This window comes from Phocaeicola oris, from assembly GCF_021295095.1.
In the GTDB taxonomy this organism is placed as follows: domain Bacteria; phylum Bacteroidota; class Bacteroidia; order Bacteroidales; family Bacteroidaceae; genus Phocaeicola; species Phocaeicola oris.
Window position 1 is genome coordinate 1 of the sequence record NZ_JAJLQX010000002.1, and the last position, 115,343, is coordinate 115,343.

General features: G+C 39.7%; 101 protein-coding genes, 3 tRNA genes and 1 pseudogene (1 of these 105 running past the window's edge). 62 read left to right on the forward strand and 43 right to left on the reverse strand.

Going from position 1 to position 115,343, the window contains the following annotated elements; translation table 11 throughout:
* Positions 1-1,208 (reverse strand): BT4734/BF3469 family protein (locus LO761_RS01475; RefSeq protein WP_336385760.1); only part of this gene is annotated, 1,208 nt, incomplete at its 3' end.
* Between the two features lie 136 nt (positions 1,209-1,344).
* A complete protein-coding gene (locus tag LO761_RS01480) occupies positions 1,345-1,566 on the reverse strand; it encodes a DUF4248 domain-containing protein (RefSeq protein ID WP_272816568.1) in 222 nt (73 codons plus the stop codon).
* 451 nt (positions 1,567-2,017) lie between these two features.
* On the opposite strand from LO761_RS01480, the gene LO761_RS01485 reads away from it, so the two are divergent.
* Genes LO761_RS01485 through LO761_RS01495 form a run of 3 tightly spaced genes read left to right on the forward strand, consistent with a single transcriptional unit; the run spans position 2,018 to position 3,644 of the window.
* Positions 2,018-2,920 (forward strand): DNA adenine methylase, encoded by a 903-nt coding sequence (locus tag LO761_RS01485; protein WP_272816569.1) that lies wholly within the window; start codon positions 2,018-2,020, stop codon positions 2,918-2,920.
* Positions 2,917-3,114: a hypothetical protein gene (locus LO761_RS01490; RefSeq protein ID WP_272816570.1), complete on the forward strand. Its 198-nt coding sequence runs from the start codon at positions 2,917-2,919 to the stop codon at positions 3,112-3,114. The genes LO761_RS01485 and LO761_RS01490 overlap by 4 nt, the downstream gene beginning before the upstream one ends.
* Positions 3,115-3,134: 20 nt before the next feature.
* Positions 3,135-3,644: an HNH endonuclease gene (locus LO761_RS01495; protein ID WP_272816571.1), complete on the forward strand. Its 510-nt coding sequence runs from the start codon at positions 3,135-3,137 to the stop codon at positions 3,642-3,644.
* A gap of 448 nt (positions 3,645-4,092) precedes the next feature.
* Here the strand turns inward: LO761_RS01495 and LO761_RS01500 are convergent, their stop codons facing one another.
* From LO761_RS01500 to LO761_RS01510, 3 genes are all read right to left on the reverse strand, one after another.
* Complete coding sequence (locus tag LO761_RS01500) at positions 4,093-5,487, reverse strand: ATP-binding protein (RefSeq protein WP_272816572.1); 1,395 nt, start codon at positions 5,485-5,487, stop codon at positions 4,093-4,095.
* Between the two features lie 426 nt (positions 5,488-5,913).
* Positions 5,914-6,969 (reverse strand): nucleotidyl transferase AbiEii/AbiGii toxin family protein, encoded by a 1,056-nt coding sequence (locus tag LO761_RS01505; RefSeq protein WP_272816573.1) that lies wholly within the window; start codon positions 6,967-6,969, stop codon positions 5,914-5,916.
* On the reverse strand, positions 6,950-7,561 hold the full coding sequence (locus tag LO761_RS01510; RefSeq protein ID WP_272816574.1) for a DUF6088 family protein: 612 nt from the start codon (positions 7,559-7,561) through the stop codon (positions 6,950-6,952). The genes LO761_RS01505 and LO761_RS01510 overlap by 20 nt, the downstream gene beginning before the upstream one ends.
* Before the next feature lie 610 nt (positions 7,562-8,171).
* Here LO761_RS01510 and LO761_RS01515 point away from each other — a divergent pair.
* The 25 genes from LO761_RS01515 (at position 8,172) to LO761_RS01640 (ending at position 33,938) form a co-directional block, all read left to right on the forward strand.
* Complete coding sequence (locus LO761_RS01515; protein ID WP_272816575.1) at positions 8,172-8,666, forward strand: HU family DNA-binding protein; 495 nt, start codon at positions 8,172-8,174, stop codon at positions 8,664-8,666.
* Between the two features lie 25 nt (positions 8,667-8,691).
* Entirely contained in the window at positions 8,692-8,784 is a 93-nt protein-coding gene (locus LO761_RS01520; RefSeq protein WP_272816576.1) for a smalltalk protein, read from the forward strand.
* Positions 8,785-8,843: 59 nt separating this feature from the next.
* Positions 8,844-9,326, forward strand: a complete 483-nt coding sequence (locus LO761_RS01525) for an N-acetylmuramoyl-L-alanine amidase (RefSeq protein WP_272816577.1) — start codon at positions 8,844-8,846, stop codon at positions 9,324-9,326.
* A gap of 839 nt (positions 9,327-10,165) precedes the next feature.
* A complete protein-coding gene (locus tag LO761_RS01535; protein WP_272816578.1) occupies positions 10,166-11,314 on the forward strand; it encodes a DegT/DnrJ/EryC1/StrS family aminotransferase in 1,149 nt (382 codons plus the stop codon).
* Between the two features lie 3 nt (positions 11,315-11,317).
* Positions 11,318-12,523: an ATP-grasp domain-containing protein gene (locus tag LO761_RS01540; protein ID WP_272816579.1), complete on the forward strand. Its 1,206-nt coding sequence runs from the start codon at positions 11,318-11,320 to the stop codon at positions 12,521-12,523.
* Positions 12,520-13,479 (forward strand): hypothetical protein, encoded by a 960-nt coding sequence (locus tag LO761_RS01545; RefSeq protein ID WP_272816580.1) that lies wholly within the window; start codon positions 12,520-12,522, stop codon positions 13,477-13,479. Before LO761_RS01540 ends, LO761_RS01545 begins: the two co-directional genes overlap by 4 nt.
* Positions 13,476-14,147, forward strand: coding sequence for an acetyltransferase (locus tag LO761_RS01550; protein WP_272816581.1), 672 nt, complete (start codon positions 13,476-13,478; stop codon positions 14,145-14,147). The genes LO761_RS01545 and LO761_RS01550 overlap by 4 nt, the downstream gene beginning before the upstream one ends.
* Positions 14,148-14,266: 119 nt before the next feature.
* Positions 14,267-14,728 (forward strand): MaoC family dehydratase, encoded by a 462-nt coding sequence (locus tag LO761_RS01555; protein ID WP_272816582.1) that lies wholly within the window; start codon positions 14,267-14,269, stop codon positions 14,726-14,728.
* 4 nt (positions 14,729-14,732) lie between these two features.
* The gene (locus LO761_RS01560) at positions 14,733-15,620 is read left to right on the forward strand and encodes an HpcH/HpaI aldolase/citrate lyase family protein (protein WP_272816583.1); all 888 of its coding nucleotides are present in this window, start codon (positions 14,733-14,735) and stop codon (positions 15,618-15,620) included.
* Entirely contained in the window at positions 15,613-17,052 is a 1,440-nt protein-coding gene (locus LO761_RS01565) for a lipopolysaccharide biosynthesis protein (protein ID WP_272816584.1), read from the forward strand. Before LO761_RS01560 ends, LO761_RS01565 begins: the two co-directional genes overlap by 8 nt.
* Complete coding sequence (locus tag LO761_RS01570) at positions 17,045-17,872, forward strand: glycosyltransferase family 2 protein (RefSeq protein WP_272816585.1); 828 nt, start codon at positions 17,045-17,047, stop codon at positions 17,870-17,872. The genes LO761_RS01565 and LO761_RS01570 overlap by 8 nt, the downstream gene beginning before the upstream one ends.
* Positions 17,872-18,483 carry an acyltransferase gene (locus tag LO761_RS01575; protein WP_272816586.1) on the forward strand — a complete coding sequence of 204 codons (612 nt, stop codon included), beginning with the start codon at positions 17,872-17,874 and terminating at the stop codon, positions 18,481-18,483. Before LO761_RS01570 ends, LO761_RS01575 begins: the two co-directional genes overlap by 1 nt.
* A gap of 32 nt (positions 18,484-18,515) precedes the next feature.
* The gene (locus LO761_RS01580) at positions 18,516-19,724 is read left to right on the forward strand and encodes a hypothetical protein (RefSeq protein ID WP_272816587.1); all 1,209 of its coding nucleotides are present in this window, start codon (positions 18,516-18,518) and stop codon (positions 19,722-19,724) included.
* 8 nt (positions 19,725-19,732) lie between these two features.
* Positions 19,733-20,863 (forward strand): glycosyltransferase, encoded by a 1,131-nt coding sequence (locus LO761_RS01585; RefSeq protein ID WP_272816588.1) that lies wholly within the window; start codon positions 19,733-19,735, stop codon positions 20,861-20,863.
* Between the two features lie 99 nt (positions 20,864-20,962).
* Entirely contained in the window at positions 20,963-22,375 is a 1,413-nt protein-coding gene (locus tag LO761_RS01590; RefSeq protein WP_272816589.1) for a right-handed parallel beta-helix repeat-containing protein, read from the forward strand.
* 57 nt (positions 22,376-22,432) lie between these two features.
* The gene (locus LO761_RS01595) at positions 22,433-23,530 is read left to right on the forward strand and encodes a glycosyltransferase family 4 protein (protein ID WP_272816590.1); all 1,098 of its coding nucleotides are present in this window, start codon (positions 22,433-22,435) and stop codon (positions 23,528-23,530) included.
* A 7-nt stretch (positions 23,531-23,537) separates the two neighbouring features.
* Complete coding sequence (locus tag LO761_RS01600) at positions 23,538-24,344, forward strand: YjbH domain-containing protein (protein ID WP_272816591.1); 807 nt, start codon at positions 23,538-23,540, stop codon at positions 24,342-24,344.
* Positions 24,345-24,475: 131 nt separating this feature from the next.
* Positions 24,476-25,561: a GDP-mannose 4,6-dehydratase gene (gene gmd, locus LO761_RS01605; protein WP_272816592.1), complete on the forward strand. Its 1,086-nt coding sequence runs from the start codon at positions 24,476-24,478 to the stop codon at positions 25,559-25,561.
* Positions 25,562-25,631: 70 nt separating this feature from the next.
* Positions 25,632-26,735: a GDP-L-fucose synthase family protein gene (locus LO761_RS01610; RefSeq protein ID WP_272816593.1), complete on the forward strand. Its 1,104-nt coding sequence runs from the start codon at positions 25,632-25,634 to the stop codon at positions 26,733-26,735.
* A gap of 56 nt (positions 26,736-26,791) precedes the next feature.
* The gene (locus LO761_RS01615; RefSeq protein WP_272816594.1) at positions 26,792-27,877 is read left to right on the forward strand and encodes a nucleotidyltransferase domain-containing protein; all 1,086 of its coding nucleotides are present in this window, start codon (positions 26,792-26,794) and stop codon (positions 27,875-27,877) included.
* A gap of 141 nt (positions 27,878-28,018) precedes the next feature.
* Positions 28,019-28,822, forward strand: coding sequence for an NAD(+) diphosphatase (gene nudC, locus LO761_RS01620; protein ID WP_272816595.1), 804 nt, complete (start codon positions 28,019-28,021; stop codon positions 28,820-28,822).
* Positions 28,823-28,870: 48 nt separating this feature from the next.
* On the forward strand, positions 28,871-30,529 hold the full coding sequence (locus tag LO761_RS01625) for a putative transporter (protein ID WP_272816596.1): 1,659 nt from the start codon (positions 28,871-28,873) through the stop codon (positions 30,527-30,529).
* Positions 30,530-30,835: 306 nt separating this feature from the next.
* Complete coding sequence (locus LO761_RS01630) at positions 30,836-31,900, forward strand: DNA adenine methylase (RefSeq protein WP_272816597.1); 1,065 nt, start codon at positions 30,836-30,838, stop codon at positions 31,898-31,900.
* Positions 31,901-31,902: 2 nt separating this feature from the next.
* The gene (locus tag LO761_RS01635) at positions 31,903-33,000 is read left to right on the forward strand and encodes a hypothetical protein (protein ID WP_272816598.1); all 1,098 of its coding nucleotides are present in this window, start codon (positions 31,903-31,905) and stop codon (positions 32,998-33,000) included.
* A gap of 170 nt (positions 33,001-33,170) precedes the next feature.
* Positions 33,171-33,938: a DpnI domain-containing protein gene (locus tag LO761_RS01640; protein WP_272816599.1), complete on the forward strand. Its 768-nt coding sequence runs from the start codon at positions 33,171-33,173 to the stop codon at positions 33,936-33,938.
* A gap of 140 nt (positions 33,939-34,078) precedes the next feature.
* Here LO761_RS01640 and LO761_RS01645 read toward each other — a convergent pair whose 3' ends face one another.
* The 15 genes and pseudogenes from LO761_RS01645 to LO761_RS01715 all read right to left on the reverse strand — a co-directional run bounded on the left by LO761_RS01645 (position 34,079) and on the right by LO761_RS01715 (position 51,365).
* The gene (locus LO761_RS01645; RefSeq protein WP_272816600.1) at positions 34,079-35,509 is read right to left on the reverse strand and encodes a DUF4270 domain-containing protein; all 1,431 of its coding nucleotides are present in this window, start codon (positions 35,507-35,509) and stop codon (positions 34,079-34,081) included.
* A gap of 13 nt (positions 35,510-35,522) precedes the next feature.
* A complete protein-coding gene (locus tag LO761_RS01650; RefSeq protein ID WP_272816601.1) occupies positions 35,523-36,356 on the reverse strand; it encodes a glycogen/starch synthase in 834 nt (277 codons plus the stop codon).
* A 176-nt stretch (positions 36,357-36,532) separates the two neighbouring features.
* Positions 36,533-38,275 (reverse strand): phospho-sugar mutase, encoded by a 1,743-nt coding sequence (locus LO761_RS01655; protein ID WP_272816602.1) that lies wholly within the window; start codon positions 38,273-38,275, stop codon positions 36,533-36,535.
* 28 nt (positions 38,276-38,303) lie between these two features.
* Positions 38,304-39,956, reverse strand: coding sequence for a C69 family dipeptidase (locus tag LO761_RS01660; RefSeq protein WP_272816603.1), 1,653 nt, complete (start codon positions 39,954-39,956; stop codon positions 38,304-38,306).
* A gap of 28 nt (positions 39,957-39,984) precedes the next feature.
* Positions 39,985-41,652 carry a M23 family metallopeptidase gene (locus LO761_RS01665; RefSeq protein WP_272816604.1) on the reverse strand — a complete coding sequence of 556 codons (1,668 nt, stop codon included), beginning with the start codon at positions 41,650-41,652 and terminating at the stop codon, positions 39,985-39,987.
* A gap of 62 nt (positions 41,653-41,714) precedes the next feature.
* Positions 41,715-42,332, reverse strand: a complete 618-nt coding sequence (locus LO761_RS01670) for a DUF6621 family protein (protein ID WP_272816605.1) — start codon at positions 42,330-42,332, stop codon at positions 41,715-41,717.
* A gap of 558 nt (positions 42,333-42,890) precedes the next feature.
* Positions 42,891-45,208 (reverse strand): annotated as a pseudogene (locus LO761_RS01675) (outer membrane beta-barrel family protein).
* A 118-nt stretch (positions 45,209-45,326) separates the two neighbouring features.
* Positions 45,327-45,995, reverse strand: a complete 669-nt coding sequence (locus LO761_RS01680; RefSeq protein WP_272816606.1) for a DUF5024 domain-containing protein — start codon at positions 45,993-45,995, stop codon at positions 45,327-45,329.
* A 21-nt stretch (positions 45,996-46,016) separates the two neighbouring features.
* On the reverse strand, positions 46,017-46,514 hold the full coding sequence (locus tag LO761_RS01685) for a hypothetical protein (RefSeq protein WP_272816607.1): 498 nt from the start codon (positions 46,512-46,514) through the stop codon (positions 46,017-46,019).
* On the reverse strand, positions 46,507-47,004 hold the full coding sequence (locus LO761_RS01690) for an RNA polymerase sigma factor (RefSeq protein WP_272816608.1): 498 nt from the start codon (positions 47,002-47,004) through the stop codon (positions 46,507-46,509). Before LO761_RS01690 ends, LO761_RS01685 begins: the two co-directional genes overlap by 8 nt.
* Before the next feature lie 220 nt (positions 47,005-47,224).
* Complete coding sequence (locus LO761_RS01695) at positions 47,225-47,824, reverse strand: hypothetical protein (RefSeq protein WP_272816609.1); 600 nt, start codon at positions 47,822-47,824, stop codon at positions 47,225-47,227.
* Between the two features lie 41 nt (positions 47,825-47,865).
* The gene (locus tag LO761_RS01700; RefSeq protein WP_272816610.1) at positions 47,866-48,561 is read right to left on the reverse strand and encodes a hypothetical protein; all 696 of its coding nucleotides are present in this window, start codon (positions 48,559-48,561) and stop codon (positions 47,866-47,868) included.
* Positions 48,562-48,779: 218 nt separating this feature from the next.
* On the reverse strand, positions 48,780-50,303 hold the full coding sequence (locus LO761_RS01705; protein ID WP_272816611.1) for a TonB-dependent receptor: 1,524 nt from the start codon (positions 50,301-50,303) through the stop codon (positions 48,780-48,782).
* On the reverse strand, positions 50,304-50,507 hold the full coding sequence (locus LO761_RS01710; RefSeq protein ID WP_272816612.1) for a peptidase associated/transthyretin-like domain-containing protein: 204 nt from the start codon (positions 50,505-50,507) through the stop codon (positions 50,304-50,306).
* 24 nt (positions 50,508-50,531) lie between these two features.
* On the reverse strand, positions 50,532-51,365 hold the full coding sequence (locus LO761_RS01715) for a GLPGLI family protein (protein WP_272816613.1): 834 nt from the start codon (positions 51,363-51,365) through the stop codon (positions 50,532-50,534).
* 513 nt (positions 51,366-51,878) lie between these two features.
* Between LO761_RS01715 and clpB the strand changes: the two genes are divergently transcribed.
* Positions 51,879-54,467: an ATP-dependent chaperone ClpB gene (gene clpB / locus LO761_RS01720; RefSeq protein ID WP_272816614.1), complete on the forward strand. Its 2,589-nt coding sequence runs from the start codon at positions 51,879-51,881 to the stop codon at positions 54,465-54,467.
* A 259-nt stretch (positions 54,468-54,726) separates the two neighbouring features.
* Here clpB and LO761_RS01725 read toward each other — a convergent pair whose 3' ends face one another.
* From LO761_RS01725 to LO761_RS01740, 4 genes are read right to left on the reverse strand one after another with little or no spacing between them, the layout of a single operon-like run.
* Positions 54,727-56,382, reverse strand: a complete 1,656-nt coding sequence (locus tag LO761_RS01725) for an ABC transporter ATP-binding protein (RefSeq protein WP_272816615.1) — start codon at positions 56,380-56,382, stop codon at positions 54,727-54,729.
* Entirely contained in the window at positions 56,382-56,648 is a 267-nt protein-coding gene (locus LO761_RS01730) for a PqqD family protein (protein WP_272816616.1), read from the reverse strand. The genes LO761_RS01725 and LO761_RS01730 overlap by 1 nt, the downstream gene beginning before the upstream one ends.
* A gap of 1 nt (position 56,649) precedes the next feature.
* Positions 56,650-57,114, reverse strand: a complete 465-nt coding sequence (locus LO761_RS01735; protein ID WP_272816617.1) for a S24/S26 family peptidase — start codon at positions 57,112-57,114, stop codon at positions 56,650-56,652.
* Position 57,115: 1 nt separating this feature from the next.
* On the reverse strand, positions 57,116-58,003 hold the full coding sequence (locus tag LO761_RS01740) for a hypothetical protein (protein ID WP_272816618.1): 888 nt from the start codon (positions 58,001-58,003) through the stop codon (positions 57,116-57,118).
* Between the two features lie 209 nt (positions 58,004-58,212).
* Here LO761_RS01740 and LO761_RS01745 point away from each other — a divergent pair, with 209 nt between their 5' ends.
* The 4 genes from LO761_RS01745 to LO761_RS01760 all read left to right on the forward strand — a co-directional run bounded on the left by LO761_RS01745 (position 58,213) and on the right by LO761_RS01760 (position 60,432).
* On the forward strand, positions 58,213-58,602 hold the full coding sequence (locus tag LO761_RS01745; RefSeq protein WP_272816619.1) for a DUF3276 family protein: 390 nt from the start codon (positions 58,213-58,215) through the stop codon (positions 58,600-58,602).
* Positions 58,603-58,778: 176 nt separating this feature from the next.
* Positions 58,779-59,411 carry a 50S ribosomal protein L25/general stress protein Ctc gene (locus tag LO761_RS01750; RefSeq protein WP_272816620.1) on the forward strand — a complete coding sequence of 211 codons (633 nt, stop codon included), beginning with the start codon at positions 58,779-58,781 and terminating at the stop codon, positions 59,409-59,411.
* A 21-nt stretch (positions 59,412-59,432) separates the two neighbouring features.
* Entirely contained in the window at positions 59,433-59,996 is a 564-nt protein-coding gene (gene pth / locus LO761_RS01755) for an aminoacyl-tRNA hydrolase (protein ID WP_272816621.1), read from the forward strand.
* 1 nt (position 59,997) lies between these two features.
* Positions 59,998-60,432, forward strand: a complete 435-nt coding sequence (locus LO761_RS01760) for an RNA-binding S4 domain-containing protein (RefSeq protein WP_272816622.1) — start codon at positions 59,998-60,000, stop codon at positions 60,430-60,432.
* Between the two features lie 146 nt (positions 60,433-60,578).
* Here the strand turns inward: LO761_RS01760 and LO761_RS01765 are convergent, their stop codons facing one another.
* The gene (locus LO761_RS01765; protein WP_407951531.1) at positions 60,579-62,810 is read right to left on the reverse strand and encodes a S9 family peptidase; all 2,232 of its coding nucleotides are present in this window, start codon (positions 62,808-62,810) and stop codon (positions 60,579-60,581) included.
* Positions 62,811-62,959: 149 nt separating this feature from the next.
* On the reverse strand, positions 62,960-63,754 hold the full coding sequence (locus LO761_RS01770) for a class I SAM-dependent methyltransferase (RefSeq protein WP_272816624.1): 795 nt from the start codon (positions 63,752-63,754) through the stop codon (positions 62,960-62,962).
* Between the two features lie 419 nt (positions 63,755-64,173).
* Between LO761_RS01770 and LO761_RS01775 the strand changes: the two genes are divergently transcribed.
* The 3 genes from LO761_RS01775 (at position 64,174) to LO761_RS01785 (ending at position 68,792) form a co-directional block, all read left to right on the forward strand.
* Positions 64,174-64,515 carry a PadR family transcriptional regulator gene (locus tag LO761_RS01775; RefSeq protein WP_272816625.1) on the forward strand — a complete coding sequence of 114 codons (342 nt, stop codon included), beginning with the start codon at positions 64,174-64,176 and terminating at the stop codon, positions 64,513-64,515.
* 26 nt (positions 64,516-64,541) lie between these two features.
* Entirely contained in the window at positions 64,542-66,221 is a 1,680-nt protein-coding gene (locus LO761_RS01780; RefSeq protein ID WP_272816626.1) for a PspC domain-containing protein, read from the forward strand.
* Positions 66,222-66,314: 93 nt separating this feature from the next.
* On the forward strand, positions 66,315-68,792 hold the full coding sequence (locus LO761_RS01785) for a TonB-dependent receptor domain-containing protein (protein WP_272816627.1): 2,478 nt from the start codon (positions 66,315-66,317) through the stop codon (positions 68,790-68,792).
* A 231-nt stretch (positions 68,793-69,023) separates the two neighbouring features.
* Here the strand turns inward: LO761_RS01785 and LO761_RS01790 are convergent, their stop codons facing one another.
* From LO761_RS01790 to LO761_RS01815, 6 genes are all read right to left on the reverse strand, one after another.
* Positions 69,024-70,319 carry a S28 family serine protease gene (locus LO761_RS01790; RefSeq protein ID WP_272816628.1) on the reverse strand — a complete coding sequence of 432 codons (1,296 nt, stop codon included), beginning with the start codon at positions 70,317-70,319 and terminating at the stop codon, positions 69,024-69,026.
* A gap of 91 nt (positions 70,320-70,410) precedes the next feature.
* Entirely contained in the window at positions 70,411-71,502 is a 1,092-nt protein-coding gene (gene gcvT, locus LO761_RS01795) for a glycine cleavage system aminomethyltransferase GcvT (RefSeq protein ID WP_272816629.1), read from the reverse strand.
* 23 nt (positions 71,503-71,525) lie between these two features.
* Positions 71,526-72,752: a peptidase T gene (gene pepT / locus LO761_RS01800; RefSeq protein WP_272816630.1), complete on the reverse strand. Its 1,227-nt coding sequence runs from the start codon at positions 72,750-72,752 to the stop codon at positions 71,526-71,528.
* Between the two features lie 105 nt (positions 72,753-72,857).
* Positions 72,858-74,264, reverse strand: coding sequence for an amidophosphoribosyltransferase (locus tag LO761_RS01805; RefSeq protein WP_272816631.1), 1,407 nt, complete (start codon positions 74,262-74,264; stop codon positions 72,858-72,860).
* Positions 74,265-74,727: 463 nt separating this feature from the next.
* Entirely contained in the window at positions 74,728-77,133 is a 2,406-nt protein-coding gene (locus LO761_RS01810; protein ID WP_272816755.1) for a DEAD/DEAH box helicase, read from the reverse strand.
* Positions 77,134-77,203: 70 nt separating this feature from the next.
* Positions 77,204-77,277: transfer RNA gene (locus LO761_RS01815), tRNA-Thr, on the reverse strand.
* Between the two features lie 258 nt (positions 77,278-77,535).
* Between LO761_RS01815 and LO761_RS01825 the strand changes: the two genes are divergently transcribed.
* Genes LO761_RS01825 through LO761_RS01850 form a run of 6 tightly spaced genes read left to right on the forward strand, consistent with a single transcriptional unit; the run spans position 77,536 to position 81,890 of the window.
* Complete coding sequence (locus LO761_RS01825) at positions 77,536-78,072, forward strand: DUF4199 domain-containing protein (protein ID WP_272816632.1); 537 nt, start codon at positions 77,536-77,538, stop codon at positions 78,070-78,072.
* Position 78,073: 1 nt separating this feature from the next.
* Positions 78,074-79,027 carry a glycosyltransferase family 2 protein gene (locus LO761_RS01830; RefSeq protein WP_272816633.1) on the forward strand — a complete coding sequence of 318 codons (954 nt, stop codon included), beginning with the start codon at positions 78,074-78,076 and terminating at the stop codon, positions 79,025-79,027.
* Position 79,028: 1 nt separating this feature from the next.
* Positions 79,029-79,580, forward strand: coding sequence for a DUF6452 family protein (locus LO761_RS01835; protein WP_272816634.1), 552 nt, complete (start codon positions 79,029-79,031; stop codon positions 79,578-79,580).
* Positions 79,534-80,280 carry a DUF6048 family protein gene (locus LO761_RS01840; RefSeq protein WP_272816635.1) on the forward strand — a complete coding sequence of 249 codons (747 nt, stop codon included), beginning with the start codon at positions 79,534-79,536 and terminating at the stop codon, positions 80,278-80,280. The genes LO761_RS01835 and LO761_RS01840 overlap by 47 nt, the downstream gene beginning before the upstream one ends.
* Positions 80,281-80,295: 15 nt before the next feature.
* Entirely contained in the window at positions 80,296-80,874 is a 579-nt protein-coding gene (locus LO761_RS01845) for a manganese efflux pump MntP (protein ID WP_272816636.1), read from the forward strand.
* A complete protein-coding gene (locus LO761_RS01850; protein WP_272816637.1) occupies positions 80,871-81,890 on the forward strand; it encodes an FAD:protein FMN transferase in 1,020 nt (339 codons plus the stop codon). The genes LO761_RS01845 and LO761_RS01850 overlap by 4 nt, the downstream gene beginning before the upstream one ends.
* 49 nt (positions 81,891-81,939) lie before the next feature.
* Here LO761_RS01850 and LO761_RS01855 read toward each other — a convergent pair whose 3' ends face one another.
* Positions 81,940-82,881: a sensor histidine kinase gene (locus LO761_RS01855; RefSeq protein ID WP_272816638.1), complete on the reverse strand. Its 942-nt coding sequence runs from the start codon at positions 82,879-82,881 to the stop codon at positions 81,940-81,942.
* A gap of 2 nt (positions 82,882-82,883) precedes the next feature.
* On the reverse strand, positions 82,884-83,465 hold the full coding sequence (locus tag LO761_RS01860) for a response regulator (RefSeq protein WP_272816639.1): 582 nt from the start codon (positions 83,463-83,465) through the stop codon (positions 82,884-82,886).
* A 177-nt stretch (positions 83,466-83,642) separates the two neighbouring features.
* On the opposite strand from LO761_RS01860, the gene LO761_RS01865 reads away from it, so the two are divergent.
* The 8 genes from LO761_RS01865 to LO761_RS01900 all read left to right on the forward strand — a co-directional run bounded on the left by LO761_RS01865 (position 83,643) and on the right by LO761_RS01900 (position 93,012).
* Positions 83,643-84,323: an ABC transporter ATP-binding protein gene (locus LO761_RS01865; protein WP_272816640.1), complete on the forward strand. Its 681-nt coding sequence runs from the start codon at positions 83,643-83,645 to the stop codon at positions 84,321-84,323.
* A gap of 31 nt (positions 84,324-84,354) precedes the next feature.
* A complete protein-coding gene (locus tag LO761_RS01870) occupies positions 84,355-86,685 on the forward strand; it encodes an ABC transporter permease (RefSeq protein ID WP_272816641.1) in 2,331 nt (776 codons plus the stop codon).
* A gap of 455 nt (positions 86,686-87,140) precedes the next feature.
* Entirely contained in the window at positions 87,141-87,815 is a 675-nt protein-coding gene (locus tag LO761_RS01875; RefSeq protein WP_272816642.1) for a Crp/Fnr family transcriptional regulator, read from the forward strand.
* Between the two features lie 33 nt (positions 87,816-87,848).
* A complete protein-coding gene (locus LO761_RS01880; RefSeq protein ID WP_272816643.1) occupies positions 87,849-89,888 on the forward strand; it encodes a M3 family metallopeptidase in 2,040 nt (679 codons plus the stop codon).
* Between the two features lie 8 nt (positions 89,889-89,896).
* The gene (locus LO761_RS01885; protein WP_272816644.1) at positions 89,897-90,364 is read left to right on the forward strand and encodes a DUF4847 family protein; all 468 of its coding nucleotides are present in this window, start codon (positions 89,897-89,899) and stop codon (positions 90,362-90,364) included.
* Position 90,365: 1 nt separating this feature from the next.
* Complete coding sequence (locus tag LO761_RS01890; RefSeq protein WP_272816645.1) at positions 90,366-90,818, forward strand: dCMP deaminase family protein; 453 nt, start codon at positions 90,366-90,368, stop codon at positions 90,816-90,818.
* Between the two features lie 2 nt (positions 90,819-90,820).
* On the forward strand, positions 90,821-92,473 hold the full coding sequence (locus LO761_RS01895) for a S41 family peptidase (RefSeq protein ID WP_272816646.1): 1,653 nt from the start codon (positions 90,821-90,823) through the stop codon (positions 92,471-92,473).
* Positions 92,473-93,012: a 5-formyltetrahydrofolate cyclo-ligase gene (locus tag LO761_RS01900; RefSeq protein ID WP_272816647.1), complete on the forward strand. Its 540-nt coding sequence runs from the start codon at positions 92,473-92,475 to the stop codon at positions 93,010-93,012. Before LO761_RS01895 ends, LO761_RS01900 begins: the two co-directional genes overlap by 1 nt.
* Here LO761_RS01900 and LO761_RS01905 read toward each other — a convergent pair.
* Positions 93,009-93,299 (reverse strand): DUF721 domain-containing protein, encoded by a 291-nt coding sequence (locus LO761_RS01905; RefSeq protein WP_272816648.1) that lies wholly within the window; start codon positions 93,297-93,299, stop codon positions 93,009-93,011. The genes LO761_RS01900 and LO761_RS01905 overlap by 4 nt on opposite strands.
* Entirely contained in the window at positions 93,286-94,410 is a 1,125-nt protein-coding gene (recF, locus tag LO761_RS01910; protein WP_272816649.1) for a DNA replication/repair protein RecF, read from the reverse strand. The genes LO761_RS01905 and recF overlap by 14 nt, the downstream gene beginning before the upstream one ends.
* A 140-nt stretch (positions 94,411-94,550) precedes the next feature.
* Between recF and LO761_RS01915 the strand changes: the two genes are divergently transcribed.
* From LO761_RS01915 to LO761_RS01940, 6 genes are all read left to right on the forward strand, one after another.
* On the forward strand, positions 94,551-95,228 hold the full coding sequence (locus tag LO761_RS01915; protein ID WP_272816650.1) for a tetratricopeptide repeat protein: 678 nt from the start codon (positions 94,551-94,553) through the stop codon (positions 95,226-95,228).
* A 68-nt stretch (positions 95,229-95,296) separates the two neighbouring features.
* Positions 95,297-95,797, forward strand: a complete 501-nt coding sequence (ribH, locus tag LO761_RS01920; protein WP_272816651.1) for a 6,7-dimethyl-8-ribityllumazine synthase — start codon at positions 95,297-95,299, stop codon at positions 95,795-95,797.
* Between the two features lie 345 nt (positions 95,798-96,142).
* Positions 96,143-96,228: transfer RNA gene (locus LO761_RS01925), tRNA-Tyr, on the forward strand.
* An 85-nt stretch (positions 96,229-96,313) separates the two neighbouring features.
* A tRNA-Gly gene (locus LO761_RS01930) sits at positions 96,314-96,386 on the forward strand.
* 151 nt (positions 96,387-96,537) lie between these two features.
* On the forward strand, positions 96,538-96,870 hold the full coding sequence (locus tag LO761_RS01935) for a hypothetical protein (RefSeq protein ID WP_272816652.1): 333 nt from the start codon (positions 96,538-96,540) through the stop codon (positions 96,868-96,870).
* A 7-nt stretch (positions 96,871-96,877) separates the two neighbouring features.
* Positions 96,878-97,660 (forward strand): exodeoxyribonuclease III, encoded by a 783-nt coding sequence (locus tag LO761_RS01940; RefSeq protein WP_272816756.1) that lies wholly within the window; start codon positions 96,878-96,880, stop codon positions 97,658-97,660.
* Between the two features lie 63 nt (positions 97,661-97,723).
* Here LO761_RS01940 and secG read toward each other — a convergent pair whose 3' ends face one another.
* The 4 genes from secG to LO761_RS01960 are packed head-to-tail and all read right to left on the reverse strand — an operon-like array spanning position 97,724 to position 100,766.
* A complete protein-coding gene (gene secG / locus LO761_RS01945) occupies positions 97,724-98,125 on the reverse strand; it encodes a preprotein translocase subunit SecG (RefSeq protein ID WP_272816757.1) in 402 nt (133 codons plus the stop codon).
* Between the two features lie 4 nt (positions 98,126-98,129).
* A complete protein-coding gene (locus tag LO761_RS01950) occupies positions 98,130-99,002 on the reverse strand; it encodes a tetratricopeptide repeat protein (RefSeq protein ID WP_272816653.1) in 873 nt (290 codons plus the stop codon).
* A complete protein-coding gene (gene lptE, locus LO761_RS01955; RefSeq protein ID WP_272816654.1) occupies positions 99,002-99,526 on the reverse strand; it encodes an LptE family protein in 525 nt (174 codons plus the stop codon). The genes LO761_RS01950 and lptE overlap by 1 nt, the downstream gene beginning before the upstream one ends.
* Positions 99,504-100,766: a sigma-54 interaction domain-containing protein gene (locus LO761_RS01960; protein ID WP_272816655.1), complete on the reverse strand. Its 1,263-nt coding sequence runs from the start codon at positions 100,764-100,766 to the stop codon at positions 99,504-99,506. Before LO761_RS01960 ends, lptE begins: the two co-directional genes overlap by 23 nt.
* A 764-nt stretch (positions 100,767-101,530) precedes the next feature.
* Here LO761_RS01960 and LO761_RS01965 point away from each other — a divergent pair.
* From LO761_RS01965 to LO761_RS01990, 6 genes are all read left to right on the forward strand, one after another.
* Complete coding sequence (locus LO761_RS01965) at positions 101,531-101,854, forward strand: helix-turn-helix transcriptional regulator (RefSeq protein ID WP_004353888.1); 324 nt, start codon at positions 101,531-101,533, stop codon at positions 101,852-101,854.
* On the forward strand, positions 101,854-102,228 hold the full coding sequence (locus LO761_RS01970) for a hypothetical protein (RefSeq protein WP_061869213.1): 375 nt from the start codon (positions 101,854-101,856) through the stop codon (positions 102,226-102,228). The genes LO761_RS01965 and LO761_RS01970 overlap by 1 nt, the downstream gene beginning before the upstream one ends.
* 3 nt (positions 102,229-102,231) lie before the next feature.
* Positions 102,232-104,298, forward strand: a complete 2,067-nt coding sequence (locus tag LO761_RS01975; protein WP_272816656.1) for a bifunctional DNA primase/helicase — start codon at positions 102,232-102,234, stop codon at positions 104,296-104,298.
* A complete protein-coding gene (locus LO761_RS01980) occupies positions 104,286-104,594 on the forward strand; it encodes a helix-turn-helix domain-containing protein (RefSeq protein ID WP_025068443.1) in 309 nt (102 codons plus the stop codon). The genes LO761_RS01975 and LO761_RS01980 overlap by 13 nt, the downstream gene beginning before the upstream one ends.
* Before the next feature lie 96 nt (positions 104,595-104,690).
* The gene (locus LO761_RS01985) at positions 104,691-105,401 is read left to right on the forward strand and encodes a DUF6577 family protein (RefSeq protein WP_126677899.1); all 711 of its coding nucleotides are present in this window, start codon (positions 104,691-104,693) and stop codon (positions 105,399-105,401) included.
* Positions 105,398-106,465: a nucleotidyl transferase AbiEii/AbiGii toxin family protein gene (locus LO761_RS01990; protein WP_097646958.1), complete on the forward strand. Its 1,068-nt coding sequence runs from the start codon at positions 105,398-105,400 to the stop codon at positions 106,463-106,465. Before LO761_RS01985 ends, LO761_RS01990 begins: the two co-directional genes overlap by 4 nt.
* A gap of 78 nt (positions 106,466-106,543) precedes the next feature.
* Here LO761_RS01990 and LO761_RS01995 read toward each other — a convergent pair whose 3' ends face one another.
* From LO761_RS01995 to LO761_RS02005, 3 genes are all read right to left on the reverse strand, one after another.
* Positions 106,544-112,789 (reverse strand): helicase-related protein, encoded by a 6,246-nt coding sequence (locus LO761_RS01995; protein ID WP_272816657.1) that lies wholly within the window; start codon positions 112,787-112,789, stop codon positions 106,544-106,546.
* A gap of 93 nt (positions 112,790-112,882) precedes the next feature.
* Positions 112,883-114,964: a type IA DNA topoisomerase gene (gene topB, locus LO761_RS02000; protein ID WP_272816658.1), complete on the reverse strand. Its 2,082-nt coding sequence runs from the start codon at positions 114,962-114,964 to the stop codon at positions 112,883-112,885.
* A gap of 21 nt (positions 114,965-114,985) precedes the next feature.
* Positions 114,986-115,343: the end of a DUF4099 domain-containing protein gene (locus LO761_RS02005; protein WP_272816659.1), read on the reverse strand. Its footprint extends 1,046 nt past the window's final position; only the last 358 of its 1,404 coding nucleotides appear in the window; the start codon falls outside the window, past its right edge — the gene reads right to left on this strand; its stop codon occupies positions 114,986-114,988.

Sequence of the window (115,343 nt, forward strand, 5' to 3'; positions counted from 1 at the left end):
TTAAGATGGGTATAAACACAACGGGGCAGGCAGGGTAGGGCACTAATGGTGTGTTCGGTAATATCATCCTGTGACTCAGTGTTTTCTGAAAAATTTTCATTCTTTTCAGGTTCCGAAAACAGCATAGCGGAACCTGTGGAACCTATGGAACCTACGTGTTCATTAAATTTACCATTCACATAGCCATATCCCGACCGTATTTTCTTCCTTATCTCGGCAGTTCCGCAAGTCTCGTCCGCCCGCTGTTGTACCTTTCCGATGAGTAATTCCAACTCCCCGGCAGTCATCCCCTTAAATCGGGCTGCCCTTCCTATGGCTAACAGCCAAGCATTCCGCTGTCCTTTCCGGTAAGCGAACTTCGCCTCAAATTCGGAAAGGAAGGTATCGATCATGCCGTTTGCCGGTGGTATGGGCCGATACTGCGCTGTGGGCGGAATGGCTCCTATCACCGGTATCTCGTCCATCTTTTCCCCTTCACTCCTCCAGTCGAAACACACCGTATCCTCTCGATAGAACGCGCTTGGGTCGTGCGACGTGAAACTGAGCCGTGTAGGGTCGCTGCACTGCTTATCGCACTCAAAGCCGAGCAGTTGCCCGATGTGTCGCCGCGCAATCTTGTTCGCCACACGGAACTCGTCTATGCTGCGGGCATCTATGCGCGCCACCGCTTTCAGTCCCTCGCCCGACACGCTCACCCATCCGGCTTTCACCCAAGGCAGTTCCTTCAGCTTTTCCATAAACTCGTTCGTCCGGTCGCCGCAGTGGTCAATATCGATGATGGTCATGCCGGTAAGCGTCATCATCTTCTCCATCCGGTGCGGTCCGTCGCAGAAGCCCGCCGGAACGAAAGCCGGCAGATTGTCTTTCACTTTCTTCGCCTCGGCTTCCTTCCCTTCTGCCATCAGTCGGCGATAGTTCTCCGTCGCCTGCTTGTAACGCGTTGACATAATGTCGGCCACAAACTGCCCGATGGTGGTCTTCGTGCAGTACGTGTCGCGCATGGATCGGTAGAACGAGCAGTCTGCGCTGAACGGCATCTCCTCTGCCTTTCGCTGTTCTTCACTTCGGGAATTTACCTTCCCGTTCTTTTTCTCTTTGTCTTGCCCATCGGCAAGATTCGTTTTTTTAGTTAAGTCAAACATAAAAAACAATTTAAAATTAAACATATAAATAATACGGGGTCGCTTATGACCCGCGTCCTCATTCATTATTCCCCCCCCCGAACCGATACGTATCTGTTGCCGGAATCATGCTGATGAGTTGAGCAACTCACGCTGATGAACAGTCCGGTTCACGCTGATGAATGGCGCGATTGACACGGATGGAAATTCGGAGTCGGCGGCATCACGGTTCGCCCAAATACTTATATAATATGCTCACCTGCTTGGGCGTGAACGATCGCTGCGCGGTTGAATATCCGGCTTTCAGCATTTCGGCGTGGAGTTCCTTATTATACAGAATCCATCGTCTCAGAATTTTCAGCGCGCTGTTCACGGGGCTTTCGGGATTATACCTGAGTGCCATTTCCGATTTTCGCACAGCAGCGCGAACGGTTTGTTTTTCCATGATAAAATCGCTTTATAATTACCATGTAAAGATAGTGAAAATCAATGAATTAAGCAAATAAAATGGGATGGATTCAGGGGTAGTTTCGGAGGGATAAAACAGTATAAAAACGGAGTGTGGAGAGAGGGATAAAATTACTAATAAAAACATATTCTATATTAGTATCTCAAGAATAAAGGAGTTATATTTATATTTTGAAAATAAACTAAGTCTGCTTTATGAATATAGTAAAATAAGAGTAGCTATATATGACAAAATTACTACTGACATTGTCATATTTTTAAAATTTATTAACAATATAACATCTATTGTACACACTAAACTTTGTATATTTGTAATATATATATTGCTGTTTAATTAGCGTAGAGAATCATGCTTGATTGAAACAAATCATCAGACAAAAACAGTGATTTCTTCCAATAGATTTACAACATAATCTAAACGAAACGAAATGAATGGTAGTGTTCCTCATATAGTTCAATATCAAGGTTCTAAGAGAAATTTAGCACCTCAGATACTGCCGTATTTTCCTCAAAGTTTTAATCGGCTTATAGAACCTTTTGCCGGTATGGCGGCAATAACGATAGCAGTTTCAAGACTGAATAAAGCTCAGTCGTATTATTTAAACGACCTCAATACACCTCTCGTTAGCGTATTAGAGGAAGCTATTAACAACCCACAACGCCTACTTGATGACTACACAAGAGTATGGAGTGAACAGTTGACTTTTGAAGAAGGTAGTGTTGCGCATTATTATAAAGTGCGTGATGACTTTAATGGTGGTAATCAATGTGCTGCCAATATGTTGTATCTTTTAGCCCGTTGTGTAAAGGGCTCTGTCAGATATAGTGGCAATGGACAGTTTAATCAATCTCCGGACAAAAGACGTAAAGGTGTTTCTCCGGCCAACTTATCAAAGAATATCTTTCCAATTTCAAGCTACTTGAAAAATAGAACAGAGTTCTCTTCGATAGATTATCGAGAAGTTCTGGAAACGGCTCAACGTGGCGATATTGTGTATATGGATCCTCCGTATCAAGGTGTTTGCGCTACAAGAGACAGTCGCTATTTTTCAGGCATTGATTTCAATGGTTTTGTAGAAAGCTTAGAAGACCTAAATAGAAGAGGTATTGACTATATCATTAGTTATGATGGAAGTTGCGGGGAAAAACAGTATGGTAACGATTTGCCTGACGATTTAGGACTGAGAAAAGTGATGCTCAATGCAGGCCTTTCAAGTCAGTCTCTTTTACTTGGGAAGAAAGAAGTTACATTGGAGGCTTTATATCTGAGCGCAAATCTTCAAGATCGTGTACAACCCATTGCTCAAAATCAATTATTATTTGCACAATGAAATATTCAAAGGAAATACTCGAAAAGCTTAACTCGATAACAGATAAACGCCCCGCAACAGTCATACAACATATTTTAAAGCATGGCTTTATTACCACAGAAGAACTAGAAAATAAATACGGATACAAACATGCACCAAGAGCGGCAAGAGACGTAAGAGAACGCGGAGTTAAAACCTTGTTACCTATAATGTAAAGAGTAGTGAGGGAAAAAGAATGGGTGCCTATAAATTCGGAGACCCAGTTTTTTCTGACAACAAAATATCTAAAGTTGCAGGTAGGACAGTGCTTTCTGAAGCATTAAAGAAGGCATTAATTGATAAGCATGGTTCGGTCTGTTTTATTTATTTACAGTCAATGGAAGAAAGACTGTTGCAAGTTGACCATCGAGTTCCTTATGAGATAGGTGGCGAACAAGATGAAAGCAATATTGATTGCTACATGCTATTGAGCCCTTCAGCGAACAGAGCAAAATCTTGGACATGTGAGCATTGCCCTAACTGGACAACAAAGGATGTTGAATTCTGCGAAAATTGCTTTTGGGCTCATCCCGAGAACTATACTCATATTGCCGGAAACAACGAACGAAAGATAGTTATTACTTTTACTGACAATGAAATTGACGATTATGAACAGTTGATAAATTTAGTTGGTATAGATAATGCTGAACAAACAATAAAAGATTTGGTAACGTCTTTCATAAATGACCATACTAATGAAGACTAATGTGCACCAGCCCTACTACATATTTATAAGAAAAATGGGTACTTTCATACCATGTAAATATAGTGAAAATCAATGAATTAAGCAAATAAAATGGGATGGATTCAAGGGTAGTTTCGGAGGGATAAAACAGTATAAAAACGGAGTGTGGAGAGGTAGGAGAACTAAATAAAAAATGGTAAATAAAAACTATGTAAATATGTATAAAAGAAAGTTTGTGCCATGGCATCGTGGTTGGTATGATCCTTCTTGGTATGATAAATTTGATATGGATACTATCTTAAAAACAAGTTGACAATAAACTCTTATTGATTCCGGTACCGATGGTCAAACCGGAGGAAGCTCAGGTGTTACAACAATCAAATTTGAATCTCATAAGGTAATGAGCCACCTTAGTTCAAACAGTGTTCTTTGATTCCACATCATATTTGCTTTGCCATAATCTATAAAATTAAATAGTAGTCAATGAACTTAAATCAACATCAGGAATGATAACTTCCGCAAGCTTTTCTTCAACAAGAAATCCCATATAAAGCGGAATGGTAAGTACCTCACCCTCACGCCCTACATTATATTGCCCCAGCTTAATTGCACTATTGACATGATACACATCTTTGTTTTTAAGAACCGTAATCATACTTTTTGCCTTACCTGTCCTTGCTTTAACTTCAAGGATAACGCATTCACCCTTGAACCTTACCAAGAAGTCCAATTCCAGACCGCTATCCTTATGAAAATAGTATAGTTTTTGCCCGGACTTACACAGAAAATCAGCCATCAGATTCTCAAAGATGGCACCCTTGCATCCAAGAAGATTCCCCTTCAAAATATCTGCCTGTGTACCGTAATCAAGCATCGCCATAAGCACACCTATATCAGTAGTATATACCTTGAAGCACTCTTTGATGGAATTGCCCTCTAACGGCAGTTCCGTAATTTTTGTGTTATAACATCTACGAACGATTCCTGCATCCTCTAACCATTGGATGCTACCGATGTATTGTGAAGCCCTTCCCCCTTTTTTGACTGTGGAATACTGGAATTTCTTATTCTCCTTAGCCAATTGTTTCGGGATAGACTCAAAACATTCTCGGATATGTGGTTTGTCCGCGTCATCCGCGTATTTCACCATATCCTCTTCATATCCTGCAATAAGATTACGCTGCGCCTTATATATAAGTTCGATGTTCTTCGTTTCAAGGAAACAATTCACTACTTCCGGCAGACCTCCTACAATGACATATCTGTACAGTAGTTCCATCATTGCCTTGTGAATTCCCTCCGGAACGGCTTTTTCGTTCTCAAAGCAAGAGTTGACGGAATCAATGACCGCGTCACTAATCCCGTTTGCCCATAAAAACTCCTCAAAGTCTAATGGATACATATCAATCACGGTCTCATACCCTACAGGAACAGAATCTTGCCCTTCCTCCTCGTCTTTTTTCTTTCTACTCTTGCCGTAGCCTTTCCCCCCTAAAAGAGAGCCTGTGGCAATGACATCAAAGCGACCATCTATGTAAAATGACTTCAAAGCAGTCCTCGCCTCCTTGCACTCCTGAATTTCGTCAAGGATAATACAGGTTTTTCCACTGATGAAACGACTACCCGGAATCAAAGCCGAGAGGTTGAGAATAATGGTATCAACATCTATATTGCCATCAAAGGCAGACTTCTTGTCCGGTTCAAGAATGAAGTTCATATAAACCACACTCTCATAATTCCCTTCTGCGAATTTCCGAACAATATACGTCTTCCCACATTGGCGAATACCTTTTATCACAAGAGGCTTTCTGTCCTCAGACTTCATCCATTTGTTTAAATATGTTTCTATTTTTCTTTTGAGCATAGTATGAGTTTATTCTTTCAAACGCAAAAATACATTTTTCCAAGCGAATAAACAAGTATAATTACACTTTTTAGAACGAATAAGCTATATATAACTACATTTTTTCAAGCGAATATCCGTGCAAATAGCACACTTTTCCAAGCGAGTTAGCTATTTCACGGACTAAAAAACACACTGCCCAATCACAGAAACACCTCTCCCGGATGTGTCGAATAATAACCATAACCTAAACTTGCCATATTCAATTCTATTTATAATGGTTCGATAATTCCAAGATGTTGCAAATGGTAATGTATCGAAAACAAAAGTAACTTCAAAACGCACCAGTCAGCATAAAAGTGTTTTTAATATTGATGTATAGTTCCCCTGACAGGAACCTAACATCATTCTTTTCAATTCTTATCCTCAACCTTTCGGCAGCTCACCTTATTGATCTTCTCGAAATTTAGCTTCTAACGACAGGATTCTTTTCTTTAGCTGCTCAAAACTCAATGGATTCTCGTTATAAATGAAGGATTCTATCATCGCTTTATAATCATCTCGGAACAGGCTTTCTGTCTCTCCTGTAGGCCAGATTTTAATGTTTTCCCGCTTGTCAGAGTCATAATCTACCGAACTGACATGATAGAATTTCTTGCGGTGTTCTATTATGCTTTTATAAAGTTCCGCATCGTTTATCGCTGTTTCAGAATAGGTATCCATAAGCCTCTCCAAGTCATATAAATGGCGGCTCATTCTTTCGCTTCTGGGTGATTTCTTCTGATATTCTTCGTTGAGCAGTAAAGCCTTTTCCAAAAAAGTCCGGATAGGTAGAACCATGGGAATTACGCATTTTGTAGCATCATCTACATCGTTGAAAGTATCATAAATCAAAGAAGTTAATGCTCGATTTTCAAAGGGTTCATCCATAGACATACAGCTGATTTCGATTTTGACCTTGGGCTGAACATATTCATTCTTCTCATCTAAGATGCTGGGATAGACAATGTTTAGTACCACAGGATCACGGTCTGTGTCAATGGGAATCTCAATACCGCCTTGCATGACGCTTTTAACATTCTCTACATAGAAGTCTTTAGCTCCTATGTTTATAAGCTGCTCCTTTAGCTTGGGAGAGAGTTTCTCAAAAATAACTTTTCTCGATGCTTTCCGCAAACTTTTCAACTGATTGTTGTTCTCACACTTGGCAAAGGGATACAATTTTTGCTTCTCTTCCGTTTCTGTAAACCATTTCCTGCTAAGAGAGATGTCAATATCTTCACTAAACCTTTGCAAGTCAATATTCTCCCATTTCCCTTTAGACAGGCTTGTCCCACCTTTAAAAAATAGGAACTTCGAGAATGATGTAGAGAAGAGTGCTTTAAGAGTTATCGTTACCCACCAGTCTTTCTCTATAGCCAAGTCCTCAATATTTGTTTTCTCAGCCGTTTTCTGTACGATGGCGATACGCTCATCTATTGTCTTATCTTGCCAAATGCTCATATTTCTCTATTATTGGTTTTATGTATTTACGAATCCAGACGGGTGCTGTGGCTAAATCTGTTTTAATCTGTTGTTTCTCGGTAGAGTCAGAGATAATCTTCTCTATTCTATTCGTATCAGCAGTGGTTATGTTCGACCTTCCCTTTGCTTTTAGTGCTAAAACAAGCAGTGGCATCAACCGACTATTATACGAATATGCACTGGGAGCCCTGTGCTTCAACCTTATTTTCTTGTTCCCTATAGTTATAGTCCTTGGTGATCCTGTTGTCAGATAGATGGCCTTCATGGGAACCTGCGTAGACAAGCCAAGAGCGTTCAACGCATATTCTCCTGTTGGTAGAATCTCTGCATTTTCGTGTTTAGCAATCAGGCTTACAATTTTTTCAGCTGAAGGATATACATTGCCATAGTTGGTTACTATCGGCTTATAGTATATGCCTTTTGCAAGGCGTTCGAGAACGCCAAAGTCTTTCATCATCGATAATAACTTACTAACATATTCATTATCGAACTCCGCAAAGTCGTTGACAAAGAAAACCGTCCCTGGTTCTGCCTCGTCTATCCGTTGTTTTATCTGTTCTTGAATCGTCATATTAACATATTTTAGTCGGCAACTTCTGCAAAGTTATGGAAAATAGTTCGTCTCTTGTAACAAAACATCCAATTTTTTTTAATGATTGGAGATAAACATGATGTCAAATATTAACATATTTTAGTCGACAACTTCTGCAAAGTTATGGAAAAGTAATCCGTAAGAAAAGAGGTATAAAGGCTTTATAAGACATTGCAGTAACATTTACAGACATATCCTTGACCCCATATTGTGTTACCAACGATTCCATCAGGTTCAGAACGTTGATGTACTTTCGCACAATCTGTGGCTGGAAACGATATTTCTTGTCTTTGGCTTTACCTTCATAAAACAATCCCGTAAATAGTCTTGTTCAAAAGTTATTTCCATCCTTACATTCTCTTTGTCGTAAAGATAATCAAAAATATCACTCCTCACTTCTCCTCTCGCCTCGCAATCATTCACTTGATACCGCCTTTTACGTACTTTTGTTGCCTTTTACGGACACTGACGGACTTTCACGGAATTCATCCGCGAGAGCTTCGTTACCTTTGTATTGTTCCAAAGAAAAATAAGGCCTTGATTTTAATGGGACAAACCGTTTATTGTTTAACATCTAAATTATTCTGTTATGCCAAAAAATAATGAAAAAGTTTCGTTCAAGAACCCGTTCCTTCACGGGAAAAACGTGGTGTACAAAGTCATTCCGAGAGTGAATCCGCAGAAGCCTAAAGAAGCGCCTAAGTATTATCCGAAAGCGATAGGTACCGGATACATGACCATGGCCGATATCGTGAAACGTATTGAAAAAGAGTGTACCATCACCCGTGCCGACGCAACGGCTGTGATTGTTGCCTTGGAAGATATCATTGCCGACGCCATGTCCGCCGGACAGATTGTTCAGTTGGGCGACTTCGGTAACTTTTACCTCAGCATCAAAGGTAAAGGCGCGCTGACCGAACAGGACTTCGTTCCCACATTGGTGAGCAAAGCCAAGGTGAACTTCCGTCCGGGAAAGACCGTAAGGGAGGCTCTGCGTAACTTGAGTTTCAGCAAGTACGTCAAGAATCAGGAAGGACAGACCGAGAATAAGGACACGCCCGAAGAGGAAACTCCCGGAGAATAATTCCCGAACAAAAAATTAACCGATCATGAAAAAAAGTACGTGGAAATTGATTCTTAAAGTGGTGATTGCGGTAGCTACCGCCATTGCCGGAGCCCTCGGCCTCAGTGCCTGTATGTAATGAATCGCTCGGAGCATTTTCGCTCCGGGCTTTTGTGTAATCTCTAAAAACTGATGAATATGCGACCTATAAATTATATCATCCTGCACTGCTCGGGTACACGGGCTTCGCGAAATTTCTCGGGCGACGACATCGACCGCTGCCACCGTCTCCGCGGATTCAGCAGAGCAGGCTACCACTATTATGTCCGTAAGAACGGAACCATAGAGAAGATGCGTCCCGAAGATATGCCCGGAGCTCATTGCTACGGCCATAACAAAGACAGCATAGGCGTTTGCTATGAAGGCGGACTGGACGAAAACGGACACCCCGGCGACACCCGTACTCCGGCACAGAAACGTTCCCTCCGTGAAATAGTCCGTGCGCTAAAACAGGATTATCCGCAGGCGAAGATAGTGGGGCACCGCGACCTGAGTCCAGATCTGAACCGGAACGGCATCATAGAGCCGCACGAACGCCTCAAGGAGTGTCCCTGCTTCGACGCAACAGACGAGTACGCCGATGTGGAACTGCTTCCACAGGGGTATTCAGGAAACCTGTAATACGCGCTCCCCATGACTAAGATAAGCCAACATACGAACCGTATTGTCAGAGTGCTGTTAGCCATTCTGCTGTCCCTGCTCCTCACCTCCTCCACCTCGAATCACGCCGAGGTGGGGAAGCGTGGAGAGGCTCAGCAGTCGCCAACAGAATCTCCTGTCGGGAATCGGCAGTGAGTATGGTTTTAGTAATTATTCTTTTGATAAGACATTTGAGAAATTAGGTATTTTTGAACAAACAAAGCTTGAACATTTCGGTATTTTCGGACAATTGGATTAAAAACATTTCGGTATTTTCGGACAATTGGATAAAAAACATTTCGGTATTTTCGGATTTAAATTGTCCCCTTGCCCGCCAAGCCATTAAGTATTTGGTAAAATCCTCAGGCTACAATACCCATGCTTCGCTTGATGCTTTCTGCGAGAAATTCTCTCATATTATAGAAAGACGTTATCTTATTTATACCAAGGACCTGAAGCGGGACAAGGAAACCCTGCTACTTCCGGTATATATGACACCCTTCCTATAAGCCATAAGACGGCAAGTTTAATCAACCATACCGAACATATAGTTGTGAATAAGGCTATCACCATGTGTATTATCACGAAGTGACAGCGAAATAAAAATCCTTCCATCTATTATCCTCTATTAATTATTTGCATAAAATGTGTCCGTTTTTCCGAATTATTCCGTATTTTTGCAAAATAAATTTGTCCGTACGACAGTGCCATTCTATGCACTGACGGCGGCGAAGCTGTAAGGGAAAATAAACTTTTTGAGAAGCTATTCATAGCATAATCAAAACCAAAAGAATCATGCAATTTCTGATAATGATAGAAATATGAATAAAAAAATTATTACAGTAACATCGCCATTACTTCCTAATCTTGACGAATTTCATGAACTTCTCAAACAAATATGGGATAGTAAATGGATTACAAATAACGGTTCTTTCCACAAACAGTTAGAAAAGGAATTGGCAACATATTTAGGTGTCCCCTACATCAGTCTGTTCACGAATGGAACACTTCCTCTCCTCACCGCCTTACAAGCATTGAGAATCACTGGTGAAGTTATCACCACTCCATATAGTTTTGTGGCTACGACTCACAGTATTTGGTGGAATGGATGTAAACCTGTATTCGTTGATATAGATCCTTCAACCGGTTGCATGGATCCCCATAAAATTGAGGCAGCTATCACCCCCAAGACAACAGCCATTATGCCGGTTCATGTCTATGGTAAGCCATGCGACGTGGATGCCATTCAGGAAATTGCCGATAAGTATGGTCTAAAAGTCATCTATGATGCTGCCCATGCATTTGGTGTAAAAGTAAACAACAAAATTTCAAAAACTCTTTCAAAAGGAGAAGATAACTTTGTTTCTGTGCTCAATGCCGGCGATATGAGTACATTAAGCTTCCATGCTACTAAAGTCTACAATACCATAGAGGGGGGAGCACTCGTTATGCATGATGAAAAGACAAAGAAGCACATTGATGACCTCAAGAACTTCGGTATTCACGATGATGTAACCGTTGTTGGTCCCGGAATCAACAGTAAGATGGATGAAATGCGATCGGCTTATGGGCTCCTCAACCTGAAACAGGTTGATAAAGCTATTGAAGCCCGTAAAAAAGTAGCCCAAGCCTATCGTGAAGGCTTGAAAGATGTTGAAGGGATCAGCGTATGGTTCGATATGGATGGTGTTCACCATAACTACAGCTACTTTCCAATATTCATTGACGCAGAAAAGTACGGCAAATCCCGTGACGAATTGTTCTTCGAGATGAAAGAAAATAATGTTCTCGCCCGTCGATACTTCTATCCGCTTATCAGTAATTTTTCTACTTACAGAGGTTTAGAAAGCGCGGCTCCAAGCAATCTGCCTAATGCCACTAAAATGGCCAATGAGGTGCTTTGTTTGCCAATGTACCACTCTTTGACAGACGAAGAAATAGCAAGAGTACTATATTTGATTAAGAAATAAAACATGGCACAAAAAAAACTTATGCTCCTTGGTGGCTTACGCTATCTCTTACCCGTAATCAAGGCTGCTCACAAGCAAGGATATTATGTCATTACAGCCGATTATCTCCCTGATAACATTGCTCATAAATATAGTGACGAATATTGTAACGTAAGCATTATAGACAAAGAAGCAGTACTTACTGAAGCCCAAAGATTGCAGATAGATGGAATAATGTCGTTCGCTTGCGATCCCGGAGTCGTTACGGCATCATACGTTCAAAATCAAATGGGCCTCCCTTCATTTGGGCCTTTCGAGTCTGTGGAGATTCTTCAGAATAAGGATCGTTTCCGTGCTTTTCTTGCTAAGCATAAGTTCAATGTACCCTGGGCTTTCAGTTTTGCAAGCAAAGAAAAAGCTTGGGAGACACGATCAAAATTCAGTTATCCGCTCATCGTAAAGCCTACCGATTCTGCAGGCAGTAAAGGTTGCACTCGTGTTGACAAAGAACAAGAATTGAAAGCTGCCATAGAGCATGCTTTTAAATATACCATCAGTGGACATATCATCATAGAAGAATTCCTTGAAAAAAAAGGTTGCTCATCAGATACTGATAGCTACTCATACAATGGTTCATTGAAGTTCGTTAGTTTCTGTGCACAACGCTTCGATGCTAATGCGACGAATCCATACACCCCAGCCGCATATTCTTGGCCTTCTACATTCACAAAAGAAGAAGAAAAATATCTGACTAACGAAATCCAACGTCTTATCACACTCTTGGGTATGAAAACATCTGTATTCAATATAGAGACCCGTGTAAGTCCAAACAATAAACCTTACATCATGGAACTCACCCCTCGTGGAGGAGGAAATCGCCTTTGCGAGATGCTTCATTATGCTACAGGTGTTGATATGATTACTGCCATCACAAGAGCAATGGTAGGTGAAGAACCTGAAGCTATTGAGCAGAAACCTTACAACGGACATTGGGCAGAAATCATTCTTCATGCCGACAATGATGGCGAGTTTATAGATCTCTGGATTGATCCTTCACTTTCTGCAGAGATTGTAGAAAAAGATCTATGGGTAAAGCCGGGAGATCATGTTCATGGATTTGATGCCGCTAACGCTGCCATTGGTACACTTGTCCTTCGTTTTGAGAACGCAGAAGATTTGGAGAAAGCAATTACTAACCAAAGTCAGTGGCTGAAAGTTATAACTAAATGAAAGCAATAGGTGGTTATTTCGAACTTGAAAAAGAAGGTATAGGAGTATTCCCACATAAAAATGGCATTCTACTCAATACAGGACGAAATGCCTTAGAATATATCCTTCGTTCAATTCCTTCTATCAAAGGTATCTATCTTCCTTACTATACTTGCGAGGTCGTTCTTGAGCCGATTAAGAAACTCAACATTCCATTTACCTATTATCATACCAATGATTGCTTTGAAATAGCAGAAGATATTAATTTAGAGGAAGATCAATACATTATAGTCAATAATTACTTTGGAATCAAGGATTCCTATATAGATACACTCCTTTCTAAGTTTGGAGATCACTTGATTGTCGATTGTGCTCAAGCCCTTTTTGCCCCTATTCTTCCTGAAGTAAAGATGTTTTACAGTATTCGCAAGTTTATTGGCGTCCCTGATGGGGGCGTTGCGTATGGTATTAGTAATGAACAAGAAAAATGGCTTGATATAGACGAATCATACGATCGTCTCGAACATTTAAAAATTCGTAAAAAACAAGGAGCCGAAACAGGTTTTGGAAAATATCAGGAAAACGAAACAAAGCTGAATAACCAACCAATACTTCAGATGTCTGCTTATACTCGATTTGCATCCCGTAATATCGACTATAATAGTATCATTACTAAGCGAAGGACTAACTATCAATATTTGAACAATGCTTTGAAGACAAAGAACCATCTTTCACTTCCGGATATCAACTCATTTGCTTGCCCAATGGTTTATCCATTTATTGGATATATTGACAGGGATTTACGCAAAGAATTAATTTCTAAAAAAATCTTTGTCGCTCGCTACTGGCCAAATGTAGTTCCATATCGTGATTATAATAGAGAAGTAGAAATGACCGATCAAATAATGCCCTTACCCATTGATCAGAGATATGGAAAAAATGATATGGATATAATTATTAAAACAATAATACAATGAAGATTATTTTTATTGGTGGTAGAGGAACAGCTATTGTTATTGCTGACCAAATATATGATGCCCATAAGCGATTTGGAATGGACATTGAAGTTCTTGGTTTAGCACTTGATGATCATTCCGAAGGAGACGAGATAAGTGGATATCCTATCCTTTGCGATATTAAGGACCTGTATAATAAGTACGGCAAATACGAAGACATAAAATTTATATACCAGCTATATAGACCTGATGTCATAAGGGAACGTACAATTATTCTTAATAACTTAAATATCCCATTAGAAAAGTTTGCTACTTTTATTCATCCGTCTGTAATGATTGCTAAATCAGCTAAGATAGGTGCGGGTAATGTTATACTTGCTAATGCAGTAGTTAACTGCAATGCTATAATCGGTAACTTCAACACTGTTAATTCCGGAACCCTCCTTGGGCACGATATTAAAATTGGTAATAATAACTATTTTGCAGGTCAAGTATGTGTAGGAAGTGGATTAACTATAGGTAACATGAACTTTATCGGGCTAAATACATCTATTCGCAATGGAATAACAATTGGGGATGGTAATATTGTTGGCATGTCATCCAATATCACTAAATCTGTTGGTGATAATAACGTATTATACGGTAATCCTGCTATCATCAAGCCACAGCTAAATCATATTATTCGATAATTGTGCTCTTTTCTGAAGCGAGAATTGGTGAAGCCATTTTTAAGCAACAGAAGTTCTAATAAAAATATTATTTTAGCAAACTGATAGAAATATATAGATTTATTTTATATTTAACAATAATGGAAATAGCTCAAATAGGAAACTTTTACGAAGATTTTATTGTAGGCGAAGAGATCAAGCATTCACTTTCCAAAACTATTTTTGAAAGTGATAATAACCTGTTCTGCTTACTAACAATGAACAATCATCCTGTTCATACTAATATTGATTATGCTGCTAAAAATCAGCATGGCAGAATTTTAGTTGTGGGAACTTTAGTGTTTTCATTGGCTGTAGGCATTACTGTGCCGGATATCAGCGGAAAGGCCATCGCTAATTTAGGATACGAGGACATAAAACATTTAGCTCCTACATTCCTAAATGATACGCTATATGTAAGATCTAAGATATTAGATAAAAGGGAATCTAAATCCAAACCGGATAGAGGAATCATATATGTAGAATCAATAGCTTATAATCAAAATGGAATCGACGTATTGTCATTCCGTCGACATGTACTTATAAAAAAGAAAAATTATTGAAAATATGAACGAACACCTTTTTCGCAGTTTGATGTTTGTCCCTGCTCACAATGAGCATTTGATGGACAAAGCGACAACTTTCAATGCCGATGTCTTATTGTTTGATATTGAAGATTCTGTACAACCTGCAGAAAACAAACAAAAAGCCAGAAATAATATCTTACGATATTTGAAAGAAGGGAAATTTGAAGGAAGATCCATTTATCCTCGTATCAATGACAGAGAAAGCGGTTATTTATTACAGGATGTTTATCAGCTGACTGTCTCAGGAATAGAAGGATTTGTTTATCCTAAAGCAACATGTCCTGAGGACATATATTTTATTGGAAAACTTCTTGAAACAATTGAGTATGAAAAAAAATTCCCTATAGGAACTTTCAAATTAATACCTCTCATTGAAACTTCCGGAGCAGTAATGAATATCCAAGGCATTTGTAAGGCCTGCCCTAATCGTGTTGTCGCTGTTGCCTTCGGATGTGAAGATTTTGTGACAGATTTACAAGGGAAACATGATATTGAAGGAAAAAGTATAGAAGTTCCCAGAGCAATGATTGCAATGGGAGCACGTTCGTGCGGTGTCTACCCTATTGATACTGTCCATATACGAGTACATGACTTGGAAGATTTAGAAAAAAATCTGATTCTTTCAAAGAAATTAGGCTTCGAAGGCATGTTGGTTTTGAATCCTAAAGAACTACCATTAGTCCACAAGTATTACTCACCTACTGAAGAAGAAGTTAATTGGGCAAAAGAAATGATCCGATTGTCTGAAGAAGCCTTTAAATCAGGACAAGGGGTTGCTCTTAAAGATAATAAGTTCATTGGACCACCTATGTTAAAGATGGCAAGGAATATCATAAAGAAATACGAATTAGGAAATAAAAATGTCTGATTCTCTAAAGAAGAAGACTGCAACCGGATTAATCTGGAGTTCCTTAGAGCGTTTTTCTGTTCAAGGGGTTCAATTTCTTGTCATGATTATAATGGCACGAATTCTTACTCCGTACGATTATGGCATTATAGGGATGCTGACTATATTCTTGCAAATATCGCAATCGCTTATAGACAGTGGTTTCTCGCAAGCTCTTATCAGGAAACAAAATCGGACCGAAGTAGATAATTTTACCGTTTTTTACTTCAACATAGTAGTAAGTATTGTACTCTACATCACACTCTTTATATCAGCGCCATGGATAGCTAAATTCTATCATACTCCCATACTAATTCCGGTAATGAGAGTGATTTGTTTAGGCATAGTCATCAACTCCTTTGTTGTTGTTCAACGTGCATTATTCACCATCAAGATAGATTTTAAAACTCAAGCTAAGGCATCCCTCTTTGCCGCGATACTTTCCGGAATTGTTGGTATAGGAATGGCATACAAAGGTTATGGCGTGTGGTCGTTAGTAGCGCAACAATTAGTTAATTATGGCGGGATAGCACTTCTATTATGGTATTTCTCCAAATGGAGACCTAAATGGGTTTATTCTTGGAAATCATTTAAAGAATTATTTTCGTTTGGATCCAAACTGATGATATCAGGACTGCTGAATACAACATATAATAATATATACCTTATCGTAATAGGCAGGCTATTTACAGCAACCAATCTTGGACATTACACCAGAGCACATCAATTTGCAGATTTTCCCTCATCCAATATTACTGGAATTCTTCAACGTGTAACTTATCCCGTACTTTGCACGATCCAGAATGATGACAAAAGGTTATCAGATGTTTATAGAAAGTTACTTAAACTGTCTGCTTATATCATATTCCCTATGATGTGCGGATTAGCAGCAGTCGCACACCCGTTTATTATACTTCTTCTCGGAGAGAAATGGGAATTTTGCAGTATCATATTACAAATACTATGTTTTTCAATGATGTGGTATCCTATCCATGCTATCAATTTGAATTTATTGCAAGTAAAAGGACGTTCTGATCTGTTTTTAAAGTTGGAAATAATAAAAAAGATCATAGGCATTGCCATACTGTGTATAACCATTCCCATTGGTTTGATTGCCATGTGTTATGGACAAATCGTCAGCTCAATAATTGCCTTAATAATCAATACATATTATACAGGAAAATTAATTCAGGTAGGGTTTATTAAGCAAATGAAAGATATATCAGGAACTTTAGTTCTGTCATTGCTTATGTTTATAACTGTAATTATATCAATCCCATACATCAGTGATTCATTGATAAAACTTATTTTTGGAACAACATTAGGAGCGATATTTTTTATAGGTATCAGCAAAATTATGAAATTCCAAGAGTTTAATTATATTGTTTCAATAATAAAGAAAAACAATGGATAATAATCATCAAGACACACAACCATTAATGGTCAGCATACGTTGCACAGCTTATAACCATGAGCCCTATATCAGACAATGCTTAGAAGGATTTATCATGCAACAAACAAATTTCAGATTTGAAACCATTGTCCATGATGATGCCTCAACGGATAAAACAGCAGAGATAATAAAAGAATATGCCGAAAAGTATCCGGATATAATAAAACCCATATATGAAACAGAAAATCAGTTTTCAAAGCATGATGGAACCATAAGACGTATTATGGATAAAGCTTGTACTGGCAAATATATAGCTATGTGTGAAGGAGATGATTATTGGACAGACCCTTTAAAACTGCAAAAGCAATTCGATTTTATGGAAAAAAATCTGAATTATAATATTTGCGTTCATAATGCCATAAAGCACAATTGCAAAACCGGAGAGAATTGCTTATTCAATAAGAACCTATCAAATAAAACTTATACCATAAAAGATCTTATTCTGAAAAAATGGTTTACACCGACTGCAAGTTTCTTCTATCGAAACAATATTGCTATTTCTAATGAATGGGCGAAACGAGATTGTAATGGTGATATGATTCTTTTATATACAAATTGCATGAAAGGCAACTTATATTATATGGAAGATGTTATGAGTGTATATAATTATCTTACAGAACATAGCTTATCCATAAAAGCAGATCCTTTGAAACTGTATCAAAAGAAAATCAATTTGTACAAAATATTAAACGAAATTACACATTATAAATATTTTTATTTAACATATTATCAAATATTAAGTTTTGAAATAAAGAAAATCATAAGAAAATATTTGAAATAATGAACACACACCTAAAGAATATTTTAAAAAAGATATACTACTTTCCTGGCTATTTAATCAACATTCCAACCTTTTTATTTCAAAGAGTAAGATTGCCAAAATCAATTGAGTGCATTGGCAAAACTCATATTATAAATGAGGGAAAAATCAAATTAGGAGAGAGTATTCGAATTCGTTCAGGAGTCCTTGCAAACCCTATCGGCATTGGTACTAAAACCATTTTTCATGTTATTCAAGGTGGTGAACTAACTATTGGGAACAACGTAAGAATGAGCAATACTGGAATATGCTGTGCAAAAAAAATTACCATAGAAGATGGAGTAATGATTGGTGGTGGTGTTTGCATTTGGGATACAGACTTTCACTCTTGTAACTATAATATAAGGTTACGAATTTCGTCAGAAAAAGAAAGACCAAGAACAAGAGAGATTATTATTGAAAAAGGTGTTTTTATTGGCGCTGGAAGTATTATTCTAAAAGGTTCGCACATAGGAATGTTTTCAATTGTTGGAGCTGGCAGTGTTGTCTCTGGGAAAATACCACCACAAGAAGTTTGGGCAGGAAACCCTGCAAAATTTATTAGGAAATTAACAATTGAGGAATTATCATAACTAAAATTGCATAGATTCTATTAATTGATAATATGATCAAGATATTAAAATACATATTATTTTTAATAATCTTATATTTATTTGTATTTCAATCAATTTTTGATAAATACATCTATGTAGGCATTGAATTTCTAATATCTATTCTGTTTTTCAAAAAATACATAAATGCTTTTTACCAAAAATTTAAAATAGAAATTATTCTTTTTAGCTTAATTATATTATATTCTTTGATGTTAGATCTTGTTGGTGGAAAAGTTGTTTACTTAGACCGATTTTTAGCCTGTTTCATTCAGGGACTTTTTTTCTCTTTCTTATTAACTTGTTATATCAATAAGAATAAATATCTATATAATAATTTTGACAATTTATTACTCGCTATTTGCTTCATTGCTACAAGTATTACCATATTAGCCATTTTAGATCCTTCTTTCGATGATATTATAAAGTCATTCACACCAGAGCAAGACGAATTTTATGAAAACCACACACTTTCTAACGAGTTTAGATATCGAGGGTTTGGATTATCTGAAAACTTATCTTTTACTTATCCTTATGTATTATCAATTATTGGAGGATATGTTATCATAAAAAGATTAAATATCGTGACAATATTTTTACTACCTATGATTTTTATAGCCATTATTTTTAATGCACGCATCGGTTTTATTCCTATAATTGGTGCATTACTCTATATTGTTGTCAAAAATATTACTAATATAAAAAAAATCATTATTCTATGCTTCTTTGTAATTGGTATAACTGCATTAGTTCCTTTTATATCAAATAGTGATTCTGTTTTTAACAACTCTTGGGGGCTTAGCTTCTTTACTGAAATAAATGATGGCTTACAAGGCAAATCTTCTCACACCTTAGATATCTTATTAGGCGAAATGATTATTATCCCAGATGATAACATCATTTCTTTACTATTTGGAACAGGAAAATCAATATACACAGAAGCAAGAAATAATTCTGACATCGGATATATTTTGCAACTAAATTATGGAGGCGTTTTTTTATTAACTCTAATCCTTTGCTATATGCTATATACATCAAGGAGATTTTATAAAATATTCCATTTCAAACATTGGTTTACTTTTATTTACATCATATCTATCTTTGTATTAAACTTTAAAGGGTTTTATTTTGCTTCTACTCCCGGCTTCAGATTTATGAGCTTACTATATATTTTCTACATTGTAAATTACAAAAAACAGTTGATTAACAGTAAAATAAAATAGATTATATAATGAAAATATCGTTTATAGGATTAGGAGGTGTACCTTTTTCAAAGAGAGCAACAGATGTAAGGCTAAGTTCTTTCGTGGACTTATTCCAATCCTTAGGTCATGAAGTTGAAATAATAAATCGTTTTTCAAATATAAAGAATTCAAGTGATTATCCCTATCATATTTATGAGCCTTATAAAAAAACGATAGCATCAAACAAAATGGTATTCATCATAGTTTATTTCCTATCCTTAATCCAAGAGCCATTTGTCATTATAAAATCGAATAAGAAAAAACATATAGATATACTGTTTAACAATTCGGCACATTTCATTGATATATTGATATATTCTATCATAAGCAAAATAATAAAAGCAAAACTTATCCACCAGTATTGTGAGTTCCGTTCAGTCTTCGAAAATAGGAATATCTATCATAACATCAATGGCCGTTTAGTTGATAGAGTATCTCCAAAACTATGGGATGGAGCAATTTGTATAAGTCACTTTTTAGAAGATAGCTGTAAAAGCATCAATCCGAAATTAAAAACGATAAAAGTATATCCAATATGTGATTTTGATTATTTCAATTCTATTCAGCCAAAAAATATACAAAAAAAATATATTCTTTATTGTGGGTCATGCGACTATATAGAAGTAATTAACTTTATTATTAAATCATATAATAAAAGTTTATGTAAGTCTTCTTTTGATTTAATAATGGTAATCAGAGGCAATCAAAATACTATAGAACAATTAAAACAACAAAATCCTAATATTACTTTTCTGGAGAAACTTGAATATTCTGATCTTATTAGTTGGTATAAAAGTGCATCAGCACTTTTAATCCCAATGAGAGATAATATTCGTGATTTAGCAAGATACCCTAACAAAATATGCGAATATTGTGCTTCTTCCGGCATCATTATTACTACTAATTACGGCGAAATACCTTATTTATTCAAGAATGAATATAATGCACTCATTAGTAAAGAATACTCTACTGACAGTTTTGCTGAAGAATTAAATAAATTAGAAAATAATGATGCAATAATTAAGAGTATAAAAGAAAATGCATATATAACAGGCCAAAAGTACTTTGAAACATCAGCTTATAAAGAAAGTATAAATACCTTTCTTCATGAACTTTAAATACATATCCTTTCTAAGAATTATGTAAATATTATATAAAGATATATTTGAAATGTATACTCTATAAGACCTTAAAAGGAACTAATCTATTTATATAAAATGAAACTAAAATATTTCGCTATTCCGGCAATATTGTTTTCAGGAACAAGTTATTACCTACTGAATAGTAATAAAGAAAACAAGATAGCACTGCCAGAGACAGAAGTAACAGAAAGGGGCTATACAAAAAGTGATTCTCTTATAGAAAATGTTCTCGAAGCTGAGGTTGATAACTCCAGTATAATAACACAAGATAGTATTAAGCAAGAAGGAATATCACCTCAAGAAGAAATAAAAACTGTAGCTAAGAAAACTGCCCAACCTACTACGGAAATGACAAAGCCAACAATAAAAGAAAATTCAATCCTTCTCCTAAGTAGTGATATCGACTTAAAAGGTGATACATGCAAACTTCCAAAAGGAGTCACCATAAAATCAGATAAAGGAGTTATTAAAAATGGAGTTTTAATAGGCTATGGAACAAAAATAGAAGCATCCGGAGCAATTTTTGATAAAGTTGCAATTAAAGGAACATGGAATGTGCCTGAAATAAAAACAACCTATTTTAAGGATCTGACTTATGATAATGCTTTAAAGGATATTTTTGCTTTAACCACGCCTTCTATGAAGAATATAGTTACTATTGAATCTGGAAATTATCCTGTTTCTGTGAATACAGCTACAAGAAATTGCATTATTGTCAATAACAATACTGATATAAAACTCGATGGTACAATCAAACTAAAACCAAATAATTTAGATAGTTATAATATTATACAAGTATCTGGAAATAATATAAATATATTTGGAACAGGTTCTATTATAGGTGATAAACATACGCATACGGGAAAGACTGGAGAATGGGGGATGGGAATTAATATAGCAAATGGAAACAATATATCTATCTCAGGTTTAACAATAAAAGAATGTTGGGGTGATTGTATTTATATAGGAAAGAAATCACGCAATATAAAAATTCATGATTGTAAAATTGACAATGGACGTAGACAAGGCATTTCAATTACATCAGGAAATTCAATAATTATAAGTAATTGCAATATTACGAATGTAAAAGGTACCGCACCGGAATATGCAATTGATATAGAGCCAAATAAAAACGATACTATTGACAATGTTATCCTTGACAATATAAATGTGAAGGATTGTATAGGAGGTTTATTAGCCTATGGAAAAGCTTCCAAAGCTAAAATAAGAAATATTATCATCAAAAATTGTAATACTAGTGCTCAGGAAAAATACCCTATTCTCCTTATGGAATGTGAAAAAGTAAATATTAATAATTGCACAATCAATATAACAAATGAAAAAGATGCCATTCGTAGTGAAAATATTAATAAAATCGTGATAACCAATAATACCATCATAAAAAATAATACTCAGAAAACAGTTAATTCATACATTAATATAAAAAATTGTATTTCAAAAAATATAAATAACAATCAAATAAAATAGAATGAAATCATTCTCACATACCAATAAAATACGATCTTAAAGAAATAAATAAAACTTATGACAAAAATTCTTTTTATAGTAAATGGGACTCAAGCACTCTATAATCATCGTCTTGAACTAATAAAAGCATTACTTGCAAAAGAATATAAAGTTGACATCATATCTCCATGGGGGAGGGAGATTAATCCACTAATAGATTTAGGCTGTAATTTTATAAATGTGCCTATTGAAGGACGTGGAATGAATCCTTTTGCAGATTTACTTCTACTAAATAGATATTATCAACGCATTATAAAGAGCAAACCGGATGTAATCCTCACGTTTTATACAAAGTCAAACATATACGGTGGTATAGCTGCATCTATTTGTAATGTTCCATATATAACAAATATTACAGGCTTAGGCAGTGCTGTTGAAAAAGACGGACTACTCCAACATATTACTGTGCCGCTTTATAAATTAGCTATGCGTAAAGCGAGTTGTATATTTTTCCAGAATGACGCAAACTATCAATTCTTTAAGAAACGCAATATAAAACCGGAAATTGGAAGACGTATCCCCGGCTCAGGAGTAAGCCTTGAAAGATTTCCATTACAACCCTACCCTAATGATAATACAATAGAGTTTCTTTTTGTTTCACGAATTATGAGAGAAAAGGGTATGGATCAATTTTTGGATGCGGCAAAAATTATCAGAAAGAAATATCCATTTACAAGATTTCATGTAGTGGGTAATTATTATGATGACTATAGCCAGATATTTGCAGAATTGGAAAAAGAAAAAATTATTATCTACCACGGACAACAGTTAGACATTCATCCATACATACGTCAAACACATTGTACTATCCTGCCATCATATTATCCGGAAGGTATGTCAAATGTACTTCTTGAGAGTGCTGCAAGTGGAAGACCGCTTATTACTACAGACAGAGCTGGATGTAAAGAAACGGTAGAAGATGATGTAACAGGTTTTATTATTAAGCAAAAAGATAGTCAGGATTTGATTGATAAAATAGAAAAATTCCTCTCTCTCACTAATGAAGAGCGAAAGACTATGGGCGTTAAAGGTAGAGAAAAGATGGAAAAGGAATTCAACCGACAAATAGTTATTAATGCTTATCTTGAAGAGATAGATAAAATTCTGAGCAAATAAATAATCTATGATAAAAAAGGTATTTTGCTTGGTTTTAATTTTATTCTCCTTTGTAACAACAAGCAAAGGACAATATACCTGTGGAGTAACAGGGCTCCTGCACATGCCTTCGGCAGAAATGCAGAAAGATGGAACGTTTATGTTCGGTGGAAATTTTATGAATAAAGAAAATCTTCCAAATAAAAGATGGTGGGGATATAATAGCTATAACTACTACATAAATATTACTTTTTTTAAACGATTAGAGGTCTCGTATATATGTACATTGGTAAAAGGACAAGAAAATATCTCCTATTGGCCTAAACAAACTTGGGGCAAATTTGTTAATCAAGACAGGCATTTTGCTGCTCGTTTTCAAGCTATTAAAGAAGGAGAATTCTGGGAATATATGCCAAGCATTGTTCTTGGAGTAAACGACCCAACAACAGCAACAGAAACAGGACATAATTATACAAAACTAAGTGCAAAAAGTAGTATAAATGGATTCTTTAATCGCTGGTACATAGCAGCAACTAAGCACTTTAATATACCATACGGAGAATTAGGAGTGCATTTAGCCTATCTATACAATAGGAGAAAAGATTACCATCTCAACGGTCCTGCTATTGGTGTCAACTTCAAGCCTGATATCTGCAAAGACTTAAATGTGATTTTAGAATATGACGCTAAAACAATCAACTTTGGAGCTATCTATTCTTTATGGCATGACCATTTAAACCTGCTTGCCGAAATGCAGGAAGGAAAATATTTTTCAGGTGGTATCACTTTCAAAGTAAATCTGCTTGGTGGAAATAAATGGAATACTTGGAAATAAAAATATTATAAAAAGCAAAGAGAGAAGTTACAAACATTCTCTCCCCCTAATATTTTTAGACATGACCTTACACTACCATCCTTTACTTATCTGAACACAATCAATAGCATCATTAACTAATATATAAGTATATGGCAAAGAAAGTAGCCCTTATCACGGGCATTACCGGACAGGATGGCTCATTCCTGGCGGAATTTTTGATAAAAAAAGGGTATGAGGTACACGGACTGATGAGGCGATCATCATCGTTTAACACAGGACGCATAGAGCATTTGTACTTAGACGAATGGGTGCGCGACATGAAAAAAGCACGCTTGGTGAATTTGCACTGGGCAGATATGACGGACTCTTCTTCTTTGATTCGTATTATAGGAGAAGTGAAACCAACGGAAATCTATAACTTAGCCGCGCAAAGTCATGTGAAAGTGTCGTTTGATGTGCCGGAATATACTGCAGACACGGATGCATTGGGCGTACTGCGCTTGCTGGAGGCGGTACGTATATGCGGACTGGAAAAGTCGTGTCGAGTATACCAAGCTTCTACTTCTGAACTGTATGGAAAGGTGCAGGAAGTGCCACAAAAGGAAACAACTCCTTTCTACCCTCGTTCTCCGTATGGAGTGGCAAAACTCTACGGATTTTGGATTATCAAAAACTACCGTGAGAGCTATAACATGTTTGCTTGTAACGGCATTCTGTTTAATCATGAGAGCGAACGCAGAGGAGAGACTTTCGTAACACGTAAAATTACGTTGGCTGCCTGCAGAATAGCGGCAGGGTATCAGGATAAACTATATTTAGGCAACTTAAACGCTCTGCGCGACTGGGGATATGCTAAAGACTACGTGGAATGTATGTGGCTCATTCTTCAGCAGCCGCAGCCTGATGACTTTGTCATCGCTACGGGGGAATATCATACCGTTAGGGAATTCTGTACGTTAGCATTCCATCATATAGGAATAGAATTGGAATGGAAAGGCGAAAGCGTGAATGAACAGGGCATAGACAAAGCTACCGGTCGTGTATTGGTAGAGGTGGATCCGAAATACTTCCGCCCGAGTGAGGTCGAGCAATTGTTGGGTGATCCTGCCAAAGCTAAAGAGAAATTAGGATGGAACCCGAGAAAGACAAGTTTTGAAGATTTGGTTAAACTCATGGTAGAGCATGACAAACGATTCGTAAAGAAACTTTATTTTCGTTCTAAAGAGGAGGATTGACATGCTTCCTCAAACACCGAACAGCTTTTACTTAGTATGACAGTTGCGGGTATTAAAAAATCAAGATTCTATGACTTTATCAAAAAACAGTAAAATATATGTAGCAGGACACCACGGATTGGTGGGATCGGCTATTTGGAATAACCTGAAAGCAAGAGGGTACGAGAACTTAGTAGGCCGGAGCCATAAGGAGCTGGACTTGATGGATCCTATCGCAGTGAAGATGTTCTTTGATGAGGAACAACCGGATGCTGTGGTATTAGCGGCTGCTCATGTGGGCGGAATCATGGCAAACCTGAACTTTCGGGCAGACTTTATCTTTCAGAACTTGCAGATTCAGCAAAACGTGATAGGGGAAAGTTTCCGCCACCGTGTAAAGAAATTGTTATTCTTAGGCAGTACGTGTATTTATCCGCGTATGGCTGAGCAGCCTATGAAAGAAGACGCGCTGCTGACATCGGAATTAGAATATACCAACGAACCGTATGCCATAGCAAAGATAGCAGGACTGAAGATGTGCGAGAGTTTCGGCATTCAGTACGGATGTAACTATGTGGCTGTGATGCCTACCAATCTGTATGGACCAAACGATAATTTCCATTTAGAGAACAGTCATGTACTGCCGGCGATGATTCGAAAAGTGTATTTGGCAAAGTGCCTGAACGAGCACAACTGGAATGCTGTACGAAAGGATATAGACCTGCGTCCGGTAGAGGGTGTGAACGGCAGCAACTCGAATGAGGAAATTCTGACTAAGTTGGCGAAGTTCGGTATCACGCCCGAAGCGGTTACACTGTGGGGAACGGGCAAACCGATGCGTGAGTTCTTATGGAGTGAAGAAATGGCGGACGCGAGTGTATATGTACTTCTCAATGTTGATTTCAAAGATACTTTCAATTCCGACGCAAAAGAGATTCGGAATTGCCATATCAACGTAGGAACAGGTAAGGAACTTTCGATAAAAGAGGTAGCCGAGAAGGTTATCAAAGAAATCGGATTCAAAGGTAAGCTCTGCTGGGACACGACAAAACCGGACGGTACGCCAAGAAAACTGACGGATGTAACAAAATTACATAACTTGGGTTGGCATCATAAAATAGAAATTGACGAAGGAATTCACAAATTATATGAATGGTATAAGTTGGGGATCTGTATTAATCATCAAACAGTGTAAAAGTGATTTAGGATTAAATGGAAGATTATCAACTTTAATGAACTGCCTTGGTTTTTATGAATAATACACAAGAGAAATTCTTACAAATACTACAAGCTGCTCTCTATCCGGAGAAGACGTTCCATATAAAGGTAGATGGAGCGGAAATGAAAGAACTAATGAGGATAGCAAAAAAGCAGTCGGTGATGGGACTGTTCATCGATTATATGTTCGAACAAAACTTGATAAAAGGTGATTTGGACATATCACTCATATCGACTCTTACGCTAACCAAACGAAAGAATTTACTTATCAACAAAGAGATAGAAGATTTCATCCGTCTGCTAAATGCGGAGCATATTCCGGCTATCTTTGTAAAGGGGCAGATGATAGCGTCGCTCTACCCTAACCCTGCTTTACGACAGCCGGGGGATGTGGATTTCTATTGTGTTACGAAAGACAGGGAACGACTGACGGATATACTAAATACGACAATGAATATTGAGCTGAAGCACTCGTCTACCCGTCATGAGGAATTTAATCTGAACGATGTTCAGTTTGAGATGCATTCCACACTGATAGACTTTGCTGACAAGAAGCATGTAGCCTACTGGGAAGAACTAATGACGGAAGAAATGGCAGAGACGCATTATGCGAAAGTGGAGAATACCCGCGTCCCAACCCTGTCGCCTACCGCGAACGCGGTATATCTGTTTCTGCACATCTTTGAGCATTTAGTTCTGTCGGGCATAGGTCTGCGTCAATTCTGCGACTGGGCAATGTTGTTACGTCACCGGCACGAGGAGATAGACAAAGCCTTAGTGAAAAAACATCTGAAAGCACTGGGCATGACAAAAGCGTTCAAAGCGTGCGGAAGCATTCTGGTAAAATATTTAGGCGTATCGGAGGAAGAGTTTCCATTACCTATCAATAAGATGGATCAGAGACGGGGTGAGCGTATTCTGAAGGACATCTTTCGCATGGGTAACTTCGGAAAAGAAATACGAAAAGTAAAGAAGAGAGGATTGCTCCACAGTTTGGAAACAGGATGGATAGGTGCCATGCAATCTTTCAAATTCTTTTGGTTAGCTCCCAAAGAGATTATGCTGATTTACCTAAAAAAGCTCCATTGGTTCACAAGGAAATACAAAGCGAAATGTTGATAGAATAATAACTACTCTCCTACTTAGGAGAGTTTTTTATTGCGCTTTCAACTACGTGCATACTGTCTTTTCCTCTAAACACTATCCCCAATTCCGCTCTTATCTGAAAGAAATATCGTAACTTTGCGGAAAATTAAGATTATGGAAACGGAGAAAATCTATTGGTTTGTATTCTATAAAGACCGGTTACTGATGGAGCTGACGGATGGGCATTACCACGTGCCTTGTCGAAAAGAACCTCCGTTAGAGGTGCCGATAGGCTCAACCATTCAAACCATTGGCGAATGGAATGATTTGGAATGCAAGACCTATAAAGTGAGTATGCCGGTGGATGGGGCAAAGGCTCCGGAATTTGTAATGGAGAGTCTGCGTGCCACATTCGAGATACTCTCGCTGAAAGAGTATAAATGGGCAGGTAAGGCCTCGCAGATACTGAACTGGGACGAGAATACAAAGTATTGCCCGCATTGCGGAGAACCAATGCGTCAGATTTCTCATATCGGGAAGAAATGTCCTATTTGCCGACAGGAATTCTATCCGGTCATCTCTCCTGCCATGATTGTCAGAATTACGCAGGGAAATAAAATTCTTTTAGTTCATGCACGTAACTTCAAAGCCGATTACTACGGCTTGATAGCCGGATTCTTAGAACCGGGCGAGAGTTTGGAGGAATGCGTGTATCGTGAGGTTCGTGAAGAGACACAACTGAAAATTAAGAATCTCAAGTACTTCGGCAGTCAGTCGTGGCCCTATCCGAGTGGCATTATGGTAGGCTATACGGCAGAATATGAAAGCGGTGAACTGACATTGCAAAACGCGGAACTGAGTAAAGGAGGCTGGTTCGAAAAAGATAATCTCCCCATGATTCCAAAGAAATTAAGTTTGGCACGTAAGCTGATTGACGATTGGTTGGGGGAAGAAACGGAGAGGTTAGCCGACTATTAAACTTAACGCTAAAAATCTTTAAACAATTATTCATTTTATTCATCACTCATGTTCTGGCTTAACAATTTATTTTTCGAGAATACGCCATTGCAAGCGATTGTGATACTTGCAATCATCATTTCCACGGGACTATACCTCGGAAAACTAAAAGTGTACGGAGTATCGTTAGGGGTAACATTTGTCTTCTTTATGGGAATTCTCATGGGACACCTTGGATTCTCCATCGACCATCAGATGTTAATCTACGCTGAAGACTTCGGTCTGGTTATCTTCGTCTACGAACTCGGTCTACAAGTCGGTCCGGGATTCTTCTCTTCGTTTAAAAAGGGAGGAATGAAGTTGAACATGTTAGGATTGGGATTAGTGTTTTTGGGCACGATGTTAGCTGTTGCGCTCAGCTACACGCTAAATATTCCCATGAGTGATATGGTAGGCATTCTATGTGGAGCAACAACCAATACGCCTGCTTTAGGAGCCGCGCAACAGACGTTAGAGGAAATGAACCTGCCAAGCATCAGCGCGGCATTAAGTTGTGCTGTAACCTATCCTATGGGAGTTATAGGTGTTATTTTAGCCATGATAACGCTGAGGAAATTGTTTGTGCGCCCTTCGGATATCACAGCCGATGAGGAAGAACAAGACGAAACCTTTGTCGCTGCCTTCCGTGTGCACAATCCGGCTATTATTGGGAAAAGTATTCGAGAGGTGGCTCAGATAAGCGGACGGCACTTTGTTATTTCCAGACTCTGGAGAGATGGCAAAGTAACTATTCCGGAATCGGGAACGCTATTGCGGAGCGATGATAAACTGCTAATAGTCACTACACCGGAAGATGTGCCAAATTTGACAATGATGTTCGGCATGGAGGAATTGAAAGACTGGAATAAGAAAGACATAGATTGGAACGCGATAGACAGCCAATTGATTTCCAAACACATAGTCATCAGTCGACCGGAAATTAACGGTAAGAAGTTAGGAGCACTGAAGCTGCGCAACAGTTATGATATTAATATTACCCGTGTAATGCGAAGCGGCATTCAGTTACTTGCTACTCCGGGACTGATTCTGCAATTGGGCGATCGTCTGACTGTGGTTGGTGAGCGTCAGGCTATTGAAAACGTGGAGAGATTGTTGGGCAATAAGGTAAGAACGCTGAAAGACCCTAATTTAGCTACCGTATTCTTTGGCATTATATTGGGATTGATTATCGGAGCTATCCCTATAGCTATTCCGGGCATCTCGCAACCTGTGAAGTTGGGATTGGCCGGAGGTCCCATCATTGTGGGTATTTTGATTGGCAGATTTGGTCCACGTTTTCATCTGATTACTTATACCACACGCAGTGCCAACCTAATGCTTAGAGGATTAGGAATAGCCCTCTATTTAGCGTGTTTAGGGCTCGACTCCGGCGCTCATTTCTTCGATACGGTAATTCGTCCGGAAGGGGTGATTTGGATTGCCCTTGGCTTCTTAATTACTTTCATGCCGGTAGTTATTATGGGAGCATTATCACTCCGTATGAGCAAAGTAGGATTTGGCAATACCTGTGGAATGCTTTGCGGAAGCATGGCAAATCCTATGGCTTTGGGATACGCCAATGATACACTTCCGGGCGACAGTCCGGCGGTAAGCTATGCCACGGTTTATCCGTTATCAATGTTTGTAAGAGTCATCATCGCCCAATTATTAGTAATGGTGTTCTGCTAATTGATTACAAAAACTGATACGCATGAGTTGCTCAACTCATACGCATCAATCGGTTGATTCATACGTATCACTTCCTAAAAACTTCTGATGAATTCAGAAACTCATGCGTATCAGTTTGCCGGTATACGCGCGTCAAATCAATGCAATCATTTTTGTACTGTACTGCTCTTTGACGGAGCAAAGATACGTCTTGTCGAAAAACAAATAGCATATTCAGCTATTCTTTTAGAACAATTGCTTATCTTTGTCATTATAAGTAAATAACAAATAGCATGAAAACTATTAACCGAATAAAAGGAACTTTAAATGAACTTATTTGAGGAATACTCATACTTCGATTACAAATTCCCAGAACCTCAATACCTTGGATCAAAATATACCCATAGGCAATGGATTAGTAAGTTTATCCCAGAGAAAGCAAAGGTAGCTCTTGATGCTTTTGGGGGGTCTCAGTCTATTGCTTTTCTTTTAAAGCAAATGGGCAAACAGACCATAACAAATGACTTTCTTAAGTTTGATAGCGAGATCGGCAAGGCTTTGATAGAAAATCCCTATGAACGATTAGAAGAAGATGATTTGAATATTCTATTTTCAGAGAATCAAGATCCCAATAATTTTAATCTGATGGAAAATCTATTCACCGATTTGTTTTTTCCCCAAAAAGACGCAACTTTCGCAGATTCTGTAAGAAGTAATATTCCGCGACTCAATAGCCAATACAAGCAAGCTCTTGCGCTTACTATTATGTGCCGTAGTATGACAAGAAAGGTAACAATGGGACACTTTGCCCATACGCAAGCAATGAACTATGCGTCTGACCCTGCAAGAATTAAGAGAAATCGTAGTCTTATACGTTCATTGAAATCTCTTTTTATGGAATTATTACCTAAGTACAATGCCGCGGTTTTTGACAATGGTAAAGAGAATAAAAGCTATAACGAAGACATATTGGAGTTGTTGCCCACACTTCACAATATAGATGTGGCATATTTCGACCCCCCATATTGTAATAGTCACGCAGATTATCAGTCGTTTTACCACTTGCTCGAAACATACGTGATGTACTGGAAAGACAAGAAATTTGTAAATGGCACGAAACGCTATGAGCCTAAGCGACATAGTGGTTTCGATTGTAAAGACGAGGCAAAAAAGAATCTGGAAACGATGTTTAGTCAAGCACAACATATTCCGACTTGGATAGTAAGTTATAATGACCGTAGCTATCCGGACATTGACACTATGGTGAAAATGATGAAACTATTTAAAGACGTTCGAGTGGAGCGTAAGCCCTATACCAATAGTCGCGGTGGTAAAGGAAGTGTTGCAGGTAGTAGCGAAATCCTTTTTATTTGTACAAATAAACAAGAATAATTATGAATAGAACATTTAATTTCTGGGACCGTCAGTTTCGTAATAATAATCAGTTCGCCTTCAATAATGATTATGAAGGTTTGATTTGGCTAAAAGTCAGAGCAATTACTCGTAAGGAACAGCTCAGGAATTTTCTTGGACGTAATTCTGACATAATGATTATTAGCAAGAAGCAAAAGGAAATAGGAATTGAGTTATACGAGAAGCTGCTTTTTATGAATAATGGAATGCAACGTTTAGACGATTTTTTGCTTGACAGAAGTCAGGAAATGTATACTCTTATGAATGTTGATGTTGAACGTTTGAAAAACGATCTTTATAAAGTTACGGATTATAAATGGGGTGGAGATCAAAATAATTCATTAGATAAGTTTCTTGTGAGTCACTATGTAAAGCCTATAAGCAGTTTTGATGAACTCTTGTCAAAGTCTGCCGAGATTGGTACTAATGCATGGGATTATGTTCAAAATAGTTGGTATAACAACTGGACTTCATATCTCATTGAAATGCTGTTTGAAAATCATCAAAGAGTTATCTCTGCAGTTGGAGAAATAAAAAGCGTCGATTTTTTTATTGATAATTATCCTGTGGATTTAAAAGTTACATTCTTCCCGAACCAATATCTTCAAGAGAAACTGAAGCCTTTATATCAGGGTAAGAGTGAAATGTCATGGCTGAAAAACAAAGCCAAAGAAAACAATATATCTTTTGATTCTACCCAAAGCGATTCTGCAATATATTACCAAATTACAGAATCTATGAGTATGCAAGGAATTACTGATGTGTTAGCTACTTTAAATACAAATCGTCGTACAGTTGTCAGTGACGCGGAGAACAATCCCAATGAACTAATGACTTGGCTGTATGCTAACCAAGGAGAGATGCGTTTCGGTGCTGAAAATCGTATATTTGTTATCATGGTCAATATGGGGAATATGGCACAGTCATGGAAGATGAAGCGTGAGTTCAGCATAATTGAACCTGAGGTTAACAGCTTTTTAGATAATTTTAATGAGCATTCACTCCAACAAATAGACTATGATTTTAAAGGTAATACATATCATAGCTTATCAGGAATTATATTCATTAAGAATCGATGAGTTTATCTTTGTCATTATAAGTAAATAACAAATAGCATGAAAACTATTAACCGAATAAAAGGAGCTTTAGGTGATGCCCGCAAAACATATCGTTGGCCGGCCGAGCAATTACCAATTGGGTAAAGACCAAACAACCGTGTTAAAAAGTGATAGCGATATATGTAAGAATAATGATGGATTTACTGCTTAATACTTCATTGAGACATGGATATCATGGCGCAACTCAAATAGCCAGAGTAGAGACTGAAGACTGGGTTTATAGGAATATGTATTGTCCGATTTGTGGAGAACCAAAAATCATTCACTATGAAGCAAATAAACCAGTTGCTGATTTCTATTGCAATAAATGCTCTTCTGATTTTGAATTAAAGAGCAAAGAAAGTAGGAGTGGAAAATTGGGGAGAATTATAAAAGATGGAGCTTATGCTACTATGATTGAAAGAATTACCTCATTGCGTAATCCTAACTTTTTCTTTATGAGTCATCATGATAATGAGGTCGTAAATTTTGTACTTGTACCTAATGCGTTTTTCAATCCTTCAATCATTATCAAACGTAAACCTTTATCAATTAATGCCAGACGTTCAGGATGGGTAGGATGCGATATTGACATTTCGTCTATTCCTAATAATGGTAAAATATATATTATCAAAGACAAAAAGGAAATTGACCACGAAATGGTTAGAAGACAATATTTAAAATCTAAAGAAGGCGCTGTTGAAAGTAAGGGATGGTTAATGGATGTGTTAAACTGTATAGACAAGATAGGTGAAAAAGAATTTTTATTACAAGATGTTTACGATTTCACGCCATCTCTGCAGGCAAGACACCCCAATAATAATAACGTAGAACCCAAAATTCGACAACAATTACAAATACTCAGAGATAAAGGATTTATTGAGTTTACTTCACGAGGGCAATATACAAAATTAAAATAGTAATATAACGGATTACATTCTATATAACTAAAGAAAGGGACACAGATTCACCAACTAATATAGTCAAACCTATGCTGAACAGGTTGGTTTCAAAAAGTTAATATACCTATTCTGATCTATTTTCTAACTGATTATCTCAACTAATATGTGGTATATAAAACTTGCATAGTCAGTTTATCCTTACCACCGACTAACTTAACGCCATTCATATTCAAATTGTTCTCCACAGCCACAATCGTTGCTTTAGGAGATGAAGATCGGTAGTAATACGAATAGTAGGAATTATTATTCGATTCAACTACCTCTACCGTAGATATGGGAATAAGTACTACCTTATTCCAATCCGGATTTTTAGCTGTCCAGTTCGGGTCACTCTTTTCTCCTGTTATTTTAGCATTGATACATCGTTGTACCAGTTGAGCTATATTTTTGAAATCATACGAGTTGGTGGCACTGCTATACTGAGTGACAAAAGAGGTAAGGTTATCATACATCTTATTATCTTCAAAGAACGTGTACATCTCCGCCTTCCGTACCATCAGCAAATATTTTGGATTTCCCAACTTATACTTTCCGGAACTGTAATCGTTATAACATTTGAAAGAAAGCACCGCGGCATTCAGTGAGTCGCGTTTATGCTCCTCATGTATATCCTGAATCGGTAATGTAGCCTCTGTTACAATTCCTGCGGGAGACTTAACGTATGTACATGAATTATCTTCCGCCAGCTGCTTCAACTTTTCCGAGTTCTTAAAATGGTTCGACTGAATAACTTCTTTCGTCGCGGAAAAATAAGTTGAGCCATATACCAAAGAATCACGTTTACCGGAACTGCTCTTGATGTAAGCCGAATAAGTCACACCCAAATATATATTATCTATATAAAGAATACATCCGTCACCATTGGTACTATGAACATATACTCCCTTGAATACATTATTGATAAAAGTTTCAGCATTATGGAAATTTCTTTTATTTTCCAAATATTTATTATAAATGTGTTTACCTATTCCTTTATCTAATTTGACAGACTGAGACTTCACCCACGAACGTCCCTTATATATCGTATCGACAGCAAGGCCGGAAGCTGTCAAAGACTTCACACCGATAGGATCGGCGTCTTTATTATAATAAAAAGTAGGATTGAAACTTGTATAATATGTTTTTTTATCCTCTTCAGGAATGACCCTATTCAATGAATCAATCTGAACGCGAAGTGTCGCGGTGGAATCTCCGAAACATTTGGCATAACGGATAACCAGATTCGTTCCAATTACTTCGTGTATCTCTTCAGGAAACTCGTAATCATCGGTACAACTGAACTGCGCAATAAAATCAGAAGAGAATTCACCATATTCCGGATCGGTATACCGACCAAGATAAGGAGTATTCGACCGGGCAAAAACAGAATCAGCAAGCAAAGACCGCGTAATCACTGAATACGAAGAAACTCCCGATGGGATAGAATCGTTTGCATTGATGGTAGTTTTACCAATATTCGGGGTAGAGTCGTCACAGCTATAAAAACCAACAACTGCTAATAATAAGGCGCACAAGTATTTAGCCTTCATTTGTTTATTCTAATTATTTTTCTTTAGGTTTGGCACCGCAGACCTGCTCATAAAAATTTTCAAAAGCAGACACATACTTATCTTCCGACTGATACTCCAGAACAGGAACACCTTTCTGTTTAGCGAATTCGATGGCACGTTGATCAACGCTCTCGCTGTTCTGAATTACTCCATCTGAATAAGAAATGGCCAATTTACACATTTCCGGATAATCAAACGGTGCTTTGATAATATCCTGTATCTCGTTTCTTTCTATTCCGCGCATAACCAGTTTATCAACCAAACGCTCGCCGAATGGTTTCGTAAAGCTGCTGCCGAACAGAGAATAGATTATCTTACAATTCTTGAATACAGGCTCATCGCTATAAACTTTCCTCAGATACATGGGTAAGAAAGCGCTCATCCAACCCTGACAATGAACGACATCGGGAGCCCAACGAAGTTTCTTCATGGTCTCCAACACGCCACGAGCATAAAATATAGCTCGCTCGTCGTTATCTTCATAATCTTCACCTTTTTCATCAACGGTCATTTTCCGTTTCTGAAAATAGTCATCGTTATCGATGAAATAAACCTGCATACGGGCAGCTTGAATAGAAGCAACTTTGATAATCAACGGATGATCGGTATCATCGATTATCAAATTCATTCCGGAAAGACGAATCACTTCATGCAACTGGTTTCTTCTTTCATTCACAATGCCCCATTTTGGCATAAAAGTCCTTATTTCATGTCCATCATCCTGCACAGCCTGTGGAAGATTTCTTCCCATACGAGCCATTTCGGAATCGGAAACATACGGAGTAATTTCTTGAGTAACAAATAAAACTTTTTTTGCCTTCATCATATATTTTTCTCTTTTGTCGTACAAAGATAGCTAAAATATAAGTAAGAATTGGTTTATTCTGCCAAATAATTACTAACAAAGTGTTAAGAATATGTATAAAACAACGTATTCCTTCAGAAGAACATAAAAAAAGTCCGACTTTACCTGCCGGACTTTCCTATTTTTACATGAAGTTATTAAATGCCTAACGATTTGCGAACCGCTTCAATCTTCACATCAGCTGCCGAGTCAGCTGCTTCATACTCTTCTTCTTTCTTCATGGTGCCTTTTACCTCGATATAGAATTTAATCTTAGGTTCCGTACCACTCGGACGAACGGATACTTTGGTATGATCCTCAGTAAACCACTGCAATACATTCGATGGCTCCGGCATAGCGATATCAGCCGTGTTACCATGATCATTAACTTTCAATGTCTTGTAATCCTTAGTAACTACCACCTTCGACCCTCCAATCTCCCGCGGAGGATTAGCACGGAAGTTATTCATCATTGCCTGAATCTGGTCGGCACCGCTCTTTCCCGGTTTAACAACGTTGATTGTGAATTCCTTTGAGAATCCATATTCCATATAAATATCCATAAGAACATCGAACAACGTTTTACCATTATCTTTAGCCCAAGCACAAATCTCAGCCAACAGAGAACAAGCAGATACAGAATCTTTATCACGAACAAAATCCTCTGCCAAGAATCCGTAACTCTCTTCACCGCCACCGATATACTGTTTCTCACCTTCAGAAATCAGAATCTCTCGAGCAATCCATTTAAAACCGGTGTAGCAGTCGCGCATCTCAATATGATACTTATCGGCAATTTGACGAACCATCTCTGTGGTTACAATGGTCTTAACAATAAATTCGTTGCCTTTCATCTTGCCCAACTTAACACGATTGGCTATTATATAATAAAGGAAGAGCAAACAGGTTTGATTGCCATTAATGAGTACCCATTCTCCTTTATTATTCTTGCAAGCCATACCTACACGGTCGGCGTCAGGATCGGAAGCCATAACAATATCGGCATCAATCTTCTTCGCTAAGTTAATAGCTAATGTCAAAGCCTCAGCATTCTCTGGATTCGGACTAACCACTGTAGGGAAGTTACCATCTTTCACCATCTGTTCGGGAACACAATGAACGTTCTCAAATCCCCAGAGTTTTAATGACTGGGGAATCAGCATCATTCCTGTTCCGTGAAGCGGCGTATAAACGATACTCAAATCTTTTTGACGTTTGATAGCATCCGGATCAATGCAGATGGTATGTACTTTCTGAAGGTAAACATCATCAATATCCTTTCCGATAATGGTAATCAAATCTTTATTACCCTTAAATTTAACATCGTCGATCTTTACCTTATCCACCTCTGCTATGATGCCTTTATCGTGCGGAGTAAGTACTTGCGCACCATCTTCCCAATATGCCTTATAGCCATTATATTCTTTCGGATTATGACTGGCTGTAATGTTTACGCCTGCCTGACAATGCAAGTAACGGATAGCGAATGACATCTCGGGCGTAGGACGCATATCGTCAAACATATAGACTTTGATACCGTTTGCGGTGAAAACATCAGCAGCAGTCTGAGCAAACAGCAGACTGTTGTTACGACAGTCATAACCGATAGCTACACTGATTTCTTTGCGGTCTTTGAAATTCTTCAGAAGATAATTGGCAAAGCCCTGAGTAGCGGTACCAACCGTATAGATGTTCATACGGTTTGATCCGGCTCCCATGATACCACGAAGTCCGCCGGTACCAAATTCCAAATCTTTATAGAAGGCCTCAATCAAGTTAGTCTTGTCAGGGTCTTCCAACATTTTCTTAACCTCAGCCTGATTATCAGCATCGTATGCAGGTGAAAGCCATGTCTGAGCTTTCGCTGTGCACTGTTCAATTAATTTTTCATTATTTTCCATTTCAACTGATATTTAAAAATTTAACTTTTTATTTCTTTATCTCTTTAGTCTTAAAGCGGTCGCCTGTCTCCTGAATGAGCTTACGCTGAAAATCTTCAGGATACCCCGGACGATATAGCGGAGTTGAATTTCCATCATCCGAATGCATGAATGATCCATCGGGATTGGTTTTCTTAACCACGCCGTCATTATATTTCACTATAATATATTTAGCCAAATCCATCCATTCTTTCATCATATTCTGCGACATCATCTTAGAATAATTGGTTAGGAAAGCTTTTCCTTGCGCAGGATCTTTTTCAATCATATCCTTAGCCGTAGCCTCTATGCCCGACTGTTGACTGAAGTATGAATCTTCCAACTTATTTTGTACTGCACGCAAATCACCAATCATCAAATCGTAACGAGGGATAATCATGTCAGCCACCCAATTGCATAACCAGAAAGCGTTATCGAAAGAGAAGGTATATGCGTTAGCATTCTTACCCGAGAAGCACTCAGGAACTTCAGTACAGCAGCAATAAATAGGAACGTATGCTATCATATTAGCGTCATCATTTCCAAACCAAAGTACCCCTCCGACAGCATCCGGTAAATTAGCACGCATCTGCGCGACAAAAGTCCATTCCGGTTGCTGAGTAGAGATAGGACGCTCATTGAAATACTCCTGACCGTCAACCTTAAAGCTCAGCGGAGACAGTCGATATGGTATATGGAACGGACCGGCAGCTACATCATGGGTGAAATCGAGTGGAGTTCCTTCATAATGGTCACGCATTGCATGCTGAATATCGCGTACAGAAAGTTTCTTCTCCGCATGGATATAAAGTGGCATCGGTTCAGTGCTTTCTCCTTGGATATATGGAAGATACTGCTCACCAATAGTCTTATTGAACATATTGTAGAAACTCCATACACGGGCTTCACAGTATCGGACACCACCAAAGTCCAATGGATTATATGCATCAGCAAAACTGAAATCTTTATTTAATCCGTCAAAATATCCTTTCTCACGAGCGAAAGAGATAACATCGGGAGAGTACAGACAATTATCTTTATCGTCCATATTAAACTTATGAATACGACTCTGATTAGCATGAGCAGCTATACAATCGTCCGGTATGCGCACAGCAACCCATACTGCGCCCTTTGAGCCCGGTCCCTTGCCTATCATTTCCAGCATCCAAGCCTCATCAGGATCGGCAACAGAAAACGTTTCACCCTCGCTGTTATAGCCGTATTCTTTTACCAAATCGGTCATAATTTGAATGGCTTCCTTTGCGCTACGGGCACGTTGAAGAGTAATATAAATCAAACTTCCATAATCAATAATGCCTTGCGGATCCACCAGCTCCTCACGACCACCCCAAGTAGTCTCTCCTATGGTAACTTGAAACTCATTCATGTTACCTATCACATTATAGGTTTGCGGAGCTTCTTTTATCTGCCCGCGAAATTTACCGGTTTCCCAGTCAAAAACATCTCGCATGGCATCTTTATCATGCATACCTGCGGCAAAATGGAATAACGTACCAAAACTTCCATAAGAATCGGCAGAGTAGGAAACGATAACAGATCCGTCTGCAGAAGCTGACTTGCCAACAATAAAGTTAGTACAGGCGCTTGCCGGATAAATAGTTGCTATCATCAAAGCGGCACAAAGAATCAATTTGCTTTTCATATATTCTGTTATTTTATTTGTTTCTACATTAAAAGGTATAGGTTTGCACGGTTTCGTTTCCGCAATGATCGGTTACGGAAACAACCATCTCATGCTTCATTCCTCGTTTTATTTTGTCAGGACGCTTATTCGATAGAATCGCGTTTTTAGCATTGTATCCGAAGAGGGCGAACTTTCCGTCAATTGTCACACGATAGTTTTTCACTCCTGTTCCTTTATCACTTACATGGAAACTAATCGCTCCTGCAGACCACTTGCCCCGATTACGTGGAGTAACCTTCGGACCAATGGTATCTATGGCTATCGTATATGTTCCAAGCTCACTGATATTCGTACTGACCCAACCATCGGCATAAGTTCCTCCAACCGATTCGATTCGACCATTTTCCTTTCGGGCGATATAATACTTAGCAGTGTCCGCAACAGGCAAATGACGGACACCTATCATCAACTTACACCTACCGTTCATGGGAACAGGCTCATCGTGCAACTGATAAGTAAAGCTGACAGCTGAAGAATCTCGGAGTACCTTGCATTTCAAGGCAATATCATCATATAACATTCCACGAGGAATCATCAACTCCATACCGGGCTCCTGAACTATATTCGATTGGTTCCAAGAAAGATAACATTCTGCCTCCGGAGTATAAGGCTCAATCTCCTGAGGGAGTCCATGAACCGTAAAGCGATACGTCGTTTTGTTTCCATAACCATCCTCCAGAATATACATAAAATTGTAATCTTTATCTTCATTGATCGTTACTATACCTCGCTCTTTTGCCTTAAGCAACGGCAACTTATTCCCCGGAAGAATATGCGAACGCATCACCCATCGGTTATGTTGTACATGTTCCTTATAATCTGTCCAAGCATTTATACCTCGATTATCCGCTCCGGTGAATTCCTCCACCGCGCTCTTGAATATCTCGGTGGTATCCATCATCAGCGTGACATATTTCACGCCGTAATTGTTCGCCGTTCCATCCATATAATCATTGGCACAGAGCCCGAACGCGATTTTCCCCCATGCCTGAATGGTATGCCCCAAATCCTTCAACGGAACAATAACATCCTGCCGACTGCCGTTTACTACTCCTTCTCCACACTGAGGATATATTTTTATACCGGTGGCACGAGGCGGAGTAGTATCTACTATATAATTTTTGAAATAAGGCATCGGATCAATCAATCTGCCATCGTCGGCATGTAATTCCATGTGGAGATGCGGTCCGAAAGAAAAGCCTTCGTTACCACTGAATGCAATAATATCGCCGGCCTTATAGTTTATCTGATTCGGCTCAAAACGTAAATCTACCTGAAAGGTCTCATGCTTGTACTGATACGCTTCGACTACCTTTTCCACTGCCGGAGCAAAGCGACTGATGTGTCCGTACACCGATGTGAAACCATTAGGATGCGTAATGTAAAGGGCTTGCCCGAAACCACCATAACTGACAGTAGCACGGCTGACGTATCCATCGGCAACGCAATGGATGGCTTTCCCTACTACCCCTTCCGTCTTGATATCCAGTCCCCCATGCAAATGCCCGCTGCGCAATTCACCGAAGTTGGCACTCAGCTTAAGGGAGAAATCAAAAGGCGATATATACTTTGTCCCTTCTTCCTGAGCTTTCAAAGGCACAAAGAAAAAACACAGCAGCCAGCCGGCTATTAAATATTTAAGACCCAACCTCATCCAATAATCCATTGATAAAAGTGACATCAAATGTACAAAAACAACTGATTCTTTTATTCTATTTATTGTAATTCTTCACTCTTTATTCCTATGGCATGCAACACAGCAAAGCCCAATATCTCCCAATCAATGCTCTGTTCCTTTTTCGGAGGCTCCATCCCGAAAACTACTGCTCGGTCTTCAAGGTTATATTTTTTCAGTTCTTCATATATCCTTGCTCCGTAAGCCTGTTCATCCCCCACAATTATCAGGTGTTTTACTTCTTCTGCATTCAATAGCAATTGCAGAGATTCCATGAAGAGTTCTTCGCGAGTAACCATATCCTGTGGACAGAACGCATTTAAGGTAAACTCCCCCAACTTGCTCTTGAAAGCCACGTTATCAAGCGATTTCTCCACATCCTGTGGAATAATATTCTCCAGCTTCCCTGATTGTCGGTCGTAAATAAGCAATGTCTGAATCGTCCTATCGCTTACCTCCTTCCCTTCCTCTGGACGAAGACCGGCGTCAAGTGACAATGCTTCAAGAAATAACGAGAAGTCGGCATTCGGCAAAGTTCTGTCAATTATCTTTGAAAAATAGGTAATCATCTCACCGGTTACTTTATCCGCGTAGGAAACATCCAAAAGAATAACGTTCTCTTCAAATTTAACTTCCGGTCTCTCTATTTCTGGTATCATAAGTATTCAAACATTTTTATTCTAAACGTTCCACTTGTATAGAATGTCATTAAAACAATGATAGGAAATGACGAAAAGTCTCCCTTGCATTCTATTTTGAATTATTACGCAAAAATAGCAAATAAATGAAGAATTTTCAAAGTTTACTACCTAAAACTGTAGAACCAAATGATAAAAGGCAAGAATAGTTTCATTAAAATACATACGCAAAGGCTATGATGCTTTTTCACATCCTTCAAGCCTGATACGTGGAAAAATTCAATAAAAAATAAAAGACCTTACAGTGTATTAAACGATGTTTTTATTTTGTCGTCAGGTTGTTTTAATTGGTCATAAAGAGAATTGGGGAAAGTGATACGTATGAGTTAACCAACTCATACGCATGAACTGATCAACTCATACGCATGAACCGATCAACTCATACGCATGAATCAATCAACTCACGCGGATGACTTTTCATCTTCATACGCATCGGTTCGGCAGTAGATACTCATGGTTGACAAAAAGCCTGCGTATCATCTTACAAAGAGATAGTGATACACGAAAAGACAGACTGGTTTATAATCGTTTAATATCGGAATCAAGAGCGTTCTTTCCTCTATATTTTGTTTTCTTGGAATTGATTCGATACGTGATATTTAGCGAGTAATTCCAAAGATGATAGTTTTCTGTTTGCGTAAAATAGAAAGCATCCAATAGCTCGGTTTCCTTGAATTTCATGCCGTGAAAAATATCTTTCGCATTTAAACTTATCATCAACTTATTTGATAAAAATGATTTTTGAAGTCCTAAATCAATAGAATGGAAAGGTTCTAATTTTACCGCTCCCTGATTACCCCCTGTGTTATAATAAACATAAGAGGATAGCATATAGTTATGTGGTAATTGGAAAAACTGATTGAAAACCACATAAGCCGAAGCCCTATTATGTTTTATTTCTTCACCTCTATAATTGCATTTGAAAAAAGGCTGGCTAATTCCCAATGATAAAGAGGGACTCCATATTCCCCATTTCTTTTGCAAATTTATATATGCATTAAGGTTCTGCTTTGTTGGGAAGTTCTTATACGTACTCAGCACCATGTTATCTTTCCCGTTATTATAAAAATTCAATGCAATGTAGTCTTTCTGATAAGTGTATTCCACCGAGAATTTTATAAACTTATAAACTGAATAGTATTGCATGGAATATAACTTTGACGGAGTAAGTTGTGGATTTCCCTGTTGATACATATACTCATTGCCATAATAGTTCGCGTTACTCATCTGTCTAAATGTGGGACGATTGATTTGTGATGAAAAGGCTAAAGTATGATTCCATGAACCACTATTGTACGCAGCCTTGAATGATGGGAAAAATGCTTATAATGTTTGCGAAGGGTGTTGTCAGCGATAATATCATCGTATTGGTAAATGTAATCTTCATAACGTAAGCCTCCGGATAATGTTAAGTCCTTAAAGCTTTTGGTTAACTCAACAAATACAGCATACTTGTTTTCTCGTGTTTTATAATCTGTATTTACCTTGTTGGTAGAAGAGACAGACATATTGCCGTTACTGTTTGTATACCCCCAATCAGCTCCCCACATCATTTTCGTCTGCGGAGATATTTTTAGTACCCAATCGGACTTTATGGCAAGCATATCTTGTTTTCCTTTTCCTATGCTATGGGTGTTAATTGATGGTAGTTTCGGATGATTCTCTATGGTGTTCTGTGTATAATCATTCTCGTTATGCACATAATCAGCATTGAGAGTGGTGTTGACTCTACCAAAAGTTCCATCATAAAACGTATTGATATGTTGATAATTGACTTTATTTTTATAATGATTATCAATTAGGGCAGAATTAGCAGAAATGTTATTTACCCTATAATCTAAGGTTCCTTTTCTCCATTCCTTATTTGTATTTTGTGTTCCATCAAAAGACAAACCTACCGAATTACTATCATTAATGTCATAGTCTGCGCTCAACTGATAATCATAGGCAGGGACTCGGGTCTCTCCCCATTGTCCTTTGTCATATTGATGTAGCTTATTTTCGATTAGTAGCTCTGTGGAAGCCGGTTGCGATAGAAGGCCGTGATTGTATTTGTATCCTAAATTGCCTGCAATACTAAGTCTCTGAAACTGATAACCTAAAACAACACTTTGCCTGCCGGATATATAGTCACTTTGCTTCAAATTTGTTTTCGACAGAAAAGAAAACCCTTCATTCTTATTTATGGTTGTTATCTTTATTACTGCCCTGCCCGAAGCATTATATTCCGGTCCAGGAGAAGTTACCAATTCTATATCTTTTATATCGGATGGAAGAAGGCGTTCTAATTCGCTGTTCAACCTCATTGGTCTTTTATTTATATATATTATAGGACTTCCCTTTCCAAAAATTTCTATCCCGCCCGATAGTCCTTTTATCACTCCGGGCAACTGTGGTAGTAATTCATCCATAGTATTGAGTTCAGAAAGAATAGTTCCTTTCACTTGGGTAAATATCGAATTACCTATTTGCTTAAAAAGAGGTCTGGAAGCCTTTATAACCACTTCCGACAACACCTTTTGGCTATTATCAAGAACCATTTCCCCCCAATTTTCGTTCCGGTCTACAGATGAAATGTCATGGAAAAGCGTGACATATCCCACATACGATACTCTTAATATGGCAGCATCTGTTGCTTTGAGTATCACGAAACAACCCTTGGCATCAGTAGTAGTTCCTGTGATAAATAAGGAATCCTTTGTCTGTTCAATAACATTCGCAAACATTATCGGCTCCCCCTTTTTATCTACGATTGTACCTTTTATTTCTTGAGCATAAACAAATGAAGATGAGAACAAAAAGATAAATATTATAAGTATTTTTTCATAAATCCACACACTTTATCCTCTGGTTCGAGTACGGATCATTACATACTCAACTGCTATTTTAATATATAAGAACATGTAAACTTTATCCTCTGGTTCGAGTACGGATCATTACATACTAAGTAAATGATCAGTCTGCTAAACAGACAATCTCTCCTTTCTGGAAAGCGTCATTTATCTTTTGTTTCAAATCGTTCCAGTCAATTTTATTAATGGAATTCAACGCATCATCGAATCCTTTTTTCATCTCATCAGAAAACTTGAATTTATTAAAATCTATTCCTTCTAATACATGACTCACAGAATCCATTGTCTTCGGGAGGATCAATGATGTACCATCGCTAAAATCAAAAAGCTCTGATTTCCAATCATCCTTATCAGCCTGAACAGTCCGGTCACGACAGGATACAGTAATAACCACTGTCGGATTATTTTGTGCTCCGCTTATAGTCATCACATAGATAGACTTTTTCTTATCTTTAAACACAAGCGTATACGTCATTGCGCTCGAGCCACTCTTATTCTTCGTTACGGTTGTCGCGTTCTCACCATCTTTATCAAATGCCTCCTCTAACTGACGGGCATAATTCCCTTCTTTACTCACAAAAGTAAGCGTCTTAGATGTAAAGTACACCTCCTTTTTGGCATTTCGCTTCACAACCGTATTCACGTTTACTCCTTTCTTTTCCAACTCATCGACTATTTTGTCTATACGTTGTTGTGCCATTACTTTTGTAATGCTGCCCAAACTCAACAAACCTACTGCCATAAAGGCAAGAAACAATTTATTCGCTTTCATATCTTAATTAATTTAATGATTTCATATTATGGGTAAATTATCTTTATCACCTTCCTCTGTTTTCTTCTCTAAATTCTCCATGTACTTATCCACATCAAAATTCAATACTTTCTCTGCTTTCCGTATCTGCTCGACAGCCAATTTGTTCGTCTGTTTCAGTTCCGGTAGAATGGTCTTTATATCGGTTATCTTCTTTCCATTACGAATGATATAGCTTCCTTCAAGATACTCATACTTCCGATTATCTACACGGTGATATATCCCAAGTCCGGCACCAAGCACCACAACTACCGACGCAGCTATACACAACTTCTTCCAAAGCTGAAAAGCCATACGCTGCTTCTTAGAAAGTTCCCCTTTCATTCCTCCGGCATACCACAAAAACATTGGCTGATACTTTTTCAGAGAGTGAGGAACATCTGTACCGGCAAAAAAAGCATAGAGATCTTTCTCTTCCGCATTCGTAGTCTCCCCATTCAAGAAACGTTCAATCTGTTCTTTTGCTTTTTGCTCATTCATAATCATCTAAATTAAAATAACTCAAAATCTTCTTTCTTGCCCGAGCAAGGTTTACACGTACCGCATTCTCCGTACTCCCGATGGTACTCGCTATCTCACTCACTTCCATCCCGTCAATATGCTTCATCCGAAGTGTCGCCTGCTGTACGTCGGGCAGTTGACTGATTAATTCCATCACCCGTTTCTCCTCTTCCTTATTGATATAAGCAACCTCAGGATTATCTTTATCGGAGAATTCCTCGTGCATATCCTCCCCAACTAATTTCAAAGCAGACCGTATTCGGTTTAATGCAATATTCTTTGCCATCACGACCGCTAATGCCTCTACAGAGCGGTATTCATCAAGTTTGTCTCGAAGACACCACAACTTCAGCATCACGTCCTGAGTCACATCTTCCCCATCATCATCATTACCCATATAACGAGTCGCTACACGCAACACATGGGAACGAATATTTCGAACTATTGTCTCGAATTCTTTCTGTTCCATTTCATAAAGCAGACACATGAAGATAGATGTTTATTACTCCGGAAAGTCAACTTCTATCATATTTAACTCTTATTAAGAATAACGGAAAGAGGAAAAAGATTATCCCGTTAATCTGTTTCGAAACAGACTAACCATACACATACCTCTAAAACCGATGAGCTTCCACTGTCAGGACAAGGAAACCACCATGAACGATTACACCCTTTTTGTAACAGCTTAATTAGAACGACTTACCAAAGCTGATATAGGGAAGAATATATAGTTTATCAATAGAATGACTTCCGCCAAAGCCAAAAGCTGGAGATACTCCCGCACGAAATACAAAACCATGAAGTGCCTGACGACGATAACCTATATTACCAAAAAAATAGTACCCAAGGAATTGATGATGTTCTTTCACATGTTTATCCACTTCCCATTGCGTCACCCCATCTTTCGCACCCACTTTTTTATAGGTATTGTATTCTTCTTTACCAAATACATAACCAATATTAGTACCAAAGCCTAACTCTAATTTGTGGTTCTTTCGGCCGATAAGATAGTTCATTCGGGGTATCAGAGAGATGGAATTAAACCTATCAAGATTGTTAAAGATGTCACTTGATTGAGAGAATCCCCAACCTGCGCCAATGCTGTATCCCCATCCTTTGTTTCCCTTAAAACGAGCATCGTAATGGACACCAATCAGGTTAGACGGACCGAGTATCTCAACCGAAATATTCTTTGTTGGACGATCGCTGATAGAAGTTTTGCTTTCTTGAGCTGATATCGTTGTGAAAACACCAAGTATCCATACAATTCCCGCAATTATCTTTTTCATATTGAAGTTTATTTTTATGGGCTGCAAAGATAGCATAAAAATTAATAGTACCAAGTTGCCTTCAACAAAATTTCTCTCGGACGGAATGATTGACAAACGATATGCTCAGTCATCGCGGTTAGCGTATTTTGTTGATACAATTGTTTATCAAGCACATTGTTCACCTGTAATTCAAGGTCGAAAGTCTTAGGCGTGTAAACTACAGAGAAATTCATGAAATAGATAGATGACTGCTTCGGTCGATAGTTTGTATACCAAGCATTGCTCCATTTTATTTTCCATATATCCGACGGGAATACGTTCACATCACATTTATTTACCAAGCTGGAAGCATGGCTATGAGTCATCACTGGACTGCTCAACGTAGTATAACCGAATCTTTCGCTCCCCTCAATACTCAGGTAGCGATTGGGCTGCAAGGCATAATTTCCTGTAATAGTTACAGTCTTTGTATGGTAAGGCACTACTTCATCTGACATTAGCACCTTTTGATGGTTTTCCATATATTGAGCGGTTAACCCCACGAATGTTTTCCAAAAACCTAATGTCTTAGTCAACCGAGTACGTACCAACCAGCTCAAGACTTTATGCTTACGGTCTATCATTTCAGTTGCATGTAGCATACCGTCTTGTGTCGCCTTTGCCATCTTGTCGTGCTTACTGAGTACTACACTTCCGGTAAGCGACCAAAACCATCCGTTCAGCGGATTATTAAATTTCAGCGTATTAGCAGCCATCCAGTTACTATACGTATAGAAACCTGAACTTCTTGATGCCTAACGGTATTGCGTAAAAATATATTGTGAATAGAGTTGTTGAATGTCGGGTGTTTGATAATAGTACCGTACTATCGGCATCACAGTCCACAGCGGACTTATTCCGTAGGTAATATTTAAACGGGGTTCTACGAATACCTTATGGAATCGGCATTTCTGCAAATATTTGTTTGCTTCTGTCAACCGATAGAGGTGATAAGAGAAAGGAACCGCAAACTCATCCGAAAACTTTTCTGCTGATATTGCAGATGTGGAGTCGCATGCAAATGCAGATCACTGAAACATACATCATTGACAAATGAATGGGAAGTATTGAAATCTTCGTTTATTCCTGTTCCGCTGATTCCGGATACTAATTCTTCGCGCTGATAATCAATTCCGATTTGAGTACCGACATAAAAATCAAACAGCTTGAATTGCCAGTCGGTTGCATTCTTGGTATAGAAGTTTCGCTGCTTTACTGATTGTTGAAACGAAGTGTAAGCCACGCTGTCGTTAAGCAGTTCCGGAAAGATTCCCGGACTGACGGTAAGACGTTGAGGTAATTCCTCCCAAGTATAAAGCGAAGTAAGTTTGAAGATATTTTTTTCTCCCAAAGGCTGTACCCACTGAAAGCGATTGGATAGCTGTCGTCGGGTAGTGGTAAACGCCTGATTCATCGTTTCACGATTCATCAGAAAATCTTGAAGCGCCTGATCGCGCTTCCATGTTCCGGATAATCTATTCTTGATAAACTTTCTGTCTGCGTTCCGTTCGTAGGTAATTTCGCCCTGCAACTGATCTGACTCGGTATCTATCTGATTCAATTCATTATACGTAACCGTTTGATTGGGATAAAAATATCGAGTCGTCGTTTCGTCCGTCTGTTGTCGATCGGCATTCAGATAATTAAACTGCAAACGCAAACTGTTCTTCTTATTGAACTGCATCAGGTGATTAGTGGCTGCCAAATGTTCTTTGTTGTCCAAATAACGTTCTTCATCTATCAGGTCCATACGTACAGCAGGCGATTGGAGCATCATCTGTGTACTCGGAATTACCCAATCGGATTCAGTAATCTGCGGAGTCAGTTCATGAGCTGTATTGATACCAACGTTGTTACTCTTATACAGACTTAAGTTCTGATGCTTCTTACCGAACAACATCGCCATGGCACGTACATTCCATAAACCATCTTTGGTATGATTCCATCCGCCCCCTGCTTCCAATATTCCTGAAAGCGTGAATTTCACATCATCCTGCAGCACCAAGTTGATGGCTGCTTGCTCGCCGAAATTCTTACCTCGCAAAGCTGCTATCTGCTGATGGTTACGCAGTACTTGTACCTCTTTGACCACTTTCCCCGAAAGGTTATTCGTAGCCAACGCATAATTATTTCCCATCAGGTCCATTCCCTCAATATAAAGTTTGGATATACTCTTATCCTCAAAGCGAATACTTCCATTGTGAAGCACCTCTATGCCCGGCATTTTCCGCAGTACATCGGCTATACTTCTATCCTGTGGCATCTTGTAACCACTTACCGCATACACCAATGTATCTTCATGAACCTGCAAACGCTTTGATGTAACCTCTACCTCCTTTAATTTAAATTCAGTAGGAACCATTCGGTATACACCACCTTTGCGATAATCGGAAATGGGCACTACCATTGTTTTATAACCTAAATAAGAAAAAGATATAAATACCGGTTGCTCTTTCATTTATATCTGAAACTTGCCGTCGGCATCTGTAATCGCAAACTGACATATACTCTTATTTTCGCGCAAAAAAGAGACAGAGACGGTTTCCATAGGTACATCCTTATCATCCACCACTCGTCCCTCGTAAATGAAAGTCTGGGCAAAGATGGTAAGATGACAGAAGATGCCAACAATCGGTAACAAGCATCGTTGGAATAGATTCATTGCTTTCACTTTTATTGTGTGTAGCTATTTATTCGGTAAAAGTTCCATTAATACGGGATGCCGTTCTTTATACTGCATTGGTCTGCCATTGGCATCTGTGGCTTTCATGGGATCGATACCGAATTGCTGTAGATACGCCATGGGGTCTTTGGCCATCAGCGTGTACATCTCTGCCAACTTCCGTGCAGTACAATTCTGATAGCTTCCTTGTAGCGTCTTCATTTTTCTTCCGTTTCCCTGTTTTATAGCAATACATTCGAATGAAAAGTGTGCGGTATTGTCTTTGGCGATAAGTATTAAGCCGGGCAACCCATAAAGCTTCCAAGGTCCGTCACTTACGGGAATAGCCGGTGTGAACCATACAGTCCAAATACGACCCCGAAATTCAGTTTGCGCCTTTTGGCAAGGATAGTCATGAATCAGACTATCTCCTTCAAGTATTTTCCACACCGGTCTTTCCATCGTTTCGGTGTACTTGAACTTTTTAAAGACTTTATCCGTATAAGTCAATTTGCCTTTTTCCGGATAGTTTTTATAAACAACATAATGCTGCTTAGACAAAGGATATCCGCTTTGCTGTATTGCCTGCAGAATGTCCGACAGCGATCCGCCTCGTGCTGAGATACTATCCTTAATCTCATCTCTGCGGGTATTCCACAAACCGTAAAAAACAGAATATTCTTTCCCTATTTCCAACACTTTTTCATCCTCATAGAGCTTAGGTGATTCTTCCCATATTCTAAACTTGGCAATATATCTCAAACTTATCTCCATATCATCATGCTTTTGAGCATAGACATTAGAGAAAGTCCCAATTCCCAACACCACAATCATTAGTAATAATAATTGTCTTTTCATAAGGTAGAAGAATGAATGTTTATAACCTATTCTACAAGCTTTTCGACTTCCGCTCCTTTTGTCAGTATATGGTCTGAATAATAATATCAACCGGTATCTATTATATTCTATTTCATTATTTATTATACCATTAAAACACATTTAATGGCGTTTTTGCAATGAAACACAAGCTATCAATGGTAATAAGTTCTATTTTCAATACTTATGCTATAAATGTAACTATTTATTTTGATAAAGCAATACATACCATTATAACTTTAATTTACTTTAACCCATGAAAGCGAAAAGAAGAAACTAAAACAAACACACTAACATTCTAAATCATATCGGTAGTCCCTTCCTTTTCTCCGTCAAAATTACATGATTCCGGTCAAAATGTCTAACTATCAAAAGAATTCCGATTTTAACTCAAATGGGAATACACTTTGCTCACAGATAAGCGTTATGCTGAACACAAAAAAGTTCATGCAAACAACATAATAAATAAATACAGATAACTAAAATTTTAAATATATGAATTTTGATAACTTTACAATTAAATCTCAAGAGGCGATTCAAGAAGCGGTGAACCTTGCACAACGCAACGGTCAACAAGCTATTGAACCGGAACATCTTTTAGCCGGAGTGCTGAAAGTGAGCGAGAATGTTACCAATTTCATTTTCCAAAAATTGGGCATTAATACTCAACAAATCAGTACACAACTCACCCAAAAGATAGCGTCTTTTCCCAAAGTATCGGGTGGAGAATCTTATTTAAGCCGAGAAAGCAACGATGTGTTGCAGAAAGCAAACCAATATGCCTCTGAAATGGGCGATCAATTTGTTTCTGTGGAAGCCATCATTCTCGCGTTGCTGACTGTTAACAGCGGTGTTTCTTCAATATTAAAAGATAACGGCATGAACGAGGCTGACCTTCGTGCGGCTATTCAGGAGTTGCGTCAGGGAAACAAGGTTACATCACAGTCGGCTGATTCCAATTATCAGGCTCTGAGCAAGTACGCTATTAACCTGAACGAACAAGCCCGTGAGGGTAAACTTGACCCTGTCATTGGTCGTGACGAGGAAATCCGACGCATACTGCAAATATTAAGTCGTCGAACAAAGAACAATCCGATATTGTTGGGTGCTCCGGGTACCGGCAAGACAGCCATCATAGAAGGATTGGCTCACCGTGTCATCCGTGGCGATGTGCCTGAAAACTTGAAAGATAAAGTGGTTTACTCGTTAGATATGGGTGCCTTGATTGCCGGTGCTAAATACAAAGGAGAATTTGAGGAGCGGTTGAAGTCGGTTATCAATGAGGTGAAAGCCTCGGAAGGTAACATCATACTGTTTATTGATGAGATTCACACTTTGGTAGGCGCAGGACAGAGCGAAGGTGCCATGGATGCCGCCAATATACTAAAACCTGCTTTGGCTCGTGGTGAGATTCGCTGTATAGGCGCTACCACCTTCGACGAATATCAAAAATACTTCGAGAAAGATAAAGCACTGGAACGTAGGTTCCAGACTGTGATGGTGGATGAGCCGTCGGTTGAAGATGCTATCTCCATTCTGCGTGGTTTGAAAGAACGTTACGAGAATCATCATAAAGTGCGTATCATGGACGAAGCCATCATCGCTGCCGTTCAGTTGAGCGACCGTTACATCACAGAGCGTTTCTTACCGGATAAGGCCATCGACCTGATGGATGAAGCGGCTGCCAAGTTAAGAATGGAGCGTGATTCTGTTCCTGAAGAACTGGATGAGATCACTCGTAAATTAAAGCAGCTGGAAATTGAGCGTGAAGCCATCAAACGTGAAAAGGATGAAGCAAAGTTAGCTCTATTAAATAAGGATATTTCCGATTTACAGGAGCAGGAGACTTCGTTACGTGCGAAATGGCAAGCCGAAAAGAACTTGGTAAACAAGATTCAGGAGAATAAAAAGCAGATGGAGCAATTGAAGTATGAAGCCGACCGTGCTGAACGCGAAGGTGATTACGGCAAAGTGGCTGAAATCCGTTACGGCAAACTCCGGAACCTTGATAATGACATCAAACAGATTCAGGAAAAGTTAAAAGCAACACAGGGCGGTAACGCGATGATCAAAGAAGAGGTTACGGCAAACGACATTGCCGAAGTCGTTTCGCGTTGGACCGGCATACCGGTAACCAAGATGATGCAAAGCGAACGCGAAAAGCTGCTTTACATGGAAGATGAGTTGCACAAACGCGTCATCGGTCAGGATGAGGCTATCAAGGCTGTCAGCGATGCCGTACGCCGCAGTCGTGCAGGACTGCAAGACCCCAACCGTCCCATCGGTTCGTTTATCTTCTTAGGTACCACAGGTGTTGGAAAGACGGAATTAGCAAAGGCGTTAGCCGACTATCTCTTCAATGATGAAAAGATGATGACTCGAATTGATATGAGCGAGTACCAAGAGAAGTTCAGTGTCTCTCGTTTAATCGGCGCGCCTCCGGGATATGTCGGTTACGAAGAAGGCGGTCAGTTGACTGAAGCAGTTCGTCGTAAGCCGTACTCCGTAGTCTTATTCGATGAAATAGAAAAGGCTCACCCTGATGTGTTCAATATCCTGCTTCAGGTATTGGATGATGGTCGATTGACCGACAGTAAAGGTCGCACGGTAAATTTCAAGAACACCATTATCATCATGACTTCTAACTTGGGCAGTCAGTACATCCAGAGTCAGTTCGAGAAGATGAATGACCGGAACAAGGAACTGATTATCGAGGAAACCAAGCAAGAAATATTAAACATGCTGAAGAAGACGATTCGTCCGGAATTCCTGAATCGTATTGATGAAACCATCATGTTCTTGCCACTGAATCAGAATCAGATTAAAGACATTGTCAAGTTGCAAATCAAAGGTGTACAGAAAATATTGAGTGGCAATGGTGTTACATTGCAAATATCTAACGAGGCTGTAGAGTTCCTTGCGCATGTAGGTTACGATCCGGAGTTTGGCGCCCGTCCTGTCAAGCGTGCACTGCAACGTTACTTACTGAACGACTTAGCAAAGAAAATGTTGAGTGGTGAGGTAGACAAGTCGAAGACAATTATTGTCGAAGCAAATGAGAATGGCTTAATCTTTAGGAATTAATGATTCCGCTATAAGATAGCATTTATTGACTCGTTAATGAAACGCATTTAAAGAGAATCCGCAATGCCTGTTGATTGGTATTGCGGATTTATTTTTATAAAAAGATATTCTATAACGTATGAACAAATAAAGTGACGCAATCTAATTGAACAACTCATGCGGATCAGTTGAACAACTCATGCGGATCAGTTGAACAACTCATGCGGATCACTTGAGCAACTCATACGGATCAGTTTGCCGATCTATGCTACACAAACATTCAAACCTTCTTATACTTTTCCAATCGGATGGTATCAGAGCAATAATCGGCTATCATCTCATGATGGGTAATAAAAATCATCGTCTTATCGGGATAATGCGCTATAAGACGTTGCATAAGGAAATGTTCGGTACCTTTATCGAGAGAGGAACTAAACTCATCGAGAAGCAAGACGCTACCCTTTCGGAGCAACCCGCGAGCGATGGCAATACGCTGAGCCTGCCCTTCACTCAGTCCGCTACCCTGCTCTCCGCAAACAGTATCAAGTCCTTCCGGAAGATCTTTAACAAAATCGGCAACAGTGGTATGGAGTACATCATAGAGTTGTTCATCGGTGGCATCGGGATCACCCAAGAGTAAGTTCTCTCGAATGGTTCCGCTAAGCAAAGAGTTGCCTTGCGGAACATAAACCATGTTAGAACGGCTCTCCGCGTCGGCAATGATACGCTCTTTTTCATTATAAAGTTCTATACTCCCTGACTGTGGTTTCAGTAACGAAAGAATCAGTCGGACAGTCGTGCTCTTACCGGCTCCCGTTTCTCCCATCACAGCGGTACGGCTTCCGGGCTTAAAATCGTGAGTGAAATGCAAAAGCACCGGCTCTCCTTCTTCATAGCCGAAGGTAACATCTTTCATAAGGATGCCGACTTTCCCTTCCAGCCAATGCTTTTCCGTAATATCCTCTCCCTGCATTATTTCCAACTCATGCAGTCGATCAATAGAAGTAGTAGCATGCACAAACTGAGGCAGCAGTCGCGTAAGCTCCACCGTAGGACGTTGAATCTGATTTACCAATTGCAAGAATGCACTCATGATACCAAAGGTAATAATCCCTGCCTTCAGCTGGAAGACACTCCAAATAAAAACAATGAGATACCCTGTGATAAAGCCAAACGAGACCATCGCTCTGGAAAACAGCGAGAATTTAGTCCGGTCCATAGTCTGTCCGTAAAGCGTTTGTTGCAGGGAATCCAATTTATCGGCCATGATTCCATTCTGTTCCATCGTCTGAATCACCGTCTTATGTTGAATGCTCTCCTGCAGCACGCTCTGCACATTGCTATCGGTCGACCGGATATCTTTAGTCAGTTTGCGCATCCGCTTAATATATATCTTGCTCAGCACCAAGAAGACAGGCATAGTAAAGACAATACACCATGCCAAAGCCGGACTAAGATGATAAAGGAACAGAAAAGCCGCTAACAGATTTATCAATGTTATAACAAGGTTCGGAAGAGAACTGCATATTGTCTCTGTCACCACGCGCACATCTTCTTCCAGACGGTTCAGAATATCTCCACTATGGAGTTGGTCTTTTCCCATCCACTTGACATTCATCAGGTGAGTAAAAAGATTGTGGCGTATACGGTTTTTCATTTTTATCTCCGTCTGATTGGTGTACCAATTGTTGGCTAAAGCCGTGCCAATAGAGGTAAACATAAAAACAACCAACAGAACAAGATATAAATAAAAAATAAAAGCGGTATGGTCAATGTATCCGGTAGCCATATCTATCAGCTGCTTACTGAAATAAATAAACAACAATCCCGCCGCTACTCGAATCACTCCGAGCGCGCAATTGACCAGCAACCGGTGGCGAATACCATTGGTTGCCGTCCAAAGCCACTTTGCTATCCGTCCGACTGTGGTGAACATTATTCTGTTAATCCAACTTCAGTCCATCGGGCAATGATGTCTTTCGCGTCTCTTTCAGCTACCGAGGCATCAATTTCATACTCTTTCTCAAGAAGAGAAGCTACATCCTGCTCAGTAAAATCTTTACCTTCCAACTGTTTCCACAGATAAGCAGCTGTAGCATTCAGCGCAACAATTTTATTAAAATTTACCTGTGCCAGACCTTCGCCTATCACAACTTCTTTATCGCCTATCCGACGTAACACAAATCCTTTCTTAATTTTCATATCATATACGTTTATATATAGCCAAAATCCAACGTCGGACAGGTAAGAGTCGCTTCCATAGACGAGCTTTCTTCCGTTCCTCCGGAGTGTTCGGATTAATCTCTTTGTTCTTTTTTATAATTTTATTCACTCTTCCTATAATATGCTTCCGATAGCATTGCTCCATACCGCGAATATTTCCATCCCCCATCAGCACCACTTTTGCGTCCGGCTGATTTCCTTCAATGAAAATAACGCGATGAAGCACATATTGCCCTTCCGCAATTCTTGCCAAAACGATATCCCCTATTTGATATTCAAGATACTTTTCCAGCTCCACGCTATCCTTATCGCCTGTAATGAAAGGAAGCATACTGTTACCTTTCACCAGAATGGTTACTTTACGTCCTTCATCTAATAGACGCTCGGTTTCACCCAACAATATGGCGTTGGGAAAAATCAGTTTATTGATTTTTATCTCATCCATTTTACTCTCCGGTTAAAGCATGAAAGCTCATCTTCGCGGCAGCCTCATCAGGTAAACACTCAAGACTGAATACAGGAACGTACGTCGCCAATTCATTCAACGTCTCATTCATGCCATCAGCCATCTGTTTATCCCACTTCATTCCCGATACCGTAGGAAGCAACGTAGCGTATGCCTGAAGAGTATCCAATGGGGTAATATTGTTCTTCGGAGCCTGCCACAGACGAACGAAACCGCCTATCTCAACAGAATCGTTCTTATAGCAAGGAGTCTTGCCACTCCATGGAGTTCCCCAGACCTTTACTTTGCCATCTTTACTGATTCCTATAGCCGGATTATCATCGTTCAGAAGTTCTGTATCATCAATATATTTAAGCCATAAGCGACTATGCGTACTCTTTCCCGTCCCACTCTTCCCAAGGAACAGATAGCCTTTCCCTTTCCGTTTAATAACAGATGCGTGTTGAAGCAAAATATGATGTTGTGATCCGGCAAAAGCATAAAGCATCATCATGGCATTGTTAAGCGCGTAGAATCGGAAATCTCTGTTACCTTTAATATACAACTGCCCCTCAGCATAATCTTTTGTGATAATTAAATAAGCAATCGCTTCAGACTTATTAGATAAAGTCATCTCAATCATCGTCTTATCATTGTGCCGATAAATACAGAACCTCTGTCCCTCTTCTTCAAAATCTATCAGGAACTCATCTTTCATAACTTCCGGCAAAGGAGTACCATCCGCATGTATAGTTATCTGAAATATCACATCTTCGGATGAAGAAATAAGAAAAGGTTGATAATTACTCAGTCTGTCGCTGAGTGTTTCATTCTCAGAGGAATGCATAGCAAAATCCAAGTCTGCCACTTTATAGAAAAACGTTTTCACTTTTGTAATATTGTCTTAATTTTGGGATAAAAATAATAAAAAGTTGCGATATAAAAGCAAATCCGGCGACTTAATTCAATGAGTTTCTTTCACTCGCCCGATTCAGATAGTATAAAAAAGAATTTTTCGGTAAGATAATATTCTTTTTCCTTTGAGTATTAAAAAAAAATATTCAAATTTGGACTCAATTTAAAACAAGATATCAAAAAATGGAAGATAAAAGGAAAAGTCAGCAAGATTCCGACAAAGAGATTGTTTTCTCTAAAGCTATAAAAGCCGGAAAAAGAATCTACTACTTAGATGTAAAAAAGAACCGTAAGGACGAGATGTTTATTGCAATCACCGAGAGTAAAAAAATCGTTAACGGAGAAGGAGAAGACGCGCAAATAAGCTTCGAGAAGCATAAAATATTCCTATATAAAGAGGATTTTGAGAAATTCACTAACGGTCTGAACCAAACTATCCAATACATTGTTGACGCACAAGGACCCATCGTTCCGCATTATAATGAAAAGGAACAAGAGGAAATACCCGAAGATACAAAGGATAAGGACAATAATGATGAGTTAAACTTTGACAAAATAAAAATAGAGATTTAATTTTCCGTAAGTAAACAACGTAAAAGCTAACAACAAATTTATCAGCCTTTTATTTTGTATTTTTAAAAATAAATCTTATTTTTGCACCGCTTTTTAGCTCACCGTGCAGAACATGCATAGTGTGATGGCGAATTAAGCAGTAAACTTAATTTAGAGTAACACTAAAATTTAAAGAAATGAAATCAATTGACATTAAAGGTATCTTTCGTAAGGATCTTGGTAAGAAGGCTACAAAAGCCTTACGTAAAGAAAACATTGTTCCTTGCGTCATTTATGGCGCTGCAAAGAACGATAAAGGTGAAACTTCTGTAACCCATTTTCAAGTTCCTGCAGGTAATCTCCGTAAGTTAATATATACTCCGGAAATCTTCGTTGTTAATCTGGAAATTGATGGCGTAGTTAAGAATGCTATTCTTCAGGAAGTTCAATTCCACCCATTGCACGAGCAGATTTTACACATTGATTTCCTTGAAATTGATGAAGCTAAACCTATCGTAATGAATGTTCCTGTTGTTCTTCAGGGCTTGGCTCCCGGTGTTCTATCCGGAGGTAAATTGCATCATCAAATGCGCAAGCTGAAAGTTCGCGCGCTCTATACCGCTATCCCAGAGTTCTTGACTGTGGATATTTCTAAACTAAAATTAGGCAAGTCAATTAAAGTTGGCGATTTGAAGTTTGATAACCTTGAGTTGCTCAACCCGAAAGATGCTGTCGTATGTTCAGTTAAGACTACTCGTTCTGCAGTTGAAGATTCCAATGCTGCTACAGAAACTGACGCAACAGAAGCTGAACCGGCTAATGCTGAGTAAAAATAAAGATATTCCATTTAAATGAAATATTTGATCGTAGGTCTGGGCAATATCGGCGATGAGTACGATGAAACCCGACATAACATAGGATTTCACATATTGGACGCCTTTGCAAAGGCGTCCAATTGTGTTTTTGAAGACCGACGCTATGGCTTTGTAGGAAATACTTCATTCCGAGGCAGGCAATTGGTTCTTCTGAAACCATCTACTTATATGAATCTAAGTGGATTAGCCGTCCGTTACTGGATGCAAAAAGAAAAAATTCCGGTTGAAAACTTACTCGTGCTGGTTGACGATGTAGCACTCCCATTTGGAACACTCCGTTTGAAACCGAAAGGCAGTTGCGGTGGACATAATGGTCTGAGGAACATTGAAGATAATATAGGAACACAAAACTATGCACGTCTTCGCTTTGGTATAGGAAATGATTTCATGCATGGACGAGAAGCAGATTATGTATTAAGTAAATTCTCGGAAGAAGAGTTTGCGAAGATGGAAGAACGTGTAGAAAAAGCCTGCGATATAATTAGGAGCTTTACATTTGCCGGTATTCAAACTACGATGAATCAATTCAACAATCAGTAAGATGGAAACAGAAGCGAGAATAGATAAATGGATGTGGGCGACTCGCATATTCAAAACACGTACCATTGCAGCTGAAGCATGCAAAAAAGGACGAGTCAGCATAAACGGGGTTCATGTTAAGGCTTCACATACCGTTAAGGAAGGTACGGTAATTCAAGTCCGTAAACCACCTATTACCTACTCTTTCAAGGTTCTGCGACCTATAGAAAACAGAGTAGGCGCAAAACTTGTTCCGCAAATGATAGAGAATGTCACTCCGCACGACCAATACGAATTACTGGAGATGAGCAAAATCAGCGGATTTGTAAACAGAGCGAAAGGAACAGGCCGTCCTACCAAAAGAGACAGACGCAAATTAGACGAGTTTATCGCTCCGGAATATTTTCCGGAAGATGACGGCTTCGACTTCGATTTTGATTTTGACGAAAATAAGTAACAACGTCATCAACTTGTACCCCAAAGTATCTATAAAACTTATTATTAAAAGATTGAATAAAGTAACGCGTATGAACCAACCGATTCATACGCGTTACTTTATAAATACTCCTGATGAATACGGCAACTCAACCGTAACATATTTCTTTACCTCCCGCCTGCCGGTAAATGTTTCAACCAATAATCAGCCATTGTCTTTCGAAGATGCATGGTAGTTCCTTCACGTTCAAAGATACCATGCGAACGCATCGGATAAGAAACCTGAGAGAAAATCTTCCCATGCTTAACTAATTCATTCACCAATATCTCACAATTCTGATAATGAACATTGTCGTCACCCGTTCCATGTATCAAAAGCAAATTACCTTTCAAACCTGACACATAAGTAATGGGCGAACCTTTCTTATATCCTTCCGGATTATTCTGCGGAGTATTCATATAACGCTCCTGATAAATAGTATCATAAAGACGCTGATCGGCTACAAATGCTACAGCAATGCCGGTATTGAACACATCCGGATAACGGAACATGCAGTTCAGTGTCTGACTGCCACCTCCGCTCCAACCGGTAATTCCTATTCTGCTCATATCAATAAAAGAATACTTACGACCCAGCTCTTGTATTCCTCGGGCCTGATCCTCGCTGGCAAAAGTTCCAACCTCGCCATAAATACATTTTCTCCACTCACGGCCACGAGGAACATTAGCGCCTCTATTATCAATGCTGATTACAATATACCCAAGATTAGCTAAATACTGATCCCAAAGGTCACCACCACCCCAAACATCCTGAACAGTCGAACTGGCGGGCTCACCATACACTTCAATAATCACCGGGTATTTCTTGGAAGCATCAAAATTGATTGGTTTAATCATCCACGCATCCAATTCCAGATTACCGGACTTGGTCTTAACAAACTCTTTCGGATTCAATCCTAAAGACTTATATTGATTCTTTGCCTCAGCATTATCGGTAATCCCACAAACAGTCTTATGTCCGGGAAATGAAACCATGTCGATTACCGGAGGAGTCTGTGCATTGCTGAATGTATGAACTGCCCATTTACCCGTCGGAGACATCACATACCGATGTTGTCCGGACTCGTTCAACGGGCTGACTCTTTCCACTTTGCCATTACCAAACAATTTTGCCTGATAGAGATACCGCTGTGTATAGTTATCGAGAGTTCCTATAAAGTAAACGATACCTTTTTTCATATCGACACCCACTTCATTCTCATAATCCATCTGTGCATCGGTAACCAATTTAGTTTGCTTGCCATCTCGACTTATCAAATATAAATGACGCCATCCGTCTCGTTCGCTTGTCCAAGTAAAATACTGATTATCTTTGAGCCACAACACATTATCGTTTGTATTCACCCAAGCCTTATCCGTATCCGTAAAAATGTTCACCGGCTTAGGTTCACCTATCTTGCTCACCCATATCCTATTTGTATTCTGTGAACGATTCATCTGCTGAATGAAAAGCTCGTTTGTCCCCGGAATGAAATCCATACGCGGAATATAATTATTACGCGGATTGCCGGGAAGATCAATCCAAGTAGTCGCGCCACCATTTACAGACACATAACCCACTTTTACAGCTGAGTTAGTTGTTCCTGCTTTCGGATAAGGAAACCGTTGGATAATAGGATAAATAGAATCTACATTATTAATAATATCGAACCAGCCGGTTCCACTTGTATCACTCTGCCAATAAGCAATATACTGACCATCTGAGCTCCAACGGAATCCATCACGACAGCCAAACTCCTCTTCATACACCCAATCGAAAGTTCCATTGACAATGATGTCACTGCCATCCGTAGTCAGAGCGGTAACAATTCCGTCGGCTATGTTTTCTACATACACATTATTCTGCGATACATACGCAACTTTCGTTCCATCCGGAGAGAATTTCGCGAACATCAACGTTGATTCCGGAAACTCCTTCCCCAACTGCTGCATTTCTCCATTTTGAGTGTCAAGTACATAGTAATCGCCCCGTGTATCATAACGCCAAACCCGCTTCGAATTCGTATAAACCAAAGCCTTAGTATTTTCTTTATTGAATACGATATTACGTACCGTCATAGGCTTTCCCGTCTTCGGGTTAACCAACATTTTAGCCGGAATCAACACCTCTTTTGAATTGTCCTTCGCCTTGTAAGCCACCACATCAAATCCACCATTCGCATTCCGCTCCCACTTCCAATAACGCTCGCCATCAACCATCCAGTTCACACTTCCTCCGCCTTCTGTCTTAATCAGCGTCCGATTGACTGCTTCTTCCAATGTAGGAATATGCTGCGCATTCAAGCTGGATGGTAAACTCAAAAGTCCTGCCACCAGCATCATAATAAATCTTCTATTCATATTCATATAATTTGAACTTCACAATTTGTTTTGTTCGTCATACCGAACTAATTTGTAAAGATACAAAATTCGATTTATCGTGCTGATATATTCGGAAAAAAGATTCCATTTTCATCTCCTTTCCGGTAGGTAATAATAGCCGGCTCAAACTATTTCACACCATAAATAATACCGATGTTTGTCATCATCCCGGGCAAGCGCATCCATTTAGGAACAGGAATCTCTTTCTCTACATTAGGTATATAGCGGATTTCCTTAAAGCCCTCCTTCTTCAATTGGTCTACAAAAGCATCAAAATCCCCATAAAGAGACTTTTGGCTGAAAAAGTCTTGTAATGAAAAATATCCGCCTTTCTTTAATACTCTCAATGTTTCTCGAATAAGAAACTGCTTATCAGAAACATTTCTAACCTCATGATATACAAAATTACTCACCACCGCATCAAACGATTCATCAGGAAAAGAAAGTTTCGCGGCATCTCCTTTTTGAAAACTGCACCTATCTGCTACCCCCTCCAAACTTGCATTCTGATCGCACATCTCTTTATCATAATCCCATATTAACCCCCAATAATCAATGCCAACACATTGTGCGTCTGCCCATTTCTTGGCGCAACGGATAGTGAGTGCTCCTGAACCACATCCTACATCAAGAAGTTTTCCTTTTCCGTCCCAAAGCAAATGGTTTGCTACAAATTCATGCACCTTTCCCATCTGGTTTCCCTTATCAAAGGCAAACGCTCTACGAAGAGCATAAAAGTAAAATGTAAAAAATACACTTATAAACAAAGCTATGCCAGCTAAGATTTTCCATAGCCCCCTTTCTACAGAAAAGAAAAATGCTAATACAAGAAGTAATGCACAGACAATATCAATGAGATACCAAATATACATTACCTTAATAGGTAACCAATTACTGTAATTAAGTTTCATTTTTTGTTTCATATCATCCTATTTTTTTATTGATACTATAGATACATTTCGTTCTTTTCGATGAATACCTTCACTTGGCTGAAACCGGATGAAAGAAGAAAATACTTTCATATAATTATACGCATAATCGTTAACTTTATGTACAAAAATACGGTAGCTACAATCTAATGTCAATACCTAATAATTGGTAAATTAGAATTTCAACGTTTCACTTTTTTAATTAGCAAAAAGAACAATACATATTCATTCTGCGCTTATTTTGTTAATAACATTAAATTTTGAAAACAAACAAAGCTCATTGTCTTAAAATCATTTAAATTATATCACTTTTATAGTACTATGCAATACAAGGTACTAAGATTTATATATATCTTTGTAACGCCAAGATGTATGAAGGCCTAAGATTCTTGATAATACTTAATAGAATAGAAATGAATACAGAAAATGCAAAATCACAGATGAGAAAAGGGATGCTTGAGTATTGCGTCATGCTCCTTTTACACCGTGCAGCTTCCTATGCAACCGACATCATTTCGCAGTTAAAAGATGCTGAACTGATAGTTGTTGAAGGAACGCTGTATCCCCTGTTATCCCGTCTGAAAAATGACGGTCTACTGGCTTATGAATGGAAAGAATCAACTCAAGGCCCTCCAAGAAAATATTACAAGTTGACAGATCAAGGCATCATCGCGCTAAAAGATATGGATGAAGCTTGGAGCGGACTGATCAGAACAGTTGATTTGTTAAAGGTAAACCAAGAATCTAATAACTGAAACATTTAATATTAAAGTACACTACAATGAAAAAGAATATAACCATCAACTTATTTGGTACTCTCTATTCAATTGACGAGGACGCATACGAACTCCTGAAGAAATATGAGGACAATATGCGCAGTTACTACAGTCGCCGCGAAGGTGGTGAGGAAATAGCAGATGATGTGGAACATCGTGTTGCCGAACTTTTCGTCGAACTCCGCGAGCAAGGTATTGAAGCTATCACCATAGAACATGTGGAAGAGATTATTCGTCGCATCGGTGACCCTCAAGAAATGGAAGAAGGTTGTGAAGATGAAGAAGAGGATAATAAAAAGAAAACTGAGCAAAAGTCAGCTACCGCTTCCAATGAAGAAAAACCGGTTCACCGTCTGTTCCGCGATCCGGAAGATAAGATGATTGGCGGAGTTATTTCAGGTATTACTAAATACTTCGGATGGAAAGACCCTTTGCCATGGCGAATTATCTTCGTCCTGCTTTGTATCTTCTCTTATTCTATATTATTTTGGATTTACATTATCTGCTGGGCATTGATTCCGGAAGCGATTACTGCCGAAGAGCGTTTACAGATGAAAGGGGAACCGGTAAATCCAAAGACGATTAACGAGGAGTTAATGAACGGAATTAATAAGACAAAAGAATATGTTAACAACCCGAATAACCAACATGCGGCACGTGGATGTTTGGCTACAGGAGTAAAAATCATTCTTTTCTGCATTGGAGCTTTCTTTGTATTTACTTTCGGAACAGCTTTAATAGGAGTCCTTATAGCATTAATAACAGCTGCAATAGCCACTATATTTGGCATTGGAGTGTTGGGGGCAGATATTCCTAATCTGATTACACCGGAAACCTATCAGTTTATATCCGGATTCCCTAAATGGACTATTTGGGCATTCGCCATTTCATCCATATTAGTTCTTATTATTCCTATCATTCTCATTATCCGTGCCATGTTCAAAAAGCCCAACACCCCTTCTATGACATGGGAAAGCAAAGTGGGTGTCTTTTTAACTTGGCTGATAGCCTTGGCCATAGCTATTGCATGCATCTGTTTAGCCGGAGCAAGAATCGCAGCTTATGAAGAAAACTATCAAAAGATAGAAGCCGTTGATAATACCCGCGACGGTATCTACATGGAAAAACACAGTTGGGATTATCTGGATGATAACGGATGGAATATTATTTCGTATGTCAACGGCAGTGATAGGATTCACGGATGGGGTGTAGACCCACGTACAAATGAGAATACGGAATGTCTCAGTATCAAAGGGAAAGAAGGCAATTCTTCGTCATTGAAGTATCAGCTTGAGAAGAACACCAATGTACGAAAAGGAGCTTATCGCATTGAAGCTATTGTCTATGCCAATGGTCAAGGCAATGCCATCTACGCTTTACCCGATGATAAGAAAATAACCATCGGCATTCCAACATACAGCCATAGCAACTTTGCCAATATAGATTTTGCTTCCGCTTCTAAAATCCCATATTTCAATCCTACGGATACAACAGATTGGAAAGGATTTCAAAATAGCGCAGAAGAACATAAATGGAATTACGTTTACAAAGAGTTTAACGTGAAAAGTGACGGTTCGTTAAAATATGGCGTAACGAATTCCATTGATTATAACTATAACCCTTGGACCGGTGGCAAATGTGATATAATGGACTTAAGATTGACAAGAATTGCAAATAGTAAATAAATCTGTAAGATAATTAATTATTATTGTTGATAAGTAGCACAAAGAAAAAAAACTTTATCTTTGTGCTACTATGAATTAAACTTTTGTTAGTAAATGAAAAACATATCGTCACTTTGCGCGCTCCTATTTCTCATTCTTTTAGGATACACACCTTTCATTTGCGCACAAACATTATCCGACTACTCCGTGAAGGGAGTATTAGTCGACTCTATCACTCTCGAAAAAGAGCCGTATGCAACTATCCGCATTATGAAGCAAGCAGATCTGAAGAATCCGGTAAAACTTGCTGTAACCGACATCAACGGAAAGTTTAATGAAAGAATCCCCGCAATAGGAAAATTCCTTCTGACTATCACTTCCATTGGAAAGAAAACCGTCATTAAGAACTTTGAGGTTACTCCAACTAAAAAACATATAGATTTAGGAACTCTTTACACAAAAGAATCGACTGAAGAATTAAAAGGTGTTGAGGTGGTGGCGCAGAAACCTTTGGTAAAAGCTGAAATAGATAAAATATCGTATAGCATAGAGGATGACCCGGACTCAAAGACAAATACGACGCTTGAAATGCTCCGGAAAGTTCCTCTGGTCACAGTAGACGGTGAGGATAATATTCAAGTTAACGGTTCAAGTAGCTTTAAAGTCTATGTAAACGGAAAACCGAATTCATTGATGAGCAATAATCCTAAAGAGGTGTTACGTAGTTTGCCGGCTACCTCCATTAAAACTATTGAAGTCATCACTGAACCCGGAGCCAAATATGACGCCGAAGGTGTAGGCGGAATACTGAACATCATTACCACAGGGACAAAAATGGAAGGATATACCGCAACTCTCAGCGCAAGAGCTTCAAACACCGGCATAGGCGCCAATGCTTATTCTACTGTTCAAATTGGTAAGGTTACGCTTACGGGGAACTACTCGTATAATTACGAAAATGAGCCTAAATCAATCATTGACGAAGGACGTGAAGATTATACTTCGGATAAATACTATAACTTGGTATCTCATAATGAAAGAAAGAATAAAGGGAATTTTCAGCTTGGACAATTGGAGGGCAGTTATGAGATTGACTCTCTGAATTTGGTCACCTTTAATGCAAACATGTTCGGAGGCTCTTTCCGTTCACCTACCAATTGGTCTTCACACATGTTTAATAAAAGCGGTGATTTGATGTACGCTTATCACAGAGGAGGTTATAGCAAAAATTCATTCGGTAATGTGGGCGCGAACTTAGATTACCAACACTCATTCAAAAAGAAAGGCAAATATCTGACTCTTTCATATAAATTAGATTACACTCCCAACGGATTTAAATCGGAGACAACATACGACAGTCTGTATCAAGTTCCTTACATCCTACGCGAACAGTATTCCGATATTGATTCCCATACTACGGAGCATACCGCACAGTTGGATCTCGTTAATCCCATTACGGATAAACACTATATTGACTTCGGAGCCAAATATATCTACCGTATCAACTATAGCGATGCTAAAATGTATCAGGCAAATGATAATGGGACATTGGAATATTATGAAGCAGGAAGTTCCAAGTATCAGCAAGACCGAAATATCATAGCCGGTTATTTTGATTATCAACTGAAGCTGACAAAGTGGGGATTCAAGGCCGGTTTCCGATACGAACATACCTTTATGGATGTAAAATATGATCTCACTCCGGAACGAAACTTTCATACGAATTATGACGATATTGTCCCTACAGTGAACATCTCGTACATGTTAGCACAGACCAAGACTCTCCGGTTTAATTACAATTTAAGAATTAATCGTCCGAGTATCTGGTATCTGAACCCTTTCGTTGATAGGTCGGACCCTAATTCAATCAGCTATGGCAATCCTGATTTAGATACGGAAAAGGCACATAATTTAGGACTGACATTCAGCAGTTTCTCCCAAAAGTTTAATATAAACACAGGATTCAACTATTTCTTTATCAACAATGGAATAGAACGATACCAATTTATAAACAACGGAGTATTGGAAACAACTTTCGGAAATGTAGGACATACGCAAAACGTGGGCTACAATATGTGGGTCAACTGGAATCCGACGAATAACACCCGTATTTCTATTAATGGGAGCGAGAGATATTCGGACTATAAGAGTGATGAATTGAACGCGCGCCGACATGGTTGGTCTACCAACTTATTCGGTAACATACAACAAACTCTGCCATGGAAACTCCGTTTTAGTATGTATGGAGGCGGTTCAACAAAACACGTCACGCTCCAAGGTACCGTTTCTTCCTCTCATTACTATGGTATTAGCCTAAGCAAATCATTCCTGAAGGAGGATCGTTTGAACATATCCGCTTATGCTAATCATTTTCTTTCACAATATACCACATATCGCGACGAGAAAACTACAGACACCTTCCATTCATGGAGTGAGTCAAGGTATCCGTCTCGCGGATTCGCCATCAATATCAGTTGGAGATTTGGTAAGCTGAATGCACAAGTCAAGCATACAAACCGAAGCATCATCAATGATGATACAAAAGCCGGTGGAAACAGTCAAGGACAAAGTGAAACAGGTGGAGGGAATTAAATAAAAGTGAGTTCAACGAATTAATTCTATAACTTTGCGATTGGTTGGACAACAACATCTAAATAGATAAGCATCGTTTCTATAAAACATACTGATGAGTTAAAAAAGCGATACGCATGAATTACCCAACTCATACGCATGACTTGACAAACTCATACGCATCATTCGATCAACTCATACGCATGAGTTGATCAAAACTTCTGATGATTTAAGCAACTCATGCGTATCACTTCACTCGTTCAACCAATCATTGAGCAAATTCTTAATCTGTGTCTGCTCCTTCTCCGGCATTGTTCCTATTCGGGTTGCATGACATCCGCCATCTTGAACAAATATGTGTAAATTCTTTTTATGTTTTAAATCCAGCCATTGGAATACCCCCGAAGCAGACCATGGGTCAATGCTGCCATAGATATAAATCATCTTCGGATCGTTCTCTTTCAAGAACTTAGTAACCTTTTGGGCAACGGCCTTATCGAACTTCACCCCTTTTAATTCATCGGGTAACATCAGTCGGTTAACCCAACCTTTTGCCGATTTCAGGCGCAAATACTTTTTAAAAGGCTTGGTATCGTATCCATAATAACCAAGTTCTTTGGCCGCTTGAACAAAGAAAGACTTGAAATAGCCTTCACGATTAAAGTTCGACGGATCAGACTGTTTCATCCAGTGGTCAAATATTTCCTTATCGGATGCCGTAACAGCAGGAATCTTATCCATGGTAACTCCCCACTGCCAAATAGCAAACGAGTATTCCAATACACAATAGTCGTACAGCTCATCTAAAGGAACCGAATAAGACAGTTTTTTATCGGCGATATACTCATCGAACATCGGCTGAAGCGTAGCACGCCGCTTCAGAACTTCCAACTGAAAATCCTGCACTTTCTTTCTATCCTCAGCTGTCGATACATTATTGATGAACGGTTCATGACGCCCATCCTCTATTCCGTAATTCAACGGAGCAACATAAGGCACGGAAATATCGACATCATCCGGATAGAATGTACGATAAAACATCGTAGTTTGTCCGCCTTTGCTGATACCTGTCGCTATCCATTTATTCGGATAAATAGCTTTAAAAGCATTTCGGACAGCATGTAAGTCATCCACCGACTGCTCAACTGTCAGGTACTTCCAGTCTTTTGGTTGCGGAGTAGACTCTAAGAAATAACGATACTCTACTACAATTAAATTTGTATTATAAAGCTTTGAAATTTCTTCTTCATACTTAGGCCTTTCGGCATACATGGCTCCATACCCTTCAGTCACAATAACTGTTGGGCGATCGAAACCACGATGCATCACATACACCCGTTGAGTAAATGTACCCATCGCAGGATTCTTGTGATCGATAGGTTGTACGAAATAAGTCACATACTTCTCAGGGAAAACCGTTGATTCCAAAGGCTTGAACTCTTTTATCTCCGACATGGTTGAAAGTTTGTCTTTCAGCATATTCTGTGCAGAAAGCACACTGCAAACCATCGCCAACACGAAAAGTAAACCAAATTTTATACTTCTCATAACAATATCAAAATTTAATATGATGCTCAAAGATAATAAAAGCGGCTGAATTCATACAATTCAGCCGCCAATATTTCAAAAAGAATTAACCTTATACACGGAAAGGCGGTTTAGCAACTACAGCTTTCAGCTTACGTCCTCGAACGTCAATATATATTTCAGTATCCAACTTAGCGTATGCTGTTTTTACATAACCCATTCCAATTCCAACTTTCAGAGTTGGAGAAACAGTACCACTGGTAACATGACCGATAATGTTACCCTCTGCGTCTACAAAATCATAATGCTCACGTGGAATACCACGGTCTATCATTTTAAAATGAATCAGCTTACGCTCCACACCTTCTGCTTTCTGTTTCTCAAGATATGCACGATTAGTAAAGTTCTTCCCTTCGGCAAACTTGGTAATCCAGCCTAACCCTGCCTCAAGAGGAGAAGTTGTGTCATCCAAATCATTTCCATATAAACAGAAACCGGCTTCCAGACGTAATGTATCGCGGGCACCCAAACCGATTGGTTTGATTCCTTCCGGTTCACCTGCCTTAAATAAAGCCTCCCAAATAGTTTGAGCGTATTCCGGATAAAAATAAAGTTCAAAACCTCCGGCACCCGTATAACCGGTAGCCGAGATGATGACCTGCTTCACACCGGCAACTTCTCCGACAGCAAATCCATAGAACGGAATATCTGCTAAATTAACTGCCGTCAACTTTTGAATTACCTCTTGTGCCTTCGGGCCTTGAATAGCCAGCTGAGCCATACGATCAGACGCATTCTCTACTTCCGCGCCAATCCGGTTATGAGATGTTACCCAATTCCAGTCTTTTTCGATGTTAGCCGCATTAACTACCATCAAATACTTTTCAGGTTCAAAATGATAAATCACGATATCGTCCACAATACCTCCCGTCTCATTCGGAAGACAAGAATACTGAGCCTTTCCAATAGGAAGAGTCGCTACATTATTTGATGTGATGCTCTGCAAAAGATCCAATGCTTTCGGACCTTTAAACCAGAACTCACCCATGTGAGAAACGTCAAATACGCCTACACCATGACAAACCGTAAGATGTTCCTCAATGATGCTTGTATACTGAATAGGCATGTTATAACCGGCAAATTCATGCATCTTTGCTCCAAGCGCGATATGTATCGCTGTAAAAGGGGTTGTTTTTAATTCCATAGTTTAAATTATCTTGATTATTTTTATTTTGATTTTGCTACCAACTCACAAATCTTTATCACTACATTCATTGCTTTTTCCATAGATTGAACCGGAACGTATTCAAAGCGTCCGTGCATATTCATTCCTCCGGCGAAGATATTCGGGCATGGTAAACCACGAAAAGAAAGTTGAGCGCCATCCGTACCGCCACGAATAGCATGTATAACAGGAGTAACACCGGCTTCTTGCATCGCTTTATATGCAATGTCAATAATATGTTTTACCGGTTCTATCTTCTCTTTCATATTATAATACTGATCTTTCAACTCAACCGTTACCGTCCCTTTGCCATATTTCTTATTCAGCTTATCAGCCCAAAGCAACACATTCTTCTTCCTGCTTTCAAAAATCTCCCTATCATGGTCACGGATGATATAACTAACTGTTGTCTTCTCTACTTCGCCTTGCATACCTATCAAATGATAAAAGCCCTCGTAATTTTCAGTACACTCCGGAACCTCATCTGTAGGAAGCAAAGAAATAAACTCGTTTGCTACCCGGATGGAATTAATCATTTTATCTTTCGCGGTTCCCGGGTGTACATTAACACCTTTGACATGAACCTTAGCCGAAGCAGCATTAAAATTCTCATACTCCAACTCTCCTACTTCGCCGCCATCCATAGTATAAGCGAAATCACATCCGAATTTCTCAACATCGAACTTATGAGCACCCAGTCCTATTTCCTCATCCGGATTGAATCCGATTCGAATCTTCCCATGCTTAATTTCCGGATGCTCTTTCAAATACACCATTGCCGAAACAATTTCTGCTATTCCGGCCTTATCATCAGCACCCAATAAAGTGGTACCATCGGTTACAATCAAGTCTTCACCCTGATGCGCAAGTAATTCAGGAAACTGAATCGGAGAAAGTATTACATTCTCTTCCTTATTCAATAAGATGTCTCCTCCATCGTATTTCTCAACTATACGAGGTTTTACACTCGCCCCACTTGCGTCCGGAGCCGTATCCATGTGAGCAATAAAGCCAATGGTAGGTAGTTTCTTGTCTGTATTTGCCGGCAATGTAGCATAAACATAACCATACTGGTCGAGTTCAACATCATCAAAGCCGAGTTCTTTCAATTCCTTTTCCAAATAACGAGCCAGATTTAATTGCTTCGCTGTACTCGGAGTTGTCTCCGAGTTCTCGTCTGATTGGGTATCAAAACTGACATATTTAAAAAAGCGATCTATTAAAGTCATAGTCATAGTATATTCATTATTCTGTTTTCCGTCAAAAATAAAAAAAGAGCACTGAATTTCAAAGTATTCAACGCTCTTTTTTATGATTATTATTCTCTTATGTTATTAAAAGTGGCTGGAACCATCAAAACAATGCGTACACAACTTACACTTTGGCAAGCCTATGGACTCAACTAAGTTTTCTATCGTATTGAACTTCAACGAATCAATATTAAAATGTTTCTTTATCTTATCTACCATTGCATTGTACTCAGGAGAGCCTGTTTCGGCATATTTTTCCAGATTTTTGTTCTCATCACCTTCAAATTCCTTAATAATACGACGAGTTATCAATTCTAAGTTCGACTTAGATGCCGTGAAACCAATAAAAGGACACGCGTACACCAATGGAGGACAAGAAATACGCACATGGACTTCTTTAACTCCGCAATCATATAGCATTCTGACATTATCGCGCAACTGTGTTCCACGAACAATGGAATCATCACAGAAAACAAAACGCTTATCTGTCAAAAGATCTTTATTAGGAATCAACTTCATTTTGGCTACCAGCGAGCGCATCTCCTGATTGGCAGGCATAAAACTACGCGGCCAAGTAGGGGTATATTTTGATATGGCTCGATGGTATGGTACACCTTTCCCCTCGGAATAACCCAATGCCATTCCAACTCCGGAATCAGGGATACCACAAACGGCATCTGCTTCGATTTCATCTTCTTTTCCAACACAAACGCCTATATTCTTTCGAACCTGCTCCACATTAATATTCTCGTACGAAGACGTTGGGAAACCATAATAAACCCAAAGGAAAGAACAAATCTGCATCTCTTTGTTCGGCTTTCGTAATTGCTCTATTCCGTCTTCATGAATATAAACAATCTCCCCCGGACCAATAAAACGTTCCAACTGATAATCAAGATTAGGTAAACTGGTTGATTCGCTGGTAGCGGCATACGCCCCATCTTTTTTACCTATTATAATAGGAGTTCTGCCCCACTTGTCGCGAGCTGCAATAATGCCATCCTCGGTTAGAAGCAACATAGAGCAAGAGCCTTTGATAGTATTAAAAACATTTTCAATGCCTTCGACAAAAGTTCTTCCCTGTGTAATGAGCAAAGCCACAAGTTCCGTCTGGTTTGTCGTATTCAGGCTCATCTCAGAAAAGTGCAGATTCTTCTGTAACAAGATAGCTTCCAACTCTTTAATGTTCGAAATCTTAGCTACAGTTACCAAAGCAAACTTACCTAATCGGGAATTTATAATAATAGGCTGAGGATCGGTATCGCTAATCACCCCGATACCGGAATTACCTTGAAACTGTGAAAGCTCATCCTCAAACTTGGTTCTGAAATAGGAACTTTCTAAATTATGAATAGCTCTCATAAAACCTTTTCCTCGAGCGTACGTAGCTATACCGCCTCGCTTAGTTCCTAAATGCGAATTATAATCTGTGCCGTAAAAGACATCAGCAATACATGCAGTTTTTGAAACTGTTCCAAAAAAACCTCCCATGCGTCGTCATTGTATTAAAAAGAATGCTGCAAAATTACTAAAAAACTTCGGCTTTCACGAACCGATTTAAGAAGAAAATTAGCATCTTTTGAAGACCTTTTTCTAATGTGTTAATACAAAATATTTTAGCAATAAAATAATAATTATTCCTATTCGGAATAAGGTAACTTAACATCAAATGAATTATTCAATAGTGTTAATGACATATCCTGCAAGCGCAAAAAAAGTTCTGGAAAAATCAGCCTTATCAATTACTGCTTCGATATATAAGAATGTGAAAAGTGATACGTATAAGTTCTCGTTTTCATCAGAAGATTTTCTCGTTTCACTTATGTGAAACAAACGAATGACGCGTATGAGTTAAGCGATTCATACGGATGACTTTTTTCCGATCTCCTGATCGGTAAAGTTAATTAACACGATAAACATATATAATAAAACAAATTAAACTAATCAGTGAATATTATTCCTTACTATACAGCCTTTTAAGTTCCTCTACCGAACTACCGGTAAAGTATGATTCTATAAAATCCCAACGATTTTCATCGGTCAGAGTTGTATTTCCAAAGAACAATCGGAAAAGTTCAATCTGTTCTTGAAAGACTTTTTCATTATTTTTCAGCACAAGATTCTCATAGTTTCCATTCTCAACAATCCGATGAATAACATCCGGTTGGATAAAAGAGACATTAACCGACTGAATTCCACCTTCAACAGTATAATCAAGCAAGTCGAGCATTGATAGCAAATTCAATAACATATTCATATCACTAAACGGAGTGACAAAGAATAATAAACGGCTTCCTTTCTCTCCTATGATACACTTTTTACAAAGTTTCTCATACCTGTCTAATAATAAGTTGAACCCGCGACTAACCGTGAATATTAGTTTATCCTGATCTTTCTTCTTTTGACTGGTAATAAGCGACAAGCTCCTTCCTTCTTCAACTCTGGATTCAAGCAATGAGTAAATAAAATGTTTTGCCGAAGGAACCCCCATGTTATATTCCTTGAATATAGCCTCTAAATCTTCTTCCTCAAACTTACCTTTATTAGCTAACAGAGCCACGGTCAACATATCGGAGACGCGTTTCAATAAAGAGCAGAGTTGGGCATAGATAGTTTCCGCGTCTTCAAGCAATATAACCTCATGCTTTCCCACAGCAACGGCACAAACGCCATCAAAGAGCTTTCCATTATAAAGGTTGCGTTTAAACTCTCCATAAGGAACTTCAGAGAAACAGTCTTCCCATAGTCTTTCAAAGGTTACATGATATATACCTTCCTGACCATCAACCGGACGCAAATAATTTTTATATATATTAAAAAACGCAGTGTTACCGCTCTTCTCCTGAATAAATCCATCGGTAAACAGTTTCAACGGATTAATTTCCACTACCTGCTCTTTACTCCGTCTGTTCAAATCCTCCTCAATCCAAAGCAATGCCGTCTTTACTACCTGTGCCAAATCGGATTCGTATTCCACTTTATTTGGTTTACGAGGTATATGAACCGCAAACTCGAAATCAGACAAAGCAACTTGCATTTCTTTCTGTTTACCTTTCATGGCATAAATATCCCACATCTTCTTCAAGATTAGCCCTAACTGCTCTTGCGAGATACTGCTAATCATGTGTAATCTATTCATATAATAGAAATCCCGTTCTTCAAAATCGGTCGCGGAAACTCCAATAATACTTTTATCACGTGCAGCACGGCCAATCTCCTGAACATAATCGACAAATGTACTCGATGGAGCTATATGATAAATCCTGTCAATATCGCTAATATCTATTCCCATTCCGAAAGCTTTCGTTGCAATAATCATACGTTTTGCGCCTTCACGGAACGCTTCTACAATCATCGACTTCTGCGCCTTATCCTTTTTCCCATAATAAGTTGATACTAAATGACGACCGGCAGGAGATACCCACATTTTAACTCGATTATCAATACTTGCAGCAAACGGATAGTATAGAATGGTTTTATGATTAGCCAAGTAATCATCGGTTCGCTTCAGAATTACACTCTGCTTTGCACGTTCATAGGTCTGTCCTTCCCCTATCTCCATCTTCTTAATATCAAATTTGATATTATCACGCCTTACTTTTCCACCATATAACACACAAGGGGAAAGACGGAGTGAACGGATAGTCTCAAAAACCATATCATTATCCCCGTTCGGATTATACACAGCCGTTGCCGTCAATGCAAAAATAGGGAAGTCATATCCTAAATAAGCTTTTAAATTTTTCAAATACCGGCCTAAAAACCAATAATCTACACGAAATTCTTTTCCCCATGTAGTAACAGTATGAGCTTCATCGACCACTAAAAGTCCAATTCTTCTGTTTCCTATAAAATGCTTAATATTATATGAAAGGAGTAACTCTGGAGACAAATAGAATAGATCTGTCTCTCCATTTTTAACACGTTCGTACACTGCGTTTTTTTCTTCCGGAGATAAATCGGATGAAGCATAATCCACTCTATCATATCCCACCTCGTGAAGATTATCAACCTGATCTTCTATTAAAGCTTTCAATGGAGAAACAACGATAGTCAGCCATTGGTGTTTCTTCCCTAAATAAATAGCCGGTATTTGAAACAAAAGAGATTTACCTGAACCGGTAGGCGCGGTCAGCATATAATTATGAATACTCCCATCCTCAACAGACTTTTCCGATTCACCAATCACCTCCTCTATCAGTTGATCCTGTGAAATAGTTATAGTCGTCTTATCAACACTTAAATCTTTATAGATATCAAATTGTCGAAACGCTTTATAGCCATAGATATCATATAGCAACTCTATTATTTCCCGCCTACAAACTTTTGGTAATTTACCTTTTGTGATAACAGTCTCCATGAATGTTCCTCCCAAGCATTTATTAAATAAAAAGGAAGGAATGAAGTGTCGCTTCATTCCTTCCTTTTTGAGCCTCTTGTCGGATTCGAACCAACGACCCCGAGATTACAAATCACGTGCTCTGGCCAACTGAGCTAAAGAGGCGGGTGGGTAAGCTATCTATATCGCGCCGCTACGACCTGCTACCTTTGCTGCGATCAAGCCCTGGAGGAATTCACAGGGAGCTGGCCGTATAGGACTTACCCATTTTTTAATTAGCGGATGCAAAGTTAGCCATTTATTTCAAATAGACAATGAAACAGATACTTTTTTTCTGTTTTAACATAAAATTTATTTTTTACATCAAAAAACATTCAGCTATTCCACTAAAAGCACTAATTTTGCAAAGCTAATATATATTTAATGACAGATAACAAAGCGATATTAAGAAATGCAGCCATGCAATATGGAACAATCATGGGATTATTCTGGATAGCAAAGTTTGTTCTCATTCCTTTAGGAATTCAAGTTCCATCATTACATGTTCTTTTCTTCTTATTAACATTATGCGTTCCTTTTTTAGGTTACTATTTTGCACGTCGCTTCAGAGTAAAAGAATGTAATAATGAGTTGAGTTACGGCCGGTCGTTTTTATTCTTGTTTCTAATGTACTTTTACGCTTCTATATTAGTTGCCGTCATTCATTATATTTACTTCCGATTCTTTGATGAAGGAGCATTAATGGACTTTTATAAAAGTAGTCTTATAGAGTTCAAATCAATAGCAACCGGACCGATGATCGACACAATCGATCAGATGGAGACCACGTTTGACGCATTTGCCACGATGTCTCCGTTGGATATAACATTTTACTTCCTATCAAATAACATGTTTTATTGTTTTATAATAACTGTCATAACTGCCTTTGTCGTCATGCGAAGAAAAATTAATACTATATAATATGGATATTTCTGTTGTAGTGCCTTTATATAATGAACAAGATTCACTTCGCGAATTGCATCAGTGGATAAAACGTGTGATGGGCGAGCATCATTTTACTTACGAAATAATTTTTGTGAATGATGGGAGTTCCGATAAATCCTGGTCTATCATTGAAGAGTTACATCAGCAATATCCTGAAGTAAAAGGAATTAAATTCCGCCGGAATTACGGAAAGTCCCCAGCTCTTTATTGTGGATTCAAGCGTGCAGAAGGTAATGTGGTCATTACTATGGACGCAGACCTTCAGGACAGCCCTGATGAAATACCTGAACTATACCGTATGATTATGGAAGATGGTTATGACTTAGTATCCGGATACAAACAAAAAAGATATGATCCGTTATCGAAAACCCTACCAACAAAGTTATTTAATGCTACTGCCAGAAGAGTTTCAGGCATTCATAACTTACACGACTTTAACTGTGGACTGAAATCATACCGCAAAGAGGTGGTAAAGAATATTGAGGTGTTTGGTGAGATGCATCGATATATTCCGTATTTAGCAAAGAATGCCGGCTTTTCAAAGATTGGAGAGAAAGTTGTTCACCATCAATCAAGGAAATATGGAAAAACAAAGTTCGGTGGTCTGAACCGTTTCTTCAACGGATATTTAGATTTAATCACTTTATGGTTTCTTTCGACATTCGGAGTTAAGCCAATGCATATATTCGGTTTCTTAGGATCACTGATGTTTATTCTTGGATTCTTTCTGACATTGGGCATTGGTATCCATAAGTTATATGCTTTGGCAAATGGAATTCCGGCAGTTTTAATTACCGAATCTCCTTATTTCTACTTATCGCTTACATTAATGATTATAGGAACGCAACTTTTTGTTGCCGGATTCTTAGGTGAATTAATCGTTCGTCATGCCCCCGACCGAAATAACTACAACATAGAGAAAGAAATCTGATATGAAGAAGTATCCGCTTATATTATTAATTTTACTATTTGGTATCACTCTTATCGGATTGAACAGTTGTAATGACGATAATTGTTCTTTGACGACCACATCTGCTGCCACTTTTGATCTTCTGAGCAGCAACAGTCACTCTTCCATAGCCTTAACAGAAGCCGTTACTATTACAGCCTCAACAACAGCCGATGTTATTGTCCGAGATACGCTTCCGGACGGATCTGTTGTTGATAAAGTTGTCAAGGACTCTATTTTAAACGATACTATTTATAATGCTGAAAAAAAATTAAGCAAATTGAAAATACCACTCAGCTATTCAACGAAAACAACCATTACCATTCAATATACGGAATTGCTAAAAGATGAAATAGAAATAAAACACCGTCCTATTCCATTTGTCAGTGATATCAATTGCGGCGTTCTCATGTTTTATCAAATAGAAGATATAAAATATACTACGAATGCTTTAGACTCCATTACCATCGCTAATCCAAAAGTTACCAATGAAGAAACAGTTAATTTCAATATGTATTATACTATTGCTGAATAGCATTGTACTTGTTTCTTCAGCTTTCGGACAAGAAGAGAAGAAAATTCGCTTTAAGAAAGATGTGGAAAAAGAACAAGCAGAAGCGAAAACAGAGAGAAAAATACAGTATTCCAAGGTAAAGTTTTTTCAAGGAGTATCTGCCGGAGTGGATATCTTTGGGTTAATCAATAAAACTTTGGGTGGTGATTACAAAAATATCGAAACAACTTTCCAAGTCAATTTAAAGAACCGATATATGCCTATTGTAGAAATAGGACAAGGCGCTATAGATATTACCAATAATGAAACAAATGTGCATTTTAAAACCTCCGCTCCCTATATAAGAATAGGTATGGACATGAATATGATGTACAAAAAACCGGAACTGCCGGGTTACATTACTCTTGGAGTTCGGTTGGGACATACATCATTCTCATACGATGTAAACGCGCCCAATTTAACTGATCCCAATTGGAAAAACATCACTATGCCATTCTCATATAAAGGCGTTAAATCGAATGCCAATTGGTTGGAAATAGTTGTTGGAGTTCGAGCTAAAATAATAAAAGGATTACGTATGGGATGGTCTGTTCGCTATAAATCACGATTGAGTATGAAGAAAAACGAGAATTCTGACCCATATTATATTCCCGGATATGGCAAAGGAAAAAAATCGACCTATGGATGTACTTATAATATATCCTATGATTTGCCATTCTGATAATGGATTACTTATATGACAATATTTGAGATTTGGTTAGTTGCCATTAGTTTGGCTATAGATTGTCTCTCTGTTTCTATAACCTCCGGCGCTATATTAAAAGAAATCCGTTGGAAAACATTTGTTACAATGGCTTTCTTTTTTGGTCTGTTCCAAAGTCTCATGCCTTTACTTGGCTGGATGGGTGCCAACAGTCTTAATGAATATATTCAGGATTATGACCACTGGATCGCATTCGGATTATTGATCATTGTTGGAGGAAATATGATTAAAGAAAACTTTTCTAAAGAAGAAGAGCGCCACTTTAATCCATCTAATCTGAAAACAATTATATTGCTTGCCATTGCTACGAGCATTGATGCTATGGCTGTAGGGATTACGTTCGCATTTACCGGAATGAATACGTTAACTTCCATAGTGTTCCCTATTCTCATATTTGGTCTCGTGTCTTTTATCCTATCTATCGCAGGAAGCATGATTGGCGTTTTCTGTGGAAAACGTTGGAACTTGAATATGGAATTATGGGGTGGCATCGTTTTAATATGTATTGGAATAAAAATATTAGTTGAACATCTTCATCTTTTCGACTTATGAACAGAAAAAAAATTATTCTTGAAATTGGCTTTTTAATCCTACTATTAATAGGAACAATAATCATTCTGAATAGGCAACCACCATTCCGAACAGATGATGGAATGATATTTGGTACCATGTATCAGATTACCTATCAGAGCAACAAAGAACTGAAGAATCAAATTGAGGAAGAATTAAAGAAAGTAGACTTTTCACTCTCCCCTTTTAATAAGAAATCGGTCATTACAAAAGTTAATCAGAATCAAGATGTACCATTAGACACCATGTTCACTCATGTATTTAACCTCGCCCAAAAGGTATCACAAAATACAAACGGAGCCTTTGACATTACTGTTGCTCCGCTTGTTAATGCTTGGGGATTTGGATTTAAACATGATATTACCCCTGATTCAACGGCAATCGACAGTTTGAAAACCTTTATCGGGTATAAAAAAGTTCGTTTGGAAAACGGAAAGGTTATTAAGGACGACCCTCGCATAATGCTTGACTGTAGTGCTATTGCAAAAGGATATGGCGTTGATATCGTTGCCGGCTTCCTCGATTCTAAAGGAATACAAAATTATATGGTGAATATCGGTGGCGAGATCGTAGTTAAAGGTAAAAATCCAAAAATGAATAATTGGCATATCGGTATCAATAAGCCCGAAGAAGATTCTCTCTCCATCAGTCAGGATATTGAAACAGTACTGTCCTTAACAAACAAAGGAATGGCAACCTCAGGCAACTACCGCAACTTCTATTATAAAGGAGGCAAGCGATATGCTCATACCATTGATCCAAGAAGCGGCTATCCTGTTCAACACAGCATTCTATCGGCCACAGTATTAGCAAATGATTGTGCTACTGCCGATGCTTACGCTACTTCGTTTATGGTGATGGGACTTGACTCTGCCATGAACTTCTGTCGAGAGCACCCTGAAATAGATGCCTATTTCATTTGCGCGGGCGAAGGAGAAAAATTCGATTTGCAATATACCGAAGGGATGAGTCGTTATCTCGTAAAGAAAAAGTATTAAAGGAAAAATTGATACATACAGATTACATTTTATATCCATTGAATTCACTTTAGAATACGATAACAAAAGTTGTAATATACCCGCTTAAGGGTATATCGGCTAACATGATATCGCCACCTTGTATAGCCATTATCTTCTTAGATAACGGCAACCCTATGCCACTTCCCCGATGTTTTGTAGTAAAGAATGGAATAAATATCTCGTTCCGTACGTCAGCAGGAACCGGTGTACCATTATTGCTCACAAGCAACTTGCCTTTAGACACTGTCCCTGTATGGTCCTTACTTCTGCCATCAATCCCTTTTACCGCATTATCTCTATTAATAGTCATCCATCGTATATCAATTTTAGTGGCACAGGCTTCTACAGCATTCTTAATTAAATTAACCAGCACCTGACGCAAAAAATTAATATCAGTAAACACTACCACTGTTTCAGGTATACTGATTGTCCATTGCATACCGGAATAAAGCGGACGAACAGTGGCAATAAAATCTGCTAAAGATACATTTTCAGGTGATGGAGCTTGTAATTGAGTGAGCTTGCGATAACTATCCACAAAGCTTGTCAATGAGATTCCTGTATGATGAATGGCTTGCAGACCTTCTTCCAAATCAGTGCCTTTGATTGAAGGATCAGAAAGATAAGCCTGACTGATACTATTTATCGGTGCAAGTGCATTCATAATCTCATGTGTCAAAACCCGTGTAAGCTTTTCCCATGATTCAATTTCATTCATAGTCACTTGCTTGGCAATTTCCTCACCAAAGCTGTTCAGTGCTTCTTGCATGGCACGCTCCCCGAATAATAAACCGTGCGTAGGCAGATGAAAAGTAAAATCGTGATTCTTTATAGCTTCTTGCATAAGCCATGCCATCAATTTAAGACGACGTTGGTGACGTATCATCATATATATAATGACAACTATAAACAGGATCATCGCAAATCCAACCAAAACTGTCAATGTGGGTGCTGCAAAAGCTGTTGCCATAGTTATATTTTCTTTATTTTAGCATAGAGGGTCTGTCTCGTTATGCCAAGTAATTCGGCTGCCTTAGTTATATTACCATGACACTTATCCAGAACCTTCTGTATATGCCGAATCTCCAGTTCATCTAAAGGCATGACACTATTGGTACGATCAATGACATCTTTAAGTACACGAAGAAGTTCATCATTATCCCAAGGCTTGGTTACAAAATCGGCAGCCCCGCTCTTAAGCCCACGAACAGCCAATCGAATATCAGCATAAGCCGTGATAAGGACAACCGGAATATCGGGATGTCGTTTCTTGATGGCTTGAAGCCACATTATACCTTCTTGTCCGGTGTTTGGCGACGCAGTATAGATAGAAGCACTCGTTAAAACATTCGAATCTTTCGGTTCTGAGCTTGTGGAAGGAAAGAAATTCATATCAAGTAATACAATATCCACAACCTCTTGCTGCATAGTAAGAAGAATCTTATCGGGAGTACTTAAAGTAAGTACCTTACTAAAGGTTCCTTTCAAACATATCTTCAAGGCCGTGAGGATTTCTTCACTATCATCGACTACAAGTATCGTTCCGTACATCATCTGATTTAATTATATAATGCAAATATAGCATTTACCGTCTAAAAAACATACAAGAAAGTGTCTAATATTCATACAATCAGCTTTTATAAGCTATATGAGAGATACATATTCTATTCAAAAGAGATACTTTTGTTCAGGAAATAACGATAATCGAATCAAAAAAAACTTTAGCGAAATATGATAAAAACAGAACAATTGACCAAAATCTTCCGTACAGATGAGATGGAAACAACAGCCTTGAACGGCATTAATTTAGAAGTTGAAGAGGGCGAATTCGTAGCCATAATGGGACCATCAGGATGTGGGAAATCAACGTTATTGAATATCATAGGACTACTTGACAACCCTACGTCCGGCAACTACTTTCTTGACGGGACGGAAGTAGGTCACCTTAAAGAAGGCGCACGAACTGAATTCCGTCGTGGCAAGATAGGATTTGTCTTCCAATCGTTTAACCTTATCGACGAACTAAACGCGGAAGAGAATGTAGAGCTCCCACTCAAAGCCTTAGGCGTTCCTGAAAAAGAACGAAAAAAACGAGTGACTGAAATTTTACAGAAGATGCGTATCAGCCATAGGGCCAGACATTATCCGCAACAGCTATCGGGAGGACAGCAACAGCGAATAGCTATAGCAAGAGCTGTAGTTACCCATCCAAGCATTATACTCGCCGATGAGCCTACCGGTAATCTCGACTCCAAAAACGGACTTGAGGTCATGGAACTGTTGAGAGAGCTGAACCATAACGGCACAACGATTATCATGGTTACCCACTCACAGCACGATGCCACTTATGCCAATCGCATAATTAACTTATTCGATGGTTGTATTGTGGACAATCTCGGTAATCTTCTTTAAAAACGCTCATTAAAAACAAACCTATAAAAAGATGAAGACATTCTTCAAATTCTTACTTCAGAACAAACTTTATACAGCTATAGAGGCTTTCGGACTGTCTGTTGCTTTGGGTTTCGTGTTGCTATTGGTGTCCTACTCCAAAACGGAGTTTAATGTAGGCAACAACTTACCTAACTCAAATAATATCTATGCTTGCGGAACAGGCGATTTTATTGGCATGACCTTAGGAACGGCACCCGAACTTTTCCCATCCATCCCAGAGATAAAAGAATGGACGCGTATAGTGAACATGGGAGACGCGGACATCATGGTAGGTGATAACTATTATAAGGTGAAAAACACGGCTATAGACCAAAACTTCTTCCGATTCTTTGGCTACCAAGTCAGTGGGAACGCATTGGTCGGAAAGGATGATGTCATCATCTCCTCTTCGTTTGCCCGAAAAGCTTTCAAGGAAGAAGACCCCGTTGGGAAAACTATCCGCTATAACAAAAGCAATTTACGTGTCACCGCTATCGCTCAAGATTTCGGACCTGAAGATCTTTTTGAAAAAGTTGATATCATGTTCAACGCCGATCGCATGAAAGATCAAATGTCATGGATGGATAACTTCGGTCCTACCGCCATATTCTTTACCATAGCACAGGGAACTTCTCCGGAAACAGTAGAAAAGAAGTTACTTGACAAATATTGCGACTACTGGAACTATTATAAACGCGATGGCAGCGACGGGTCTTTCATCTATGGCTCTACGATAACTCGAATGAACGATATCTATTTTTGTAATCTGGACGTTAGTTCGCCATTGAGACACGGAAACAAGAATACCGTCAAAATACTCAGCATAGTTGCGCTAATTTTACTTGTTTCGGCCATATTCAATTATATCAATCTGACCGTTGCGCAAACAGGTAAGCGTGCCAAAGAAATGGCTATTCGACAACTGATAGGACAACGTCAAAGTTACATACTGCGCCTTTATATGGAAGAGGCTTTTATCTTCACAGCCGTATGTTTCATCATAGGATATTTCATTGCATTGTTATTCCGATCTGTATTTAATCGTTTACTCAGCACTGACATTGTTCTTGTCCCTGACACCTCAATGATGTTGATCATCTTAGCGATATTAATTACAGTCTCCTTTGCGTCAGGACTAATTCCGGCACTCTTCGCCTTACGCTTTAAGCCTATTGATGTGGTAAAAGGGAATTTTCGCTTCAAAAGCAAAATGGTATTCAGCCGAATATTCATCCTATTGCAGAACGTAATCAGTGCTGTTCTCATAGCTATCGCTATCACCATGACCATGCAAATACACCATTTGGCTACCTTACCCATGGGATATAATACGAAAGATGTTATTGAAGTATGGTCTTACAGCATCGGATTTGGTCATGAGAAACAACAAATCTTACAGCAAAGACTCAAGGCTTTACCACAAGTTGTGGAGATCGGTATAGGATCGAATACTCCTATGCAATGTGGGATAAACGGCTTGATGACAGACAACAGTGAAAAATATTCGTTTATGAAAACGGCTTATATGGACAGCACTTCGTTCCATATACTCGGATTTAAAGTATTGGAACAATACAGTGACCCTTTGCCCGGAAAGACATGGATTGACGAGGAAACCAAACAACGTTACGGAGTTACGGCGAATAACAATATAATTGGAAAAAAGAACAAAGGCGATGTATATGATGTGTGTGGCATTGTGGCGAATTATCGCAGCGGAACAGCCGTAGATACTCCTTATAGCGATCAACATAATGCTATCTACATAATGGGAGATGAGAACGATAGGTATGGAGTGCAATATGTAAAAATCCGAGGAGACCACAGTAAGGCATTGGCTGCCGTCAAAAAAGTCTGCGCCGATGTAGCCAAAGAAATTGTTGGTATGCCCATTGACGTAACAGCGACATACTTAGACGAACACTTAAACGACAGCCTAACGGAAAATCGCAATACAATGGCATTGGTGATAACATTTATGACCATTTCTATCATCATTTCCACTTTAGGCTTAATAGCCATGTCAACATACTACACCGGACAGCAGAGAAGACAGATAGCTTTGCGTAAAGTATTCGGCTACAAGACAAACTCAGTTGCCAAATGGTTATCGCTTAACTTCTTTAAACTTACTGTCACGTCTGTAGTAATTGCAGTTCCCATAAGTATCCAAATCATAAGGCATTATCTTGAAGGTTTTTATTATTCCATTGCTTTTCCATGGATAGCCATTCTTTTATCTGTAATCATAACAGTCATTATAACATTGGTCTCTACTACAGAACAAACTATACAAGCAGCTTTAAAAAATCCTGTAAAGACCTTAAAACAGAACGACTGATGGCAAATCACTTCAAAACTCCTACCTGAAAGTATGCTAAACACATACAGATATTTTTAACAAGATGTCTTTCAGACCTTTAATGCCGATATATACAATCGAGTAAACTGATACGTATGAATCATTCAATTCATGCGGATCAGTTGCTCAATTGATGCGGATGAGTTGCTCGATTCATGCGGATGAGTTGTTCGGTTCATGCGGATGAGTTGTTCAACTGACGCGTATCAGTTTGACTTTTTATTAATATGACATTATAAAATGATTCTAATTCGTTGATCTCATGTTAACATAAGCATAAAATATCAAAAACCATCATTCCCTGAATTCACGTTAGTTTAATTACATGTACATTAAACATAAAAAAAGATAAAACCTTTTACTTTTAACAAGTTATTTGTTTATAATAGTTATATTTGCATGTTAAATAATTAACTTAAAGCGTCAATTTAAATATGGAATCTTCAATGTACGATACCTTACTTCAGTTACCCCTCTTTCAAGGACTTGGGAAAACTGATCTGACAAACATCTTGAGTAAGGTAAAACTATCATTTCACACTTATGCCCCTGAAGAAACTATAGTTAAACAAGGTGACAAATGTGAAGAATTAATGTTTTTTCTAAGCGGACAACTTGTTGCCGAGACAGAACACGCAGATGGTAATTATACTTTTTCCGAGGTATTCTTAAAACCTATGGTAATAGAGCCCTATTCCCTTTTCGGACTTCACCCGAACTATCATTCAACTTATAAGGCACGTCATGAAGTCAGAATGTTGATTATCAATAAAAAGTATATGCTGACGGAATTAAATCATTATGAAATATTCCGCATCAACTACTTGAATATTCTTAGTAACCAAGTTCAAAATGAACATAATAAGTTGCATAAAGTTTATACAACAGGAATCAGAAAAAAGATTATAAACTTTTTAGCTATACAAGCATTAAAACCGGAAGGAGAAAAGTCAATCCGGATAAAGATGGAAGACTTGGCCAATATCATAGACGAGACACGTATCAACGTATCTCGGGAGTTGAATGACATGCAGGATAAAGGTTTGATAGAATTAAAACGCAAATCAATTATCATTCCTGCTTTGGAAAAACTTATCAACGCCAACTAACAGCTACTCCTTTTATCATATTTATTCATAACAATGAGCGAACAAAATCCGTTTCTAACTATATATCAGACACCACATCAGACTGTCCCGTTTAACCTTATCAAGGTAGAGCACTACGAACCTGCCATGAGAGAAGGAATGAAAAGGGAAGAGGATGAAATTAACGCTATTATTAATAATCCCGAAGAACCTACGTTTCAAAATACCATTGAAGCACTTGATCGATCGGGGCAGTTATTGGAAAATGTCACAACGGTATTCGGTAATTTAATGAGTGCCGATACCAATGATGACATGGAAGCCATCGCGGAGAAGATGATTCCTATCCTCACAGAGCACAGTAACAATATTACATTGAACGACCGACTTTTCCAACGCATAAAAACAGTCTACACCCAACGTGAATCATTGAATCTCAATGCGGAGCAACTTATGTTGTTGGAAAAAACATACGACGGATTCATTCGTAATGGAGCTAACCTTTCGGAGGAGGACAAGCAAACATTCCGCAAATTAAACGCGGAAATGGGAATGCTCACTTTACAGTTCTCCCAGAACTTATTAAAAGAGACTCACAACTACGAAATGGAAATTAGCAAAGAGCAGTTGGATGGAGTTCCCGATAATATTATTGAAAGCTTTGCAGAGAATGCCAAAGAGCGAGGTAAGGAAGGTTACATAGTAACACTTGACGCGCCCAGCTATGGTCCTTTCATGAAATATGAGAAAGACCGTGAACTGCGAAAAGAGATATACATGGCCTACTCTACCCGATGCACCCATGATAACGAGTTCAACAATCAGGAAATTGTAAAGAAACTGATTAATACACGATTGGCATTAGCCCAACTATTAGGTTATCCGACCTTTGCCGATTATGTTCTGAAAAAGCGAATGGCAGAGAACAAAGAAAACGTCTACCGGTTACTCCGGCAATTGCTTGACGCCTATTTGCCTAAAGCAAAAGAAGAAGTGGCCAAAGTAGAATCGGTTGCAAAAGAGCAAGAAGGAAAAGAATTCAAGCTGATGCCATGGGATTGGGCTTTTTATTCGAATATATTGAAAAATAAGGAATACCAGCTGAATGACGAAGAGCTCCGCCCATACTTTGAGTTAAGTCAGGTAAAGAAAGGTGTATTCGGATTAGCAACTCGTTTATATGGCATCACATTCAAAGAGAATAAAGATATTCCTGTATTCAATAAGGATGTAACAGCATACGAAGTTTACGATAAAGACGGTCAATATTTAGCGGTGCTGTATGTCGATTTCTTCCCAAGGAAAGGCAAGCACGCCGGCGCATGGGAAACCGGTTACAAAGAGCAATGGATAGAGAATGGAATCAACAGTCGTCCACATGCTTCTCTGACTATGAACTTCACAAAGCCTACGGCAGATAAGCCCGCGCTTCTCACATTCGGCGAAGTAGAGACTTTCTTGCATGAGTTCGGGCACTCATTACACAGCATGTTTGCCAATACCACCTATGCCAGCTTAAGCGGAACAAACGTGTATTGGGACTTTGTCGAGCTGCCATCGCAATTCATGGAGAACTTTGCGTACGAGAAAGAATTCCTCAATACTTTTGCACGTCATTATAAAACCGGCGAACCCATCCCGGACGAATTGATTCAAAAAATAAAGAATACAGCTAATTATAACATTGCGTACGCCTGTATCCGTCAACTCAGCTTCGGATTCCTCGATATGGCTTGGTACACACACACCACTCCGTTCACAGAAAATATCATGGAATATGAAAAAAGCATCGGAGATAAGACACGTCTGCTCCCGAAAGTTGAAGGCACTTGTATGACGGTTCAGTTTTCTCATATCATGGCCGGAGGTTATGCTGCAGGATATTACAGTTATAAATGGGCAGAAGTACTGGATGCAGACGCATTCTCCTTATTTAAAGAAAAAGGGATTTTCAATCAAGAAGTTGCCACTTCATTCCGAGAGAATATTCTCTCGAAAGGTGGAACAGAACCTCCTATGGTATTATATAAAAGATTCAGAGGACAAGCAGCGTCCATCAATGCTTTACTCCGAAGAAACGGGATAATTAAATAAACCTGTCGATGATGAAAATAAAACAAATACTTTTATTACTTTTGATAGTCCCTTTTTTCTGCAATTGCAGTACAAAAGACGATGTGAATGAAATTTTTATCTCAGGAACATGGACTGTAGTGAACTTTTTTACAACCTCTAATTGGAATAATACCAAAAAGGCTATACCTGAATATACATCAACAAGCGATATAGCTCAGCTAAAGAGCCTGAAACTGACATTCAATGAAGCCGGTAGTTTTATCGGCAGCCTGACTAATGGAACAACCTTTGATGGAACTTGGACGGCCAACGGAAGCAATCGAACGATTACCTTTCCTATTAACATTAAGACCTCAGGAACATTGAATAAAATGGATAGAGAATTCATCAATGCCTTGCAAAACGCTAAATATTATAAAGGAGACTCGAAAACCTTATTAATCGGTAACAACGATAAGAACAGTTACGTACAACTTACGCATTATAATTATTAAGATGACTAAAGCAGAAGAAAAACAGCATATATTAGATAAGAGATACCTCCGGATGGCAGAAATCTGGTCGGAAAATTCTTATTGCCAACGGAGAAAAGTTGGAGCTTTAATTGTAAAAAACAAAATGATCATTTCGGATGGCTATAACGGAACACCTTCCGGATTTGAAAATATTTGTGAAGATGACCATAATATGACAAAACCTTATGTGTTACATGCCGAAGCTAATGCCATTACAAAAATTGCACGTTCGAATAACAGTAGCGATGGAGCAACAATGTATATCACCGATTCTCCATGCATTGAGTGTGCAAAACTGATTATTCAAGCAGGTATTAAGCGAGTCGTCTATTGTAAAAAATACCGTCTGGATGACGGACTAAATCTGTTGAAAAAAGCTAATATTGAGGTTGTTTATATTGATTACGAGAATGATATTAATAAAAGCAAATGACCATGGATAAAAAAAATAAATCACATTTTATTCCTATTATAGCAGCAGTATGCATCGTACTGGGCATTCTTATTGGAACCTTTTACGCTAATCATTTTTCAGGAAACCGATTAGGTATCATTAATGTTTCATCAAATAAGTTGAACGCATTATTGCGCATCGTTGAAGATCAATATGTCGATGAGGTAAAGATGGACGACTTAGTTGAAGATGCCATGCCTCAAATATTGGGAGAACTTGATCCTCATTCCGCGTATATTCCGGCAAAAGATCTGGAAATCGTGAACGATGAACTGTCTGCCAGCTTCAGTGGAATTGGCGTTCAATTCACTATTAATAATGACACTATACATATTAATAACGTTATCCACGGCGGACCATCCGAAAAAGTAGGCCTTATGGCCGGCGATCGAATAGTAGCTGTCAATGATACAGCTTTTGTTGGAAAAGAGGTAACAAACACCAGTGTCCAAAAGAAATTAAAAGGACCAAAAGGCAGCTCTGTTAAGATAGGCATTTACCGTCAGGGAGAGAAAGACATGCTCAACTTCACCGTTGTCCGTGGTGATATTCCTCAAAAAAGCATCAACGCATGTTACATGATTGATGATAAATACGGATACATAAAAGTTGATAAGTTTGCTGAAAACACATACGGTGAACTGCTTTTCGCACTTGCTAAGTTAAATAAAAAAGATTGCCAAGGGCTAATCATCGACCTTCGAGAGAATGTCGGTGGATTTATGGCTGCTGCCATCCAAATGATTAATGAATTTCTACCGAAAGACAGGCTGATTGTATATACACAGGGACGCAAATCCCCTCGAAAAAATTATTTCTCGAATGGAACCGGCTCTAATCAGAGTATGCCTATTGTCGTGTTGATAGATGAAGGCTCTGCTTCTGCAAGCGAAATCTTCTCAGGTGCTATTCAAGACAACGACCGTGGTATAATTGTCGGACGCCGCTCTTTCGGAAAGGGGCTGGTACAACAGCCTATTGAATTCAGCGATGGCTCGGCCGTCCGTCTGACTATCGCTCGTTATTACACCCCATCGGGAAGATGCATTCAGAAACCATATAATAAAGGTAATGACGAAGCTTACGAAATGGATATCATGACGCGTTTCGAACATGGCGAGTTCTTCTCACAAGACAGCATCAAACAAGATGAAAGTAAAGTTTATTATACATCGCTCGGACGTCCTGTTTACGGAGGCGGAGGCATTATGCCCGATTACTTTATTCCGGCAGATACTACAGGAATGACCTCATATTTCCAGATGGCACGCAATCGTCGGTTAATTGTTCAATACAGCTTCGACTATACGGATAAAAACCGTGAAAAGTTATCAAAGTATAATGATTGGCCTTCGTTACTGAAATATTTGAAGACACAAAACTTACTTGAAAAGTTTGCCCAATATGCTGAAAAGAAAGGGCTAAAGCGTCGGAATATACTGATGAACAAAAGTAAAGAACTTTTCGATTTGAACATTTATGGAAACATCATATATAACATGATGGACATGGAAGCTTACATTGAATACTTAAACCAATCGGATACGACAGTAAAAAAAGCACTTGATATTCTGGAAAAGAATGAAGCTTTCCCAAAAGCTCCCGAGCAGAAAAATAAAAAAGATGCTGCTTAATGGATAAGAAAGAACTCCGAAAACAAATAGCATTAGAAAAAAAGAAACATGAAGCAGCGGAACTGAAAAAGAAATCGGTTACGTTGCTTTCTGCTTTGGAACAATCGGAACGATTCCAAAGCGCAAAGACTATTCTGCTCTACTATTCCCTACCCGATGAAGTCTACACGCACGACTTTATCAGTCAATGGTATACAAAGAAAAATATCCTTCTTCCCGTAGTGAAAGGCAATGATTTAGAATTAAGGAAATATACCGGTCCGGACAGCCTGCATTTAGGAGCTTTTCACATAGAAGAACCGGAAGGTGAACCTTTTGTCGATTATCGACAAATTGATATAGCCATTATTCCCGGAATCTCATTCGATGCTTACGGGCACCGGTTAGGGCGCGGACGCGGATACTACGATCGACTCCTGCTAAAACTCTCAACTTATAACATAGGTATATGCTTTTCTTTTCAAGTCTGCGCAAAAGTACCTACTGAAGCATTTGATAAAACGATGGATGAAGTCTGGACAGAGAACGGCCGACTTTAATGAAATATAATGTCTACAATAACTTGAGAGCCTACTTTCTCATTCAGGCTTTTCACGAGGATTTTACGAGCCATCATCAATTCCTGACGAAGCGGAGCGGAAGTAACATGCACATGTAATGTCTGATTCTTGATAAACAAATCAGTGGTATATTTAACAATGACGGAACCTACCACCTCCCCCCACGAGTTAATAAGCCGGTGCTCGTTTAATGGTGCCTCCAGTCCCTGCATCCGCAAGAACTTCATCACCAGATTACCTATATTTTGCGCTTTATTCCTCTCCATTATTCTTATGATTCCGTTCTGTAACCAATCCGTCAACTACATCAAACACTTTATATTCACCTTGAATCTTCTGAAGAATATAATCCAAATGATCGCGGTTGGTATCTGTCATAAAAATTTGCCCGAACTGATCACCGGCCACCAACTTTACAATCTGCTCCACACGCGAAGCATCCAATTTATCAAATATATCATCTAATAATAATATAGGAGTCGTTTTTCTACCCGTCCGCTTCAAAAACTCAAACTGAGCCAACTTCAACGCAATCAAATAAGTCTTATTCTGTCCCTGAGAACCTTCACGACGAATAGGAAAGTTAGCCAGTTGCATAATCAAATCATCCTTATGAACGCCTTTCAAAGAAAAGCCAAGGATACGGTCTTTCGGGCGGCTCTCACGAATTTGATTTAATAACAAACCATTCGCGGCGTGCGACTCATAAGCAAGATTAACTTGCTCTCTATCAAGAGAGATATGACTATAAAAATTTTGGAAGATAGGAATAAACTCGTTGATAAACTCGTTTCGTTTGTAGAAAACCTCCTCACCGGCTTGAGCCATCATCTCCTCGCACACCGAAACCAAAGAATCGTCCGGCTCTTCTTCCTGCTTCATCAACGCGTTCCGTTGAGCCAAAGCCCGATTATAGCGAATCAACGCCTCCAGATAGTTCCGATCATACTGCGAGATAACCACATCCATAAACCGGCGACGTTCATCACTGCCTCCGGAAATCAGCTCGGAATCGGAAGGTGACACCATAACCAAAGGAATCAATCCGATATGATCGGACAACCGCCCATAATCTTTCTTGTTTCTTTTAAAACGTTTCTTTGAGCGAGGCTTTAACCCACAATAAATATCCTCCTTATCACCATCCTCATGAATATATTCGCCTTGAATGACAAAGAAGTCTTGTTCATGCCTGATATTCTGAGAATCAATGGGATTAGAGGCACTTTTACAAAAAGAAAGATAATAAATCGCATCCAACAGATTTGTCTTCCCTACCCCGTTCTGCCCTATAAAACAGTTCATCTTAGGTGAAAAATTCAAATCCACCTGTTCCAAATTCTTGTAATTCAATATAGAAATGCGGTTTAATATCATCCTCTTCTTTATTTGCTGTACAAATTTAACTCAAATAAGCGGAATTCATAAAAAAAATAGCTCTTAAATTTTATTTATACACATAAAAGATTTACTTTTGCATCCAAATCATTCAATAGATAATAATAAGAATATATAAAATGGCAAAGAAAGCAGAAATTAAAGATCCACTGAACGTGGATGAAGCCCTTGGCACATCAGAAGCATTCCTTTTGAAGTATAGAAAAATTATCTTAGGTGTCGTAATTGGCATTGTAATCATTCTTTTAGCAATTATGGGATATAAGCATTTTATCTCAGATCCACGTGAACTCCACGCTTCCGAGACAATGTTTAAGGCTGAAGAACTCTTTCGTGCCGATAATTATGAGGCTGCTTTAAATGGAGACAGCCTTGGCGCAAAAGGTTTTCTGTATGTAGCTAAAGAATATAGTGGAACTAAAGCCGGCAACTTATCTTACGCTTATGCCGGACTCTGCTGTGCTCAGTTGGGCAAATATGAAGATGCTTTAAAGTTATTAGATAAATTCAAGGCAGAAGATCGGTTAGTTAATCCGGCTATCATGGCTGCTACAGGCAATTGTTACGCTCAGATTGGCAAATTGGATAAAGGTGCCGACTTATTGGTTAAGGCTGCCGATATTGCCGACAGTCAGGCTTTAAGTCCTATCTATCTGATTCAGGCTGGTGAAATATATGAGAAATTGGGCAAGAACAGCGAAGCTTTAAAAGCATATCAGTTGGTTAAAGATAAGTACTTCAATTCTTATCAGGCAATGGAGATTGATAAGTACATCGAACGTGCTCAAATAAAATAAAGAATCAATTAAATCCATATAAAGGGCGGATCAACTATCCGCCCTTGTTTGTCTAAACAAATAGAATTATGTCAACAGTTTATCATAATTTATCGGATTACGACTTAACCACTGTGCCAAATGCATCAGATATGCGATTCGGAATTGTTGTTGCCGAATGGAATGAAAACATCACATTTCCACTATTGAATGGAGCAGTGGATACCCTGAAAGCCAACGGAACAAAAGAAGATAACATCATCGTCCAAACCGTTCCCGGCAGCTATGAACTGACTTATGGCGCAGCCCGGATGATAAAATCGGGGAAAGTAGATGCCGTTATTGCTATTGGTTGCGTTGTTCGAGGAGACACTCCTCACTTCGATTATATCTGCGAAGGAGTAACCAATGGCCTCAGTTTTTTAAATGCCACAAGTGATGTGCCTGTCATCTTCAGTTTGCTCACCACAAACAACATGCAGCAAGCCGAAGAAAGAGCCGGTGGAAAGTTAGGCAACAAAGGCATTGAGGGCGCAATAACAGCTATCAAGATGATAGCCTTCAAACGTAAGCTCAATACAAGGAAATAAAACACTATCCTTCAGCACCAGAGCAACTCATACGTATGAACAAGTAAAGTGACGCTGATGAGTTGGACGATTCATGCTGATGAGTTGGACGATTCATGCGGATGAGTTGAACGATTCATGCGGATGAGTTGAACGATTCATGCGGATGAGTTGAACCGTTCATACGTATCAGTTTAAGAAATGATCCGCGTCATTCTGAAACATATTACTCTCATATTATTGCCCCCTACTATTATCCTAAACTTTTATAAGAAGAAAATATAGATTTTCCTCTCAAAAAAATCTTTCATTCTTTTGCCGAATTTAAAATAAATACTATCTTTGCAACGCATAAAAAAATGACTCGGGCAAATTCCAGAGCGGCCAAATGGGGCAGACTGTAAATCTGCTGGTTTATACCTTCGGTGGTTCGAATCCATCTTTGCCCACCACTTCACAAGGAAGTACAGAAATCTGACAGACCTTTGGTGTTATATAGGAGTAGATTCAGGTAGATGTTTACTTCCTTTTTTTAACGCGGAAATAGCTCAGTTGATAGAGCATTAGCCTTCCAAGCTGAGGGTCGCGGGTTTGAGTCCCGTTTTCCGCTCTTAATTAAAGGCTTCAGTACTCTGTTGATAGTATTGAAGCCTTTTTAATATATCCGGATTAAAAATAAAAAGATAAAGAATATATACAAAACAAAAAATCTTTATCTTTGCCCCAAAGAACTAAGGTTATAACAAATAAATAAAAACAAAATGAAGAAATTTATTTATGTATGTGTATTTGCATTGATAGGATCAATGGCAGTACCATCTGTTCAAGCTGCTGAATTATTACTTGATAATGAGATTATGTCGCAAACTAATCAAGAACCCTTAAGTGAAAAACAAATAAAAGAACTGAAGAAGCAGCAAAAAGAGGCAAAGAAAGCCCAGAAAAAAGCAAAGAAAGCTGCTAAAGAAGCAAAAAAAGCTCAGAAGAAAGCCAAAAAGCAAGCTAAAGAATTGAAGAGACAACAAAAAGCTCAAAAAAAAGCAGCTAAAGAGGCTGCAATGCAGGCTGAACAGTCCGCGACCCAACAACAATAAAGATATGCTGAAATTTATATCATGGAACGTGAACGGACTGCGAGCCGTGTATACCAAAGGGTTTGAAGACATATTCAAATCACTTGATGCCGACTTCTTCTGTCTGCAGGAGACCAAAATGCAAGCTGGCCAACTTGACGCACGTTTTGAAGGTTATGAATCGTATTGGAACTATGCCGACAAAAAAGGCTACTCAGGAACAGCTATATTTACCAAACATAAACCGTTGAGCGTAACCTATGGAATAGGCATAGACGAACATGACCATGAAGGACGCGTAATAACATTGGAATACGAAAACTTCTACTTCATCACCTGCTACACGCCCAATTCGGGTGAAACTCCGGAACCAAGAAGACAGAATATGCCAAAGCGTCTGGACTACCGTATGGAATGGGAAAAAGATTTTCAAGCCTATTTGAAACAGTTGGACAAGAAAAAGCCCATCATTCTATGCGGTGACTTGAATGTGGCACACGAAGAGATTGATGTCAAAGACCCGAAGAAACATCGTGCAAACCACGATTCCGGATTTACCGATGAGGAACGTGAAAAGATGACAAACTTGTTAAATAACGGATTTACCGATACTTTCCGTTTCTTATATCCGGAGCAAGTAACCTATAGCTACTGGTCATACCGATTCCACGCCCGTGAAAATAATGCGGGGTGGCGACTGGATTACTTTATCATTTCCAACCGCCTGAAAAATAAACTAAAGGACTCAACGATTCATACCGATATTTTCGGCAGTGATCACTGTCCTGTAGAACTCAAACTTGACATTTAGAGAAATAAGAAAGGGACCTCGTCATGAGATCCCTTCTTTTATGTTTGTTTTGTAGAGATTATCTTACTTTGCAGGAGTTTCAGCATTATCGCTTTCTGTAGAAGTCGCAGGAGCAGCCTCTGCAGGAGTAGCGGTTCCGGCATCAGGAGTAGTAGAAGAACCAAAGCCCTGTTTTGTATTCAATGGGTTCGTAGCCTGATCTTGCAACGCATTCTGCTGTATGACAGAAGTGTCAGCTGCAGCTCTCGGAATAACATAAGCAGAAGCAACGCTTAACACAACCATAACAATAGCTAATCCCCATGTAGCTTTCTCAATAAAATCTGTGGTTTTACGCACACCCATAATCTGATTCGATGAAGCAAAAGCTGATGACAAACCTCCACCCTTTGAATTCTGAATCAATACGATGAAACACATCAGTAAAGACGCGAAAACAATTAATCCAATTAATAGTAAATACAACATTTTATTTATTTGTTTTTTCGTTAATAATCAATTTCTCTAAAAATCTGATTTGGTCTGCAAAGTAACTATTTTTTTTCGGATATTTCAAATTTAATTTTTTAATTATTTTCAATGCTTTCGAATATCTTCTCTGCTTAACATATATTTTTGCCAAAGTCTCAGTAAAATAGCTCTCATCCAACGAATCTTCATCGTCTTCTATTTCTTCGACAGCATCCTCATTATTTGGTTTCTTAATTTCCTCGGCAACCTTATCTGCGTCCAAAACCGGTTCTGCTTTCACCGGAACGAGTGACACCTCTCCCCTTGCCTCTGCTTCTAATTCTTCCAGCGTCTGCGGTAATTCTTCCACATTACCCGACTTTGCCAAATAGTTCTCTATTAAATTTTCCTGTTCCGATAATGTCTTTTCAGACTCTATTGTTTTCGATTCCGGTTTTATTTTAGGCAAAACAGCCTCTTTCCCCTCATCTCGCAAGAAATATGAAGTATAATCTGCCATCAAATCTATAGGAACAGCATTGCCATGTTCTTCTTGCGTCGGTTGCTCCGCAAGAAAGGCATCTATCAGAGTTAAAGTGCGGTCGCCTAAAGAATCCTCATCTTTAGCAGGTATTAATTCTTGTGGATGGATAATATAGCGGTCACCTTCAATCATATAAAAAAGTATTTTACGATCGGAGACCAATATAGCAGCCTTACGTAGCTCCTCGCTAAACGAAGAGTCATGCAATAGAAACAGATTCTTTAAATAAAGTAATCGAACCGTTTGATAGTACGGATAACGTGCGAGCAATGTACGCAACTCGTATAATGTATCCTGATTCAACTTTTCAGGATGTTTAATTAAATGATATATCTGCTGATGATCCATTACCAGTTTGCAACTGAAGCGTTAAAAATCTGTTCGGTGATATCTTTTATCATCTGAGTAACCAAATCCTCTTGAACAGAGGAAAGTTGCTGTGATGATTTATACTCTTTACTTGCCGTGAAAGTCTGCTTAAAGTTATCGTGCGGATTCACATTATTTATAAACTCCACTCGTACAGACATACGCAACTCCACCATGTTTGAATAACCGTCAGAGCCGACTCCCTTATTAATGGCATCATAATTCGTGATTTCACCCTGAAATTGCAAATCACCTCCACGTTTTACTTGACGAAGCTTTGTCTGATTAAGGAAAATATCAACGAGCGCTGTATTAAACATACTCTCCATAGGTCCCCAAACAAATCCTGACGAACGATTTGCAAATCTCTCAAACGAAATGGTTTTCACTTTCGTATAGTCAATACTTGATCCATTGAAACTATACGAGATAGAGCAAGCCGTCACCACTACAACAAGTAATGAAATCAGGCCGATAAGCTTAATCTTTATTCTCCAAGCCATATTCTTTTATCTTTCTGTAGAGAGTTCGTTCCGAAATATTTAAATCTTTCGCGGCATTCTTCCGCTTACCATGATGACGCTCCAACGCACGCTTTATCATTTCTTTCTCCACATCATCAAGTGACATAGGTGCCTCTTCAACATATTCTTCCGGTTCCGAAATCTCTTCATCCTGACTTTTCATTGAAGTAATAATTTTAGAGACAGAAGGCTGAGCAACATTCACAACCGATTGTGTTGAAGGTATATATGCAACTTGTTGACCGGCAACAATCTGATGACTGCGGTCTGCAATCAAGTTTTTCACGGTAGCTTTTAACTCTGCGACTTCACCTTTCAGCTCAAAAAGAGCTTTATAATCAGAAAGTACTTTATAAAGTAACTCTCTTTCACTTGCCTTATCCTGAGTTCCTTTTTCTCCACTAAGAAGAATAGGCAGATTCGACTTGATAGGCATATCTTGCAAATAATTCTGCAATATATCAGGAGTTATCTCACGGTCAGATTCTATAATAGAAATCTGTTCTGTCACATTTTTCAATTGACGGACATTTCCGGGCCACGTATATTTCTTCAGAATAGTCTTTGCTTCCTCAGTCAATTGAATAGCCGGCATCTGATATTTCTCTGCAAAATCGGATGCGAATTTACGAAATAACAGCACCATATCATCTCCACGCTCTCTTAATGGCGGAATCTTAATTGGCACGGTATTCAATCGGAAATACAAATCTTCACGAAAACGCCCGTCTGCAATAGCTTGAGCCAGATTCACATTAGTAGCGGCAACGATTCGTACATCCGTTTTCTCCACTTTCGAAGAGCCTACCTTAATATATTCTCCGCTTTCCAACACACGTAACAAACGTGCCTGAGTAGCAAGAGGCAATTCTCCTACTTCGTCTAAAAAGATAGTTCCTCCGTTGGCCTCCGCAAAGTACCCGTTACGCTCACTGATGGCACCGGTGAAAGCTCCCTTCTCATGACCAAACAACTCTGAATCAATCGTCCCCTCTGGTATCGCACCACAGTTAACAGCTATATATTGCCCATGCTTACGACGACTATATTGGTGTATAATCTGTGGAAAACTTTCCTTACCGACACCGCTCTCACCGGTAATAAGAACCGATAAGTCGGTAGGAGCTACTTGCATGGCTATATCAATATCACGCAATAATCGGTTATCATTTCCGATAATGCCAAAGCGCAACTTCACATTCTGTATATCGTTTTTCATTTTATCCTTTTTCTATATGTAAATGACAAAATTACAAATAAAGAGGATAAAACAAGCAATTTTGACAGAATTTATTATTTGTTCAAAGCTTATATATTTCGGTTCGAACATTATTTGAAACAAGTTTAGTAGAATGACTTTTCCTAAAGAATCTAACTATCACGTGCAAAACGTGCCAACTTATGTTGGCTCGATAACAAACCATCTGCACAAATAAAAAAGACTCCCGAAATTCTTTCGGAAGCCTTTCCAGCGGAGAGAGAGGTTTGTGAACCAAACTCTCGTATCTCGTTGTATATAAACTTTCTATATGTTTTGACAAATCATCAGTGTAGCATTTTTGTAGCAGTATTCTGACCGCTTAATGACTACCATTCTGACTACCTATTGAAAGCTCAACCGCTCTCTTTTCTTGGGTACAAAGATATATAAAAATGTACTACCATCCAAATCTTTGCGTCATAAATATTTAGAGATTTTACTGCTACATTTTCCAGTGCAAGGTGCAAGCCCTTATATATAAAGGGTCTTGCACCTTGCACTGCGTGTTTTTAAAGCAATTTTAATTGTCTAAACCGTATTTCATATTGTCTTTTTTCAGATTAAAATCATTATATTAGCCAATATATTATGTGTTCCGCTACTGTTAAACAAACTTGCACTGGCTGCAAGACAGATTGCATAGTATGCAAACATTTTCATGTAGCGGGTTGCTCTTGTGACAGTGCTTTAGTAATTTTATAAGTATGAAAGAATTATTGGAAATGCTGAAGTCGGCAAGAGTGAAAAATGGTTATTCGCAGGAGTATCTGTCTGTTATTCTGAAAGTTAGTTCGAGCCGAATCTCGCGCTGGGAAAAAGGAAAGACAGCAATGACCCTTGATCAAGTTCTGATGTACGCTTCTAAAGTGGACATCCAGCCTACCAAAATATTCGAGTTTCTTGCACGTAATGGGCAGACTGATCCTTTACCTATAGCAGAAATTCACCTGGAGGTTTTCACTGAGGAAGCATTCAGAAGACTTTCACAGTTAGTCTGTGAACTCGGAATAGAACATGTAACAATTAAAACCAAACGATTACGCTGATGGAAATAATCGCAGTAGAAAGCCAAGCCTATCAAGAACTGATAGACAAGCTCAATCGTATTGAGCAGTATGTTGAGCGCACCTCCCGTCTTATCCAAGACATTGACGACGAGCTGGAGATGACCACGAAAGACCTAATCGGGACTCTGAATGTTTCAGAGTCCACCCTTTACCGCTGGCGCAAGAAGCAGCTGGTGCGTTACCGCTACACGGAGGGCGGCGATGTGCGTTATTTTTTCAAATCAATCATTATTGCCGTGAAATGTAACCGGCTCCGTGTATCAGGGATGAGGAACGATGAGATTCTCGGACGACTCAACCGCTTCAAGGACAATCTTATAATGAGTTCTTGCCTTAATCCTAAAAATAGATAAAGTATGATAGATAAAGAACAAATACTTTTGCTTACACAAGGAGGGTTGAACGTGTTCTCCCATTTCCTTGGTTTTGAGGTGAACCTTCATCGCAACTTCCGCAGTCCTTTCTATGATGACAGGCGGGCTTCCTGTCATATTTTCTATGACAGGAAGAGCTCATCCTATAAGTTCTATGATCATGGCGATACCGCCTATTCAGGAGACTGTTTCTGGTTTGTGGCAACCTTGCACAGCCTAAACCTGAAAACCGATTTCCCAAAAGTCTTGAAAATCATCGTACAAGAACTGGGACTGTATTCTTTGTATGACGGTGAGAGGTGTAGCGAGGGCCAAATTGCTACGCCGATTCAGAAAAGTCTAGTCATCCCAAGTTCAAAGGCTGACATTACCGAAAGTAAGGAAGAACGTCCATACAGTTTCGAGATACAGCCATTTGACAATGGGCTGCTGAACTATTGGGGGCATTATGGCATCCATGAGGATACACTCCGCCTTTTTCGGGTACGGAGTCTTAAACGCTATGAGAGTATTTCTTCTGATGGAAGAAAATTTGAACTTTATGGCTCACCTACGGAACCTATCTTTGCTTATATCGGAAACGGGTATGTCAAAATATACCGTCCCCACAGCCCGAAAATCCGCTTTCTTTATGGTGGGCGGATGCCTGCCACCTATTGCTTCGGAATGGAGCAGATTCCTGCCAAAGGAGATATGCTCTTCATTACAGGTGGGGAAAAGGATGTACTCTCATTGTATGCACACGGCTTCAATGCAATCTGCTTCAACAGTGAAACGGCACAGATACCGACAAGCATCATCGAGAGCCTTCAGCTTCGCTTTCGGCATATCATACTTCTGTATGATGCTGACGAGACAGGCGTACGCGAGAGTCACAGACAAGCAGAACATCTGGCAGAATACAAAGTATTGAACCTTTCACTTCCGCTAAGTGGTACGAAGTCTGAAAAAGACATTTCAGATTTCTTTGCCTTGGGCAACGGTGCAAAGGAACTGAAAGAGCTGCTTGCCAAGATGTTCTCAGACCTATACAGCCAAACCATGATGATGTTACGTTCCTGTGAGATTGACTATGAGAATCCACCGGACATTTCCAAATCAGTAGTAGCAGTAAACGGTGTGCCACTCGGCACGCAGGATAACCTGTTCTGCATTACCGGAGGTGAGGGGACAGGCAAGAGCAACTATGTCGGAGCCATCCTTGCCGGAGCGTTGGGAGAAAAACGATTGCCGATAGAGAATACCTTGGGATTGGAGATTACCGCCAATCCCAAAGGCTTGGCAGTCCTGCACTATGACACGGAACAGTCCGAGGCACAGCTGCACAAGAACTTGGGTAAGACACTGCGTAGGGCTTCTTTGACGGCAGTACCGGAGTTTTGCCATTCCCTGTATCTTGCCTCTCTGTCCCGCAAGGACAGGCTGAAGCTTATCCGCGAGAGTATGGACTTGTTCCATCACAGGCATGGAGGCATCCATCTTGTGGTGATTGACGGAATAGCCGACTTAATACGTTCCGCCAACGATGAAACGGAAAGTATTGCCATTGTGGACGAGCTTTATCGCTTGGCGGGGATTTATAATACCTGTATCATCTGCGTGCTGCACTTCGTACCGAATGGTATCAAACTCCGTGGTCATATAGGCTCGGAACTGCAACGCAAGGCGGCCGGTATTCTCTCCATTGAGAAAGACGACAATCCCGAATACTCTGTGGTGAAGGCATTGAAAGTCCGTGACGGAAGTCCGTTGGACGTACCGATGATGCTTTTCGGCTGGGATAAGACAGAGGACATGCACGTCTATCGTGGTGAGAAGTCCAAGGAGGACAAGGAAAAGCGCAAGACTGATGAGCTTATTGGCGTTGTCAAAGAAGCCTTCCGAAATTCTTTCAAGCTCACTTACCAAGAACTTTGTGAGGTTCTGATGCGAGAGATGGAAATCAAGGACAGGACCGCAAAGAAATATATTGCCTATATGAAGGAGCAGCGTATTTTGATACAAGATACAAGTGGTAACTATCAAAAAGGAGAATTATGCCATACTTAGATCAACAGCCAGAAGATACATGGCAGAAACGCCTGTTTGATAAACTGAAGAATATGGAAGACAAGCTCGACCGTCTGCTTGTCCTACGGGAACAGGAAGTAGATACGACCGTTCACCCTCCATTGAAACCCGAATACTTGGATATCATAGATGTCTCCAAAATTTTGAAGGTGGAACAAAAGACCATTTACAACTGGGTTTGGGCAGGGAAAATACCCTACCTCAAAGCCAATGGTCGATTGCTTTTCCTTCGGGAAGAGATAGATGAAATGTTGCATAAACGAGATGGTTGGTAACGGCAGGTAGTATACCGACATGTTAGATTTTGGCAATATATTTGTTTTATTGCCAAAATCTAACTATCTTTGCACCGAACCATTAATGATAGCAGAATGAATGTCAGTAATATCATTGTAGATTTTGCAAACGCCAACAAGGAATTCAAGACGAATGACTTGTCTGAGTATCTTTCCGGGAAGATTGAACTTTCCAAGAAGATGCTGTCCTGGCATTTACGCAAGTTGTTGGACGAAAAAAAAATATTCAGAATAAGCAAAGGAGTATATACGACAACCCCAAAAATCATTTTCCGTCCTGTTCCTAATGCTCACTCCATTCGGTTGTATAAGAAATTAAAAGCGGTATATCCCTTATTGGACTTTTGTGTCTATAACGGTGAAATACTGTCTGACTTGCAGCATCACCTGTCGTACAACAACAATATCTATATAGAAACGGAGCGTGATGCCACTGAAACCATTTTCCACTTTGTACAGGATATGCACGAACGCAGTTTCCTTTCGCCAAAGGAGGATATTATGTCCGATTATATCCGGTTGGACAAAAGATCCTTTATTGTGAAGCCTCTTGTTTCAGAATCGCCCATACAGGAAGTAAACGGCATAAATGTACCAAGAATTGAGAAACTCTTGGTTGATATCCAATGTGACAGGGATTTCTTCTACCTGCAAGGTCAAGAGTCCTTGTACATGATGCAGAATGCCTTTGCCAACTATAATGTGAATATTGGCATGTTACTGCGATATGCCTCACGGCGCAATATTAAACCGCAAATAGAAAAATATATCAAGGAATTTGTATGATCAAGAAAGAATGTATGACCGCCGAGTGGATAAAATCCATTTCTGTGCGTAACAAGTATAAAGACCTGAATCTGATAGAGAAAGTCATCAGGGCAATGTACCTGTTGGAGATGCTGAGATTGTCCGGTTGCCCTTTCTGTTTCAAGGGTGGTTCGGCTCTGATGCTTATTTTGGGTGAGTCCGCTCACCGACTATCCATAGACATTGACATTATCTGCCCGCCCGGGACGGATATTGAGCCCTATCTGAAAGATATAGAAAAGTTCGGGTTCATATCCAAAACCCTTGAAGAACGGCAGCAGAGGGACACGAATATTCCCAAGAGTCACTCGAAATTCTTTTATCACATCGCTTATAAGAACGATGATAAACCTGCGTATATACTGCTTGATGTCCTGTACGAGGATTTACAATATCACGCTACTGAAGAAGTCGAGATTAAAGGACCTTTTATAGAATTGGACGATGAGCCGTTGAAGGTAACCGTGCCATCCGCTGATGATATTCTCGGTGATAAACTTACGGCATTTGCTCCCAATACCTCTGGCATTCCTTATATCAAGGGAGACAGGGATTGCTCACTGGAAATCATCAAGCAGCTATACGATGTAGGCAGGCTGTTTGAACATTCCGGTAACTTTCAGCACACTAAGGATACTTTCACCCAAATCGGGAAAATAGAATTGCAATATCGGGGCTTACCCGCTGAACTGTCACTCATTTATGAGGATATTAGGGAGACCGCCTTGTGTCTGGGCACTAGAGGGCAGATGGGTAAAGGTGATTTCAAAATGCTGCAAAGTGGCATTAAGAAAATAGACGGCTACATCTACAAAGGGAAATATCGCATAGAAGAAGCTATCGTAGATTCGGCTCGTGCGGCTTACCTTGCTACCTCAATAGAAAAATCAAGCACAAGAATTGAGAAATACGATGGAAATCCAAACACCATACTTGCCATGGAATTGTCTCCTTCCGTCAATAATAAACTCAACAAATTGAAGAAAATACTACCTGAAGCTTTCTTCTATTGGGTCAAGACAAGCGAACTATTACAAAAATAACCAGTTAAATTTTGGCAATAATACTCGTTTATTGCCAAAATCTAACCGGCTCGACAAATAATTACAAATACACTTCCATTAGTGTCTCCACTTGGGTCTGAAACTCTGTAACCGGCTATCCTCTTCTTTATCTTGGACAGGGTTGTTTTCATTTTTTATTTTGGCAGAATAATTATTGTTGGGTAAATTCTCTTCTTGCTCCTTTTCTTCCGTTTCATCTTTTTCCTCATCAGGTGGAGCAAGTGTAAGTGCAATCTTTCTGTCCAGCTCCGCAGCTTCACTTTTAAGTGAGCGAAGCTCGTCCTCTTTTTTCCACGAGCTGTTTGCAATAGTAATGTAAACCTCCTTACCAGCTGTTACTTTCTCCATTTCCTTCTCGTGCGATTCTATCACCTTTGGAATACGCTCCAAGGCATTAACGAAGTTCTGACATGCGAGTTTCGGGTCTGTTGCCAACTTTCCATTATTGTAAGTGTAGTAGATAGACTCCTGCCCTTTCACAAAGAAGCGGTTCACCGAGCAGTCGAACAAGTCCTTGGAAGTGCTCTCTGTCTTGACCATGATAGAGAAACCATAAATATCACCGATTTTGTTGTACTCGCCCTTGGTTCGTGCCTTCTCGTCTATCTCCTGCAAACGTGCGGCGATGATCTTGATGTCGGTGCAGTCCTCCACACCTTTGATTGTCAGTTTATTGACGGGCAGTCCTTCCTTGTCACGCTCCACACGCTTCTCAAAACACTCCAAATCCGCCTTGGCTTCCTTGATCTTATCCGAATGGAAGGACACGGAACTGTCAATCTCCGCCAACTTCCCCGTCGCGGCATCACGCTCACGGAGGAAATTCTTGCGCTCGGATTCCAAGGTGGTAATCTTCTTGTCCAGTCTTGCTTTCTCCAAAAGGTCGGTATTGCCAGAAAGCACCGCTACGTATTCGGAGAAGTTCATGCCGCTGTCCTCGTCCATTGAACCCTCGTCAATGGTACGACTGCCAAGCGTGTTTGTCTTTAGCTGATTGATGAAAAGCTGCTTGTTGTGAAGCAGGTTGAACTTATAACTGTCTAGCGATCGCTCTACGGCATAGATAATCACATCGACCTTGTTGTCGGCAAACTCCTTGGCAACAAGGTTTCCTTTACGGATGGCACGCCCGTTACGCTGTTCCAGATCCGATGGTCGCCACGGCGTGTCAAGTTGATGGACCGCAACGGCACGTTGCTGGGCATTCACACCAGTACCCAACATAGAGGTAGAACCGAAGATAATGCGAATGTCACCACGGTTCATGGCATCTACCATCGCTTTCTTTGCCTTCTCGTTCTTGCACTCCTGAATGAAGCGTATCTCGTAGGACGGGATATGATAGTCTTCTACCAGCTTACGCTTGATTTCCGAATAGACATTGAAATCTCCACCGGGCTTATAAGTCCCCAAATCAGAGAAAACAAACTGCGTTCCTTTCTGTGCATCGTACTTTTGGTAATAGTCATTGAGCAGCTTCGCACAATGACTTGCCTTGTTGTCAATATGATCTGAGTACACATTTTCATCAATCATGCGTAAATCAAGGCTCATCTTTCTGGCGTAGTCGGTTGCAATGAGCATCTTCGCCCTTTCCTCACTCTCGCTCAGCGGCGCACGACCTAAGATTGTGGCATCGCCACTCTTGGCAAACTCCATCAGCTTTCCGATAAAAACCTCCTGTTCGGGTGTCGGTGGTATGTTATGCAGTATCTCATTCTTCTCCGGTCTGTCAATACCGATGTCCTTGGCTGTACGGAAGTCGCAAATCTCCGCGTAGAAAGCAGCCAGCTCCGGAACCTTGATAAATGTCCTGAAGCGTTCCTTCTGAATAATCTCATTCGTGATGGAAAACTCATAGTCGGTGGACTTCTTGGCAAAGACAGCAGCCCATGCGTCAAAACTATTGATGCCTTGCCTTTCCAAGGCTTGCGGGCGCAGATACTTGAAAAGCAGATAAAGTTCCGTCAGACTGTTGGAAATAGTTGTGCCTGAAAGGAAGGTTGCGCCCAAGTCCTTTCCCGACCGCTCCTGTATGGTGCGAATGGCAAAGAGCATATTGAGCGCACGCTGCGAACCGTCCGGATTGCCCAAGCCCGACACCCTGTCGTGGCGAGTGTTGAACATCAGGTTCTTGAATTGGTGGCTCTCGTCCACAAAAAGGTGGTCAATACCCATCATCTTGAAGTCCACGGCATCGTCTTTTCTTTCGGCGATGCTGTCCTGTATGTTCTGCAGCTTTGCTTCCAGTGTCTGCTTGCGTTTTTCCAAGCCTTTGAGCATCCCACGGGAGATGTCTCTTCCTTGTTGTCGCAACACTTCGAGATTCTCTTCCACGGAATCCAGTTCCTTTTGCATAATCGCTTCCTGTATCTCCAAGGCCTGCGGTATCATGCCGAACTGCTCGTGCGTGAGGATGATGCAGTCCCAATCGTTGTTCTTGATGTCGTTAAAAATACGCTGGCGGTTCTGCTTATTGAAATCGTTCTTGCCTGGATAGAGTACCTTAGCATTGGGATAAGCTTTCCTAAAGGTGTCGGCAATATCGAATACGTTTGCCTTCAGCCCGATAATCATCGGCTTGTTTGCCAGTCCCAATCGCTTCATCTCGTAGGCAGCCGTACACATGATGAGTGTCTTTCCCGCTCCCACCTCGTGGTCGCAGATGCCGCCACCGTTGGTTTTGAGCATCCACACGGCATCCTTCTGACTCTTGTAAAGGTCGGCAATGCCCAACCGTCTGAGGTCAAGGTCGGGGAAAGTTTGGTGCGTACCGTCAAAATTAGGGCGTACAAAACAGTTGAAAAGGCGGTTGTACCTGTCGGAGAGTTGCTGTTTGAAGGTATCAGGTGTGCGTCCGAGCCAATCGACAAAGCCCTGTCTGATTTCTTCAATCTTGGCATTTGCCATCTGTATGGCATGTCCGTCCCTTACTTTGATGGTCTTGGTCTCTCCCGTAACCTTATCTGTCACCTCCTTGCTCTTGTTGATGTCGGGAATGGTATTGTGCAGGGCGTGCTTCAGGAGATTGATGCCGTCATAGCGGCGGAACTCACCTTGTACGGCATACTTGTGCCAGATATTGGCATTCTTATGGTCGCAGATAATGCTGTACTCGTCCATGTTGGAATGGTAGGATACACCAATATCCGTCCCGAAAAACTCTGAGGCAAACCTGCCATAGACTTTGGCAGGTATCCAGCGTTCACCGAGATTGAAGTCAAGGTCCGCAAAAGGAATGGGTGTTGGCGTGGCTGCACGCAGGGCAGCAAGGCTCTGCTTTGCTTCTTCGTGTTCAGGATGGTCCAAGAGCCACGACTCGATACGCTCCGCCTTTTCTATTACATTGCCCGAAATGAACTTGTCCGCCACTTCATAGGCATTCTCTTCGGGATTGTAATAGATGCGACCTTCCAAGGAAGAAACAATGTCGCTTTCCTCCATATCAGGTAAAAGTGAACTCATGTAGTCAAGTTCCACCGTACCATACTTGTTGAGCGATGCACCCAGTGCCTCCATCGGGTCGGCAGCAATGGAAAGTTCGGTAGTAGAAAATGCCGTAGGATGGTCAAAGATGTCCGCCTTGACGTACCTGCCGTTTTCGGAGCGTTCCAAGAAGAGCATTTCCACGCCTGTGGCATCCATCTTGATGATGTCGGTGTTCGCCTTCTGGTTAAAGTAGCCCCAGCGTGCAACATAGTCATTATAAAGGTGGTTGAGCCTGCTGCGGTCTTCCCTGTCTTCTGCATGGTTCTCTGCCTCGTAGTCATAGAGACGATGATAGCACTCCCGTATCTCAATATAGCTTTTTAGACGGGAGAGCTGGGCATACGGCAAGTCCATCGGGTTGAAGATCGGATGTCGCTTCAGGTCAGAAAGAAAGCCTACCTGCCCTTTCTGCACGACAATGGAGCCGTCTCTTAGGTGTGAGTCTGGCGAAGAGAGAAAAGGGCGCGGGGAAGCATCAAACTCCTTTCTGACTTCCGCTATCGGTTTTGGCTTGCGCTCCTCGGCTTCGTTCATGAAGTCGAAAAGTGACGGCTCACGTGAAGAGGAAGAAGCTGCTTTCCTGCTACTACGGGTACGCCGTTGAGGAGAGGTTACTGCCTTTTGCATTTTGAACTCCGATGGTTTCTGGGGAGCAGTTTGAGTTATAGGACGGCGCGCCTGTGAAGTGCCTGAATTATCCTTAATTTCATGGTTCACACGGGTAACTTCTCTTGTCCAAAGGCTGTATTCCTCCGGGGCAAACAATGACAGCTGCTCCGGTTGTCCGATGTCTTCCATGTTATTGTCCACCACCGGATGATGATCGTCGTCAAAGAATATCGTCTGCCCGTTCATCTCTCTCGGGGCTTCAATATCCGTACGGATTTCCTGTGGTTCCTGCTCGTATTGATGATGAAGTGTCAAGGTGGGTACGCCTTCGGGTGCAGGTTCAATAGCCATGGAAGGCTGTTCTGATACTAATTGTTGTGGGGCGGACTCTGATGATGACGGCTGTAATGGAATTGTCTCTCCGCTAGGAACGGTATCTTCCATTATCTGCGTATCGTTCTCAGAAGTAATGGTCGCAGTCTCCTTAACCTTATCCTCTGTTTCTACCTTTGTTACCACTTCTTCCTTGATTTCCTCTGCCACCACTTCTTCTTTGGTATATTGTCCCCTGACTATTTCTTCCAGTTCGGCTATCTCGTGCAGTTTCTTAGGAGAGAAGTACAGATCACGTTCAATCCCCAATCCTCTTACCTTCACGCCTTCCATCTCGTCGAGGGACATGTTGCCAAGCTCCCAGCCATAACCCATCGTCACGGCACCGAAACCAATACGGCTCTTGGGGTCATATTCCAGAAGGTAGGCAGTGTATGCTCCCATCGGGAAGAAATAGCGTGCATAGGCTATCTTATCACCAATGAGTTCCTTTTCCGTGCTGTAAAGTTTTGGCAGTTGCTTCCTGATATTGTCGGGCATGAGGTTATAGGCATCGTTTATACCCTTGTCTTCAGTCTTTGTCTTCTCTGTTTCTTCTTTCCGACTTATGGTAATACCCAACTTGCGAAGCTGTTTCTCTGCTTCTGCCTCTCGCTCTGCCTCTGTCATCGGTATACCTGTTTCATATAGTTTACGGTCGATACGTTGTCCCATTTCAAGGGAGAGTTGTGTTCGGAGACTTTCTGCCATTTCCTCAATCCCTCCCGTGAACCGATACTCCCATGCAGGTCTTCCATAAGGGTCTGTACCCATTATGCGCTCTGTGGCAATGGTGCGATGAGATATGTCTTTCCAATCTCCTACAAAAAGAGAGTTATGCTTGAAGACGACCGAAGAACCTTCTTCCTTGGGAACGGAAACAGTTTCTACGAACTGCTGTTCAATTCCTTCGCTGATTTCTTTACCCGTCTGCTTTTGCAGTACGATGAGGTCACTGCCTACGTCCGTTCCAGCATTGTCTGAAAACATACCCGATGGTAGGCGGAGGGCGGAGATAAGGCGGCTGTTCTGCATGAGGTAACGGCGTATGGCTTCATTGCGGGGACTGTCTAATACGCCCTGTGAGGTGATGAATGCCAAAATTCCACCTTCCTTGATGCAGTCCAGACCTTTCACGAAGAAGTAATTGTGAATGGCACGTGTGGACTCACGTTTAAGAGTGTCCTTACCTTTGCTGTATTCTCGGTCATAGACCATGAAATCACCGAAAGGAATGTTACTTGTAATAAGGTCGTACTTGTCTTTGTTTTCTAACTCCCCTATAGCTTCAAAAGGCTCATTTCGGACGAAGATATTGCCTTTGCCATAGGGGTGCAGGGCTTGACTGATGCGGGCAGTGAGCAAGTCCTTCTCCATTGCATCTACAACTCCTGCTTGCTTTGCAAAGGTCTCGGCAAAGGCACCCATACCAGCCGAAGGATCCAAACATCGGCGTATGGGTACATTTACAGAAGTGAGAGCATCGGCAATGGCGGTAACGATACGGGTATCAGTATAGAAGGAGGTCAGTACGCTTGCCTTGATGCTCTCCCAATACCGCTTGGCGGTGTTGGCATCTACGGCTTCTCGATAAATCATCTGCTTGAGCTGTTGGGTTGGTTCAAAGAGATTCTGCTCCGACTTGCTCCAATAGCGTATGTCATCGGGATTGTCTGTGCGGTTGAGTACACATTTCAAGCCACCGAAGCCCTGATAGTTCCGCAAGATACTTTTCTCAGTTTCGGTGGCTTCACGACGTTCTTTCTCTAGGCGCAAGACCACACGGATGGCTTCCGTGTTGGCTTGCAGGACTTCTTTCTTATTGTATGCCATAGTGTTTTCTTTTAATAAAGTGGAGGTAAAAAGGTCGGGAGGTAGTACTTGTATCTCCCGACCTATATCTATTCCTCGTTGTTTTTGCCAGGATTATCTCCCTCTTTGTTTTCCTTTCTTATTCTCAAACTCAAAGAAAGTGATGTAATCTTCGCCCAGAACAAGTCGGGCATTGAATTTCTTGCCTGCCTTGCTGGTCAGCCCTTTAAGGGTAGACGTACGACCGGAGCTTATCAAGTCACGGATGTTATCTTCAGAGAGATGTATGCCGCAGACTTCACGAAATACGTGGAAGCCACAGGTCTCATGCCTGCACTTGGCTACCTTGGCATAGATGCCGACACTCTGCTGTCCGCATTTTGGGCAGCGGTAGACAGGATAGGACTTTTGTTCGGGAGTAAGTGAAAGGAGTTCCTCACAGATGGTACTTACATAAGAATTAATGCCTTGTGAAAACTTTTCAGATGGCATCTTTCCTGCTTCAATAGCGGCAAGGGCAAGTTCCCAACTGCCTGTCATCTCCGCATTGGCTATCTTCTTATCCTTGACAATCTCATAGACAGCTAGGCCTTTTTCTGTCGGTATGATGGCTTTCTTGTCCCTTTGGATATAATCACGGAGAATAAGCGTTTCGATGATGTTGGCACGGGTGGCAGGTGTTCCGATACCGCACTCCGCCATTGCTTTCTTACTTTCTGCATCTTCGACCTCTTTTCCTGCGTTCTCCATAGCAGAAAGCAGTGTCGCTTCTGTGTAGAGAGGTTTAGGTTTGGTCTTATGCGCGGTTATCTCGGCAGAAACAAGTGGTAAAACCTCTTCTTCTGTCAAACTAGGCAATGGAGACAAAATCTGTTCATCACCATCTTCTTTCTTCTCTACTTCAGTTGCCTGCTCTTTCTGCACGGCTTTCCAACCTAAAGAGATTTGTCGGCATGCTTTCCAAGTAAAGATGTTGGTACCGTCAGTGAATCGCACCTGCATACGTTCTTCCTCTGAATCGGGGGAAAAGGCTTCGACAAAGCGATTGCTCACCATCTGGTAGACGGTCGCTTCATCTGCCGACAATCCTGATGGTGTTTCACCAGTCGGGATGATGGCGTGGTGGTCGGTTACTTTTGCGTTGTCCACCGAATGGCGGTTAAGCGGAGTCGGAAGTGTTTCTCTTATCTTGCGCAGTAGGGCGGGTACTTCCTCGAAGACATCCTCGCTGATATATCGGCTGCCTGTGCGGGGATAGGTCGTGATTTTCTTCTCATAGAGGCTTTGGGCTATTGAGAGGGTCTTGTCTGCTGAAAAGCCGTGGCATCTGTTGGCTTCTTTCTGCAAAGCAGTGAGGTCGTACAAGGGTGGTGGCGGTGTACTGCCCACCTTTCTTGCGACCGATTCAACTTTAAGCCGGCTCTGACTGCGGAGCGTAGTGAGGGCTGTCTGTGCCGATGCTTCACTCTCATAGTCTGTAATGCCAATGGCTTTCAGCGACACGCCCTCTTTCTCCATGAGAGCGGAGAGTTTCCAATAAGGCATGGAAGAAAAATCACGGTTCTCTATGTACCGACGGCAGACCATAGCAAGTGTTGGGGTCTGTACCCGTCCCAAAGAATAGCCGCCTTTGCGGGCGATAGACAATGCACGGCTTGCATTGATACCTACCAGCCAGTCGGCTTCGCTTCTTGCTTTGGCGGAATAATAGAGATTGTCGTAACAGTTTCCAGGTTTGAGATTGGAAAGTCCTTCACGGATAGCCTTGTCTGTGAGTGAACTTATCCAAAGGCGGTCGAAAGGCTTTCGACAATCAAGATATTGATAGATGTAGCGGAAGATGAGCTCACCCTCCCGCCCTGCATCGGTGGCGACAATAATGCGGTCTGCCTTGTCAAAGCAGGAGCGTATTACCTTGAGTTGTTTTAGTGCTGCTGGGTCTGATACATATTCCTTATCCTTACGTACTTGTCGTACCACTAACTGAAAGGGATTGGGACGGATGGGCAAGTCCTCGGCTTTGTAGGCAGAAAAACCGTAGGCTTCGGGCATGGCAAGGGAGATGAGGTGTCCCATTGCCCAAGTAACGACATAGCCGCAGCCTTCCATATATCCGTCTTGCTTGCTCGTTGCTCCTACGATGCGGGCTATATCTCTGGCTACCGAGGGTTTCTCGGCAATAATACAAGTTATCATAGTCAATAATAGAATTAAGGGTTACATCTTACGTCCACGGGATTTCTTCTGTTTGTTCTCGTCCTGCTTCTGTTTTTGGGCAGCAGTAGGCTGTGTCTGTCCAGTCTTCAGTGGTTCATTTACATGCTTCGTGGCTTCGTTGGTCTTGCCGTGATTGTTCACCGCTACCTGTGTTTTGTGTTCTTCCGCCACGGCTTCCACCTTGCCGCTTTTCTGGCTCTTGTCCGGATTCCATTTATAGAAGCGTGGGCGGTTCTGTTCCTTGTCCATGCGGACGTATGCGTTGAAAGGTTGTCCCTGTTTGTCCACCATATTCTTTAGATATAGTGTGCGACCGCTATCCAAGGCTTCACGCTGTTTTTCTGATAACTCCAGTCCA

Excerpts from the sequence above, each read along its gene's own strand:
- LO761_RS01830 (WP_272816633.1), top strand. The coding sequence starts at position 78,074 with ATGGATATTTCTGTTGTAGTGCCTTTATATAATGAACAAGATTCACTT.
- LO761_RS01595 (WP_272816590.1), top strand. The coding sequence starts at position 22,433 with ATGACAAAAATTCTTTTTATAGTAAATGGGACTCAAGCACTCTATAAT.
- LO761_RS01875 (WP_272816642.1), top strand. The coding sequence starts at position 87,141 with ATGGAATCTTCAATGTACGATACCTTACTTCAGTTACCCCTCTTTCAA.
- LO761_RS01570 (WP_272816585.1), top strand. The coding sequence starts at position 17,045 with ATGGATAATAATCATCAAGACACACAACCATTAATGGTCAGCATACGT.
- LO761_RS01655 (WP_272816602.1), bottom strand. The coding sequence starts at position 38,275 with ATGGAAAATAATGAAAAATTAATTGAACAGTGCACAGCGAAAGCTCAG.
- ribH (WP_272816651.1), top strand. The coding sequence starts at position 95,297 with ATGTCAACAGTTTATCATAATTTATCGGATTACGACTTAACCACTGTG.
- gmd (WP_272816592.1), top strand. The coding sequence starts at position 24,476 with ATGGCAAAGAAAGTAGCCCTTATCACGGGCATTACCGGACAGGATGGC.
- LO761_RS01545 (WP_272816580.1), top strand. The coding sequence starts at position 12,520 with ATGAAAGCAATAGGTGGTTATTTCGAACTTGAAAAAGAAGGTATAGGA.
- LO761_RS01850 (WP_272816637.1), top strand. The coding sequence starts at position 80,871 with ATGAACAGAAAAAAAATTATTCTTGAAATTGGCTTTTTAATCCTACTA.
- LO761_RS01770 (WP_272816624.1), bottom strand. The coding sequence starts at position 63,754 with ATGAAACAAAAAATGAAACTTAATTACAGTAATTGGTTACCTATTAAG.
- LO761_RS01975 (WP_272816656.1), top strand. The coding sequence starts at position 102,232 with ATGATAGATAAAGAACAAATACTTTTGCTTACACAAGGAGGGTTGAAC.
- LO761_RS01880 (WP_272816643.1), top strand. The coding sequence starts at position 87,849 with ATGAGCGAACAAAATCCGTTTCTAACTATATATCAGACACCACATCAG.
- pepT (WP_272816630.1), bottom strand. The coding sequence starts at position 72,752 with ATGACTTTAATAGATCGCTTTTTTAAATATGTCAGTTTTGATACCCAA.
- LO761_RS01685 (WP_272816607.1), bottom strand. The coding sequence starts at position 46,514 with ATGAATGAGCAAAAAGCAAAAGAACAGATTGAACGTTTCTTGAATGGG.
- recF (WP_272816649.1), bottom strand. The coding sequence starts at position 94,410 with ATGATATTAAACCGCATTTCTATATTGAATTACAAGAATTTGGAACAG.
- LO761_RS01995 (WP_272816657.1), bottom strand. The coding sequence starts at position 112,789 with ATGGCATACAATAAGAAAGAAGTCCTGCAAGCCAACACGGAAGCCATC.
- LO761_RS01705 (WP_272816611.1), bottom strand. The coding sequence starts at position 50,303 with ATGAAAGAGCAACCGGTATTTATATCTTTTTCTTATTTAGGTTATAAA.
- LO761_RS01835 (WP_272816634.1), top strand. The coding sequence starts at position 79,029 with ATGAAGAAGTATCCGCTTATATTATTAATTTTACTATTTGGTATCACT.
- LO761_RS01560 (WP_272816583.1), top strand. The coding sequence starts at position 14,733 with ATGAACGAACACCTTTTTCGCAGTTTGATGTTTGTCCCTGCTCACAAT.
- LO761_RS01485 (WP_272816569.1), top strand. The coding sequence starts at position 2,018 with ATGAATGGTAGTGTTCCTCATATAGTTCAATATCAAGGTTCTAAGAGA.
- lptE (WP_272816654.1), bottom strand. The coding sequence starts at position 99,526 with ATGGCTTGGAGAATAAAGATTAAGCTTATCGGCCTGATTTCATTACTT.
- LO761_RS01960 (WP_272816655.1), bottom strand. The coding sequence starts at position 100,766 with ATGAAAAACGATATACAGAATGTGAAGTTGCGCTTTGGCATTATCGGA.
- LO761_RS01535 (WP_272816578.1), top strand. The coding sequence starts at position 10,166 with ATGAATAAAAAAATTATTACAGTAACATCGCCATTACTTCCTAATCTT.
- LO761_RS01525 (WP_272816577.1), top strand. The coding sequence starts at position 8,844 with ATGCGACCTATAAATTATATCATCCTGCACTGCTCGGGTACACGGGCT.
- LO761_RS01765 (WP_407951531.1), bottom strand. The coding sequence starts at position 62,810 with ATGAATAGAAGATTTATTATGATGCTGGTGGCAGGACTTTTGAGTTTA.
- LO761_RS01610 (WP_272816593.1), top strand. The coding sequence starts at position 25,632 with ATGACTTTATCAAAAAACAGTAAAATATATGTAGCAGGACACCACGGA.
- LO761_RS01665 (WP_272816604.1), bottom strand. The coding sequence starts at position 41,652 with ATGAGGTTGGGTCTTAAATATTTAATAGCCGGCTGGCTGCTGTGTTTT.
- gcvT (WP_272816629.1), bottom strand. The coding sequence starts at position 71,502 with ATGGAATTAAAAACAACCCCTTTTACAGCGATACATATCGCGCTTGGA.
- LO761_RS01790 (WP_272816628.1), bottom strand. The coding sequence starts at position 70,319 with ATGAGAAGTATAAAATTTGGTTTACTTTTCGTGTTGGCGATGGTTTGC.
- LO761_RS01540 (WP_272816579.1), top strand. The coding sequence starts at position 11,318 with ATGGCACAAAAAAAACTTATGCTCCTTGGTGGCTTACGCTATCTCTTA.
- LO761_RS01860 (WP_272816639.1), bottom strand. The coding sequence starts at position 83,465 with ATGATGTACGGAACGATACTTGTAGTCGATGATAGTGAAGAAATCCTC.
- LO761_RS01505 (WP_272816573.1), bottom strand. The coding sequence starts at position 6,969 with ATGAGCATTTGGCAAGATAAGACAATAGATGAGCGTATCGCCATCGTA.
- LO761_RS01690 (WP_272816608.1), bottom strand. The coding sequence starts at position 47,004 with ATGGAACAGAAAGAATTCGAGACAATAGTTCGAAATATTCGTTCCCAT.
- LO761_RS01845 (WP_272816636.1), top strand. The coding sequence starts at position 80,296 with ATGACAATATTTGAGATTTGGTTAGTTGCCATTAGTTTGGCTATAGAT.
- LO761_RS01730 (WP_272816616.1), bottom strand. The coding sequence starts at position 56,648 with ATGAAAATTAAGAAAGGATTTGTGTTACGTCGGATAGGCGATAAAGAA.
- LO761_RS01615 (WP_272816594.1), top strand. The coding sequence starts at position 26,792 with ATGAATAATACACAAGAGAAATTCTTACAAATACTACAAGCTGCTCTC.
- LO761_RS01550 (WP_272816581.1), top strand. The coding sequence starts at position 13,476 with ATGAAGATTATTTTTATTGGTGGTAGAGGAACAGCTATTGTTATTGCT.
- LO761_RS01500 (WP_272816572.1), bottom strand. The coding sequence starts at position 5,487 with ATGCTCAAAAGAAAAATAGAAACATATTTAAACAAATGGATGAAGTCT.
- LO761_RS01600 (WP_272816591.1), top strand. The coding sequence starts at position 23,538 with ATGATAAAAAAGGTATTTTGCTTGGTTTTAATTTTATTCTCCTTTGTA.
- LO761_RS01935 (WP_272816652.1), top strand. The coding sequence starts at position 96,538 with ATGAAGAAATTTATTTATGTATGTGTATTTGCATTGATAGGATCAATG.
- LO761_RS01490 (WP_272816570.1), top strand. The coding sequence starts at position 2,917 with ATGAAATATTCAAAGGAAATACTCGAAAAGCTTAACTCGATAACAGAT.
- LO761_RS01980 (WP_025068443.1), top strand. The coding sequence starts at position 104,286 with ATGCCATACTTAGATCAACAGCCAGAAGATACATGGCAGAAACGCCTG.
- LO761_RS01715 (WP_272816613.1), bottom strand. The coding sequence starts at position 51,365 with ATGAAAAGACAATTATTATTACTAATGATTGTGGTGTTGGGAATTGGG.
- LO761_RS01785 (WP_272816627.1), top strand. The coding sequence starts at position 66,315 with ATGAAAAACATATCGTCACTTTGCGCGCTCCTATTTCTCATTCTTTTA.
- LO761_RS01890 (WP_272816645.1), top strand. The coding sequence starts at position 90,366 with ATGACTAAAGCAGAAGAAAAACAGCATATATTAGATAAGAGATACCTC.
- LO761_RS01640 (WP_272816599.1), top strand. The coding sequence starts at position 33,171 with ATGATGGATTTACTGCTTAATACTTCATTGAGACATGGATATCATGGC.
- LO761_RS01625 (WP_272816596.1), top strand. The coding sequence starts at position 28,871 with ATGTTCTGGCTTAACAATTTATTTTTCGAGAATACGCCATTGCAAGCG.
- LO761_RS01555 (WP_272816582.1), top strand. The coding sequence starts at position 14,267 with ATGGAAATAGCTCAAATAGGAAACTTTTACGAAGATTTTATTGTAGGC.
- LO761_RS01760 (WP_272816622.1), top strand. The coding sequence starts at position 59,998 with ATGGAAACAGAAGCGAGAATAGATAAATGGATGTGGGCGACTCGCATA.
- LO761_RS01780 (WP_272816626.1), top strand. The coding sequence starts at position 64,542 with ATGAAAAAGAATATAACCATCAACTTATTTGGTACTCTCTATTCAATT.
- LO761_RS01480 (WP_272816568.1), bottom strand. The coding sequence starts at position 1,566 with ATGGAAAAACAAACCGTTCGCGCTGCTGTGCGAAAATCGGAAATGGCA.
- LO761_RS01870 (WP_272816641.1), top strand. The coding sequence starts at position 84,355 with ATGAAGACATTCTTCAAATTCTTACTTCAGAACAAACTTTATACAGCT.
- LO761_RS01985 (WP_126677899.1), top strand. The coding sequence starts at position 104,691 with ATGAATGTCAGTAATATCATTGTAGATTTTGCAAACGCCAACAAGGAA.
- LO761_RS01840 (WP_272816635.1), top strand. The coding sequence starts at position 79,534 with ATGAAGAAACAGTTAATTTCAATATGTATTATACTATTGCTGAATAGC.
- LO761_RS01745 (WP_272816619.1), top strand. The coding sequence starts at position 58,213 with ATGGAAGATAAAAGGAAAAGTCAGCAAGATTCCGACAAAGAGATTGTT.
- LO761_RS01635 (WP_272816598.1), top strand. The coding sequence starts at position 31,903 with ATGAATAGAACATTTAATTTCTGGGACCGTCAGTTTCGTAATAATAAT.
- LO761_RS01520 (WP_272816576.1), top strand. The coding sequence starts at position 8,692 with ATGAAAAAAAGTACGTGGAAATTGATTCTTAAAGTGGTGATTGCGGTA.
- clpB (WP_272816614.1), top strand. The coding sequence starts at position 51,879 with ATGAATTTTGATAACTTTACAATTAAATCTCAAGAGGCGATTCAAGAA.
- LO761_RS01805 (WP_272816631.1), bottom strand. The coding sequence starts at position 74,264 with ATGGGAGGTTTTTTTGGAACAGTTTCAAAAACTGCATGTATTGCTGAT.
- LO761_RS01565 (WP_272816584.1), top strand. The coding sequence starts at position 15,613 with ATGTCTGATTCTCTAAAGAAGAAGACTGCAACCGGATTAATCTGGAGT.
- LO761_RS01645 (WP_272816600.1), bottom strand. The coding sequence starts at position 35,509 with ATGAAGGCTAAATACTTGTGCGCCTTATTATTAGCAGTTGTTGGTTTT.
- topB (WP_272816658.1), bottom strand. The coding sequence starts at position 114,964 with ATGATAACTTGTATTATTGCCGAGAAACCCTCGGTAGCCAGAGATATA.
- pth (WP_272816621.1), top strand. The coding sequence starts at position 59,433 with ATGAAATATTTGATCGTAGGTCTGGGCAATATCGGCGATGAGTACGAT.
- LO761_RS01855 (WP_272816638.1), bottom strand. The coding sequence starts at position 82,881 with ATGGCAACAGCTTTTGCAGCACCCACATTGACAGTTTTGGTTGGATTT.
- LO761_RS01630 (WP_272816597.1), top strand. The coding sequence starts at position 30,836 with ATGAACTTATTTGAGGAATACTCATACTTCGATTACAAATTCCCAGAA.
- LO761_RS01990 (WP_097646958.1), top strand. The coding sequence starts at position 105,398 with ATGATCAAGAAAGAATGTATGACCGCCGAGTGGATAAAATCCATTTCT.
- LO761_RS01970 (WP_061869213.1), top strand. The coding sequence starts at position 101,854 with ATGGAAATAATCGCAGTAGAAAGCCAAGCCTATCAAGAACTGATAGAC.
- LO761_RS01900 (WP_272816647.1), top strand. The coding sequence starts at position 92,473 with ATGGATAAGAAAGAACTCCGAAAACAAATAGCATTAGAAAAAAAGAAA.
- LO761_RS01775 (WP_272816625.1), top strand. The coding sequence starts at position 64,174 with ATGAATACAGAAAATGCAAAATCACAGATGAGAAAAGGGATGCTTGAG.
- LO761_RS01650 (WP_272816601.1), bottom strand. The coding sequence starts at position 36,356 with ATGATGAAGGCAAAAAAAGTTTTATTTGTTACTCAAGAAATTACTCCG.
- LO761_RS01670 (WP_272816605.1), bottom strand. The coding sequence starts at position 42,332 with ATGATACCAGAAATAGAGAGACCGGAAGTTAAATTTGAAGAGAACGTT.
- LO761_RS01680 (WP_272816606.1), bottom strand. The coding sequence starts at position 45,995 with ATGAAAGCGAATAAATTGTTTCTTGCCTTTATGGCAGTAGGTTTGTTG.
- LO761_RS01750 (WP_272816620.1), top strand. The coding sequence starts at position 58,779 with ATGAAATCAATTGACATTAAAGGTATCTTTCGTAAGGATCTTGGTAAG.
- LO761_RS01510 (WP_272816574.1), bottom strand. The coding sequence starts at position 7,561 with ATGACGATTCAAGAACAGATAAAACAACGGATAGACGAGGCAGAACCA.
- LO761_RS01585 (WP_272816588.1), top strand. The coding sequence starts at position 19,733 with ATGAAAATATCGTTTATAGGATTAGGAGGTGTACCTTTTTCAAAGAGA.
- LO761_RS01495 (WP_272816571.1), top strand. The coding sequence starts at position 3,135 with ATGGGTGCCTATAAATTCGGAGACCCAGTTTTTTCTGACAACAAAATA.
- LO761_RS01515 (WP_272816575.1), top strand. The coding sequence starts at position 8,172 with ATGCCAAAAAATAATGAAAAAGTTTCGTTCAAGAACCCGTTCCTTCAC.
- LO761_RS01590 (WP_272816589.1), top strand. The coding sequence starts at position 20,963 with ATGAAACTAAAATATTTCGCTATTCCGGCAATATTGTTTTCAGGAACA.
- LO761_RS01895 (WP_272816646.1), top strand. The coding sequence starts at position 90,821 with ATGGATAAAAAAAATAAATCACATTTTATTCCTATTATAGCAGCAGTA.
- LO761_RS01725 (WP_272816615.1), bottom strand. The coding sequence starts at position 56,382 with ATGTTCACCACAGTCGGACGGATAGCAAAGTGGCTTTGGACGGCAACC.
- LO761_RS01710 (WP_272816612.1), bottom strand. The coding sequence starts at position 50,507 with ATGAATCTATTCCAACGATGCTTGTTACCGATTGTTGGCATCTTCTGT.
- LO761_RS01700 (WP_272816610.1), bottom strand. The coding sequence starts at position 48,561 with ATGGCTGCTAATACGCTGAAATTTAATAATCCGCTGAACGGATGGTTT.
- LO761_RS01915 (WP_272816650.1), top strand. The coding sequence starts at position 94,551 with ATGGCAAAGAAAGCAGAAATTAAAGATCCACTGAACGTGGATGAAGCC.
- LO761_RS01865 (WP_272816640.1), top strand. The coding sequence starts at position 83,643 with ATGATAAAAACAGAACAATTGACCAAAATCTTCCGTACAGATGAGATG.
- LO761_RS01695 (WP_272816609.1), bottom strand. The coding sequence starts at position 47,824 with ATGAAAAAGATAATTGCGGGAATTGTATGGATACTTGGTGTTTTCACA.
- LO761_RS01905 (WP_272816648.1), bottom strand. The coding sequence starts at position 93,299 with ATGGAGAGGAATAAAGCGCAAAATATAGGTAATCTGGTGATGAAGTTC.
- LO761_RS01575 (WP_272816586.1), top strand. The coding sequence starts at position 17,872 with ATGAACACACACCTAAAGAATATTTTAAAAAAGATATACTACTTTCCT.
- LO761_RS01660 (WP_272816603.1), bottom strand. The coding sequence starts at position 39,956 with ATGAAAAGCAAATTGATTCTTTGTGCCGCTTTGATGATAGCAACTATT.
- LO761_RS01580 (WP_272816587.1), top strand. The coding sequence starts at position 18,516 with ATGATCAAGATATTAAAATACATATTATTTTTAATAATCTTATATTTA.
- LO761_RS01825 (WP_272816632.1), top strand. The coding sequence starts at position 77,536 with ATGACAGATAACAAAGCGATATTAAGAAATGCAGCCATGCAATATGGA.
- LO761_RS01735 (WP_272816617.1), bottom strand. The coding sequence starts at position 57,114 with ATGGATGAGATAAAAATCAATAAACTGATTTTTCCCAACGCCATATTG.
- LO761_RS01810 (WP_272816755.1), bottom strand. The coding sequence starts at position 77,133 with ATGGAGACTGTTATCACAAAAGGTAAATTACCAAAAGTTTGTAGGCGG.
- LO761_RS01885 (WP_272816644.1), top strand. The coding sequence starts at position 89,897 with ATGATGAAAATAAAACAAATACTTTTATTACTTTTGATAGTCCCTTTT.
- LO761_RS01965 (WP_004353888.1), top strand. The coding sequence starts at position 101,531 with ATGCTGAAGTCGGCAAGAGTGAAAAATGGTTATTCGCAGGAGTATCTG.
- LO761_RS01950 (WP_272816653.1), bottom strand. The coding sequence starts at position 99,002 with ATGGATCATCAGCAGATATATCATTTAATTAAACATCCTGAAAAGTTG.
- nudC (WP_272816595.1), top strand. The coding sequence starts at position 28,019 with ATGGAAACGGAGAAAATCTATTGGTTTGTATTCTATAAAGACCGGTTA.